The organism is Luteococcus japonicus (assembly GCF_003752415.1).
Taxonomy (GTDB): domain Bacteria; phylum Actinomycetota; class Actinomycetes; order Propionibacteriales; family Propionibacteriaceae; genus Luteococcus; species Luteococcus japonicus.
Genome location: NZ_RKHG01000001.1, coordinates 226,330 through 340,254 on the forward strand (window position 1 = coordinate 226,330; position 113,925 = coordinate 340,254).

110 protein-coding genes and 3 pseudogenes (2 of these 113 cut by a window edge) are annotated in these 113,925 nt (G+C 67.1%); 64 read left to right on the forward strand and 49 right to left on the reverse strand.

Annotation, left to right across the window (positions count from 1 at the left end; translation table 11 throughout):
- Positions 1-295: the 3' end of a histidine--tRNA ligase gene (gene hisS, locus EDD41_RS01030; protein ID WP_123576757.1), read on the forward strand. Its footprint begins 1,049 nt before the window's first position; the window shows 295 of its 1,344 coding nt (coding positions 1,050-1,344); its start codon lies off the left edge, out of view; its stop codon occupies positions 293-295.
- Between the two features lie 9 nt (positions 296-304).
- Positions 305-829 (forward strand): hypothetical protein, encoded by a 525-nt coding sequence (locus EDD41_RS01035; protein WP_123574670.1) that lies wholly within the window; start codon positions 305-307, stop codon positions 827-829.
- Between the two features lie 113 nt (positions 830-942).
- Here the strand turns inward: EDD41_RS01035 and EDD41_RS01040 are convergent, their stop codons facing one another.
- On the reverse strand, positions 943-1,710 hold the full coding sequence (locus EDD41_RS01040; protein ID WP_170165181.1) for an MFS transporter: 768 nt from the start codon (positions 1,708-1,710) through the stop codon (positions 943-945).
- Positions 1,711-1,851: 141 nt separating this feature from the next.
- Positions 1,852-2,151, reverse strand: a pseudogene (locus EDD41_RS18035) (MFS transporter); the annotation flags it as partial.
- Here EDD41_RS18035 and EDD41_RS18040 point away from each other — a divergent pair.
- The 3 genes from EDD41_RS18040 to aspS all read left to right on the forward strand — a co-directional run bounded on the left by EDD41_RS18040 (position 2,096) and on the right by aspS (position 4,612).
- Positions 2,096-2,374, forward strand: a complete 279-nt coding sequence (locus EDD41_RS18040) for a glycosyltransferase family 2 protein (RefSeq protein ID WP_425454326.1) — start codon at positions 2,096-2,098, stop codon at positions 2,372-2,374. The pseudogene EDD41_RS18035 and the gene EDD41_RS18040 sit on opposite strands and share 56 nt — an antisense overlap.
- Positions 2,371-2,685: a hypothetical protein gene (locus tag EDD41_RS17045; RefSeq protein ID WP_211336543.1), complete on the forward strand. Its 315-nt coding sequence runs from the start codon at positions 2,371-2,373 to the stop codon at positions 2,683-2,685. Before EDD41_RS18040 ends, EDD41_RS17045 begins: the two co-directional genes overlap by 4 nt.
- An 85-nt stretch (positions 2,686-2,770) precedes the next feature.
- Positions 2,771-4,612: an aspartate--tRNA ligase gene (gene aspS / locus EDD41_RS01050; protein WP_123574672.1), complete on the forward strand. Its 1,842-nt coding sequence runs from the start codon at positions 2,771-2,773 to the stop codon at positions 4,610-4,612.
- Between the two features lie 144 nt (positions 4,613-4,756).
- Here aspS and EDD41_RS01055 read toward each other — a convergent pair whose 3' ends face one another.
- From EDD41_RS01055 to EDD41_RS01070, 4 genes are all read right to left on the reverse strand, one after another.
- A complete protein-coding gene (locus EDD41_RS01055; RefSeq protein WP_148060429.1) occupies positions 4,757-5,170 on the reverse strand; it encodes a hypothetical protein in 414 nt (137 codons plus the stop codon).
- Positions 5,167-5,664: an IS110 family transposase gene (locus EDD41_RS17050; protein ID WP_211336544.1), complete on the reverse strand. Its 498-nt coding sequence runs from the start codon at positions 5,662-5,664 to the stop codon at positions 5,167-5,169. The genes EDD41_RS01055 and EDD41_RS17050 overlap by 4 nt, the downstream gene beginning before the upstream one ends.
- Positions 5,665-6,278: 614 nt before the next feature.
- Positions 6,279-7,472: an alcohol dehydrogenase catalytic domain-containing protein gene (locus EDD41_RS01065; RefSeq protein ID WP_123574674.1), complete on the reverse strand. Its 1,194-nt coding sequence runs from the start codon at positions 7,470-7,472 to the stop codon at positions 6,279-6,281.
- Between the two features lie 310 nt (positions 7,473-7,782).
- Positions 7,783-8,586, reverse strand: coding sequence for a zinc-binding dehydrogenase (locus EDD41_RS01070; protein WP_170165182.1), 804 nt, complete (start codon positions 8,584-8,586; stop codon positions 7,783-7,785).
- A gap of 15 nt (positions 8,587-8,601) precedes the next feature.
- Between EDD41_RS01070 and EDD41_RS01075 the strand changes: the two genes are divergently transcribed.
- Entirely contained in the window at positions 8,602-9,219 is a 618-nt protein-coding gene (locus tag EDD41_RS01075; RefSeq protein WP_123574675.1) for a sodium:solute symporter family transporter, read from the forward strand.
- Positions 9,220-9,344: 125 nt separating this feature from the next.
- Here EDD41_RS01075 and aspA read toward each other — a convergent pair whose 3' ends face one another.
- Positions 9,345-10,781 carry an aspartate ammonia-lyase gene (gene aspA / locus EDD41_RS01080; protein WP_123574676.1) on the reverse strand — a complete coding sequence of 479 codons (1,437 nt, stop codon included), beginning with the start codon at positions 10,779-10,781 and terminating at the stop codon, positions 9,345-9,347.
- 149 nt (positions 10,782-10,930) lie between these two features.
- Here aspA and EDD41_RS01085 point away from each other — a divergent pair, with 149 nt between their 5' ends.
- The gene (locus EDD41_RS01085) at positions 10,931-11,782 is read left to right on the forward strand and encodes a tyrosine-protein phosphatase (RefSeq protein ID WP_123574677.1); all 852 of its coding nucleotides are present in this window, start codon (positions 10,931-10,933) and stop codon (positions 11,780-11,782) included.
- Positions 11,779-12,564 carry a dienelactone hydrolase family protein gene (locus tag EDD41_RS01090; RefSeq protein ID WP_211336545.1) on the forward strand — a complete coding sequence of 262 codons (786 nt, stop codon included), beginning with the start codon at positions 11,779-11,781 and terminating at the stop codon, positions 12,562-12,564. Before EDD41_RS01085 ends, EDD41_RS01090 begins: the two co-directional genes overlap by 4 nt.
- A 6-nt stretch (positions 12,565-12,570) precedes the next feature.
- On the opposite strand, the gene EDD41_RS01095 is transcribed toward EDD41_RS01090, so the two are convergent.
- On the reverse strand, positions 12,571-13,578 hold the full coding sequence (locus EDD41_RS01095) for an asparaginase (protein WP_170165183.1): 1,008 nt from the start codon (positions 13,576-13,578) through the stop codon (positions 12,571-12,573).
- A gap of 5 nt (positions 13,579-13,583) precedes the next feature.
- Positions 13,584-15,055 (reverse strand): annotated as a pseudogene (locus tag EDD41_RS01100) (amino acid permease).
- Positions 15,056-15,164: 109 nt separating this feature from the next.
- Between EDD41_RS01100 and EDD41_RS01105 the strand changes: the two are divergent.
- Both EDD41_RS01105 and EDD41_RS01110 read left to right on the forward strand, forming a co-directional pair.
- Positions 15,165-16,526 (forward strand): replication-associated recombination protein A, encoded by a 1,362-nt coding sequence (locus EDD41_RS01105; RefSeq protein WP_123574678.1) that lies wholly within the window; start codon positions 15,165-15,167, stop codon positions 16,524-16,526.
- 153 nt (positions 16,527-16,679) lie between these two features.
- Positions 16,680-19,265 carry a GH32 C-terminal domain-containing protein gene (locus EDD41_RS01110; RefSeq protein WP_123574679.1) on the forward strand — a complete coding sequence of 862 codons (2,586 nt, stop codon included), beginning with the start codon at positions 16,680-16,682 and terminating at the stop codon, positions 19,263-19,265.
- A gap of 71 nt (positions 19,266-19,336) precedes the next feature.
- Here EDD41_RS01110 and glsA read toward each other — a convergent pair whose 3' ends face one another.
- The 8 genes from glsA to EDD41_RS01150 all read right to left on the reverse strand — a co-directional run bounded on the left by glsA (position 19,337) and on the right by EDD41_RS01150 (position 26,910).
- The gene (glsA, locus tag EDD41_RS01115) at positions 19,337-20,254 is read right to left on the reverse strand and encodes a glutaminase A (protein WP_170165184.1); all 918 of its coding nucleotides are present in this window, start codon (positions 20,252-20,254) and stop codon (positions 19,337-19,339) included.
- Positions 20,255-20,338: 84 nt separating this feature from the next.
- Positions 20,339-20,683, reverse strand: coding sequence for a glycoside hydrolase domain-containing protein (locus tag EDD41_RS01120; RefSeq protein WP_170165185.1), 345 nt, complete (start codon positions 20,681-20,683; stop codon positions 20,339-20,341).
- The gene (locus EDD41_RS01125) at positions 20,640-21,104 is read right to left on the reverse strand and encodes a hypothetical protein (RefSeq protein ID WP_245995485.1); all 465 of its coding nucleotides are present in this window, start codon (positions 21,102-21,104) and stop codon (positions 20,640-20,642) included. Before EDD41_RS01125 ends, EDD41_RS01120 begins: the two co-directional genes overlap by 44 nt.
- A gap of 224 nt (positions 21,105-21,328) precedes the next feature.
- Complete coding sequence (locus EDD41_RS01130; RefSeq protein ID WP_245995486.1) at positions 21,329-22,813, reverse strand: SDR family oxidoreductase; 1,485 nt, start codon at positions 22,811-22,813, stop codon at positions 21,329-21,331.
- A gap of 120 nt (positions 22,814-22,933) precedes the next feature.
- A complete protein-coding gene (locus tag EDD41_RS01135) occupies positions 22,934-23,731 on the reverse strand; it encodes an amino acid ABC transporter ATP-binding protein (RefSeq protein ID WP_094764614.1) in 798 nt (265 codons plus the stop codon).
- Positions 23,731-24,660, reverse strand: coding sequence for an amino acid ABC transporter permease (locus EDD41_RS01140; protein ID WP_245995487.1), 930 nt, complete (start codon positions 24,658-24,660; stop codon positions 23,731-23,733). The genes EDD41_RS01135 and EDD41_RS01140 overlap by 1 nt, the downstream gene beginning before the upstream one ends.
- Entirely contained in the window at positions 24,657-25,550 is an 894-nt protein-coding gene (locus EDD41_RS01145; RefSeq protein ID WP_170165187.1) for an ABC transporter substrate-binding protein, read from the reverse strand. Before EDD41_RS01145 ends, EDD41_RS01140 begins: the two co-directional genes overlap by 4 nt.
- A 211-nt stretch (positions 25,551-25,761) precedes the next feature.
- On the reverse strand, positions 25,762-26,910 hold the full coding sequence (locus tag EDD41_RS01150) for a YihY/virulence factor BrkB family protein (protein WP_123574682.1): 1,149 nt from the start codon (positions 26,908-26,910) through the stop codon (positions 25,762-25,764).
- A 151-nt stretch (positions 26,911-27,061) separates the two neighbouring features.
- On the opposite strand from EDD41_RS01150, the gene EDD41_RS01155 reads away from it, so the two are divergent.
- From EDD41_RS01155 to EDD41_RS01215, 13 genes are all read left to right on the forward strand, one after another.
- Entirely contained in the window at positions 27,062-27,487 is a 426-nt protein-coding gene (locus EDD41_RS01155) for a DUF948 domain-containing protein (protein WP_123574683.1), read from the forward strand.
- A 98-nt stretch (positions 27,488-27,585) separates the two neighbouring features.
- Entirely contained in the window at positions 27,586-30,270 is a 2,685-nt protein-coding gene (alaS, locus tag EDD41_RS01160; RefSeq protein WP_123574684.1) for an alanine--tRNA ligase, read from the forward strand.
- 29 nt (positions 30,271-30,299) lie between these two features.
- Positions 30,300-30,737, forward strand: coding sequence for a Holliday junction resolvase RuvX (gene ruvX, locus EDD41_RS01165; protein WP_425454342.1), 438 nt, complete (start codon positions 30,300-30,302; stop codon positions 30,735-30,737).
- Positions 30,734-31,858: an endolytic transglycosylase MltG gene (mltG, locus tag EDD41_RS01170; RefSeq protein WP_123574685.1), complete on the forward strand. Its 1,125-nt coding sequence runs from the start codon at positions 30,734-30,736 to the stop codon at positions 31,856-31,858. Before ruvX ends, mltG begins: the two co-directional genes overlap by 4 nt.
- The gene (locus EDD41_RS01175; protein WP_123574686.1) at positions 31,858-32,679 is read left to right on the forward strand and encodes a shikimate dehydrogenase; all 822 of its coding nucleotides are present in this window, start codon (positions 31,858-31,860) and stop codon (positions 32,677-32,679) included. The genes mltG and EDD41_RS01175 overlap by 1 nt, the downstream gene beginning before the upstream one ends.
- 13 nt (positions 32,680-32,692) lie before the next feature.
- Positions 32,693-33,886 carry a chorismate synthase gene (gene aroC / locus EDD41_RS01180; protein ID WP_123576765.1) on the forward strand — a complete coding sequence of 398 codons (1,194 nt, stop codon included), beginning with the start codon at positions 32,693-32,695 and terminating at the stop codon, positions 33,884-33,886.
- Complete coding sequence (locus tag EDD41_RS01185; protein ID WP_094764606.1) at positions 33,879-34,409, forward strand: shikimate kinase; 531 nt, start codon at positions 33,879-33,881, stop codon at positions 34,407-34,409. Before aroC ends, EDD41_RS01185 begins: the two co-directional genes overlap by 8 nt.
- Positions 34,409-35,497, forward strand: a complete 1,089-nt coding sequence (aroB, locus tag EDD41_RS01190; protein ID WP_123574687.1) for a 3-dehydroquinate synthase — start codon at positions 34,409-34,411, stop codon at positions 35,495-35,497. Before EDD41_RS01185 ends, aroB begins: the two co-directional genes overlap by 1 nt.
- Before the next feature lie 156 nt (positions 35,498-35,653).
- Positions 35,654-36,610 carry an L-lactate dehydrogenase gene (locus EDD41_RS01195; RefSeq protein ID WP_094764604.1) on the forward strand — a complete coding sequence of 319 codons (957 nt, stop codon included), beginning with the start codon at positions 35,654-35,656 and terminating at the stop codon, positions 36,608-36,610.
- A 20-nt stretch (positions 36,611-36,630) separates the two neighbouring features.
- Positions 36,631-38,337, forward strand: a complete 1,707-nt coding sequence (locus EDD41_RS01200; protein WP_123574688.1) for an NAD-dependent malic enzyme — start codon at positions 36,631-36,633, stop codon at positions 38,335-38,337.
- 3 nt (positions 38,338-38,340) lie between these two features.
- The gene (locus tag EDD41_RS01205) at positions 38,341-39,237 is read left to right on the forward strand and encodes a 3-methyladenine DNA glycosylase (RefSeq protein ID WP_123574689.1); all 897 of its coding nucleotides are present in this window, start codon (positions 38,341-38,343) and stop codon (positions 39,235-39,237) included.
- A gap of 125 nt (positions 39,238-39,362) precedes the next feature.
- Complete coding sequence (locus EDD41_RS16700; RefSeq protein ID WP_170165188.1) at positions 39,363-39,662, forward strand: hypothetical protein; 300 nt, start codon at positions 39,363-39,365, stop codon at positions 39,660-39,662.
- On the forward strand, positions 39,655-40,503 hold the full coding sequence (locus EDD41_RS01215; RefSeq protein WP_245995489.1) for a L,D-transpeptidase family protein: 849 nt from the start codon (positions 39,655-39,657) through the stop codon (positions 40,501-40,503). The genes EDD41_RS16700 and EDD41_RS01215 overlap by 8 nt, the downstream gene beginning before the upstream one ends.
- 13 nt (positions 40,504-40,516) lie before the next feature.
- On the opposite strand, the gene EDD41_RS01220 is transcribed toward EDD41_RS01215, so the two are convergent.
- Positions 40,517-41,164: a hypothetical protein gene (locus tag EDD41_RS01220; protein WP_094764600.1), complete on the reverse strand. Its 648-nt coding sequence runs from the start codon at positions 41,162-41,164 to the stop codon at positions 40,517-40,519.
- Positions 41,165-41,278: 114 nt separating this feature from the next.
- Between EDD41_RS01220 and EDD41_RS01225 the strand changes: the two genes are divergently transcribed.
- From EDD41_RS01225 to EDD41_RS01250, 6 genes are all read left to right on the forward strand, one after another.
- Positions 41,279-42,256: a DUF4192 domain-containing protein gene (locus EDD41_RS01225; RefSeq protein WP_094764599.1), complete on the forward strand. Its 978-nt coding sequence runs from the start codon at positions 41,279-41,281 to the stop codon at positions 42,254-42,256.
- A 37-nt stretch (positions 42,257-42,293) separates the two neighbouring features.
- A complete protein-coding gene (locus EDD41_RS01230; protein ID WP_094764598.1) occupies positions 42,294-42,908 on the forward strand; it encodes a hypothetical protein in 615 nt (204 codons plus the stop codon).
- Between the two features lie 51 nt (positions 42,909-42,959).
- Positions 42,960-43,637, forward strand: a complete 678-nt coding sequence (locus tag EDD41_RS01235; RefSeq protein ID WP_123574692.1) for a helix-turn-helix transcriptional regulator — start codon at positions 42,960-42,962, stop codon at positions 43,635-43,637.
- Positions 43,638-43,695: 58 nt separating this feature from the next.
- Entirely contained in the window at positions 43,696-46,365 is a 2,670-nt protein-coding gene (locus tag EDD41_RS01240) for a multicopper oxidase domain-containing protein (protein WP_123574693.1), read from the forward strand.
- A gap of 95 nt (positions 46,366-46,460) precedes the next feature.
- Positions 46,461-47,354, forward strand: coding sequence for a helix-hairpin-helix domain-containing protein (locus EDD41_RS01245; RefSeq protein WP_123574694.1), 894 nt, complete (start codon positions 46,461-46,463; stop codon positions 47,352-47,354).
- Positions 47,341-49,704, forward strand: a complete 2,364-nt coding sequence (locus EDD41_RS01250) for a ComEC/Rec2 family competence protein (RefSeq protein WP_123574695.1) — start codon at positions 47,341-47,343, stop codon at positions 49,702-49,704. Before EDD41_RS01245 ends, EDD41_RS01250 begins: the two co-directional genes overlap by 14 nt.
- Before the next feature lie 4 nt (positions 49,705-49,708).
- Here EDD41_RS01250 and EDD41_RS01255 read toward each other — a convergent pair whose 3' ends face one another.
- Genes EDD41_RS01255 through EDD41_RS01265 form a run of 3 tightly spaced genes read right to left on the reverse strand, consistent with a single transcriptional unit; the run spans position 49,709 to position 52,727 of the window.
- Entirely contained in the window at positions 49,709-50,746 is a 1,038-nt protein-coding gene (locus EDD41_RS01255) for a glutathione synthetase (RefSeq protein ID WP_123574696.1), read from the reverse strand.
- On the reverse strand, positions 50,743-51,948 hold the full coding sequence (locus EDD41_RS01260) for a peptidase MATCAP family protein (RefSeq protein ID WP_123574697.1): 1,206 nt from the start codon (positions 51,946-51,948) through the stop codon (positions 50,743-50,745). The genes EDD41_RS01255 and EDD41_RS01260 overlap by 4 nt, the downstream gene beginning before the upstream one ends.
- On the reverse strand, positions 51,948-52,727 hold the full coding sequence (locus tag EDD41_RS01265) for an N-formylglutamate amidohydrolase (protein WP_211336692.1): 780 nt from the start codon (positions 52,725-52,727) through the stop codon (positions 51,948-51,950). Before EDD41_RS01265 ends, EDD41_RS01260 begins: the two co-directional genes overlap by 1 nt.
- 182 nt (positions 52,728-52,909) lie before the next feature.
- Here EDD41_RS01265 and holA point away from each other — a divergent pair, with 182 nt between their 5' ends.
- Both holA and EDD41_RS01275 read left to right on the forward strand, forming a co-directional pair.
- Positions 52,910-53,920: a DNA polymerase III subunit delta gene (gene holA / locus EDD41_RS01270; RefSeq protein WP_123574698.1), complete on the forward strand. Its 1,011-nt coding sequence runs from the start codon at positions 52,910-52,912 to the stop codon at positions 53,918-53,920.
- Positions 53,917-54,486 carry a GNAT family N-acetyltransferase gene (locus tag EDD41_RS01275; RefSeq protein WP_211336546.1) on the forward strand — a complete coding sequence of 190 codons (570 nt, stop codon included), beginning with the start codon at positions 53,917-53,919 and terminating at the stop codon, positions 54,484-54,486. Before holA ends, EDD41_RS01275 begins: the two co-directional genes overlap by 4 nt.
- Before the next feature lie 81 nt (positions 54,487-54,567).
- On the opposite strand, the gene rpsT is transcribed toward EDD41_RS01275, so the two are convergent.
- On the reverse strand, positions 54,568-54,828 hold the full coding sequence (gene rpsT / locus EDD41_RS01280) for a 30S ribosomal protein S20 (RefSeq protein WP_094764590.1): 261 nt from the start codon (positions 54,826-54,828) through the stop codon (positions 54,568-54,570).
- Between the two features lie 156 nt (positions 54,829-54,984).
- Between rpsT and lepA the strand changes: the two genes are divergently transcribed.
- The gene (lepA, locus tag EDD41_RS01285) at positions 54,985-56,874 is read left to right on the forward strand and encodes a translation elongation factor 4 (RefSeq protein WP_170165189.1); all 1,890 of its coding nucleotides are present in this window, start codon (positions 54,985-54,987) and stop codon (positions 56,872-56,874) included.
- 169 nt (positions 56,875-57,043) lie between these two features.
- Here lepA and EDD41_RS01290 read toward each other — a convergent pair whose 3' ends face one another.
- Positions 57,044-58,531 carry an alanine/glycine:cation symporter family protein gene (locus EDD41_RS01290; protein ID WP_123574700.1) on the reverse strand — a complete coding sequence of 496 codons (1,488 nt, stop codon included), beginning with the start codon at positions 58,529-58,531 and terminating at the stop codon, positions 57,044-57,046.
- Between the two features lie 128 nt (positions 58,532-58,659).
- On the reverse strand, positions 58,660-59,238 hold the full coding sequence (locus tag EDD41_RS01295; protein WP_123576769.1) for a rhomboid family intramembrane serine protease: 579 nt from the start codon (positions 59,236-59,238) through the stop codon (positions 58,660-58,662).
- A 147-nt stretch (positions 59,239-59,385) separates the two neighbouring features.
- On the opposite strand from EDD41_RS01295, the gene EDD41_RS01300 reads away from it, so the two are divergent.
- Positions 59,386-60,741: a GntP family permease gene (locus EDD41_RS01300; protein WP_123574701.1), complete on the forward strand. Its 1,356-nt coding sequence runs from the start codon at positions 59,386-59,388 to the stop codon at positions 60,739-60,741.
- A 1-nt stretch (position 60,742) separates the two neighbouring features.
- Here the strand turns inward: EDD41_RS01300 and EDD41_RS01305 are convergent, their stop codons facing one another.
- The 3 genes from EDD41_RS01305 to EDD41_RS01315 are packed head-to-tail and all read right to left on the reverse strand — an operon-like array spanning position 60,743 to position 63,815.
- Positions 60,743-61,579, reverse strand: a complete 837-nt coding sequence (locus EDD41_RS01305) for a carbohydrate ABC transporter permease (protein ID WP_123574702.1) — start codon at positions 61,577-61,579, stop codon at positions 60,743-60,745.
- On the reverse strand, positions 61,576-62,526 hold the full coding sequence (locus tag EDD41_RS01310; RefSeq protein ID WP_123574703.1) for a carbohydrate ABC transporter permease: 951 nt from the start codon (positions 62,524-62,526) through the stop codon (positions 61,576-61,578). Before EDD41_RS01310 ends, EDD41_RS01305 begins: the two co-directional genes overlap by 4 nt.
- Complete coding sequence (locus EDD41_RS01315) at positions 62,526-63,815, reverse strand: ABC transporter substrate-binding protein (RefSeq protein WP_123574704.1); 1,290 nt, start codon at positions 63,813-63,815, stop codon at positions 62,526-62,528. Before EDD41_RS01315 ends, EDD41_RS01310 begins: the two co-directional genes overlap by 1 nt.
- Before the next feature lie 64 nt (positions 63,816-63,879).
- Here EDD41_RS01315 and hemW point away from each other — a divergent pair, with 64 nt between their 5' ends.
- Positions 63,880-65,088: a radical SAM family heme chaperone HemW gene (gene hemW, locus EDD41_RS01320; protein WP_123574705.1), complete on the forward strand. Its 1,209-nt coding sequence runs from the start codon at positions 63,880-63,882 to the stop codon at positions 65,086-65,088.
- A gap of 68 nt (positions 65,089-65,156) precedes the next feature.
- Here hemW and EDD41_RS01325 read toward each other — a convergent pair whose 3' ends face one another.
- Together EDD41_RS01325 and EDD41_RS01330 are read right to left on the reverse strand one after the other, a co-directional pair.
- Entirely contained in the window at positions 65,157-65,549 is a 393-nt protein-coding gene (locus EDD41_RS01325) for a PIN domain-containing protein (RefSeq protein WP_123574706.1), read from the reverse strand.
- Positions 65,543-65,815 (reverse strand): type II toxin-antitoxin system Phd/YefM family antitoxin, encoded by a 273-nt coding sequence (locus EDD41_RS01330; protein WP_094764579.1) that lies wholly within the window; start codon positions 65,813-65,815, stop codon positions 65,543-65,545. The genes EDD41_RS01325 and EDD41_RS01330 overlap by 7 nt, the downstream gene beginning before the upstream one ends.
- Before the next feature lie 66 nt (positions 65,816-65,881).
- Here EDD41_RS01330 and EDD41_RS01335 point away from each other — a divergent pair, with 66 nt between their 5' ends.
- Together EDD41_RS01335 and EDD41_RS01340 are read left to right on the forward strand one after the other, a co-directional pair.
- Positions 65,882-66,730, forward strand: a complete 849-nt coding sequence (locus EDD41_RS01335; protein ID WP_094764578.1) for a DUF3097 domain-containing protein — start codon at positions 65,882-65,884, stop codon at positions 66,728-66,730.
- 30 nt (positions 66,731-66,760) lie between these two features.
- Positions 66,761-67,537: an inositol monophosphatase family protein gene (locus EDD41_RS01340; protein WP_094764577.1), complete on the forward strand. Its 777-nt coding sequence runs from the start codon at positions 66,761-66,763 to the stop codon at positions 67,535-67,537.
- 105 nt (positions 67,538-67,642) lie between these two features.
- Here EDD41_RS01340 and EDD41_RS01345 read toward each other — a convergent pair whose 3' ends face one another.
- A complete protein-coding gene (locus tag EDD41_RS01345) occupies positions 67,643-68,533 on the reverse strand; it encodes an MBL fold metallo-hydrolase (RefSeq protein WP_170165190.1) in 891 nt (296 codons plus the stop codon).
- 183 nt (positions 68,534-68,716) lie between these two features.
- Between EDD41_RS01345 and hrcA the strand changes: the two genes are divergently transcribed.
- From hrcA to EDD41_RS01370, 5 genes are read left to right on the forward strand one after another with little or no spacing between them, the layout of a single operon-like run.
- Complete coding sequence (hrcA, locus tag EDD41_RS01350; RefSeq protein WP_123574708.1) at positions 68,717-69,742, forward strand: heat-inducible transcriptional repressor HrcA; 1,026 nt, start codon at positions 68,717-68,719, stop codon at positions 69,740-69,742.
- Between the two features lie 11 nt (positions 69,743-69,753).
- Positions 69,754-70,941, forward strand: coding sequence for a molecular chaperone DnaJ (gene dnaJ, locus EDD41_RS01355; RefSeq protein ID WP_123574709.1), 1,188 nt, complete (start codon positions 69,754-69,756; stop codon positions 70,939-70,941).
- Entirely contained in the window at positions 70,941-71,672 is a 732-nt protein-coding gene (locus EDD41_RS01360; RefSeq protein ID WP_123574710.1) for a 16S rRNA (uracil(1498)-N(3))-methyltransferase, read from the forward strand. The genes dnaJ and EDD41_RS01360 overlap by 1 nt, the downstream gene beginning before the upstream one ends.
- Positions 71,669-72,922, forward strand: coding sequence for a tRNA guanosine(34) transglycosylase Tgt (gene tgt / locus EDD41_RS01365; RefSeq protein WP_123574711.1), 1,254 nt, complete (start codon positions 71,669-71,671; stop codon positions 72,920-72,922). Before EDD41_RS01360 ends, tgt begins: the two co-directional genes overlap by 4 nt.
- 23 nt (positions 72,923-72,945) lie before the next feature.
- Positions 72,946-73,896, forward strand: a complete 951-nt coding sequence (locus EDD41_RS01370; RefSeq protein ID WP_123574712.1) for a PAC2 family protein — start codon at positions 72,946-72,948, stop codon at positions 73,894-73,896.
- Between the two features lie 43 nt (positions 73,897-73,939).
- Here the strand turns inward: EDD41_RS01370 and EDD41_RS01375 are convergent, their stop codons facing one another.
- Together EDD41_RS01375 and EDD41_RS01380 are read right to left on the reverse strand one after the other, a co-directional pair.
- A complete protein-coding gene (locus tag EDD41_RS01375) occupies positions 73,940-74,242 on the reverse strand; it encodes a hypothetical protein (RefSeq protein WP_094764570.1) in 303 nt (100 codons plus the stop codon).
- A gap of 85 nt (positions 74,243-74,327) precedes the next feature.
- Entirely contained in the window at positions 74,328-75,059 is a 732-nt protein-coding gene (locus EDD41_RS01380; protein ID WP_170165191.1) for a GNAT family N-acetyltransferase, read from the reverse strand.
- Here EDD41_RS01380 and EDD41_RS01385 point away from each other — a divergent pair.
- Positions 75,058-75,402, forward strand: coding sequence for a GMC oxidoreductase (locus EDD41_RS01385; protein ID WP_123574714.1), 345 nt, complete (start codon positions 75,058-75,060; stop codon positions 75,400-75,402). The genes EDD41_RS01380 and EDD41_RS01385 overlap by 2 nt on opposite strands.
- Positions 75,403-75,422: 20 nt before the next feature.
- A complete protein-coding gene (locus tag EDD41_RS01390; protein WP_123574715.1) occupies positions 75,423-76,457 on the forward strand; it encodes a nucleoside hydrolase in 1,035 nt (344 codons plus the stop codon).
- On the opposite strand, the gene EDD41_RS01395 is transcribed toward EDD41_RS01390, so the two are convergent.
- The gene (locus tag EDD41_RS01395; RefSeq protein ID WP_123574716.1) at positions 76,445-77,146 is read right to left on the reverse strand and encodes a queuosine precursor transporter; all 702 of its coding nucleotides are present in this window, start codon (positions 77,144-77,146) and stop codon (positions 76,445-76,447) included. The genes EDD41_RS01390 and EDD41_RS01395 overlap by 13 nt on opposite strands.
- Before the next feature lie 39 nt (positions 77,147-77,185).
- Entirely contained in the window at positions 77,186-78,064 is an 879-nt protein-coding gene (locus EDD41_RS01400; protein WP_123576771.1) for a polysaccharide deacetylase family protein, read from the reverse strand.
- A gap of 172 nt (positions 78,065-78,236) precedes the next feature.
- Between EDD41_RS01400 and EDD41_RS16705 the strand changes: the two genes are divergently transcribed.
- From EDD41_RS16705 to EDD41_RS01415, 3 genes are read left to right on the forward strand one after another with little or no spacing between them, the layout of a single operon-like run.
- On the forward strand, positions 78,237-78,680 hold the full coding sequence (locus EDD41_RS16705) for a DUF5709 domain-containing protein (protein WP_170165192.1): 444 nt from the start codon (positions 78,237-78,239) through the stop codon (positions 78,678-78,680).
- A 20-nt stretch (positions 78,681-78,700) separates the two neighbouring features.
- The gene (pip, locus tag EDD41_RS01410) at positions 78,701-79,690 is read left to right on the forward strand and encodes a prolyl aminopeptidase (RefSeq protein WP_281273178.1); all 990 of its coding nucleotides are present in this window, start codon (positions 78,701-78,703) and stop codon (positions 79,688-79,690) included.
- Between the two features lie 47 nt (positions 79,691-79,737).
- On the forward strand, positions 79,738-79,992 hold the full coding sequence (locus tag EDD41_RS01415) for a hypothetical protein (protein ID WP_148060432.1): 255 nt from the start codon (positions 79,738-79,740) through the stop codon (positions 79,990-79,992).
- 69 nt (positions 79,993-80,061) lie between these two features.
- On the opposite strand, the gene EDD41_RS01420 is transcribed toward EDD41_RS01415, so the two are convergent.
- A protein-coding gene (locus EDD41_RS01420; protein WP_123576775.1) for an IS3 family transposase occupies positions 80,062-81,314 on the reverse strand; the annotation gives its coding sequence in 2 pieces (ribosomal slippage) (positions 80,062-80,990 and positions 80,990-81,314; 1,254 coding nt in all).
- Between the two features lie 69 nt (positions 81,315-81,383).
- Positions 81,384-81,920, reverse strand: a pseudogene (locus EDD41_RS01425) (transposase); the annotation flags it as partial.
- Between the two features lie 286 nt (positions 81,921-82,206).
- Between EDD41_RS01425 and EDD41_RS16475 the strand changes: the two are divergent.
- The 8 genes from EDD41_RS16475 (at position 82,207) to leuA (ending at position 91,678) form a co-directional block, all read left to right on the forward strand.
- A complete protein-coding gene (locus EDD41_RS16475) occupies positions 82,207-82,788 on the forward strand; it encodes a hypothetical protein (protein ID WP_148060433.1) in 582 nt (193 codons plus the stop codon).
- A gap of 462 nt (positions 82,789-83,250) precedes the next feature.
- A complete protein-coding gene (locus EDD41_RS01435) occupies positions 83,251-84,558 on the forward strand; it encodes an ISL3 family transposase (RefSeq protein ID WP_123574718.1) in 1,308 nt (435 codons plus the stop codon).
- Between the two features lie 788 nt (positions 84,559-85,346).
- Positions 85,347-86,315: a PhoH family protein gene (locus EDD41_RS01440; RefSeq protein WP_123574719.1), complete on the forward strand. Its 969-nt coding sequence runs from the start codon at positions 85,347-85,349 to the stop codon at positions 86,313-86,315.
- On the forward strand, positions 86,312-86,767 hold the full coding sequence (ybeY, locus tag EDD41_RS01445) for an rRNA maturation RNase YbeY (RefSeq protein ID WP_123574720.1): 456 nt from the start codon (positions 86,312-86,314) through the stop codon (positions 86,765-86,767). Before EDD41_RS01440 ends, ybeY begins: the two co-directional genes overlap by 4 nt.
- Positions 86,768-86,772: 5 nt before the next feature.
- Complete coding sequence (locus tag EDD41_RS01450; RefSeq protein ID WP_123574721.1) at positions 86,773-88,086, forward strand: hemolysin family protein; 1,314 nt, start codon at positions 86,773-86,775, stop codon at positions 88,084-88,086.
- Between the two features lie 52 nt (positions 88,087-88,138).
- Positions 88,139-89,104 (forward strand): GTPase Era, encoded by a 966-nt coding sequence (gene era, locus EDD41_RS01455; protein WP_425454343.1) that lies wholly within the window; start codon positions 88,139-88,141, stop codon positions 89,102-89,104.
- Between the two features lie 62 nt (positions 89,105-89,166).
- Positions 89,167-89,721: a hypothetical protein gene (locus EDD41_RS01460; RefSeq protein ID WP_123574722.1), complete on the forward strand. Its 555-nt coding sequence runs from the start codon at positions 89,167-89,169 to the stop codon at positions 89,719-89,721.
- A gap of 211 nt (positions 89,722-89,932) precedes the next feature.
- A complete protein-coding gene (gene leuA, locus EDD41_RS01465; RefSeq protein ID WP_094765379.1) occupies positions 89,933-91,678 on the forward strand; it encodes a 2-isopropylmalate synthase in 1,746 nt (581 codons plus the stop codon).
- 74 nt (positions 91,679-91,752) lie between these two features.
- Here the strand turns inward: leuA and EDD41_RS01470 are convergent, their stop codons facing one another.
- The gene (locus EDD41_RS01470; protein WP_245995706.1) at positions 91,753-92,451 is read right to left on the reverse strand and encodes an isoprenyl transferase; all 699 of its coding nucleotides are present in this window, start codon (positions 92,449-92,451) and stop codon (positions 91,753-91,755) included.
- 127 nt (positions 92,452-92,578) lie between these two features.
- Positions 92,579-92,959: a hypothetical protein gene (locus EDD41_RS17055; protein WP_211336548.1), complete on the reverse strand. Its 381-nt coding sequence runs from the start codon at positions 92,957-92,959 to the stop codon at positions 92,579-92,581.
- 595 nt (positions 92,960-93,554) lie between these two features.
- On the opposite strand from EDD41_RS17055, the gene recO reads away from it, so the two are divergent.
- The gene (gene recO / locus EDD41_RS01480) at positions 93,555-94,346 is read left to right on the forward strand and encodes a DNA repair protein RecO (RefSeq protein ID WP_123574723.1); all 792 of its coding nucleotides are present in this window, start codon (positions 93,555-93,557) and stop codon (positions 94,344-94,346) included.
- Here recO and EDD41_RS01485 read toward each other — a convergent pair.
- The 4 genes from EDD41_RS01485 to EDD41_RS01500 are packed head-to-tail and all read right to left on the reverse strand — an operon-like array spanning position 94,307 to position 97,455.
- On the reverse strand, positions 94,307-94,717 hold the full coding sequence (locus EDD41_RS01485) for a Fur family transcriptional regulator (protein ID WP_094765376.1): 411 nt from the start codon (positions 94,715-94,717) through the stop codon (positions 94,307-94,309). The two genes, recO and EDD41_RS01485, sit on opposite strands and share 40 nt — an antisense overlap.
- Positions 94,707-95,693 carry a metal ABC transporter permease gene (locus tag EDD41_RS01490; protein WP_342769252.1) on the reverse strand — a complete coding sequence of 329 codons (987 nt, stop codon included), beginning with the start codon at positions 95,691-95,693 and terminating at the stop codon, positions 94,707-94,709. The genes EDD41_RS01485 and EDD41_RS01490 overlap by 11 nt, the downstream gene beginning before the upstream one ends.
- The gene (locus EDD41_RS01495) at positions 95,690-96,490 is read right to left on the reverse strand and encodes a metal ABC transporter ATP-binding protein (RefSeq protein WP_245995492.1); all 801 of its coding nucleotides are present in this window, start codon (positions 96,488-96,490) and stop codon (positions 95,690-95,692) included. Before EDD41_RS01495 ends, EDD41_RS01490 begins: the two co-directional genes overlap by 4 nt.
- Positions 96,487-97,455: a metal ABC transporter substrate-binding protein gene (locus EDD41_RS01500; protein ID WP_123574725.1), complete on the reverse strand. Its 969-nt coding sequence runs from the start codon at positions 97,453-97,455 to the stop codon at positions 96,487-96,489. The genes EDD41_RS01495 and EDD41_RS01500 overlap by 4 nt, the downstream gene beginning before the upstream one ends.
- A gap of 540 nt (positions 97,456-97,995) precedes the next feature.
- Here EDD41_RS01500 and EDD41_RS01505 point away from each other — a divergent pair.
- Together EDD41_RS01505 and EDD41_RS01510 are read left to right on the forward strand one after the other, a co-directional pair.
- A complete protein-coding gene (locus EDD41_RS01505; RefSeq protein ID WP_123574726.1) occupies positions 97,996-98,304 on the forward strand; it encodes an antibiotic biosynthesis monooxygenase family protein in 309 nt (102 codons plus the stop codon).
- A 137-nt stretch (positions 98,305-98,441) separates the two neighbouring features.
- Complete coding sequence (locus EDD41_RS01510; protein WP_342769253.1) at positions 98,442-99,821, forward strand: glycine--tRNA ligase; 1,380 nt, start codon at positions 98,442-98,444, stop codon at positions 99,819-99,821.
- 37 nt (positions 99,822-99,858) lie between these two features.
- Here EDD41_RS01510 and EDD41_RS01515 read toward each other — a convergent pair whose 3' ends face one another.
- From EDD41_RS01515 to rfbF, 6 genes are read right to left on the reverse strand one after another with little or no spacing between them, the layout of a single operon-like run.
- On the reverse strand, positions 99,859-100,326 hold the full coding sequence (locus EDD41_RS01515) for an LURP-one-related/scramblase family protein (protein ID WP_123574727.1): 468 nt from the start codon (positions 100,324-100,326) through the stop codon (positions 99,859-99,861).
- Positions 100,323-101,564 (reverse strand): L-2-hydroxyglutarate oxidase, encoded by a 1,242-nt coding sequence (gene lhgO / locus EDD41_RS01520; RefSeq protein WP_123576780.1) that lies wholly within the window; start codon positions 101,562-101,564, stop codon positions 100,323-100,325. The genes EDD41_RS01515 and lhgO overlap by 4 nt, the downstream gene beginning before the upstream one ends.
- An 8-nt stretch (positions 101,565-101,572) precedes the next feature.
- Positions 101,573-102,880 carry an NAD(P)H-dependent oxidoreductase gene (locus EDD41_RS01525; RefSeq protein ID WP_123574728.1) on the reverse strand — a complete coding sequence of 436 codons (1,308 nt, stop codon included), beginning with the start codon at positions 102,878-102,880 and terminating at the stop codon, positions 101,573-101,575.
- On the reverse strand, positions 102,877-103,419 hold the full coding sequence (rfbC, locus tag EDD41_RS01530; RefSeq protein WP_123574729.1) for a dTDP-4-dehydrorhamnose 3,5-epimerase: 543 nt from the start codon (positions 103,417-103,419) through the stop codon (positions 102,877-102,879). The genes EDD41_RS01525 and rfbC overlap by 4 nt, the downstream gene beginning before the upstream one ends.
- Before the next feature lie 2 nt (positions 103,420-103,421).
- Positions 103,422-104,450, reverse strand: a complete 1,029-nt coding sequence (locus tag EDD41_RS01535; protein WP_123576782.1) for an NAD-dependent epimerase/dehydratase family protein — start codon at positions 104,448-104,450, stop codon at positions 103,422-103,424.
- A gap of 5 nt (positions 104,451-104,455) precedes the next feature.
- A complete protein-coding gene (rfbF, locus tag EDD41_RS01540) occupies positions 104,456-105,229 on the reverse strand; it encodes a glucose-1-phosphate cytidylyltransferase (RefSeq protein WP_123574730.1) in 774 nt (257 codons plus the stop codon).
- 197 nt (positions 105,230-105,426) lie between these two features.
- Between rfbF and EDD41_RS01545 the strand changes: the two genes are divergently transcribed.
- The gene (locus tag EDD41_RS01545) at positions 105,427-106,416 is read left to right on the forward strand and encodes a glycosyltransferase family 2 protein (protein ID WP_123574731.1); all 990 of its coding nucleotides are present in this window, start codon (positions 105,427-105,429) and stop codon (positions 106,414-106,416) included.
- 15 nt (positions 106,417-106,431) lie between these two features.
- Here the strand turns inward: EDD41_RS01545 and EDD41_RS01550 are convergent, their stop codons facing one another.
- The gene (locus EDD41_RS01550) at positions 106,432-107,370 is read right to left on the reverse strand and encodes a DUF6454 family protein (protein WP_123574732.1); all 939 of its coding nucleotides are present in this window, start codon (positions 107,368-107,370) and stop codon (positions 106,432-106,434) included.
- 206 nt (positions 107,371-107,576) lie between these two features.
- On the opposite strand from EDD41_RS01550, the gene EDD41_RS01555 reads away from it, so the two are divergent.
- The 6 genes from EDD41_RS01555 to EDD41_RS01575 form a co-directional block, all read left to right on the forward strand.
- The gene (locus tag EDD41_RS01555) at positions 107,577-109,724 is read left to right on the forward strand and encodes an alpha-galactosidase (protein ID WP_245995493.1); all 2,148 of its coding nucleotides are present in this window, start codon (positions 107,577-107,579) and stop codon (positions 109,722-109,724) included.
- A gap of 76 nt (positions 109,725-109,800) precedes the next feature.
- Positions 109,801-110,715, forward strand: a complete 915-nt coding sequence (locus EDD41_RS01560) for a carbohydrate ABC transporter permease (RefSeq protein ID WP_123574734.1) — start codon at positions 109,801-109,803, stop codon at positions 110,713-110,715.
- A gap of 13 nt (positions 110,716-110,728) precedes the next feature.
- Positions 110,729-111,397, forward strand: coding sequence for a carbohydrate ABC transporter permease (locus EDD41_RS01565; RefSeq protein WP_245995494.1), 669 nt, complete (start codon positions 110,729-110,731; stop codon positions 111,395-111,397).
- Positions 111,339-111,608, forward strand: a complete 270-nt coding sequence (locus EDD41_RS17300) for an ABC transporter permease family protein (protein ID WP_245995495.1) — start codon at positions 111,339-111,341, stop codon at positions 111,606-111,608. The genes EDD41_RS01565 and EDD41_RS17300 overlap by 59 nt, the downstream gene beginning before the upstream one ends.
- 10 nt (positions 111,609-111,618) lie before the next feature.
- Positions 111,619-113,010: an ABC transporter substrate-binding protein gene (locus EDD41_RS01570; protein ID WP_123574735.1), complete on the forward strand. Its 1,392-nt coding sequence runs from the start codon at positions 111,619-111,621 to the stop codon at positions 113,008-113,010.
- A 9-nt stretch (positions 113,011-113,019) separates the two neighbouring features.
- On the forward strand, positions 113,020-113,925 hold the 5' portion of the coding sequence (locus EDD41_RS01575; RefSeq protein WP_123574736.1) for an ROK family transcriptional regulator. Its footprint extends 132 nt past the window's final position; 906 of the gene's 1,038 nt are visible here — the first part of the coding sequence; it begins with the start codon at positions 113,020-113,022; its stop codon lies beyond the right edge, outside the window.

Here is a 113,925-nt window from a genome sequence, read left to right on the forward strand (position 1 = left end):
CAGCGTGCCCAGCGCGGTGCTGGTGGCCGTCGATGCCGAGGAGACCCGGGAGGTGGCCGAGGACGTCGCAGCGGCCCTGCGCAGCCGCGGCATCTGCTGCGAGGTCGCGCCGAAGGCGGACAAGTTCGGCAAGCAGATCAAGCACGCAGACCGGCGCGGCATCCCCTTCGTCTGGTTCGGTGGAATGCATGGCCAGGTCAAGGACATCCGCTCCGGGGACCAGGCCGACGCCGACGCGAGGTCGTGGACGCCGCCGGCAGAGGACCTGCGACCTTCGGTGACGACGGGGGACTGAGGTCCACAGATGATTGCCATCGAGGTGGCACTGGTCGGCATCGCCATCATGACGACGGTGCTGGCCGCCCTCTTTGGCTGGCTCCACCACCGGGACCAGGTGCACCACTTCATCGCGGACCACGACTTCGTGGCCTGGACCGACATCTTCCGCCTGCAGGGCCGCCAGTTCGGACCGGACCGGATCGGCCCGGTGTGTCGCTGCTACCGAGCACTGGCCCATGACGTCCCGGTGGAACTACTGGTGGAGATCCCTCCGGCGGGGCACGGGAGTCCCCACCGGCCCCGCTGGATCCTGGCGGCACAGGTGCCTCGCACCCTGGCCTTTGTGGCCACCGCCACGGGCATCGAGGGAACAGTGCCGCAGCCCGTCCACCAGGCGGTGGACGAGCTGCGAGCAGATCCCAGGATCAATGCCACCCTCTGCGGCCACGGACTCTTCCTGGTGCGAGTCCAGAAGGCCGCCGGTCTGGAATCCGCCCTGGCCCTGGTGGCCTACACGGTGCCGCTGCTGCGCGGGTACTTGGCCAGGTAGGCCTGGACGAAAGGTCGTAGTAGTCGTCGCTGTACGGATCCCAGTGGAGGAGCCGTCCGGAACGTGGAAGGATCCGAGGGCGCTGTGCAGGATGAAGGCCGCATTGCGGCCCATCACGACGCCACCGTCGCTGACGGCTTCCAACACCTCTCGAGTGGCCTGGTCTGCCAGACGGTTGTCCACGGACTCCTCCAGGGCCTGGGCCAGTGCGGACTCCGACGTGCCGGACAGGACAGGGAGCGGACGAAACGGTCGAAGCCATTGGGCGTGACCACGTCGTCGTCCAACTGGGAGATCTCGCGGGAGCTGAAACGCTGACCGGTGAAGCCCACGCCCAGGGCCTGGGCCACCTTCGAGCCGATCTCGGTGCCCCCCGGGCCCTCGCGCTCGAAGAGGGGGATGACGGGGGCATCGCTGCGGGTCAGGCGCAGGCTGCGGCCGTCGCCGAGCTGGACCACACCCAGTTCCTCGGCGTCCAGCCCCAGCGTCTCCCCGGCTGCCCGGCGGGTACGACACTCGTTCAACTCCGCCACGAGGCTGCGGTGCTCGGTGGCGGTGAGGGGGTAGAAGAACATCACCGCGACGGCCGCCACGGCCAGCACCGCGGGAGCACCACCGGCTGCCAGCCTGATGCCGTGCAGCACGTCTGGGGACCGCGTGGGTGCCTTTGCCACATATCCGAAGGCGCCGATGATGGCCGCGCCCATCGCGCCACCGATGCCCTGACCACACTTGCGGATGAAGGAGAGGATCGAGTAGCTGCCGCCCTCGGAGCGGATGTCGGTCTTCCACTCGCCGTAGTCGACGGAGTCGGCCCGCATGGAGAACATCATCGCGTTGGTGCCGCCGGTGCCGGCGCCGAAGAGGAACCAGGCGATCACGGCAACGGGGAGGCTGCGCCGGGCACCAGGCAGATCACCACAAAGCCCAGCACGGCCACCACGCCCAGCGCGACATAGGCCTTGCGCTTGCCGAAGGCCACCGTGAGCCGGGGGAGGATGGAGGCGACCCGACAGCGAGCCGTAAGGGATGTTGACGAAGGAGTAGCGCAGCTGGAAGGCCGCGTCGAAGAGCAGGATCCACGCGATGGCGGTCCGCTCACTGATGCCGGCCGGGGTGCTGAACAACAGGACGAAGCAGATGGCCAGCGGCACGCCGCCAATCCACAGGCATGACCGCAGGTGTCCCCAGCGGCTGTTGAACTTGTCGACGGTGTTGCCGGCGAACAGGTCGCAGAATCCTGCCCAGATCTTCGTGACGCCGTAGATGGTGCCGCCGGCACGCCGGCGATGTCGGTCATGTACACCATCAGGAACATCGATCCCGCCGGGGGCGCCCGAGGAGTCGTGGAGGGCACCGACCTGGCCGTCGGGGGTCCGTTACGTCAACGAGACGGCGCCAGGTCTCGCCGCGGTACGCAACCGAGCCCTGGACGAGGCAGGCAACGCGAACTTGCTGGCCTTCATCGACGACGACGAGACCCCGGCAGCCGGGTGGCTACAGCACCTCGTGCGGACCTGGCGGGCCACGGGGCGCCGGCGGTGACAGGCCCGGTCCGTTCGGTGCCGGTGCGTGAGCTCGAGGAGTGGACGCGAGGCACCGCGATCTTCCGTCGGGAGACGGGCACCACCGGAGCGGAGCGACGTGGAATGGCCACCAACAACCTGCTGTTGGACATGAATTGGATCCGGGCCCCCGGGGTGCGCACCGGCAAGGAGCAGACGGGGCTGCTCATTGCCTCTCGTCGCGGTGACCAGCTGGCCGAGGGGCGGGCGGCAGCCGAGCGCGCAGGAGGCTTGGGGCTGCTGCGGGGGGCCATCGGCATCAATCGTGAGGAGTACGGGCGAAAGGCCTGAGCAGTCCCCGGCACCGATGCCCTAGGCTGGACGGGCAACCTACGGCACCACACCGTCTATGTGAGTGCCCCAGAAAGGAATACGCATGCTGCGCACCCATGAGGCCGGGACCCTGTCCAGGGCCGACGTCGGAACCACAGTCACTCTCGCCGGATGGGTCGCCAAGCGGCGTGACCACGGCGGCGTTGCCTTCCTCGACCTGCGCGACGCGTCGGGCATCTGCCAGGTCGTCGTGCGCGACGAGTACCTGGAGAAGGCAGGCATCCACGACCTGCGCAATGAGTTCTGCATCCAGGTGGCCGGCGTCGTCGACGCCCGCACCGAGGAGAACATCAACCCGAACATCGCGACCGGCGAGATCGAGGTCGCCATCCGCGAGCTCGAGGTGCTCAGCGCCGCCGCGACCCTGCCCTTCCAGATCGACGAGCGCACCGGTGTCGGCGAGGATGCCCGCCTGAAGTACCGCTACCTGGACCTGCGCCGGCCCCGTATGCACGACGCGATGGTGCTGCGCTCCCAGGTGACCCACACCATCCGTCGCGTGCTCGACGAGGCCAAGTTCTACGACGTCGAGACCCCGACGCTGACCCGCTCCACCCCCGAGGGTGCCCGCGACTTCTTGGTGCCGGCCCGCCTGCACCCGGGCAGCTGGTACGCCCTGCCGCAGAGCCCCCAGCTGTTCAAGCAGCTCCTCATGGTGGCCGGCATGGAGCGCTACTACCAGATTGCCCGTTGTTACCGCGACGAGGACTTCCGCGCCGACCGCCAGCCCGAGTTCACCCAGCTGGACATCGAGATGAGCTTCGTCGACCAGGACGACGTGATCGCCCTGGCCGAGAAGGTGATGGCCGAGTGCTGGAAGCTGATAGGCGTCGAGATGCCGACCCCGCTGCCGCGGATGACCTGGCACGACGCCATGGACAACTACGGCTCCGACAAGCCGGACCTGCGCTTCGAGAACCCGATCCGCGAGGTCACGGAGTTCTTCAAGGACACCCCCTTCCGCGTCTTCCAGAACCCCTACGTCGGGTGCGTCGTCATGCCCGGCGGAGCCTCGCAGCCCCGTCGCCAGTTCGACGCCTGGCAGGAGTGGGCCAAGCAGCGCGGCGCCAAGGGCCTGGCCTACATAACCGTCGGTACCGACGGCGAGCTCGGTGGCCCGGTTGCCAAGAACATCTCCGAGACGGAGAAGGCCGGCATCGCCGAGGCCGCCGGTGCCAAGCCCGGCGACTGCATCTTCTTCGCCGCCGGTGAGCGCGAGACCTCGCAGGAGCTGCTGGGCGCTGCCCGTCTGGAGATCGGCAAGCGCTGCGGCCTCATCGACGAGAACGCGTGGAGCTTCCTGTGGGTGGTGGATGCGCCGATGTTCAAGTCGACCGCTTCGGCCACCGCGTCGGGTGACGTCGCCCTGGGCAACTCGAAGTGGACGGCCGTGCACCATGCCTTCACCTCGCCGAAGCCCGAGCACCTGGACAGCTTCGACACCGACCCCGGTTCGGCGCTGAGCTACGGCTACGACTTCGTCTGCAATGGCAACGAGGTGGGCGGCGGCTCGATCCGTATCCACCGTCCCGACGTGCAGCAGCGTGTCTTCAGCGTGATGGGGACCAGCGAGGAGGAGGCCAAGGAGAAGTTCGGCTTCCTGCTGGATGCCTTCGCCTTCGGCGCCCCGCCGCACGGTGGCATCGCCTTCGGCCTGGACCGGCTGGTGATGTTGCTGGGCAAGTTCGAGACCATCCGCGACGTCATCGCCTTCCCGAAGTCGGGTGGCGGCTTCGACCCGCTGACATCCGCACCTGCGCCGATCACGCCGCAGCAGCGCACGGAGGCCGGCGTCGACGCCAAGCCCAAGAAGGATGAGGACAAGGACAAGGCTGACAAGGCACAGGCGGCCGAGGACAAGGCGAAGCCGGCTGACAAGAACTGACCCGGTCTGGCTCGCGACGTCGCCCAGGCACTGGGCCCGGCCCCTCACGCGAGGAGCCCGGCCCAGTCCCGTGCGTGGTGGCGGCGCGTCACACCGCGGTGACCCGGTGGATGGGCGCGTAGGTGCAGCCGGGGCCGTAGCCCGTCACGAGCCACACCGTGGATGCTCCATTCGTGACCACTGCCTGCACGTCCGGGAAGACCGGAACCGGGCCAGACGTGGGAGCAGGCCCTCAGCGGGGGCAAAGACCCGCACCGGTGCCGGGTCGACCATCTGGACGGGGAAGTCCACCGTCTGGTCGGCCGAGCCGTCAGCGCCCAGGGACCGGAGGGCAACGCTGGCGCCGGCCTTGTTGAACAGGGCGAGTTGGTCGGGGACCAAGCACATCGGGTCCGTCCACGCCTTGCCCGGCGCGGACAGGGGCACAGTCCTCGCGGACCGGCGGCCCTCGGCCAGGTCCCGGTCACGGGCGAAGCCGGTGGCGTCCGCCCTGCCCACCACGGTGCCCTGACGGTCCCGTCCCGTGACGACGGCGGCAGCGCCGCCGACCATCCTCATGCCGGGAGCCGAGGCCGTCGCGGCCTGGCCAGGGACCCCGGAGGACAGCAGGATTGCGTCGTAGAGGGCGGCAACGCGTGCGCCACCGGTGAGTCGGGCGGGCGCCGGCAGGGGAGTGCTGCCCCACCGGCCCGTGGCGAGCGAGAGGGTCCGCAGCTGCGTGTCGTCGGCGACGGCGACGGCGAGGTCCTTGTCCGGCAGTTGCGGGAGTCCATCCGGGGCGCCTCGACCACGGTGTAGCCGGTTTCGGTGGCGGCGTGCGCCAGTCGTGCCCCATAGGTCCCAGTGCCCTCAATGACCCACAGGACATCGAGGTCTCCAGCGGTGCGACGACCGACCCAGGCCAACGCTCGTCGCAGGCCGGCGGTGGTGGTCGGGAATTGTGCCTGGTCGAAGACTTCGGCGGTGGGACAGGCAAGGATCGCCAGCGCGTGGGTACGGGCGTGGGTGTCCACGCCAATGACGAACGGGTGATGGTGCGCGACGATGGTCATGGTGATCGGTGGCCTCCAGGATCGTGAACGGGCGGGCAGTGGTCGCCCGCGGCCGGCGTCGTTCGGGAAGAGGTCACTTCGAGACACATCTGTGATGGGTCACAACCGTTACGTTGGACAGTCTCCTGATCAGGTCATCGAGGTGGGCCGGACGATGCCAGCCGCGCCGACGGGATGGACAATTCAACGGAAAGGCACCACCGTGATGGGCCAATAGCTTCGAGGGTCACATCCGCGTCAGCACGACCAACACCATCCTGACCAGCCGATCCCGGACCAGCCACCCCCCAGACTCACAGATGGCCTCGGGTCCGGCCGAGACGTCGCACTTCGGGGATGGGTCAGGTCGGCCCCTACCCCCACACAGTGCTCAACCCACGCTCAAGTCCGAAGAGCCGCAAAAGGCTCAAGGGCAAGCACCTCGTCGCGAGCAAACGCTCCTACAACCGACTCCAGCGCGCGCTACGCGCGGCAGTCGGGCGCGGTAAATGCAGTCAGGGGCGCGCCTCCCCGATAGTGGCGCACCCCTGGCCGCGTGGACGACGATGTCGATGCGGCGACCGCGGCTGGCCGACGGTGGTCGACCAGCCGAGGTCGTTCAGCGGGTCAGACCGTCAGGCCTTGATCATGCCGTGCGGGTCGATGATGAACTTGTCGGTGGAGCCCTTGTCGAAGGTCTCGTAGGCCGCCGGGGCGTCGTCGAGGCTGATGATCTTCGTGTTGAGCATGTCTGACAGGTACGGCATGCGGTCCCACAGGATCGCGTTCATGAGGTTCCGGTTGTAGCTCATGATCGGGGCTTGGCCAGCGCTGATACGCGGGGACTTGATCCACGCGGTACCGAAGTCGATCGGGTACGTGCCCTTCTGCTCCTTCGGGTCCTTGGCCAGCGGGGCGGGACCGTACACGCCGATGACACCGGTGGCGCCGCCGGCGCGCGTGGCGTCGAGCACTTGGTTGATGGCGTGCGCGGGGTCCATGTCACCGGACTGGGAGCCGATGCCGTGGGCCTCGGTGCCGACGTAGTCGACCGCGCAGTCGACCATGGGCTCGCCGAGGATGGCCTCGATCTGGTCGGTCAGCGGGATGTCCTGGGACAGGTCGATCGTCTCGCAGCCGTTGCGCTTGACCAGCTCCAGGCGATCCTTGTCGTGGTCACCGACGATGATGCACGACGCGCCAAGCAGGCGGGCCGCGGCGGCACCGCAGCGGCCGACGGGGCCGGCGCCGGCGATGTAGACGGTCGACCCGGGCTTCGCGCCGGCCTCCATGAGCCCGTGGAAGGCGGTAGGCAGGATGTCGGACAGCAGCGCGAGGTCGCGGATCTTCTCCATCGCCTGGTCACGGTCGGGGAAGCGCAGCAGCTGGAAGTCGGCGTAGGGGACGAACAGGTACTCAGCCTGACCGCCGTCCCAGTTGCCGAGGTTGAACCCGTACGCACCGCACGCGGTCTCCGGGTTCGTGGTCTCGCACACGTCGGTGCGCCCCGCGCGACAGTTGCGGCAACGGCCACAGGCCACATTGAACGGGACCGACACGAGGTCACCCTCGGAGAGGAACTCGACGTCGGGACCGACTTCGACGATCTCACCAGTCATCTCGTGACCCACGAGCATGCCCTCGGGCACGGGGAACGAACCACGGTAGATGTGCAGGTCGCTACCACAGATGTTCGTGGCGACGATCTTCAGGATGACGCCGTGCGGCGCCTTCTTGCCGTTCGGCATGACGAGCTTCGGGTAGTCCACCGTGTCGACACGCATGTCCCGGGCGCCGTGGAACACCACTGCGCGATTTCCGTTGGCCATGGAACTGCCTCCCTGTGTAGCGGCCACGCCGAGCTGCGCGGCCGGGGATCGCACATCTGTACGACGCTGTCACGCTAACGGCCCCACCTTGATCACGTCTACCCCCGCACCGGTCCGGCGATCGAGTCCACAGACCACCCGGATCGGCCAGCACCCCCGGACATTTTGAACAACCCCTGAAACACAATAACGAGAACGATTCGCATTGTCATGAATTGTCGACTGGTCATCCTGCCCTACGCGCGAACGTCTGCCGCCGTGTGCCTATACCCGCGCCCGGCCGCCACCACCCCCACTCCCACTCTCACTCTCACTGCAGGGTGGTGTCGCAGGCGGGCTCTGAGCCAGCGCGCCGCTCCCGAACCAGGTGACCTACCGAGTGCGCATGAGGCGAGGGCAGGGTGGGGCTGTGCGATGCCCAGGTGGTGAGGGTGAGGATCTGCCGGCCGCGAAGGTGCCCCGGGGTGAGACGGTGGTGTGCGGCCGCGGCGTCGTCCATCGGCAGGACGTCGGCGACGCGGGTCGCCAACTCGCCCTCGCCGGCCAGCGTCACTATCTCGCGGATCGCGTCGGCGTTGCTGAGCTGGTCGACCACGGTGGTATACAGCACGTGAATCCCGATGAACACGGGATCATCGCCCCAGTGGCGGTAGATCGCCATGCGGCCGCCCGACGTGAGGGCCGGCAGCATCGCCGCGTGCAGGTTGGCGGCACCGGCCACGTCGACGCCCTCGGGCGCAGCCTCCCGGAAGCCCTCTACCCCCTCAGCACGGCCCACGAAGGCGTCCGCGCCGAAGCCCCGCACGAGGTCCTCGTCCGCGGCGGAGGCGCTGGCCAGGACCCGCACGCCCTGGCGGTGCGCCGGCTGCACCAGGTAGCCGCCGAGCGCACCGGCCGCCCCGGTAACGGCGAGCGTCTGCCCCGGGTGCAGGTCGAGGGCGCGCAGGGAGCCCCACGCGGTGAGGGCGTTCATGACGAAGCTGGCGGCCTGGGCATCGGACAGGGTGGCCGGGGCCGGGGCCGGGGCCACCGACTCCGACGGCACCGACACCAGCTCGGCGTAGCTCGGCATAGCTGCCGCGCGTGCCACCCGGGCGGGTGACGCCCACCACACGCTCACCGCCCTCAGGTGCGCCGATGCCGGCACGTCCGCGCCCGCCTCGTCGATCACCCCGCACAGGTCCATGCCCGGCACAGACGGCAATGGCACCCCGGGCTGGAGAATCCGGCGGCCCAGCTATACCCGCTGCTCACCGACACCTACCTGCCACAGGGGCTGATCGGCCTCGTGCTGGCCAGCATGTTCGCCAGCACCATGGGCATGACGGTCTCTGACATCAACACGCTGTCCGCCGTCACCCAGCGTGACATCCTGCCCGTGCTGAGCCGCGCCTTCGACGAGTCCCGCCTGGGTGGTGCAGCCTCGCTGCGGCTGGACCGCATCATCACCGTCTGCTTCACCGTCGTCACCGTCGTGGTGGGCCTCAACAAGGACTCCTTCGGTGACATTATCGGCATGATCATCACCTGGTTCGGTGCCTTGGTGGGTGTCACCGGCATGCCGCTGCTGCTCGGCCTGTTCAAGCGATTCCGTCACTGCGACGGCCGGGCCACCATCGTCGGGATCGTGGGCGGAATGCTCACCTTCGCCGCCCGTCAGGTCTGGAAGGCCGACTTCCCGAAGGACTGGGTCACCGTGGGGTCGATGCTCGTCACCGCAGCCATCTACATCGCCTGGGAGCGGTGAACAAGGCCCGGGGACAGCGGGTGCCGGAAGAGGTCGACGCGATGCTGGACTACGTGTCGCGCAACGACGACCACTGGAAGGCGAACCCGCTGGTCCCCTGAGACCCCGCCTCGTGAGCCCTTGGCTCAGTGTGCACCAGCCGAGTCCAGCAGCCTGCTGAGATCTGCCGGGTGCATCAGGTTCTGGACGCTGAAGACCTGCTCCAGCGTCTGCGCGTCGAGCAGGCCACGTTCCAGCACCACCTCAGTGACGGACTTGCCGGTGGCAGCGCACTCCTTGCCGATGCTGTCACCGGCGTGATGGCCGATCAGGTCATTGAGGTAGGTGACGATGCCGATGGAGTTCATCACGTAGTCACGGCAGTCCTCGACATTGGCGGTGATGCCCGTGACACACCTGTCCTGAAGGGTCTGGCAGGCGGCGGACAACAGGCCGATGGACTCGAACATGGCCTGCCCGATCACCGGTTCCATCACATTCAGCTGCAACTGGCCCGCGTCGGCGGCCATCAGCACCGTGATGTCATTGCCGTAGACCTTGAAACAGACCTGGTTGACGACCTCCGGGATCACCGGGTTCACCTTGGCAGGCATGATCGAACTGCCCGCCTGCATCTCCGGCAGGTTGATCTCGTTCAGGCCGGCCCGCGGGCCAGAAGACAGCAGGCGCAGGTCATTGCAGATCTTCGAGAGCTTCAGGGCGAGCCGCTTCAGTGCGGCGTGCACCATCACATAGGCACCGCAGTCGCTGGTGGCTTCGATCAGGTTGGGTGCCGGGATGCAGGAGTATCCGGTCACATCGGACAGCTTGCGGACCGCCAACGGAGCGTAGCCGCGGGGCGTGTTCAGGCCGGTGCCGATGGCCGTGGCACCTAGATTCACCTCCAGCAGCAGGCGAGAGGTGCCCTCCAACTGGGCGAGCTCCTCGTCGAGGGTGGAGGCCCAGCCCAGGAATTCCTGACCCATGGTCATCGGCACGGCGTCCTGGAGCTGGGTGCGACCCATCTTGAGCACCTCGGAGAACTCGTCGCCCTTGGCGCGCAGCGACATAGCCAGTTCATGGACGACGGTCTGCAACTCCTGCAGGGCCGCGTAGACGCCCAGCCGGAAACCCGTCGGATAGGCATCATTGGTCGACTGGCTACGGTTGACGTGGTCATTGGGGTTGACGGTGCCGTACTCGCCCTTGGGCTTGCCCAGGTGCTCCAGCGCCAGGTTGGCGATCACCTCGTTGGTGTTCATGTTCACCGAGGTCCCGGCGCCGCCCTGGAAGACGTCCAGGGGGAACTGGTCCATGCAGCGCCCCTCGTCGAGGATCTGGTGGCAGGCCCACTGGATGGCGTCGGCCACGTCCTGGGGGATGGCACCCAGTTCTGCATTGGCCAGGGCACAGGCCAGTTTGACCTGGACCATGCCTCGCACGAAGGCCGGTACCCGGTTGAGAGTCACCCCCGAGATCCGGAAGTTCTCGATCGCACGGACGGTGTGGATGCCGTAGTAGGCCTCTGCAGGTACCTCGCGGATGCCCAGAAGATCCTCTTCATGACGGATCGGGGAATTCATGACGTCGTCGTCTCCTCGCACAGTGCGTGACCGCAGCGGTGCGGCCACAGGATTTGTGGTTTGACCATCAGACTGTCACGGATTGATGTGGAGGGCATCCCTCAAACGCGCGAATATTTCGCGCTGCCGATCGCGGTAGGTTTGTTGCCATGAGCGCAGACCTGCCAGAGATCGGATGGATCGACCTTCCCGGGGTGGTGAACATGCGGGATCTCGGTGGAAAGCCGGCGGTCGACGGGGGGTCCACCGTGGCCGGGCGCGTGATCCGCACCGACAACCTGCAGGACCTGCCCGCGGACTCGGTGCGCCGACTGGTGGACGAGTTCGGCGTGACCGACGTGGTGGACCTGCGCACGAATGTGGAGCGGACCAGCACTGGCGATGGACCGCTGAAGGCCGAGCAGCTGACCTTCCACGAGCTCAGCCTCTACGCGGAGGACTCCACCGAGCACGGCATCCCCGACGTCGATGACGACCCCGATCCCAGCCTTCCGTGGCAGGACGACTTCACCGCGGAGTCCAAGCAGGCCATCGGACACGAGCAGCACCTGGCCGAGCACTACTCGGGCTACCTGGAGCGCCGTCCGGACAACGTCGTGCGCGCGCTGCGGGCCATCGCCCAGGCCTCCGGCACGGTGCTGGTGCACTGCGCCGCGGGCAAGGACCGTACAGGCACCATCTGCGCCATGGCCCTCACCGAGGTGGGTGTCGACCGCGCGGCCGTCGTGGCGGACTACGACGCCACCAACCAGCGGGTGGAGCTGATCTTCCAGCGGCTGGCCACGACCCCGACCTACGCCGCAGACCTCGCCACGCAGGAGGTGGTGGACCAGACCACCCCGGCCGGCACCATGCGTCGCCTGCTGGACTTCCTCGACGCACACCACGGTGGCGTCCACGGGTGGCTGGTGAGCCAGGGCTGGACCGACGAGGACCACGAGCGGCTGGTCACCAAGCTGCTGGCCACCGAGCCCCGCGAGAACACCGAGGAGAACCGATGAGCACCCTGCCGCGCGCATGGGAGGCCACCACGGCCGTCACCATGACCGATGAGAACATCGAGGTGCCGGACGGCACCATCCCCGCCAAGCTCTTCCGCCCCGAGGGTGGGACGGGTGCCGGGATCGTCCTGGTGCAGGAGATCTTCGGCATCAGCAACTACATCCTGCAGCGTGCCGCAGACCTGGCCGACAAGGGGTGGACCGTCCTGGTGCCCAACCTCTACTGGCGGATCGGTGGCGACGTGCTGCAGGGTGACGAGCCCGACGCAATGCCTCGCGCCATGGACCTGCTGGGGCGCAACCCATGGGACGACACGGTTGCCGACATCCGAGCCTGCATCGCTTCCCTGCGCGCTGACGAGAAGGTGGGCGGACGCGTTGCGCTGCTGGGCTTCTGCCACGGCGGAGGCCTGGCCTACGCGGCGTCCTCCGACGTGGAGGGCGATGAATGCCCCGACGCCCTGGTCAGCTACTACGGCTCCGCGCTGCCGGATCTGGTGGACAAGATCCCCGTCGTCGACGTGCCCAGCCTGCACCACTTCGGTGAGGCCGACAAGTACATCCCCTTCTCCACCGTGCAGCACATCCATGAGGTGGTGACCCGGGGCAGGGACGTCGAGTTCAGCTCCTGGCCCGGAGCAGGGCACGCCTTCGACAATCCGCTGCCGATCTTCCACCACGCCCAGGCCAGCGAGGATGCCTGGCGCGAGACCTACGTCTGGCTGCTCGAGCACCACCCGGATGAAATTGACAGGGTCCCTGCCAGCAGGACCCTGGGCTGAGTTTCCTCAGCCCAGGGTCCCCGCGCCGACGGCCGCCCGGATCTCGTCGGGCGACAACCCCTGGCTGAGCAGGAAGGTGAGCCAGGCCACCAGAGCGTCAGTGGTCAGGTCACCGCCCGCGACGGCCCCTGTTGCGAGCAAGCCCTGACTCACGGCGTACTGCCCCAGGTGGACGGCGCCGTGCGGGCACTGCGTGGTCACCACCACGACGGTGCCTGCCTGGCTTGCGGCACTCAACGCGCCCAGGAGCGCCGGCTGGTTGTCCGGGGCATTTCCCGTCCCGTAGGCACGTAGCACCACGGCCTCCGGCGCAGGCGTCAACTGCGCGGCGACACGCTCGGAGCGCAGCCCCGGGTGCAGGGTCATCACCACGATGTCCACGTCCCGGTATGGCTTGACCACCACCTGCGCAGCGCTGGCGGGGGAGTGGGCCTCCGCTTCGGTGAAGACCAGTTCGCCGTCGTCGGTGAGCAGGGCCAGCGGTGCGATGTTGACGCTCTCGAAGGCGTGGTCATCCTCCGAGGAGATCTTCGTCGCGTGGTGACCCGCCATCAGGGTGCCGTCGAAGTAGATCGCCACGCAGCGGTTGCGCTGCTCAAGCGCACAGCGGATGGCGCCACGAACATTGGCGGGGGCGTCGGAATCATCGACGACGAAGGAGCGCTGCGCGCCGGTGAGGACGACGGGCTTGCCCAACCCGCGCAGGGCGAAGTGGACCGCGGCGGCGGCGAAACCCATCGTGTCGGTGCCGTGCAGCACCACGTAGCCGTCGTGGGTCGTCTCGTGCTGAAGCACGGCGTCGACGATGCGTTGCCATTCGGCGGGCCCGGCATTGGAGGAGTCGATGAGTGGATCGAGGCTGACCAGGTCCCAGTCCAGCCCCGGGAAGTCCCGGGCCACCAGATCGCTGAGCCATCCGGCCAGGTCGGCTCCGGGCTCCCAACCACGGTCGGTCAGCTGCATGCCCAGCGTGCCACCGGTGTAGACCACCAGCAGTCGCCTCGGTCCGCTCATCGGCGTCATCGTTCGGCCTTCTCCTCGTCGGCGGGCAGGGCTCCGTCGAGGAAGCTCGATTCCAGGACCGTCGCATCGATCTTGTTGCGCACGACGTACCAGCCGCCCACCATGATCAGCGCGATGATGCAGAACAGGCCAATCGTCGGCTTGCCGATGTCATCAGCGAACCACATCATGATGATCACGCTCACCAGGAAGATGATGGTCGCCAGGTTGGTCCAAGGAGCCCAGAACAGTCGGTACTTCGGACGCTCGTAGAGCCCCTGCTTGGCCTTGTTCACGAAGATCCAGTGACTGACCATGATGCTCATCCAGGTACCGGCGATGCCGATGCCTGCCAGGTTCATCACGATGTCGAAGGCCTGCGAGGGCCACACGTAGTTGATCATGACGCCGATCAGGCCCAACGCGGAGGTGATCACGATGCCGCCGTAGGGCACCTTGTTGCGGTTCAGGCGAGCGGCGAAGGCCGGTGCGGAGCCCGCGACGGCCATCGAGCGCAGGGTGCGGCCGGTGGCGTACAGGCCGGCATTGAGGCCGGACAGGGCCGCGGTCAGCACGACGAGGTTCATGATGGTGCCGGCATTCTGGATGCCGATCGCGCTGAAGAAGGTCACGAAGGGGGACTCGCCCTTGGAATAGGCGGTCCACGGCATCAGCATGGTGAACAGCACGACGGAGCCGACGTAGAACAGCGCGATGCGCCACATCATGGAGTTCACTGCCCCCGGCATGATCTTCTCGGCATCCTTCGCCTCACCGGCCGCGACGCCCACCATCTCCGTACCGCCGAAGGCGAAGACCACGCCCAGCGCCAGGGTCACCATGGGAGCAAGACCCTTGGGGAAGAAACCACCGTTGTCGGTGATCAACTGGGGGCCGGGGGTGTGACCGGCGACAGTGTGCCCGGTTGCGATGAAGAAGACCGCAATCAGCATGAAGCCGACGATGGCCGCCACCTTGATCATGGCGAACCAGAACTCGAACTCGCCGAAGAACTTCACGCTCAGCATGTTCATGCAGAAGACGATCGCCAGCGCGATCAGGGCGATCACCCACTGCGGGACAGTGCTGAAGAAGCTCCAGAAGTGCATGTACAGCGCCACCGCGGTGATGTCGGCCATCACCGTCGTGCACCAGTCGAGGAAGAAGAGCCAACCCGTGACGTAGGCGCCCTTCTCCCCCATGAACTCGCGGGCATAGGAGACGAAGGCGCCCGAGCTGGGGCGGTGGATGGTGAGCTCACCCAGGGCGCGCACCATCAGGAAGGCGAACAGGCCGCACAGGGCGAGACGATCGCCAGCGACGGTCCGCCGGCCGCAAGACGGCCGCCGGCACCGAGGAAGAGGCCGGTACCGATCGAGCCGCCGATGGCGATCATCCGGATGTGGCGCGGCTTGAGCTGCTTCTCATAGCCGTGGTCAGCCTTGTCCGTGGACGTGGGGGCAGCGTGAGGGGAATCCTGCGCCTGCATGGTGAATCTCCCGATCGTTCGTGGGGAGTGAGACGACATTGTCTCGCTCGTCGGAACACTACTCACTCCGGGGTCGGCCGGTGCCCACCGGGCCAGCACCTAGGATGAATTGGTGACTGATCTGTTCGGCAACCCGGATGAAGCACCCTCGCGCCCCGCACCGGGAGGCACACTGGGTGGCGCCAGTCATGACCAGCTGCCGCTGGCGGTCCGGCTCAGGCCTCGCAGCATCGACGAGATCGTCGGGCAACAACACCTGCTGGGTGCCGGCTCGCCGTTGCGTCGGCTGGCGGAGGGCAACAGCGCAATGAGCGTCTTCCTCTGGGGCCCACCCGGTGTGGGCAAGACCACCATCGCCTCCGTGGTCTCACACGCCACCAATCGTCGCTTCGTGGAGATCAGTGCCGTCACCGCCGGGGTCAAGGAGGTCCGCGCGGAACTGGACCTGGCGCGTCGGGAGCTGGCACAGGGGCGGGCCACCGTGCTCTTCGTCGACGAGGTTCATCGCTTCAGCAAGGCCCAGCAGGACGTGCTGCTGCCCGCCGTCGAGAACCGTCTGGTGACCTTGATCGCCGCCACCACGGAGAATCCGTCCTTCAGCGTCATCTCGCCGCTGTTGTCGAGGTCCTTGCTGCTGACGCTGAAGCCGCTGACCGATGACGACATCGGCACCCTGGTGGACCGTGGGTTGACCGACGAGCGGGGACTGGGCGGGCGATACCAGCTGGACCAGGAGGCGCGGTCCACCATCATCCGGCTTGCCGGGGGAGATGCCCGCCGCAGCCTGACCTACCTGGAGGAGTCCGCAGCCGGAGCAGATGCGGTGGATTCCACGGCGATCACCCCTGAGATCGTGGAGAAGTCCGTCGACCGTGCCGCCCTGCGCTATGACAAGGACGGCGACCAGCACTACGACGTGATCAGCGCCTTCATCAAGAGCGTGCGCGGTTCCGATGTCGATGCCTCCCTGCACTACCTGGCCAGGATGCTGGAGGCGGGGGAGGACCCGCGCTTCATTGCCCGGCGGCTCATCATCAGTGCCAGCGAGGACATCGGGATGGCCGCGCCCTCGGTGTTGCAGACCTGCGTCGCTGCGGCACAGGCGGTGCAGCTGATCGGGATGCCGGAGGCACAGCTCACCTTGGCGCACGCGACGATCGCCGCCGCGACGGCCCCGAAGTCCAATGCCGTCACGATGGCCATCGGTGCTGCCCGCGCCGACGTCTCCGCGGGGCGGGCCGGTCTGGTGCCGCCCCACCTGCGCGACGCCCACTATTCCGGCGCCCAACAGCTAGGGCATGGCAAGGGCTATATCTACGCCCACGACGCGCCACACGCCATCGCCCGCCAGCAGTACCTGCCGGACGAACTCGTCGACGCTGTCTACTACCAGCCCACCGACCACGGCAACGAGGCGGGCATCAAGGACCGGTTGGCCACCATCAAGCGGCTGCTGGGGCGAGAGGCTTGACGGAAGGGAGCCAGCCCCAGGACTTGGGATTGTGTGGGCTTCTTTGTGACTGTTGCATTCGCGCGTGATCGTGCGGCAGGATCGGACCAAGCCTCTGACGTCAGGGACCCCCACTCAGGCACGGTGTCGTGCCAAGTCCCGGAGGTTCCACCCATGCACAAGTTCACACGCTCCCTGCTCGCACTCGGCTGTGCGGCAACTTGTCTCGGCGCGGCTCTCCCCGCGTCGGCCCAGCAGGGAGACATCACCGAGCCCTACCGGCCCGGCTACCACTTCACGCCCGACCGAAATTGGATGAACGATCCGAATGGACTCGTCTTCCACAAGGGCACCTATCACCTGTTCTTCCAGCACAATCCCTTTGGCAATTCCTGGGGCAACATGAGCTGGGGACACGCCACGTCCACTGACCTGGTGAACTGGAAGCAGCAGCCGGTCGCCATCCAGCAGACCAAGAATGCCGACGGTGTCAGCACCGAGGACATCTTCTCCGGCTCCGTCGTGGTGGACAAGACGAACTCGACGGGCTTCGGCACGCGGAAGAACCCACCCCTGGTGGCCATCTACACCTCGGCCTACACCGCTGCGGATTCCGAACGTCCCAACACCCAGGCCCAGTCCCTGGCCTACAGCCTCGACGACGGCCGTACCTGGACCAAGTACCAGGGAAATCCCGTCCTGGAGGCGGGGGCGGATGACTTCCGTGACCCGAAGGTCTTCCGGTACGACGGCCCGGCCGGCAGCTACTGGGTGATGGCCGTGGTGCGAGCCAACAAGCACATCGTGCAGCTCTACCGCAGCGATGACCTGCGGACCTGGAGTCACCTGTCGGACTTCGGCCCCGCAAACGCGGTGGGTGGGCAGTGGGAGTGCCCGGACCTGTTCCCGATGAAGGTCAAGGGGACCAACCAGACCAAGTGGTTGATGTTGGTCAACATCAACCCCGGCGGTGTCAATGGGGGCAGCGCTGGACAGTACTTCGTCGGTGACTTCGACGGACGCACCTTCACCGCGAACAATGTCGTCAAGGATGTCCCGAGCCCCACAGGCAACATGCTGGCCGACTTCGAGGGAGACCTGGACGGTTGGATCCCGGCAAACGAGCCCGTCGCCGCCGAGGACGGGCCTTGGGGCACGGCCCCCGTCGCCGGCTCCATCGGAGGGCAGCAGACCGTGACCGGTTTCGAGGGCCGTGGCTACGTGAACGGTTTCCACGGCGGGGACGGCCCGACGGGCACCCTGACGTCGCCGGAGTTCACCGTCGACACGTCACACCTGAACTTCTTGATCGGTGGCGGGAACCATCCCCGTGTGGAGGGAACACAGTTGGAGAACACGCCTCCGGCAGGAAGCCTGCTCTTCGATGGCTTCGAGTATGCCGGCACGAGCTCCCTGTCAGACCACGGCTGGACCCTGTCCGGGGACCTGGTTGCGGGCCGCAATCCTTCCACCAATGGTGGGTCCAATGTCATCGGCAATGGCCGGATCAACACCTGGGAAGGCGGTGCGAAGGGCGATGACAATGTCGGTGACCTCACCTCGCCCGAGTTCACGATCGACCAGGACTGGATCAGTTTCCTGGTGGGTGGCGGACGACGCGACGACGGTTCGCTGGCCGTCGAGCTGCTCGTGGATGGCACGGTGGTGCGTACCTCCACGGGCAAGGATGACGGCACCCTCAACTGGCAGTCCTGGAAGGTCGACGACCTGCGCGGGCGCACCGCCCAACTGCGGGTCCACGATGCGGCGACCGGGGGCTGGGGCCACCTGACACTGGACCACGTGGTGATGGGCCCCGAGAAGGCACAACAGGTCAGCAATGAGGTGTCGGCCAACCTCGTCGTGGACGGGAGGGCGGTGCGCAGCGCCACCGGCAAGGACTCCGAGTCCCTGGACTGGCAGAGCTGGGACGTCACGGACCTGGCCGGCAAGAAGGCACGGGTGCAGCTCGTCGACAACAATCGCGACGGGTGGGGCCACCTGCTCTTTGATTCGTTGATGGCCTCGGACGCCCCCGCACGCAGCAGGTTGACGGCCTATGACTGGCTGGACTGGGGCCGCGACGACTACGCCACGGTCACCTTCTCCAATGTGCCGGGCAACAAGGTCGTGAGCCTCGGCTGGATGAACAACTGGGACTATGCCGGCGTCAGCCCCACTCCCACCTGGCGCAGCGCCAACACCCTGCCGCGCGAACTGAGCCTGGTGCAGACCGCGCAAGGTCCCAAGCTCTCGAGCCAGCCGGTGAAGCAACTCAGGACCCTGCAGGGGCGCCCGGTTCTCAAGAACGCCCGGATCACGGTGGACGGCCGCAAGGTCCTTCCCGCCACGGGTGACATGGTGCGTGTCGACGCCACGATCGAGCCGGGCAAGGCTTCCGCGGCAGGAATCGATGTCCTGGCCTCGGGTTCCGAACGGACCCGGATTGGCTATGACAAGGCCACGGGCGAGATGTACGTCGACCGGACCCGCTCGGGCAGGACGGACTTCTCGTCGCGCTTCGCCTCTGTCGACAGGGCACCGGTCCAGCTGCGCAAGGGCAAGCTGGAGCTGACCATCTACGTCGATCGTTCCAGCGTGGAGGTCTTTGCCCAGGACGGCACACGAACCATCACTGACACCGTCTACCCGAGCGCGGGCTCGGATGACATCGCGGTGTGGTCCGAGGGCGGAACAGCGAAGGTGTCGAAGCTCACCGTGACGCCCATGAAGCCGATGGACTCCCGTCGCCCCAGCTGAGCACTTCGCATGACGTGAGTGAGCCCCGTGGAGCAGTGCTTCCACGGGGCTCGCCGAGCCTTGGTCGTGGTTCAGCGGCGTGACCCCATGACGTGCAGGTCCAGCTCCCTGCTGACGACCTCGCAGGTGCGCACCCCGCGGACACTGGAGCCGTGCTCGTTGAGGCGCGGGGAGAAGGCGGCGAGCCCCAACTGACCGGGGGCGACGGCGATCAGTCCACCGCCGACACCCGACTTGCCCGGCAGCCCGACCCTGACCATCCACCAGCCGGCCTCGTCGTACATGCCAGACATGGTCATCACGGACAGGACGCGCTGCACCACCAGTGGTTCCACGAGTTGCTCGCCGGTGGTGGGCTGGCGTCCGGAATTGGCCAGGGTGGCCGCCATCCACGCCAGGTCCGCGGCGGTGATCATCGTCGCGCAGGCGGCGCAGTAGTCGCGGGTTGTCTCCACCGGGTCGTCGCCCAGGACGTCGAAGGAACGCATCAGGTGGGCCATGGCCAAGTTGCGGTGGCCGTTCTCGACCTCCTCCATGGCGATCGACGCGTCGGCGTGCAGCTGCCGGCCTGCCAGCGACGAGTAGAAGCGCAACAGTCGGGACATGCGGCCCTTGTGGGGCAGCAGGCTCGTCGCGGCAATGGCGCCGGCATTGATCAGGGCATTGTCCGGGTGCCCGGTCTCGTCCTGGAGGGAGATCATGTTGTAGGCCTCGCCGGAGGGCTCCACGTCGATGGCGGCGTCGACGGCCTCGAAGCCGGCCTCCTGCAGGGCAAGCGCGTAGGTGAACGGCTTGGAGACCGACTGCAGCGAGAACTGGGTGCGAGAATCGCCCGCCTCGTGCAGCTGCCCGTCGACCGTGGCGATGGCGATGCCGAAGGGCTCGGGGTCCGCCTCCGCGAGGGCCGGAATGTAGGAGGCCACCTCGCCATCGGTGAAGGGCAGCACCCGGCGGTGCACGTCGGCCAGGTAACCGGTCAGGTCGTCCATGGCACAGATCCTGTCATGGCGAGCCGGTAGGGCGCCCATCGGACCGTGCAGCAGGTCTCGACGGGCGTCCGATGTGCAGCGACGTCACTTGTGCCGGTCCACGGGAAGATCCCGCGGGCGGCTTCCCCATGCATGATTGGGCGCGTCATCCAGGTCGAACCGGAGGACAACACCCTGATTCATGATCCGCTCCGGGATCCACGACTTGTGCCACTGGCGCCCGTTGACTCGGGCTCCGGCGATGTAGGCATTCTCGGCCGATGCCTCCGGTGCCTCGATGACGATGTCGACGCCATTGCCACGATGGAGGACGACCCTCGGGAAGAGAGGCGTCGTCAAGAGCATCTCTGCCCGGGCCGGGTTCTGTGGGTAGTTGGCTCGGTGCTCACCGGGGCCTTCTGCGGCCGCCGGGGACCGTGCGACGGTCACGGTCAATGGAGATCTCGGCGTCCTCCGAGCCATTGAGGGAGTTGGACGTGCGGAAGAGCAGGTTGGCCTGCTTCTCCTTCGGGAAGGAGAAGGTTCCGACTCCGGCCCGAGTCGTGGCCGCGAAGTCCGTGGCAGTGCCGTTGGCGAGCTTCAGGGAATAGCGGCCGGGGGTTGCCTGTTCGTCAGCATGCGAGAAGTCGGAGGCGAAGACCTCGTCCTTGGTGTCGGCGCTGGGAGAACTGGTGACTTCGCCGCTCATCGGCATGATGGGCACGTCGCCCATCGCGCCCGGGTGGCATCCAGCCCCGTTCACGTGGGTGAGTGCGAAGCCCCGAATCCGAGTGGTGTCGTACTGGTAGCCGCCTGCGGCCCCGGTATTGGTCTGGTCGCCCTTGGTCGATGTCGAGCTGAACGAGAGCATGCCAAAAGGCATCACGGCGCCTGGGCTCGTGCGGCGGCAGCTGAGCTGCCGAGCGCTCCTGCCAGCAGTGTGGCCACGGCCACACACAACGCGGGTCCACGCATTTTTCCTCCTGGGGGGATGGATGGTTCGTCCCACTCATCCGAGCAGCCGCCGCCGAAGGGAGAAACCACCGGAGGCTGAACGCTGGCTGAACTTCCAGCTTGCTGCATTCCCTCCCCGGGTCACCAGGCGAAGGGCTTGTAGTCCTTCAGGAAGACGCCGTACAGGTCGGTGCCATGTTCACCCATCACCACGGGGTCGTAGACGCGCGCGGCACCGTCCACCAGGTCGAGCGGCGCGTGCCAGCCCTCGGCGGCGATCCGCAGCTTCTCGTCATGTGGACGCTCATCGGTGATCCAGCCGGTGTCGACGGCGGTCATCAGGATCTGGTCGCTCTCGAACATCTCCTGTGCACTGGTGCGGGTGAGCATGTTCAGGGCGGCCTTGGCCATGTTGGTGTGCGGGTGCCCGGCGCCCTTGTAACGACGGCCGAACTGCCCCTCCATCGCCGAGACGTTCACCACGTACTTGCGACGGGCGGTACTGGCCCGCATCGCCTCCCGCAACCGGCTGATCAGGATGAACGGGGCCGTGGAATTGCACAGCTGGACCTCCAACATCTCCAACGGGTCCACCATGTCGACGGTCTTGGTCCAGGAATTCTCCGTGGCCAGGTCGGGCAGCAGGCCGCCCGCGTCGATCGCGGTGCCCGCGAGGTGACGCTCCAGCGAAGCGTTGCCGGCCTGCAGGGCCAAGGACGTCATCTCCGCCGCGGACTGGAGGGCCAGCTCTCCGCCGAGTCCCGCTCCGGCGCCCACGAGGGCAGCGGGGTGGGCCTCGCTGATCCGGTCAAAGGTGAGTATCCGCGGCAGGCGGGCATCGCTGGGCAGTGGGGCCTTCTCGCCCTCCACCAGGTGTGAGTAGGCGCCGGGGGAGCGGCGCACGGTCTGGGCGGCATTGTTGATCAGGATGTCCAGCGGCCCACCGGCGGCGACCTCGTCGGCCAGACTGACCACCTGGGTGGGGTCGCGCAGGTCGATCCCGACGATGCTGAGCCGGTCGATCCATTCGGCGCTGTCCGGCAGTGAGCTGAATCGCCGGGCGGCGTCGTGCGGGAAGCGAGTGGTGATGGTCAGGTCCGCGCCGTCGCGCAACAGGCGTAGGGCGATGTACATCCCGATCTTGGCCCGGCCACCGGTCAGCAGCGCGCGTCGGCCCGAGAGGTCGCAACGCTGGTCCCGCTTGGTGTGGCTGAAGGCCGCGCACTCGGGGCAGAGCCAGTGGTAGAAGGCATCGACGGTGGTGTACTCCGTCTTGCAGATGTAGCAGGAGCGCGGCTCCTTGAGCTCACCCGCGGTGGCGCCGGGCGCGTGCGAGACCAACGGGATGCCCGCGGTCTCGTCGTCGATCCGCTCGGGCGATCCCGTGGCGGTGAGCTCGAGGATCGCGTTGTCGTGGTCCTCGATGGGTTGGCGCACCACGCGCTTGCGACGGTGGCGGATGGTGCGGTTCATCCGGTTGACGGCCTGCTTGAAGGCGATCTGGTCCGGGTGTTCCAGCTCCAGGGCCGCCAGCTCGTCTAGCACGCGCATCGTGGTGGCCATGTCGTCGGGGGCGATTCCCGGGCCGAAGGCGTCGTCACTGGGTCGTCCGGGCTGAATCTTCACCGGGCGATGATAGACCCCTTGGTCCAACGGACCCGCATCCTGACCGGCCGGAGGCAGCCGAGCGTGCCCCGCACCGACGACATCGATGCAGGAGGCGCTCAGGGAGTTTGGTGCCAGAGGTCAGCGGTTCACGCGTCCCAGGAAAGCTCTGGTGCGTTCCTCGCGGGGATTGTCGATGACCTCCGCAGGCGTGCCCTGCTCGACGACCACGCCGCCGTCCATGAAGACCACCCGATCCGCCACCTCGCGGGCGAAGCCGATCTCGTGGGTGACCACGATCATCGTCATGCCCTTGCCAGCGAGGTCCTTCATCACGGTCAGCACCTCGCCGACGAGCTCCGGGTCCAAGGCGGAGGTGGGCTCGTCGAAGAGCATCAGATCCGGATCCATCGCCAGCGCCCGCGCAATGGCGACGCGCTGCTGCTGCCCGCCGGACAGGTGGCTGGGGAAGGAATCGGCGCGGTCCTCCAGGCCGACCTGGGCCAGCAACTCGCGGCCGCGCGCCTCAGCGGTGGCTTTCGCGGTCTTCTTGACCACGATCGGCGCCTCGGTGACGTTCTCCAGCGCCGTCTTGTGGGGGAACAGGTTGAAGCGCTGGAAGACCATGCCGATGCTGGAACGCTGCCGCGCGATGTCCTTGTCGGTGCGCTGGTACAGCTTCCCGTCGCGTTCCTCGACGCCGATCAGCTCACCGTCGACCCAGATGCGGCCACCGGTCAGGGACTCCATCTGGTTGATCAGGCGCAGAAAGGTCGTCTTGCCCGAGCCGGACGGGCCGAGCAGCACGACGACCTCGCCGCGACGCACCTCCAGGTCGATTCCCTTCAACACCTCGAGGTTGCCGAAGCGCTTGTGCACATTGACGGCGCGCACCTGCACGTCGCTGCCGGTACGCCCGGCATCAGTGGCGGTGCTCATCAGTGGTCGCCTCCGGTGTAATCGAGGGGTGCGTGGCCGCGGCCGAAGCGCTTCTCCAGCCAGCTCTGGCCGATCATCATGATCGTCGTGGTGATCAGGTAGTACAGGCTGGCCGCCATGTAGACCGGAATCATCTTGTAGTAGTTGGTGCCGATGCTGCGCAGCTGGAAGAGCATCTCCCCGGCCAGCGGCAGGGCGATCAGCAGCGAGGTGTCCTTGAACATCGCGATGGTCTCGTTGCCCATCGGGGGGATGATCACGCGCATCGCCTGGGGCAGGATGATGCGACGCATGGCCTGGCCACGGGTCATGCCCAGGGCGGTCGCAGCCTCGTGCTGGCCCTTGTCGACGCTGATGATGCCGGAGCGAGCAATCTCGCTGAAGTAGGCGGCCTCGCTCATCGCCAGGCCCAGAATGGCACCCAGATAACCGGTGAAGAGCTGGTTGGCGTCCAGAGTGGCGATCTTGAGGGAGTTGTCGACGCCGAAGAGGTTCATCAGCTGTGCACCGTAGGGGATGCCGATGCCCACGCCCTGCGGGAAGAAGGCGCCGGCGCCACCCAGGATGGACAGCAGGACGTAGCGGGGGATCGAGCGGAAGAACCACGCATAGGCGAAGGCGACGCCGCTGAGCAGCTTGTTGGGGCTCATCCGCATGATGGCCAGGAGGACGCCGCCGATCACGCCGATGACCATGGCGCCGATGGTGACCAGCATCACGCCGAACCAGAAGCCCTTGGCGACGGGCACCTGACGCATCGCGTCGAAGGTGAAGCTCCAGTCGAAGGCCGGGTTGGTCACCAGCTGGTGCGCCAGCATCGCCAGGACCAGGGCCACGAAGACGGCCGCCACGGAACGCCAGGGGTGGCGGACCGGAATGGCGTCGATCACGTCGGTACCGGAGGCCGGGGAGTTCGTCGAGGTGCTCACGAGGGGTTCACCTCAAAGGCGTCGATGGCGCCGTCGTTCTGGTTCCACTTGGCGAGGATCGCGTCGTAGTGGCCGGACTCCTTGAGGTCCTCCAGGGCGTCCTTCATCGCGTCGGCCAGTTCGGCGTCCTCCTTGCGGACCACAGCGCCGTAGGGGGCGGCGTCATAGGGCTCGCCCAGTTGCTCGATGGTGCCCTCGTTCATCTTGGCGGCGTACAGGGCGATGGGGGAGTCGGCCGCCATCACCTGGGCGCGTCCGGTGACCAGGGCGGCCGTGGCCTCGCCCTGGTCGGAGAAGCTGAGCAGGTTGATCTTGTTGTCGCCGCACTTCGACTGGGCGGCCTTCATCTCCATCTCCTGCACCACGCCGGTCTGGACGGCGACGGTCAGGCCGCACGGCTTGCCGGCCTCGACCTTCTTCGGGTTGCCCTTCTGCACGGTCCACAGGGAACCCGCCGAGAGGTAGCTGACCATGTTCACCGTCTTGGTGCGCTCGGGCGTGACGGTGAAGGCGCTGACCCCCGCGTCGTACTTCTTGGCCTGGATGCCGATCAGGATCTGGTCGAACTGGCTCTGCTGCCACTCGACCTCGACGCCGAGCCGTTCACCGACGGCGTCGAAGAGGTCGATGTCAAGGCCACTCACCTTCTCGCCCTCCAGGAACTCGACGGGCTTGTAGGTGGGGCTGGTGCCCACCACCAGCTTCTTGTTGGACTGCACCCGCGCGGGCAGCTTGGCGAACAGTGCCTGGTCTGCGGTGATGGGCGCGAGGTTGACGGAAGAAGAGCTGGTCGGCAGGCCGGATCCGCTCAGGTTGGTGGCACAGCCGCTGGCGACGAGCACCGTGCTGATGACGGAGACGGCGAGGGCCGCTCCTGCTGGACGCTTCATGCGAAGATTCCTCCCGGGAAAAGGACAACGAGTCATCCTCTCACCGCAAAATCTTCTGCACCAACCCCAGTGGGATTGGCCAGACAGGAGATCTTTGCCTGATTGTGGCGGCACAACGGCGCCCACCCAATATCTCGGGGTGGGCGCCGTAGCTTCCGTGGTGCACGGGCCCGGAGGGGAGAGATGTTCTCGTCGCAGCCCTGTGGTCACGTCAGTCCTCGGAGACGAAGCCATCCTCGTCGTAGCCCTTCTTGGTGCGCATCGCGCGCGCCGCATCCTGGTCCTCGGGCGGAAGCTGGCCGCCGGTGGCCTGGAGCCGCACCTCACGGGCCTCCTCGACGGCCTTGGCGTCCTTCTCCTGGATCTTCTCGATCCCGGTGACGTCGCGGGGCGGCAGCTGCAGCTCCTTCTCCGCGTGCATTCCGGCCTGCAGTTCGCGAGCCCGCTCCAGCTCGGAGTCAACCTCCGCGCCGAAGAGCAGCGCCAGGTTGGTGAGCCACAGCCACAGCAGCATGATGATCACGCCCGCCAGTGCGCCGTAGGTCTTGGAGTAGTTGCCGGCGTGCGTCACGTAGAGGGCGAAGAGCACCGAGCCAAGGATCCAGACCAGGATCGCGACGCCGGCACCCACCGAGAGCCACTTGAACTTGGGCTGCCGGACATTCGGCGTGAAGTGGTAGAGGACCGCGACCATCAGGATGAGCAGGGCCAGCATGACCGGCCACTTGGCGATGTTCCACACGGTCACGGTCTGGGAACCCAGCCCGACGACATTGCCAATGGCCTCGGCCACCGGCCCGCTGACGACCAGGGCCACCAGCATCAGGGCGGCCACCAGGGTGATGAACAGGGTGATGGCCAGGTTGGTGGCGCGCAGTTTGACCATCGGGCGCCCCTCGCGGGTCTCATAGACCTTGTTCATGGCCCTGCCGAAGGCGCCGACATAACCGGATGCCGACCACAGGGCCGAGGCGAGACCGATGACCAGCGCAAGGCCGGTGCCGCGGGAGTTGACCATCTGGGTGAGCGGCCCCTCGATCTGGCTCACGGCATCGCCCGGAGCCAATTCCTTCACCAGTGCCATCAGCTGGTCGATGCCGCCCTCGGACTGGCCGAACAGGGCGAGCAGGGAGACCAGGGCCATCATGCCGGGGAAGAGCGCCATCACCGTGTAGTAGGTGAGAGCGGCCGCCAGGTCCGTGCACTGGTCGTCGCTGAACTCGCGCCAGGCATTCTTGGCGGTGAACTTCCACCCAGGCTTCTTGACCTGGGCGGGCGAGGAGGGCTTGCGTGGATCCTCGGGGTGAGGCGCGGTCTCAGCCTTGCGGCGGGTCTCGTCTGGTGTGGTCTCGTTGCTCACGGTGACCTCCTTGGTGGGCGGGGAAGGAGCGGCAGGTCAAGCAGCGGCTGTATGCCGTGGAATTCACCATAGGGGCGCTCCACGTGGTTCGGAACGCCATCCGGCTGGCTGTTCGCTCAGGACTTACTCGCCCGAGCTAGGCTTGTGCACCATGTCATGGGGAGAGATTGCTGGGCTTGTCGCCGCGGCCGCCGCGGTGGTCTTCGTCGCCTTGTGCGCCGTGCCCTTGCTCAAGCTCGGCGGCGTGATGGACGAGCTGCGCCTGGCCGTGCGAAGGCTGGGCGAGGGCACGACACCGATCCTCGACGAGCTCAAGGGCACCGTCTCCACGACGACGCGGGAGATTGCCCGGCTGAGTGAGGTCACCGAGGAGCTGGCAAAGATGAGCCGCAGCGCTTCCACCATGACCGAACAGGCTGCGAACGTCTCCACCGTCGTCAGCACCCCGCTGGTCAAGACGGCGGAGGTGGTGGGCAAGGGCGCCACGGCGGCCCGTGACGTCGGGAGACGGGTGCAGGAGCACCGCCCGCGCCGCCGGGCCCGCGCCGTTGCCGGCGAACTCGAACCGGGGGAGTGATCGCTCGCCGCAGCGCGGGCACCGAGGACCACGAGCGCGACCCGATAGGGTTGGGCGCACGTCAGAAATGATCTGGAACACGAGCAAGGACAACTTTGATGAAAGCCGCCGAGATCGGTCGTCGCTACCTGGACTTCTTCGCAGGCAGGGAGCACGCCGTGGTGCCCAGCGCCTCGCTGCTCTACAACGACCCCACGCTGCTCTTCGTCAATGCCGGCATGGTGCCCTTCAAGCCCTTCTTCACGGGCGAGGAGCCTGCACCGTGGAAGCGAGCGGTGAGCAACCAGAAGTGTGTGCGCACGCTGGACATCGAGGAGGTCGGCAAGACCACCCGGCATGGCACCTTCTTCCAGATGCTCGGCAACTTCTCCTTCGGTGACTACTTCAAGAAGGAGGCCATCCAGTACGCCTGGGAGCTGGTCACCACGGAGCAGCACAACGGTGGCTTCGGCTTCGATCCGGAGAAGGTCTGGGTGACGGTGCTCGGCCCCGGCTTCCACCCCGACTACCCGGAGGGTGACAAGGAGGCCATCGAGTACTGGCTGCAGGCCGGCATTCCGCGCGAGCACATCCAGGGACGTTCCTTGAAGGACAACTACTGGAACATGGGCGTGCCCGGCCCGGGTGGCCCCTGCAGCGAGATCTACATCGACCGTGGTGCCGAGTTCGGCAAGGACGGCGGCCCCGAGGCCGACGAGGACCGCTTCCTGGAGATCTGGAACCTCGTCTTCCAACAGGAGGACCTGTCTGCGGTGCGTGCGAAGGACGACTTCGACATCGCCCGTCAGCTGCCCACCCAGAACATCGACACCGGCGCGGGCCTGGAGCGCATCTCCTACCTGCTGCAGGGCAAGAAGAACATGTACGAGATCGACGAGGTCTTCCCCGTCATCGAGCTCGCCGCCAAGATGGCCGGCAAGGCCTATGGCAAGGACCCCGAGGACGATGTGCGGCTGCGCGTGGTGGGCGACCACGTGCGCAGTTCTCTGATGCTGATGACCGACGGTGTCACCCCCGGCAACGAGGCCCGCGGCTACGTGCTGCGCCGCCTGCTGCGCCGTAGCGTGCGCTCGATGCGCCTGCTGGGTGTCACCGACCCGGTGCTGCCCGAACTGCTCACGGTGTCCAAGGGCCTGATGGAGGTCTCCTACCCGGACGTTGCCGACCAGTGGGACCGCGTGCTCCCGGTGGCGACCAATGAGGAACAGGCCTTCCGTCGCACCCTCACCCAGGGAACCCAGCTTTTCGATCTGGCCGTGGCCGACGTCAAGGGCTCCGGATCCCCCAAGCTCGGCGGTGACAAGGCCTTCCAGCTGCACGACACCTTCGGCTTCCCGATCGACCTCACGCTGGAGATGGCCTCCGAGGCCGGTCTGGACGTCGACATCGAGGGCTTCGGGTCCCTGATGGATGAGCAGCGCAACCGCGCAAAGGCCGACGCGAAGGCCAAGAAGGGCGGCACGGTCAGCCATGAAGCCTACCGCGCACTGCGCGAACAGGGTGAGACGCCCTTCCTGGGCTACACCGAGTTGAGCCTGCCGACGACCCTGCGCGGGATCATCGCCGACGGGCAGGTGAGTGACCGGGCGCAGGCGGGACAGACCGTCGAGCTGGTGCTGGCGGAGACGCCCTTCTACGCCGAGTCCGGCGGTCAGGACTCCGACGCCGGCACCATCGTCGTCGACGGTGTGAGCCTCGACGTGCTGGACGTGCAGCGCCCGGTTCCCGGACTGGTGGTGCACAAGGTGCAGGTGCCGGAGGGTGTCGACTTCGGCGCCGGATCGGAGGCCAAGGCCATCGTCGACGCCCAGTACCGGCTGGGCGCCTGCCAGGCGCACACCGCCACCCACGTGCTGGGTGCCGCGCTGCGCGAACTCGTCGGCCCCACGGCCACCCAGGCCGGTTCGTACAACAAGCCCGGCTACCTGCGCTTCGACTACTCCAGCCAGCAGTCGATGGGTGAGGCGATGCGCCTGGAGATCGAGGAGCGTTGCCAGCAGGCCCTGCGGGAGAACCTGGAATTCCGCGCCAGCGAGCTGCCCCTTGCCGAGGCCCGTGCCCGGGGGGCGCAGGCGATGTTCGGGGAGAAGTACCCCGAGATCGTGCGGATGGTGGAACTGGGAGACGGTTCCTGGAGCCGCGAGCTGTGTGGCGGCACGCACGTCGCCAGCACCGCGCAGATCGGGATGATCGACATCCTGTCCGAGCAGTCCATCGGTTCCGGCGCCCGACGTTTCGAGGCGCTGGTCAGCACTGACGCCTTCAAGCACCTGGCCGGGGAGCGCGCCCTGGTCAACGGCCTGACCGACATCCTCAAGACCCGTCCGGAGCAGCTGACCGAGCGCGTGGAGAAGCTCGTCGCGGACCTCAAGGCCGCGGAGAAGCAGATCGCCGACCTCAAGGCCAAGCAGCTGATGGCGGGCATCGGTGACATCCTCGCCACCGCCCACGACGTCAACGGCTACACGGTGCTCACCCAGCAGGTTCCGGGGGTGGGCGGCAATGAGCTGCGCAACCTCGCGACCGAGCTGCGTGGCCGACTGGGGGACGTCGCCAGCGTCGTCGCCCTGATTGGCGGCACCGACGAGAAGCCCGTGCTGATCGTCGCCACCGGCCAGGCAGCCCGCGACAAGGGCGCCAAGGCTGGCGCCCTGGTCCGCGTCGCCGCGGAGAAGCTCGGTGGCAAGGGCGGCGGCAAGGACGACATGGCGCAGGGTGGTGGCACCAACGGTGCGGCCGCCCCCGAGGCGCTGGCCGCCCTCGAAGCCGCGCTGCAGGGTTGAGCGTGGCGGGACTGAACACGGCCGGCGGCGTGCTGCTGGCCCTCGACTGGGGCATGGCCAGGATCGGCGTCGCCGCATGCGACGCGCAACGGATCCTGGCCTACCCCGTGGACACCATCCAGAACACCCCGAAGGACCCGGCACAGGTGATGCGCCGGGTGCGTGAGCTGGTGGCCGAGTACGAGCCCGTCGAGGTGGTGCTCGGGCTGCCCATCAGCCTGCAGGGCGACGAGGGGATCGCGGCACGCGCCATGCGTGAGGTGGCGAAATCCCTTGCCGTCGAGCTGGGGGACGTAGCCTTGACGCTGGTGGACGAACGGCTGACCAGCGCCACGGCCCACCAGCGGCTTTCCCAGGCGGGGAAGAATTCGCGCCAGCGGCGCGGCATGATCGACCAGATGGCGGCAGTTGCCATTCTGGAACAGGCCCTCGCCGAGGGAAATGGCACTACATCGGAGGAACTGTGAGCGGTCTGTTCATGGACAACAACGGCAACCGGGACTGGAAGAAGATCTGGTACCACGGCCGTAGCGCGTTCGCGGTGCTGCTGAGTCTGGCGGTGCTCTTTGGTGGGGCGTGGTTCGTCTACGACAAGGCGAGCACGGCCTACACCAGCTACAAGACCGCCGACGACTATGCCGGTGAGGGTGTCAAGGAGATCGTCATCACCATCCCGGAGGGCTCCAGCGGTACGGACATGGGCAACCTGCTGGTGAAGAACGGTGTGGTGAAGTCCCGAAAGGCCTTCCTCAAGGCCTATGCGAAGAATGAGAAGTCCAAGACCATCCAGGCAGGCACCTTCAAGTTGCGCACCGAGATCCCCGCGGACCGGGCCGTCGAGATGCTGGTGGATCCGGCCTACCAGGTGCACAATCGGGTCACCGTGCCGGAGTCGTTGCGCCTGAAGGACCAGTTCGCCCTGCTGAGCAAGAAGACCAAGATCCCGGTGGCGCAGTTCGAGGCCGCGGCGAAGAATCCGCAGGCACTGGGCTTCCCCAAGTATGTGAAGAGTGTCGAGGGATTCCTCTTCCCGCAGACCTATGAGATCGGCCAGAAGCCCACCGCCACGTCGATCCTGAAGCTGATGGCCAAGGAGTACAACGCCGTCGCCGCCCGCCAGGAACTGGTCTCCGGGGCTGAAGAACTGGACCGTACGCCGGCGGAGATCATCACCGTCGCGTCCATCCTGGAGGCCGAGGCCCAGGAGAAGGACATGCCGATGGTGGCGGGCATCATCTACAACCGCCTGGACCAGTACATGCCGCTGGGGCTGGACTCCACGAGTTACTACGCGACGAACACCCCGCTGGGCAAGCCGTTGCCGAAGGACTTCACCAAGATCCCGAGTCCGTACAACACCTACCTGAACACCGGGCTGCCCCCGGGCCCGATCGGGGCGCCCGGCGAGAAGGCGATCAAGGCCGCGCTGCACCCCACCAAGAGCGACAACCTCTACTGGGTGACCATCAACTACCAGACCAAGGAGACGGTCTTCTCCTCGAACAAGGAGGACCACGACAAGGCGGTGGGCAAGTTCGAGGCCTGGTGCAAGACGGCCAAGGACAAGTCGGGTTGCCCGGTATCCTGATGCCCACCCAGAACTGCTGCGCAGTGATCGGCCATCCGGCCGGTCACTCGCTGTCTCCGGCACTGCACCGAGCCGCCTATCGGGAACTCCGACTGGACTGGACCTATGACGCCGTTGATGTCACGCCGGACGGCCTGGACGCCTTCGTGCGCGGCCTGGATGACTCCTGGCGGGGGCTGAGCGTCACGATGCCCCACAAGGTGGCCATCCGCCGGTGCGGCGAGGGCGACGAGCTGGTGGACCTCGTGGGTGCCGCCAACACCCTGGTGCTCGGCAGTGAGCCGATCGTGCGCAATACCGACGTGGGGGGCTACCAGCTGGCCTTCGCCCAGACGGGGGTGGAGTCGGCTGACTCGGCCATTGTCGTCGGGAACGGGGCCACCGCCCGGTCCGCCGTCGTCGCCCTGCGCCAGATGGGTGTCGAGCGTGTCCTGGTGCTGGCCCGCAATCCCGAGCGGGCCAAGGAGCTCAAGGGATTCTGCAGCAATGCGCTGGGCATGCTGTGCGCCGTCCGGGAGCTGGCCCCCGGGCAGGCCATCGAGTCCGACATCCTGCTGTCGACGGTTCCCGAGGGCGGCGCGGACCACGTGGCCGAGGAACTCGTCCACCATGCGGCCATCGTCTTCGACTCCGTCTACGACCCCTGGCCCACCGCATTGGCCACCGCCGCCGAGTCCGACGGGAAGACCGCACTCAACGGCCTGGACCTGCTGGCCGGCCAGGCCGTCGAACAGGTCCGTCTGATGACCGGGGGAGAGGTTTCCTTCAGCCTGCTGAAGTCCGCCGGGCAAGAAGAGCTCAAGGCACGCGCCCAACTCTGAAAGACTGGTGCGCATGCTGCGCTACCTCACCGCCGGTGAATCCCATGGTCAGGCCCTGATCGCGACGATGGAGGGCATTCCTGCCCACGTCGAGGTCTCCTCCGACGACATTCGCAACGCCCTGGCCCGTCGCCGGTTGGGCGCCGGACGCGGTGCCCGGATGAAGTTCGAGGCCGACGAGGTGACCCTGCTGGGAGGCTTCCGGCACGGCGAGACCCTGGGTTCCCCGATCGCGATCATGGTCGGCAACACCGAGTGGCCCAAGTGGACCGAGGTGATGAGCCCCGATGTCGTGGACCAGGAGGTGCTGGATGCCCAGGCGCGCAATGCCAAGCTCACCCGGCCGCGCCCCGGCCACGCAGACCTGGCAGGCATGCAGAAGTACGACTGGGACGAGGCCCGTCCCTTGCTGGAACGCGCCAGTGCCCGGGAGACCGCCGCGCGCGTGGCGATCGGCCAGGTGGCCAAGAACTTCTTGCAGCAGGCCTGCGGCATCACCGTGCTCAGTCACGTCGTCGAACTCGGGCCCGTGAAGGCTGCGAAGACCTTCCCCACCATCGACGACCTGGACCGGATCGACGCCGACCCGCTGCGCTGCAATGATCCCGTGGCCAGCCTCGCCATGCAGGACGAGGTGGAGGCCTGCCACAAGGCCGGCGACACCCTCGGCGGCATCGTCGAGGTACTTGCCTGGGGCTTGCCCCCGGGTCTCGGCTCCCACTCGCAGGGTGACCGCCGCCTCGACGCGAAGCTGGCCGGTGCGCTGATGGGCATCCAGGCCATCAAGGGCGTCGAACTGGGCGACGGCTTCGACCTGGCCCGGGTGCGCGGCTCGCAGGCGCACGACGAGATCTCCGGCGGGCCCGACGGCATCCGTCGCCTCAGCCACCATGCGGGCGGCACGGAGGCCGGCATGAGCACCGGTGAGGTCCTGCGGGTGCGCGCCGCGATGAAGCCGATCGCCACCGTCCCCACGGCACTGCGCACCATCGACGTCGCCACGGGTGAACAGGCTCGCGCCCACCACCAGCGCAGCGACGTGTGCGCCGTCCCAGCGGCAGGTGTCGTGGCGGAGGCCATGGTGGCGCTGGTGCTGGCCGAGGCGGTGCTGGAGAAGTTCGGTGGCGACTCCGTCGGGGAGACCCGTCGCAACCTGGAGGCCTACCAGGCCCGCGTGGCCGAGCAGGGGTTGACCATCCATGGCTGAGCTGCCGGAGACGCTGGTCCTGGTGGGCGCGCCAGGTGCGGGCAAGAGCACCATCGGCGTCAAGCTCGCCCAGAGGCTGGACCTGCCCTTCACCGACGTCGATGACCTGGTGGCCGAGCGCGCGGGGATGCCGATCCCCGAGATCTTCCTGAGCCGCGGGGAGGCTGCATTCCGGGAACTGGAGCGAGACGTCACGCTGGAGACCATCGGCCGTCCGGGGGTGGTGAGCCTGGGTGGCGGCTCCGTCATGAATGACCAGATTCGGGCCGCACTGGCCGGTGTCCATGTCATCTGGCTGGACGTCAGCGCCCACCACGCCAGCCGGCGGGTGGGCATCACCGGCAATGACCGGCCCCTGCTGGCCGGCAATGTGCACTCCACCATGGTCAAGCTGCTCAACCAGCGCCAGCCGCTCTACCGCGAGGTGGCCACCACCCGTGTCGACACCAATGGGCTCAAGGCCAATGCCGTGGTGCGGCTGGTCCTTGCCGAACTGGGCATTCCCGCAGGGGAGGAGAACTGATGGTCTGCGTGGCGGTCAAGGCCGAACAGCCCTATGAGGTGCGGATCGGCGAGGGTGTCAGGGATCAGGTCGACGCGCTGGTGGCCGGGGCCGCCCGTGCCGCCATCATCCACCAGCCGGTGCTCAGTGACCGTGCCGAGAGCCTTGCCCTGCACCTGAAGGAGAAGGGCACGCAGACCGTCACGATCGAGGTGCCGCCGGGTGAACCCGCCAAGACGGGCCAGGTGCTGCAGGACTGCTGGACCCGGCTCGCTGAGGCGGGGATGACGCGTTCCGACGTGGTCATCGGCCTGGGCGGTGGCGCGGCCACCGACCTCGCCGGATTCGTCGCCGCCACGTGGTTGCGGGGCGTCGGCTACATCAGCATCCCCACCACGGTGCTGGCCATGGTCGACGCTGCAGTGGGCGGCAAGACGGGTATCAACATCGAAGCGGGAAAGAACCTCGTCGGCGCCTTCCACGAGCCGCGCGGCGTGCTGTGCGACCTGGAGCTGCTGATCGGACTGCCGCGGGCCGAAGTGGTTTCCGGCCTTGCCGAGGCCATCAAGTGCGGATTCATCGCCGATCCGCGCATCCTGGACCTCGTCGAGCAGGACCCGGACGAGGCCACCGACGTCACCAGTGTGCGTTTCGCGGAGATCGTGCGCCGGGCCGTTGCGGTCAAGGCACAGGTCGTCTCCGGGGACCTGCGGGAGGCCACCAGTTCCGCGGACACGGTGGGACGCGAGGCCCTCAACTACGGCCACACCCTGGGGCACGCCATTGAGGCCCATCAGCACTTCACCTGGCGCCATGGTGAGGCCGTGAGCATCGGCATGGTCTTCGCTGCGGAGGTTGCCTCACGCACCAGCGGACTCCCGAGGACCGTGGTGGAGCGGCACCGCAAGGTCCTGGCGTCGGTGGGTTTGCCCATCGCCTACAACGCGGGGGACTGGGACGCGCTGCGCGCCACGATGAGCCTGGACAAGAAGGCCCGGGGCACTGCCCTGCGCCTGGTGGGCCTGCGTGACGTGGGCCGGGTCACCATCATCGACAGTCCGGCCGAGGAAGTGCTGAGGCAGGCCTGGGCCACGCTGGACCCGCACTAGGCCACGGCGGACCCGCACTAGACCACGCTGGACCCGCACTAGGCCACGGCGGAGCCGCACTAGGCCACGGCGGAGCCGCACTAGGCCACGGCGGAGCCGCACTAGGCCACGGCGGAGCCGCACTAGGCCACGGCGGAGCCGCACTATGATTGACTCATGGCCAAGTCAACACGTCACCCGTCCAAGCTCTCCATCGTCGGCGCGGGAGCGGTGGGCACATCCTTGGCCTATGCCGCGCTGATCCGTGGCTCGGCCAGCGTGATCAGCCTCTACGACATTGCCACGAAGAAGGTGCAGGCGGAGGTCAAGGACCTGGCCCACGGTACCCAGTTCACCCACTCGGTGGTGATGGGCGGCGACGACATCTCCGTCGTCAAGGACTCCTCGGTGGTGGTCATCACGGCCGGCGCCAAGCAGAAGCCGGGGCAGACGCGGCTGGATCTGGCGGCCACCAATGCCAAGATCCTCGAGCAGATGATGCCGCAGCTGCTCGAACAGGCGCCCGAGGCCCTGTACGTGCTGATCACCAACCCTTGCGACGTGCTCACCGTCGTGGCGCAGAAGATCAGCGGCCTGCCCACCGCCCAGGTCTTCTCCACGGGCACGATGCTGGACACCTCCCGACTGCGCTACCTGATCGCGCAGCGCACCAAGGTCGCGCAGCGCAATGTGCACGCCACGATCGTGGGGGAGCACGGGGACTCCGAGTTCCCCGTCTGGTCCAGCGCCAACATCTCCTCGGTGCCCATCCGGGACTGGAGCTATGCCGGCAAGCGGGTCTTCACGGACCAGGTGCTGGAGGAACTGGCGCACGAGGCCGCCTTCGCCGCCTACGAGGTGATCGAGGGCAAGGGCGCCACCAACTACGCGATCGGTCTGGCCGGGGCGCGGCTGGTGGAGGCACTGCTGTCTCCCACGCGCACCGCGCTGCCGCTGTCCAGCGTCCTGCAGGGCTACTACGGCATCCACGACGTCGCGCTCTCCCTGCCCACGCTTGTCAGCTCCGCCGGGATCGAGCGGGTGTTGGAGATTCCGATGGATCCCACGGAGGTTTCGGCACTGCACCGCTCCGCGGAGCAGTTGAGGGCCAGCCTGACGACTCTCGGCTACTGAACCGGCAATAGGCTGTGGGCATGGCCAACTTCAGCTATGTCCACGAGCCAGACGGCTCCTACACCCTGCGCATCGCCGCGCGGGGCCGCGAGGTGCTCACCAATCCGCTGTGCAATTTCGGCACGGCCTTCACCCGTCAGCAGCGGATCGACCTGAATGTCAACGGCCTGCTGCCGTCGAATGTGGTGACCATCGACCAGCAGCTCAAGCGCGTCTACTCCCAGTATCAGGGGGAGTCCGACGCCTTGGCCAAGTACGTCTTCCTGAACACCATGCAGGACCGCAATGAGACGCTCTTCTACCGGCTGCTCACCGAGCACCTGGAGGAGATGTTGCCGATCGTCTACACCCCGACCATCGGCAAGGCGATCGAGACCTACAGCCACTGGTACCACCGCCCGCGCGGGATCTTCCTGAGCATCGACGATCCCGACGGCATCGAGCCTGCCCTTCGCTCCTACGGTCACAGCAGCGAGGACGTGGACCTGGTGGTGGTCACGGACTCCGAGGGCATCCTCGGCATCGGCGACCAGGGCGTTGGCGGCGTGGCCATCGCCGTCGGCAAGCTGGGCGTCTACACCGCCGCAGCCGGTATCCACCCGAGCCGGGCCCTGCCCGTGGTGCTCGACGTCGGGACGGACAACATCGATCTGCTCAACGACGAGACCTACCTCGGCTACCGCCATGCCCGGGTGCGCGGGGCGCGCTATGACGAGTTCGTGGACCGTTTCGTCCAGGCCATCCAGACCATGTATCCGCACGCCATGATCCACTGGGAGGACTTCGGCGCGGGCAATGCGCACCGCATCCTGGACAAGTACCGTGACGAGGTCTGCACCTTCAACGACGACGTCCAGGGCACGGCGGCTGTCGTCGTCGCGGCCATCCTCGCGGCGGTGCGTCGCTCGGGACAGAAGCTGGCGAACCAACGGATCGTCGTGCACGGCGCCGGGACGGCCGGCATCGGCATCGCAGACCTGCTCGTGCAGCGGATGGTCAACCGCGGCATTCCGCGGGAACAGGCCCTGTCCTGCTTCTACGGATTGGGTTCGCGCGGGCTACTGCGCGAGGGGGTCAAGATGCGTGACTTCCAGGAACCCTATGCTCGCAGCGCCGAGGAACTGGCTGGCTGGGAGCTGGACACCCCCGGCAAGGTGGAGCTGGCCGACGTGGTGCGCAATGTCCACCCCACCATCATGATCGGCACCTCGGCGCAGGCCGGCGCCTTCACCCAGAGGATCGTGAAGGACGTGGCCTCCCACTGCGAGCACCCGATCCTGATGCCGCTGTCCAACCCGACCCGCAAGGCCGAGGCGCTGCCGGCCGACCTGCTGGAGTGGACCGATGGACGAGCCCTGATTGCCACCGGTTCCCCCTTCGAGCCGGTGCACTTCAATGGCACCACCTACACGATCGCCCAGGCCAACAATGCGCTGGTCTTCCCGGGGCTGGGGCTCGGAGTGGCCGCCTGCCGCGCCTCCCGCGTCAGCGACTCGATGATCTTGGCCGCGGCGGAGGCGGTGGCGAAGGTGGTCACCAGCCGCGAGCCGGGTGCCTCCCTGCTGCCGCGGATCGACAAGCTGCGGGCCGTCTCGGCACGGGTGGCGATCGCGGTCGCCAAGCAGGCCCAGACCGACGGCCTGGCCACCGTCGAGCTCGCCAATCCCGTCCAGGACATCCATGAGCGTATGTGGTCACCCGACTACCCGAAGGTCGAGGTCGTCTGACCCATGCAGCAGGCAATCACCATCCTTGCCCGCAGCGACTGGCACCAGCGGCGGCAGCAACACGAGGAACGCTGCGACCGGCTGCTGTCCGGCGTCGCCGAGCGTCGACGCCTGGGGCAGAAGCATCCCGTCGAGGACTTCCTGTTCAACTACTACAACCTGCGTCCCGGGGAGCTGCGCACCTGGCATCCAGGGGCTGGCGTGGCCCTCGAGGATCCAGACGGCGAGTACCGGGGGCGCAGGTTCTACCGGCACCACGACGGCATCTCGAGCGTCGACGGCGAAGCCTTCATGGACAAGCGTTCCTCGACGCTGGAGTGGACCCGGACGCTGCTCGGGCGCACCGCGCAGAACCCGGCCCAGTTCGGCTGTTTCGGGATGCACGAGTGGGCGATGGTCTATCACTTGCCGCCGGGCCAGATCCGGCACAACTACCTGCCGCTGCGCTTCGAGCCGGAGCGGGTGGCGGAGGTGGTGGAGCAGGTGGGGCTGCGGTGCAGCCACTTCGACGCCTTTCGCTTCTTCACCCCCGACGCAGAGCCGCTGAACGCCCTGCGGCCGACGAGGGAACGTCAGCCGGAACTGGACCAGCCGGCATGCCTGCACGCCAACATGGACCTCTACAAATGGACGGGCAAGCTGGTGCCGCTGGTGGACTCCGACCTCCTGCTGGACACCTTCGAGTTGGCGCGAGACATCAGGGAGCTGGACATGCGGGCCAGTGCCTATGACCTGTCCGAGTGGGGTTACGAGCCGGTGCCGGTGGAGACCCCGTCCGGACGGGCAGACTACGTGCGCCGACAGCGGGACTTTGCCGAGCGCGCGGCGCCCCTGCGTCAGCGTCTGCTGGAGCTCAACGACAAGATGGCGGCCCACGGATGCCCCGGACCTGAAGTCTGACTGGTGGGCGGCGAGTCCGACGGTGCCCCGGGGCAGGACGATGCGTAGCCTGACGGAGTGACTTCTACCCGACGTTCCAGCGCCTTCCTCGCCCTCACGACGCTCTGCCTCGCCACCACGGTGGGTTGCGCCAAGACGGATCCGACCGCCAGCCCAGCCAGCGAGGCACCGGCTTCGGCGCCGGTGTCGTCGGCCGCCGGTGCCGCGTCACCCACTGCTGCGACACCGAGTGTGGCAACACCCAGCGTGGCAACACCCAGCGTGGCAACACCCAGCGTGGCAACACCCAGCGTGGCAACACCCAGTGCGGCAACACCCAGTGCGGCAACACCCAGTGGGTCCACGAGCGCTTCACCGAATGCGACGCCCAGTGCGCGGCCGGCCGCGTTGATGAAGGCGGGTACCACGGGTGCCCAGGTGCGTGAACTGCAACACCGCCTGCAACAGCTCGCCTGGTTCGAGGGAAAGATCACCGGTACCTACGGCCGGGACACCACCGCGGCGGTGCGTGGCTACCAGGCCAAGCGCGGCCTGCCGACCAGCGGGGAGGTGGACCAGAAGACCTGGGACTCCCTGCTGGAACGCACCAAGAAGCCCACCCGGGACCAGATGTACAACATCCTGCGCCCTGGCCCCGCACTGTTGAAGGAGGGTTCCACCGGGGCGACGGTGCGTGACCTACAGGCCCGCCTGAAGCAGATCGGCTGGTTCTCCGGGAAGGTCACCGAGACCTATGGGCCCAGCACGGCAAAGGCGGTCAAGGACTTCCAGACCAAGCGCGGGATCCCCGTGACGGGTGAGGTGGACCAGCGGACGTTCGATCGGTTGAAGGCCATGACCCGTCAGCCCACGCACGAGGAACTGAACAACTTGCAGCCGAAGGTGGATGCCCCGCGGCTGGATCCCCGCTGCATGGCCGGCCGGGCGCTGTGCATCTCGAAGAGTGCCAATCGACTGACCTGGGTGGTCGATGGGAAGGTGCAGACCTCGATGAGCGTGCGCTTCGGTTCGGAGTTGACCCCCACCCGTGAGGGTAGTTTCCAGGTCAACTTCAAGTCACGTGACCACGTCTCGACGCTCTACCACACCAAGATGCCCTTCGCGATGTTCTTCTCCGGGGGACAGGCCGTCCACTACTCCGCGGACTTCGCGGCCCGCGGCTACAACGGTGCCTCTCACGGCTGCGTCAATGTGCGCAACTACGACGGCATCGCCGCCCTCTTCGACCAGGTCCATCCCGGCGACAAGGTGATCGTCCACCGCTGAGACAGGCCCCGGATCAGGCGATCTTGAGCGCCGCCACCTGCTTGCCATTGCTGGCGGTCAGGAAGACCGTCGTGGCGCCTTCGGGCTTCGCGAAGAGAACGGTTCCCGAGCGGGTCTGCCCGGCGCTGATCGTCTGGCCGTCGAGCTGGTCGGTGCCGCTGGGCGAGGGATCGAACTGGGCTGTGGTCTGGTTGTCGAGCGCGAAGAAGCCCAGGCGCTGCTGCCCCGAGTCGAGCTTGACACGCAGGGTCAGCATCAGGCCCTGGGCGGTCCATCGATGTGAGAGCACCTCGAAGGTGCCCGTGGCGTCGTCACTGTTGTTGGTGAAGGGCACGGAGCTCGGCACACCGACCCCGGGCGTTGGCCCGCTCGGCTGACCAGTGGACGCTGCTCCCGTTGGCTGTGAGGACTCGGGCTGGGCACCGGCCTGGTCCGACGGCTGCGGGTCCGGGCTGCTGGACAGCTTGATGGCCGCGAGCGCAACCAGGGCGACGAGCGCCAGCGCTGCCAGTGTGATCCACAGGGGCCGGCGGCTCTGAGCCGGCGCGAACTGTCCGGTGGTCACGGGCGGCGTCGGGTCCTGGCCGAAGGGCTGGCGGGGATCCCGCGTACCGAAGGGCTGGCGCGGGTCTCGGGAACCGGGCTGATGGGGATGCGTCATGGTCCTTCCAGCGTACCGGGCAGCGTTGTCCACAAGTCGGCCTTCCTGCATCCGGATTCGCCAATTGTGGACGGCTGACAATTCTGGGGCCCGAATCTCGATACTCCACCGGGCATGACCACTACACAGGAGCGGGACGTCACCCGCCTGCGCATCACCGACAGTCAGGACTTCCTGTCCCTGATTCCCTACCTGCTCGGCTACCGCCCCGACGAGCGGCTCGTCTTCGTCCTGCTGGACGGGACCAAGATCGTCCTCACCGGCGCGCTGCCGCTGGACACCCTGGACTCACCGGACCAGGCCCGCCACGGCATGATGAGCGCCGTGGAACGCTTCCCCGGCGCCATGGTGCTGCTGACCGGCTGGTCCAGCAATCCTGACCTGGCTGAGGAGGCCCTGGCCCTGGCGGAGATCTGGGTGGGTCCGGAACATGTGCTGGACTCCATCAGCGTCCAACCGGACCGGTGGCACTCCCGCTGGGGTGAGGGGCAGTGGGGCAGGACCGGGGACCTGGCCCACACGTCCACGGTGGCCCAGGCCGTCGTGGCCGGGATGGTCACCGTTCCCAGCCGTGAGGATGCGGTCGCCATCGTCGCGGGCCCGGGGCCGGACCGGGAGGCGTCGCTGGAAGGCCGGCTGCTCGACGCCGAGGACGCCCTGCACTCCTTGTCCTGGCCCGAATGGGAACAGCGAGCCTCCGCGCTGCATGCGTCGCTGACCTGCGAGGAGGCGCCATCCGAGGACGCCGGTCCCGACGCTCTTGCGGAGCTCGCCGTGCTGGTGGATGACGAACTGACCCGGGAGCTGCTGTGGCTTGCCATGGGGCGGCGCACCGCGAAGCGGGCGGAACTCCTGTGGGGGCGCGTGGTTGCCCACACACCCGCGGAGTGGGCGGTGGGCCCGCTCTTGATGCTCGGATTCGCCAGCTGGTTGTCCGGCAACGGCGCCGTCCTGGTGGCCTGCATCGAGCGCCTGTTGGCGTTGGGGGAGCGGGGGCACCAGGTGGTCATGCTGGACACACTGAATCGGGAGGCGATCCCTCCACAGAGCTGGGAGCAGGCCCGTGCCCGGGAGGTCTTCGGAGTCCCCTGAATCCGGACGTCTGGTCGTCGGGCGCTAGCGTGGGGGCATGCGATTCGTGGTCTGTGCCGACCCGGACGGCGACGAGGCCGTCGACGGGGCCACCGTCCGTGGCCTGGCCACCGAGCTGGAGGGCCACGGCCACGTCTGCCACCTGGCGCTGGACCCGGGGACGCTCCCGCCACCCGAGAACGACGACTGGCTGCACGTCACGAGCGGATTCGCCCTACATGACAGCGGCTCGTCGAGGGTCCTTCAGGTCGTCGGCGCCTGCCTCGGGGCAGTCTCGGTGGACCTCTTCCTGGCGAACGACGATGAGGATGTCCTCGCCCACTGGGAGGTCCTGGACCCCCTGCTGCAACTTGTGGGGCTGGCCGGGGGAATCCTGTTCGCACGCGCCAGCGACGTCGCGGCCCTGTGCGGTGACCCGGACCAGGATCCGGTGATGGTTGGCCAGGCATGGGCAGAGGCCTACGGGCTGGCGCTGTGCGTGGTGGCGGACGACGTTCGAGTGAGCGCGGTCAAGGCCGATGGACGCACCACCGCGGCAAGTCGCGGGCCAGAAGCACTGGATCGTGAGGCCTTGGGGCAGCTGGTTGGCGGCTTCCTGACGAGCTATGGCAACAACCCAGCGGGGTTGGAGGCCGCGCTGCACGGTGCGTGAAAGAGGCAGGTCGGCGAATTCCCCCAGTGGAAGGCTTGTAAACTCCACTGCATGGCTGAACACGGTCCGATGGGACCTCCCGAGACTTCGGAGTCGCTTTCCATGTCGAGCGCCCGGGCAGCGGTCCTCGGTGCCGTGCGCGAGCGGGGTCGGCTGTGTTCGGTGAGGGAGATCGCCCAGGACTTCGACCTCCACCCGAACACCGTGCGCGAGCATCTCGACGCCTTGTTGGAGCAGGGCATGGTGGCCCGGGAGACCTCCTCGCCCACGGGGCGGGGACGCCCGGCGCTGCTGTACCGCGCCACCAGCGGCAGCGCCGATGCGATCCGGGACTACGAACTGCTGACCGATGTGCTCGCCGAGCAGATCTCTCGGACATCGGACCCCGAGGCGATGGCCCTGGCGGCCGGCCGGAGCTGGGCCCAACGCACTCTGGAGGAGAAGGGCGGCACGACGCGTCTGGCAGACCTCCCCGGTGAGATCGGCCGGTTGGGCTTCGAACCGACCATGCCCGATGAGCATGGCACCATCCTCCTGCGCAGCTGCCCCATCCTGGATGCCGCCAAGCGGCATCCGGATGTGGTGTGCACTGTGCACCTCGGCTACGTCCAGGCTCTCGTGGAGGCCGCAGGCCACGATGCTGCCGACACCGAGCTGACCCCCATGGGGGATCCGCAGGGATGTGCCCTGCGCGTGGCCGCCATTGCCCGGGAGAACCCACGGCGCTGAGCCGGAGGTGACCCCGCTGGGCGGTCGACGACGGAGCCGGGTTAGTATTTTGCACGATATGGACATTGCAAAAGCCTCGTCCGAGGGCTTGGACCGGACCGATCGCCTCACCCGGCGCGCATGGCACACCAGGGCTGCCCTGCCGATGGTCGTGTGGATGGTGCTCACGGTCGTGCTGGTCTCGGCCCATCGGGGGATCCCCCGTCAGGTCTGGCTGATGGTGCACTTCGTGACGCTGGGCATCGTCAGCAATGCCATCGTCGTGTGGAGCAACCACTTCGCCGATGCCGTCCTGCGCAGCCACCGGCAGGGGCATCGCCGTGAGATCTGGCAGCTGGTGATGCTGAACTCCGCCCTGACGCTGCTCAGCGTCGGCGTGGTCGGGCAGTGGGCCTTGCCGGTCTGGGCAGGTGTCATCGCTCTGGTTGGGATGGCGACGACCGGCATCGTCGGCATTGCCCGGCAGGCGCGGCACAGCCTTCCGGCACGCTTCGCGCAGGTGGTTGCCTGGTACCAGTGTGCCTCTGGCTGCCTCATCGTCGGTGCCGTCCTCGGGGGCCTGATGGCCGTGCCCTTCGGTCGTTGGAGCGACGCGATCCTGGCCAGCCACCTGGCATTCAATGTCTTGGGCTGGGTGGGCCTGACCATCTGGGGAACCCTGTGCACCCTGTGGCCGACGATGTTGCGGACCAAGGCCCCCGAGCGCGTCGAACGGGCTGCTCGCGCGGCGTTGCCGCTGATGCTCATCGGCGTCATCGTTACGGGCGTCTCCCCGCTGCTGCACCCGGTCGCGCCCGTGTGGTGGCGCATCGTGGGAGCCCTGGGCGTCGTGGCCTACCTCACGGGTGTCCTGACCCAGGCCGACCCCATGCTCCACGCCTGGCGCGGCAAGCGTGCCACAACCTTCCCCGTGCTGTCCGCCGGAGCGGGGCAGATCTGGTTGCTGGGTTGGCTGTGCTGGGTGCTGTGGCGGTGGATGGCCAGCCCGACGCCGGCCGTGCTGGTGGAGCACCTGCGCGGCACGGTGCCGGTCCTGCTCGTCGGCTTCCTGCTCCAGGTCCTGCTGGGGGCCCTGTCCTACCTCGTGCCCGTGGTGCTGGGCGGTGGTCCGGCCATGGTGCGCGGCACCAGCACGAGTTTTGAACGAGGCGCCGTCGCCCGCTGGGCGGTCGTCAACCTCTGCCTGGCGCTGTTCATGCTGCCCATCTCCTCGGTCTGGAAGGTCACCACCTCGCTGGCCGCCTTCATCGCACTGTCGGGATTCCTCGTGGTCGGCTGGCAGGCATGGCGGGTGCGCACGGGGGCCCGGCCGGCGCCGGAGGACGCGCCCCGAGCCCATCGGATGCGCAGGGGACTGGCCTGGGCCCTGGTCTGGGTGCTGTTGGCGGCATCCCTCGCCGCGGTCGTTGATCCGGTCTCCTTCAGGTCCCAGTTCGCGGGAACCCGGGGGACGGAATCCGGCGTCGCGGAGACGGGTCGCACCCGAACCGTGGACGTCGTGGCTCGCAACATGACCTTCACCCCCGATGTGATCACCGTCGACCCGGGGGACAGGCTGGTCATCCGTCTCACCAATGGCGACGAGGGGATGATCCATGACCTCGTGATGGCCAGTGGGGCCACCAGTGGGCGACTGTCGCCCGGTGAGAGTGCCAATGTCGACCTCGGAGTGGTGGGTCAGACCACCGACGGCTGGTGCTCGGTGGCGGGGCACCGGCAGATGGGGATGACCCTCCAGGTGCAGACCTCGGGTGCTTCCGCGGGCCAGCCCTCGTCCTCAGCCCATGACGGCCACGCCGGCGCGGACCCGGGGGCCGTCACGCCGTCACTCGACCTGACCAAGGAGTACTCCAGCGGTTGGAAGCCCCGCGACGCCGCCCTCGCTCCGGCCAGCACGCAGAAGGTGCACAAGGCCACCCTCCGGGTCACCGACGCGGTGATGGAGGTGGCGCCCGGAGTCAAACAGACCATGTGGACCTTCAACGGCAGCGCGCCCGGCCCCGTGCTGCGCGGCCGGATCGGGGATGTCTTCGAGATCACCCTGGTCAACGACGGCGGGATGGGTCACGGCATCGACTTCCACGCCGGAGCGCTGGCCCCCGACAAGCCGATGCGCACCATCGCGCCCGGGGAGAGCCTGGTCTACCGCTTCACGGCCAAGCGCGCCGGCATCTGGATGTACCACTGCTCGACGATGCCGATGACCCAGCACATCGCCAATGGCATGTACGGCGCCGTGGTGATCGATCCCCCGGACCTGCCGACCGTGGACAAGGAGTACCTGCTCGTGCAGGGGGAGCAGTACTACGGGGCGGATGCGGATGGTGCTCCGGGCGTCGCGGATATGGGCAAGATCATGGCGGAGAAGCCCGATTCCGTGGTCTTCAACGGATTCCCGGCGCAGTACGACAAGAGTCCCCTGACGGCCCGAGTCGGTGAGAGGGTGCGTTTCTGGGTGCTCGACGCCGGGCCGAACCGGGCGTGGGCCTTCCACATCGTCGGGACGCAGTTCGACAGCGTGTGGTTCGAGGGCGGCTGGCGGCTGCGCAACGGGACAACACCAGGCGTGGCCGGCGCCACGTCGGGAGGCAGCCAGACCTTGGGAATGCTCGCCAGTCAGGGCGGCTTTGTGGAGACCAGCTTCCCGGAGGCGGGCCACTATGCCCTTGTCAACCACCAGATGGTGGACGCGGAGCGAGGGGCACACGGCATCATGCAGGTACGCTGAGACGGCCCTGTCCACAGATTTGGGTTGCCGAGGAATTGTCCACAGCCGCCGTCACCACGGGTGGTCCGTGAGGCTGTGACGCACACACTGCGGGTGTGAAGAACCATGACCCACACCTCGACGAGTACGCCAGGGCCAGGCTGGCCTATGTGACCGCGGGGCGTCCACCACTCGTGCTGGGGCCCCGGCACCTGGCAGACCAACGCGACGCCGAGCCGACGGATCTGGGCTTCGATGATGATGCGGGCTGGTCGCAGGAGCCGCAGGTCCATGAACCGGGTGCAGCACACCGCCCCGTCCTGCATCGTGCCGGCGAGCTCGCGCGGGGCCATGTGAAGGCGATTGCCGCGGTCCTGCTGGCGGCACTCGTGCTCACGGCGCTGGTGGTGCAGCGTTCCCGCCCGACCACGGTTCCCCTGGAAGAGGTGCCGGTGACACTGCCCACGCACGCGGCCGCCGCACCATCCGTGGGCGCCAGCCTCGCCACCCCCTCGGCCGCCGCCACTCCGGACCATCTCAAGGTCCACGTTCTGGGGGCCGTCGTCACACCGGGTGTGGTGCGCTTGCGCAGCGGCGCACGCGTCCAGGACGCGGTGACGGCGGCCGGTGGGCTGGCCGGGTCTGCGGCCATCGGGGAACTCAACCTGGCTGCCCCGGTCATGGACGGTGACCAGGTCCTGATCGGCACCCGTCGCCGCCCGCGCGGCGTGGTGCGGCACGCGGGGGAAACCGCGCCTGCCCCTCTGCCGAGTGCCGCGGCGGGGTCCGCGGGAGCCAGCGGCGGGGCGGTGGGTGGTGGCGTGCTGGACCTCAACAACGCCACCGCCGAACAACTGGACACACTGCCCGGGGTGGGACCGGTCACGGCGCAGCGGATCCTCGAATGGCGCACCAGTCACGGACGGTTCAGCAGGGTCGAGGAATTGCAGGAGGTGGACGGTATCGGCCCCAAGACCTATGCCAACCTCTCCAGCCATGTCCGCGTCTGACGACCAGACCCCGGTGGCAGATCGCCTGGACCTGCGGCTGGTGCCCGTGGCCGGCGGGGCCTGGGCCGGATCCTGGTGGGGCACCAGTCCCACTCTGGACACGGGCCTCGCCCTCCTGACACTGGTGCTGGCGGTCGCTGCGCTGCTCCACCGCGTGCGCGGGGCCGCGACCTCACTCGCAATGGTGGGGGTACTGCTGGCGACGGGTTGTCTGGGGCTGGCACGGCACACGATGCTGGACCAGAGCCGTGCGGCCCAGCTGGCCGACGAGCGAGCCTCGGTCTGCCTCGTCGCACGATTGGAGACCGATGTGCGTCGCCACCCGGCCCGGGGGGTGCTGCCGCCGTCGGCGAGTGTGCCCGCGGACCTGCTCGTCATCGAAGGACGCGGCCGGTCAGTGCAGCAACGAGTTCCGGTCCAGGTCCGAGGCACCGGCCCCTTGGCGGATTCGCTGGCCAGCGTGCCGGCGGGCACCACCCTGCGCATGTCGGGCCGGCTTGCGCCCGCGGACCCGGGCCAGCGATGGGCGGCCATTCTCACACTCCGGTCACCTCCGCAGCGCGTGCGTGGTCCCGGGCGGATGGCTCGGGCCATCAACCACCTGCGCGCGGGCCTGCGTGCCTCCATGCGGCACAGTCCACCCTCTCAAGCCGGGTTGCTGCCATCGCTGGTGGTCGGGGACACCTCCGCGCTGGACCCCGAAGTGGAGGAGAGTTTCAAGGCCACGGGGCTCACGCACCTCACGGCGGTCTCCGGGACGAATCTGTCCCTCACCCTGGTATTCCTGCTGGGGGCCGCCCGCTGGGCGGGAGCACGCGGCTGGTGGGTGCGGGCCACCGGTCTCTTCGGGGTGGCGGCCTTCGTCATCGTCTGCCGAGCCGAACCCAGTGTCCTGCGTGCCGGGGCGATGGGGCTGGTGGCGCTGGCCGGCCTGGGTCTGGCGGGTGGCAGGGGACGCGGACTGCGGCACCTGTGCGTGGCTGTCTGGTTCCTGGTGATGATCGACCCGTGGCTGGGACGTTCCCTGGGCTTTGCGCTGTCCACCCTGGCGACGGCCGGAATCCTGTGGTGGGGCCAACGCTGGACCAGGGCGATGTCCTGGGCCCCGGCCTGGGTGGGCGAGGCGGTGGCCATTCCGCTGGCCGCCCAGCTCGCCACGCAGGTGGTGGTCACGAGCATCAGCGGGTCCATCTCGGTGGTCGGCCTGGCGGCCAATGCCGTCGCCGCCCCCTTCGTGGGCCCGGCCACGGTGCTCGGACTGGTGGCGGCCCTGATCTCTCCGCTGTCTGGCTGGGTGGCGGCTGGGGTGGGCTGGCTCGCCGGCTGGTCCGTGCAACCGGTCCTGTGGATTGCCACGGCTGGGGCCTCCCTGCCGGCGGCCACGTGGCGCTGGCCCGGCAGTGCGACGATGCTCGGGTTGTTGGCAGGACTGTGCCTCGTGGCGTCCTTCCTGGTACCGGCCCTGCTGGGAAACCGGGTGCTGTGCGGGGCCGCTGCGGCGCTCCTCATGGTGGCCAGTCTGCGGGCGCCCCAACCCCTTGGCTGGCCGGGGGAATGGACGGCAAGCTTTTGCGATGTGGGGCAGGGGGACGCCACGGTCCTGCGGGCTGCCCCCGGCCAGGCAGTGGTCGTGGACGTCGGTCCGGATCCTGCCCCGACACTGGGCTGCTTGCGGGCACTCGGAGTGAACCGCGTGCCGCTGCTGGTGCTCACCCACTACCACGATGACCACATCGAGGGCCTGGCGCGGCTGCTGGATGCCATGCCGGTGCGAAGCGCCCTGCTGAACCCATCCCTGTCGCCACAGACGGGAGCCGCCAGGGTGCAGCGTCTGCTGGCCATCCATGGGGTGCCCGTGATCTGGGCGGCCTCCGGCCAGTTGCTGCGGGCGGGTGCCGTCACCTGGCAGACGGTGGGGGTGGGAGCACAGGCAGTGCTCGCCTCCAGCGGTGAGGGGGAGAACTCGGCAGAGAATGACTCCTCGATCGTCGCGGTCGCGGACATCGCCTCGCCACAGGGCAGGCTGCGGCTCGTGCTGGGCGGTGATGTGGAGCCCGCGGGTCAACAACGGGTCGTCGCCCAGGGCTGGCAGCCACGGGCCCACGTGCTGAAGATGCCGCACCACGGCTCCAGCCGTCAGGACCAGCGCTTCTGGTGTGAGTCGGGGGCCCGAGTGGCGGTGGCCAGCGCCGGTTTCCGCAATGGCTACGGCCACCCGGCGCGCAAGGCCCTGTCGCTCGCGAACGAGTGTGGGATGGCGGTGCTGCGCACAGACCTGCAGGGCTCGCTGTCGATGTGGGTCGACGAGGCTGGCCTGCAGGTCCGTGCGCAACGCGACGGTCCGCCGTGAGGGGTCACATGGCGGCGAGCGTCTTGTTCGGCAGTCCGTGCGGGTAGTGGGAGCGCATCTGGACCTTGCGCTCCAGGGCCTCGATCACCTTGGGGGTGAAGTCCACGTCGTAGATGTTCTGTGTGCTGCCCAGCCCACCCGGAGTGAACACATTGATCTCCATCAGCTTGTCGCCGACGATGTCCAGCCCCACCAGGAACATCCCGTCGCTGACCAGCTTCGGGCGGATGGCACTGACCATCCTGAGCATCTCGTCAGTGATCTCGGCCTCACGGATGTGGCCGCCGGCCGAGACATTGGAGCGCATGTCGGAGGTCTCGTTGACTCGTCGGAAGGCCGCGTACTTGCCGTCCACCTTGAGCGGCTTGCCGTCCATCACGAACAGCCGGGTGTCTCCTTCAGCCGCTGCCGGCAGGTACTCCTGGGCGACGACGTAGCCATCGCGGGCAATGGCCTCGATGATCTGGTTCAGGTTGGGCGATTCCTCCTTGGTGACCAGGAAGACCCCGGAACCGCCCGAACCCTGCAGGGGCTTCAGCACCGCCTGGCCACCCAGGTCCTTGACGAAGGAGGCGATCTGCTCCTGGTCCCGGCTGATCAGCGTCTTGGGGCGGACGACCTCGGGGAAGTGCTGGAAGTAGGCCTTGCTCATGGCCGTCGCCAGGGTCTCGGGATCATTGACCACAAGCACGCCGGTGGAGGCGATCAGCTGCCCGAAGGCGACGCCTGCGGTGCTGGCCCAGGGGCGCTCGGGGTCACTGGCAGGGTCCGAGCGCAGCATGATGACGTCGAAGTTACCCAGGGCGGTCTGCTCGCCCTGGCTGGCCTTCAGGTCGTCGAGGTAGCGCTTGTGGGAGCGGTAGCTCTTGTCCGTGGCGGCGCGAACCAGAGCGCCGAGGGAGCCGTCTGGCAGGTAGTTGAAGTCGCCCAGGCCGATCAGCCCCACCTCATGTCCCAGCTGGCTTGCCGTCAGGGCGAGCCGGGTGGTGGTGTAGCCGGGCTGTTCGGTGGCGATGTCATTGACGACGAAACCGATCTTCATGGAAGGTCCTCCTTGGTGGTGCTGTCGATGTAGCCGCTGACCTGGGTGGACAGTGGTGAGTGGGGTGCCCTTTCGAGGCGCCTGGTGCAGGTGGTGTCGGTCAGGTAGCGGGGAATGATCTTGGGTGCCGTCAGCAGGCCGGCCTCGTCGAGCCCCTCCACGCGGGGCAGGTCCGCGAGGGCGAACTTGCCGAGGTGGAAGAGGTCGAGCTTCCCGCCCTGCTCCAGATGGACCAGCAGGTCCACGAGGCCACGCAGGTAGCAGGCGTCCTTGGGGAAGCCGCCCGAGCGGTGGACGCGCATCACCGTCGTGAAGGCGCTGCCGCGACGGAAGCCACGGCTGACCAGCTGCTGCCAACAGTCGCCGAAGCTGGCACCGGAGACCATGGCCTCCACGGTCAGCACCCGCCCCGCGAGTTGCCGCAACCTGGTTCGGGTCAGTTCACCCACGGCAATCTCCGCCAGGACCGCCAGCCCCTCCTGGGTCTCGTCATATCCCGCCAGCCCTGCACCCAGACAGCGCAGTGGCTGGTCGGCGCCGTTGACCTGGGTGACCAGATGGGTGCCGATCTCATGTTGCAGCAGGGCATTGGCCCGGCGCCGTTGGACGGCCGCATCGGATCCGATCAACAGAGTGTCGCCGCTGACCAGGACGCCATTCACGTCATCGCGGATCTCGGCGTGCATCACCACGTCCGGGTTCTGTTCCTGGTACCAGCTGATCTCGCGCACGGCGAGTTCGTGGAACTCAGTGGCATGCACCGGGTCCGAAGGTTCTGGTTCGTGACCCACCTCATCAAGGACCTGCTGCGCAATCTGGTGCAGGTCCGGCGTGACCGAACCGTAGAGCTCCAGCGCCATGGGCAGGAAGTCCGGGCTGTTGCGAGCCCGCAACAGCTCCGCCTGCAGCCTCAGCTCACGGACCTTGCTGGTGAGCAGCTCCGCCACTGACGGATCCTCGATCCCCCCGAGGTCCAGCCGGTCCAGGGTGGCGAGCACCACGTCGGGGTCGGTGGAGAGTTCACGGTAGGTGAATCGTGGTTCCGACATGTCCCCGGCCAGCCACTCCCTGCGACGTTCGGTGGCGTCGACGGGAGTGAGGTCCAGCAGGAAGCGGAAGCTCTCGGAGAGCTGGGCCAGCTGCTCGTCGACGGACTGTGCGACGGGGCCCAGTGCGGGTGGGGGTGTGACCGGGGCGGACATCAGCCGTCCAGCCCGTGACCGGACCGCAGCGCCGTCAAGACGGGCTCCTGGGTCGCGGCGAGGAGCTGGGAGAGGTCGGCCACCTGCCCGGCGTCGAATTCGCCGGTCCACTCGTCCATGAAGGTCTTCTTGAACTCCAGTGCGAGGGCGCAAGCCCGTCCTGGGTAGCGCTCGTGCACCCAGGCGGTCAGGTGTGCGCCCTTGAAGCGAACATTCTCGCGCACGTCCAGGCGGCCCTGCGAGGTCTCGGCGGCCGCGGCGCTGGTCATGAATGCTTCCACCACGTCGCCCCACAGATCGCGGTCGACGCTGCCGGTGCCGACATTGATGTCCGGGTTGTCCTGCAGGGGAGACGGATCCGCCTCGGCGCCGTCGCGGCGGTGGTTGTAGGAGTGCACGTCGTAGAGGACGAAGGGGCCCCGGGCCGCCACCTCGTCCAGGCGCTCTGCCAGGTCGCGGTAGAAGGCCTCGTGCTGCTCCAACGAGCGTTTGGCGACGTCGGCGGGCAACTCGCCGCCGCGCCAGACCTCCAGGCCCCAGCAGTCCTCGGGGCGACGGTAGACGGCCTTCTCCGGCGGACGGTCAGGTCCATCTCGAAGCGGGAGCGGTTCACGACGACGCGAGCGGGCACCAGCTGGCCGATCAGGTGGGTGCAGGGATCCTCCTCGCGCAGTCGGTCCCGCTCGTCCAGGACCATCAGGTCCGCCGTCTCGTCGCGGAGCTGGTGACCTGTGTGGATGGCCGTGGCAATGATGGGGGAGTCCTAGGTGCCGAGGAATTCATAGGGCGCGGTGGTGGTCCCGTCCATGGTGAAATCGTGTCATGAAAACCCGTCTGACAAGCACTGCTCTCGCCGACGGCGAACACGCACAGAGCGAAAATGGGGCCTCTTGGGTGCAGGCTGGTGAATGGACGCCGTGCCTCGAGGACAGTGTCGGTGGGGGCTGGCATGCTTGGCCCCATGGCAGGTCAACGCGGCGCACGTCCCCAGCAGGTTCCCACCGAGGGCTTCGGCAACTGCCTGCTCGTCCTGGGTCCTGAATCCCTCATCGCGGAGCGGGCCGTCGCCGAGCGGATCGCGATCGCGCGCAGGCAGGTTCCCGACGCCGAACTGACCCGGGTCACGGCCCAGGAGCTCGAAGGCAACCGGTTGGCCGAACTGGTCGGTGGCTCACTCTTCTCGGAGGCGAGCATCGTGGTGATCGAGGACCTCGCCAATCTGTCGCAGGACCTCTTCGACGCCGTGCTCGTCAGCGCCAAGGACCCCGGCGAGGAACTGAGCCTGACCCTGGTGCACGGCGGGGGCAACAAGGGCAAGGGCCTGCTGGACAAACTCAAGAAGGCGAAGGTCCCAGTCATCGAGGCCACCGCCGTCAAGACCTGGGAACTGCCCGGATGGGTGCGACAGGAGGCCCGTCGCACCAAGGTGGGCATGGACGACGAGGCGGCCCAGGCTCTGGTGGACGCCGTCGGCAATGACTTGCGTGCCCTGGCCGGAGCGGTCAGTCAACTGGGTAGTGACTGGGAGGGCAAGGCCGTCACGGCACCGATGATCCAGCGTTACTTCGCGGGCCGGGCCGATGTCACGAGCTTCGCCGTCAGCGACGACATCATGGCCGGACGGCCCGGACCCGCACTGGAGAAGCTGCGCTGGGCGCTGTCCACGGGCGTCGCGCCCGTCTTGGTCACCAGCGCCATCGCGTCCTCCCTGCGGGGGTTGGGCAAATACCTGGATGCCCGCTCCGCCCGGATGTCGGAGGGGGAGATGGCCCGGGAAGTGGGAGTTCCGCCCTGGAAGCTCAAGGACCTTGCGCGGCTCTCACGCTCCTGGACCGGGCCCGGCGTGTCCCAGGCCCTCAGGGCCGTGGCCGTGGCGGATGCGCAGGTGAAGGGCGCAGCCAGTGACTCGCACTTCGCGCTGGAGCAGTTGTTGCTGAACGTGGACCGGGCGCACCAGCTGGAACGTCGGTGACCCCGACGCTGCGGACCAGGCGCCTGCTGCTGGTGCCTTTGGACACCCGCCAACTTGCGGCGCGCGCGGCCAGTGATGACTTCTGCTTGCAGGTCCACGCGGCGGGCCGGGTGCACTTCGGCCCCGAACACCCGGGTGAGCTGACTGGCCTCTACCCCTTGTGGTTGGCGGCGACGCCCCATCCCGGGGCAGTCCTGGGCACCTGGACGGTTGTGCACCGCGCGGATGCGGAAGCGGTCGGGTCTGTGGGGATCAAGGGACCGCCCTGCGATGGCATTGTGGAGATCGGCTACGGCGTGGTGCCCAGTCATCGTGGGCAAGGCCTGGCCGCCGAGGCTGTCGATGCCGTCTGCCGCGTCCTGTTCCGCGGCGGTCTGGGCCGGGTGGAGACCATTCAGGCGGAGACCAGGGTGGACAATCTTCCCAGTCAGGCGGTGCTGCGCCGTTGCGGCTTCACCATGACAGGGGAGCGGAGCGACCCGACGGATGGTCAGCTGCTCATCTGGTCACTGGAACCACAAGACCAGCGTCTCGATCCCCAGTCGGATCGAGACGCTGGTCAGTGAAGATCTGTCACGCCACCTGTGGCGTTCACATCATGCGTGTCACGCACATCATGCGTGTCATGCGTGCCCGAAGGCAGCGGTTCAGAGCGAGGCGGCCTTGGTGCTGATGGACGACTTGCGGTTGGCGGCCTGGTTCTTGTGGATGACGCCCTTGGAAACGGCCTTGTCGAGCGCGCGGTTGGCAGCTGAGGCCAGAGTGGTGGCCTTCTCGTTGTCGCCCGCAGCGACAGCCTCATTGAAGCGACGCACGGAGGTGCGCAGACCGGACTTGATCGCCTTGTTGCGCTGACGAGCCTTCTCGTTGGTCTTGATGCGCTTCATCTGGGACTTGATGTTTGCCACGTGGATAACCCTCTTGACTGGATTGGATTGGAAGTTTTTTTGTAAAGCCTTGATGCGTCTTTGGACGCGACTGGACACATTACCAGCCAGGGGCGGCGAGGCTCAAATCGGGGGCGCTGCGTCATCGGATGGTTTCCCCGGAGCGAGCATGAGAAGATGGCTCGTCCCACCTGTACCTACACGACGACGGGGAGTGCATTGAGCGCGCCACAGCCCGGATCAACCAACCCGGCGATCATTCGCAACTTCTGCATCATTGCGCACATCGACCATGGCAAGTCGACCCTGGCGGACCGGATGCTGCAGCTGACCGGTGTCGTCGACTCCCGGGCAATGCGCGCCCAGTACCTGGACCGGATGGACATCGAGCGCGAACGCGGCATCACCATCAAGAGCCAGGCGGTCCGTATGCCGTGGACCGTCGATGACCAGGTGCACGTGCTCAACATGATCGACACCCCTGGTCACGTCGACTTCACCTATGAGGTCTCCCGGTCGCTGGCCGCCTGCGAGGGCGCGATCCTGCTGGTTGACGCCGCTCAGGGGATCGAGGCCCAGACGCTGGCCAACCTGTACTTGGCGATGGAGAACGACCTCACCATCATCCCCGTGCTGAACAAGATCGACCTGCCCGGCGCCCAGCCCGAGAAGTACGCCGCAGAGCTGGCTGGCCTGGTGGGCTGCGAGCCCTCCGAGGTGCTGCTCTGCTCGGCCAAGACGGGCGTCGGCGTGCCCGAGCTGCTCGACCAGATCGTGAAGCAGGTGCCCGCACCGGTCGGTGACGCCACGGCTCCCGCGCGCGCCCTGATCTTCGACTCGGTCTACGACACCTACCGTGGCGTGGTCACCTATGTGCGAGTGGTCGACGGCGAGCTGAACCACCGCGAGAAGATCCTGATGATGAGCACCCGCGGCACCCATGAGGTGCTGGAGGTGGGCGTGATCAGCCCCGAACCGTTGAAGTCGCCCGCGATCGGCGTCGGCGAGGTGGGCTACCTGATCACCGGCGTGAAGGATGTTCGTCAGTCGCGCGTCGGTGACACCGTCACGACCCTGAACCGCCCTGCCGAGAACGACCTGGGCGGCTACCGACACCCGAACCCGATGGTCTTCGCCGGTCTCTATCCGATCGACGGCGACGACTTCTCGGTGCTGCGCGAGGCGCTCGAGAAGTTGCAGCTCAATGACGCCGCACTGACCTACGAGCCCGAGACCTCCGGCGCCCTGGGCTTCGGCTTCCGCATCGGCTTCCTCGGCCTGCTGCACATGGAGATCGTGCGTGAGCGCCTGGAGCGCGAGTTCAACCTGGACCTGATCAGCACCGCCCCGAACGTGGTCTACCGCGTCGTGATGGAGGACGGGAAGGAGTTCACGGTCACGAACCCGTCGGAGTACCCCGAGGGGAAGATCGACAAGGTCTACGAGCCCGTCGCGAAGGCCACCATCCTGACCCCGACCGAGTACATCGGCACCATCATGGAGCTGTGCCAGCAGAAGCGTGGCATCCAGACGGGTATGGACTACCTCAGCGAGGACCGGGTCGAGATCCGCTACGTCCTGCCGATGGGCGAGATCGTCTTCGACTTCTTCGACGCGTTGAAGAGCCGCACCAAGGGCTATGCCAGCCTCGACTACGCCGTCGACGGTGAGGAGGCGGCCGACCTGGTGAAGGTCGACATCCTGCTGCACGGGGACCCGGTCGACGCCTTCAGCGCCATCGTGCACCGGGACAAGGCCTACGCCTATGGCGTGGCGATGGCCAGCAAGCTCAAGGAACTGATCCCGCGCCAGCAGTTCGAGGTGCCGATCCAGGCCGCCATCGGTGCGCGGGTCATTGCCCGTGAGACCATCCGCGCCATCCGCAAGGACGTGCTCGCCAAGTGCTACGGCGGCGACATCTCCCGCAAGCGCAAGCTGCTCGAGAAGCAGAAGGCCGGCAAGAAGCGAATGAAGATGGTCGGCTCCGTCGAGGTGCCCCAGGAGGCCTTCGTCGCCGCGCTGCAGACCGGTGAGGGCGGCAAGGACAAGGAAGGCAGCAAGAAGTAGGTCAGCCGGGGGAGTGCAGCCCCTCGACAGGCTCGGGGATCGTGGTTCCGCAGAAAGGGCGGATCGGCTGCATCCCAACTGGTACCCAGGGCTGTGCGGTGTCAATGACAGTGGGCCCATGGTCGCGCGAAGCGGCGACCATGGGCCCACTGGATTTGGGTGCCAGAGGTCAGGTGGCGCTCAGGGAGTCCTCACCGGACGGGTGGAACCACTTGCCCGCCTCGTGGCCGGGCCGCTTGTGCCAGACCTCTCCGGGGATGTCGTCCTGCATGAAGCGGTTGTCGTCCAGGTTGAACTGGGCGGTCACCGGGTCGGGCTGGGACTCGAAGTCACGCAGGGCGGCGACGGCGTACTTGCCGAGGAAGACCAGGGAGACCAGGTTGGTGACGGCCATCAGGGCCATGGCAATGTCGGCCAGGGACCACACCAGGTCGAGCGCCAGGACGGCGCCCAGCGCGGTGGAGGCGATGGTCATGATGCGGATGGCCAGCTCGCCGACCCTGCCCCCACGCATGAAGTCCATGTTGATCTCGGCGTAGGTCTCATTGCCCAGCAGGGTGGAGAAGGCGAAGACGAAGACCAGCAGCGTGAAGACCGGCCCCACCCAGCTGCCGAGGGAGTAGGCCATCGCGTCCTGGGTCAGGGTGGCACCCGCCATCGCCTTGGTGGTGATCCCGGGGGTGTACACCGAGGCGTCGGACAGCAGGATCACCACGGCCGTGGTGGTGCAGACCATCATCGTGTCGACGAAGACGCCGAGCGACTGGATCAGGCCCTGGTGCACCGGGTGGCTCGTGGTGGCAGCCGCCGCCGCATTGGGGGCCGAACCCATGCCGGCCTCATTGGAGTACATGCCGCGCTTGACCCCGTTGAGCACGGTGGCCAGCAGTCCGCCACCGACGCCGGCCAGGGTCTGGTCCAGGCCGAAGGCACCCTTGACGATGGTCGCGATGGCGTGCGGCACCTCGCCGAGGTTCATCACGATGATGGCGGTGGCGAGCAGCACGTAGATCAGCGCCATGATCGGGGCCATCCACTCGGTGACCTTGGCCACCTTCTTCACGCCACCCAGCACCACGGCCCCCACCGCGACCGCCAGCAGTGCGGCGGTGACGTAGGGGCTGATGCTGAAGGACTTCTCGAAGACGGCGGCAATCGTGTTGGCCTGCACCATCTGGAAGACGAAGCCGAAGGTGAAGACCAGCAGCACCGCGAACAGGATGCCCATCGGGCGGCTCTTCAGGCCACGCTGCATGTAGTACGCGGGTCCGCCCCGGAAGCTGCGGTCATGGTGCGGAACCTTGTAGAGCTGCGCCAGGGTGGCCTCGACGAAGGCCGTGGCCATGCCGAGCGAGGCCATCAGCCACATCCAGAAGATGGCGCCGGGGCCACCGAGTGCCAGTGCGATGGCGACACCGGCGATGTTGCCCGTGCCGACGCGTGAGGCCAGCGAGATGCAGAAGGCCTGGAAGGAGCTGATGCCGTCGCCTGCACCGGTGCGCGAATCCAGCGCGACCCGAAGCATGGTGCGGAAGTGACGCAGCTGCATCGCGCGGGTCAACAGCGTGAACGTGATGCCGGCGAGGATGACGAGCACGATCAGCACCCAGCTGAGCGAATCGTTGAGCCATCCGACGACCGAGTTGATGGTGTCCATGTGGAGGTCCTACCTGTAGGTGCCGTCGTCGGGGGTCCCACACTGGGAAGCGGCCGACTGAGGCAAGTCAGGGGACAATTCCACCACACAACCCGGCTGATCCCGTGCGGCGGCCCCGTGGTGCGCGCTCAGGAGGTGCGGCGAGCGTGCACCATCCTTGCGGCCAGCAGCCCGCCGATGGCGCCCCCCAGATGGCCCTGCCAGGAGACTCCCGGGGTGGTGGGCAGCACACCCCACAACACGCTGCCGTAGACGATGAAGACGACGATGCCAACCAGCACCTGCCTCCAGTCCCGGCTCCACCAGCCACGGCTGAGCAGGTAGGTGAGCCATCCGAAGACCACGCCCGAGGCGCCCAGCGTCAACGTTCCGGGCGGGCTGAGCAGCCACGCGGCGAGCCCCGAGGTGAGCACCACCACGAGGGTGGTGAGCAGCCACCGCCGGATGCCGGACATCGCCACCAGGAAGCCCAGGACCAGAAGGGGAAGCGAGTTGTTCATCAGGTGCTGCCAGCCCAGGTGCAACCATGGGGCGGTGAACATGCCCCACAGGCCGTCGAGGTCCCAGGACTGCAGCCCCAGCCGGTCGAGGCCGTGGAAGGTGAGGGTGTCGATGAGCTCCAGCACCCACATGACGCCCACCGGCACCCCCGCCAGCTGGAGGCTGCGTCGGGTGTCCTGGGTGTCGTGTCGGGGAGAGGGGACCATGGGCTCGCTCATGGCTCCAGTCTGACCCGATCCACCAAGTTTCGACAGCAGGGGTGGTGGGACGCGGGAGTCCGGAGCTGCGCTGTTAGGCTCACCAATGGTCCGTCCAAAGGTGTTCGGATGCTGGTCGGCAGACAAGGACTTCCCATGCTCGTCATGCACACGGTGATCGCCATCGCGGCGGTCGTCCTGCTCATCATCAAGTTCAAGATCGATCCGGTGATCAGTCTGGTGGTGGGCTCGATCTACCTGGGGCTGGCCGGTGGTGTCGGCTTCCCCGGGACTGTCGAGGCCATCACCAAGGGTTTCGGCAGCATCATGGCCAGCGTGGGCCTGCTGATCGGCTTCGGGGTGCTGATCGGGGCCCTGCTGCACACCACGGGTGCCTTCACCAAGATGGTCCGGGTGCTGCTGAGGATCTTCGGTCCCACCCGCATCCCCTATGGCCTGGCCCTGGCGCTGGCCACGGTCTTCCCGTCGATCTACGTCGACGTGCAGGTGGTGCTGGCCGCACCGGTGGCGAGGCAGGCGGCCAAGCACATGGGCCCCAATGGCCTGGCGTTGGTCTCCGGAGCGCTGGGCATTGGCATCTTCAGCGGCTACGTCTTCGTGGTTCCCGGGCTGTCCGCCATCTCGATTGCGGGTCTGATGAACATCTCGCTGGGCAAGTACCTGCTCTTCGGCATGGTGATCGGACCGGTCACGGCCCTGTTGACGGTGATCGTCTTCCGGCAACTGTTGCGCTTGGGCTGGTGGAATGCCGCGAAGGACGAGGAGGAGTCGGAGGCCCTGCTGGAGTCCGAGGCACGGGCCCAGGCCGCCGACCTGGAGGAGTCGACGGTCCGGACCCCGCCGCTGGCCCTGAGCCTGCTGCCGATTGCCGTCCCGTTGGCGATGATCGCCTTCGGTGCCTTCGCCGAACTCTTCGACTTCAGCAACCAGTTCATCGAGTTCATCGGCAATGCCAACATCGCCCTGTTCGTGGGGCTGGTGATGGCCTTCGCGCTGGCGCTGCGCACCGTGGGCCGTGAGGGGGCCAACGAGGCCTTCGGTGACGGCCTGCAGACCAGTGGCGAGATCCTTCTCGTCACGGGCATCGGTGGCTCGCTCGGCGCTGTGATCAAGGCGACAGGTCTGGCCTCGGTGCTGGCCGGGATGTTCGACGCCGATGCGGGTGCTCCCGTGGTGGTCAGCATTCTTCTCGCCTGGTTCATCGCGGCGCTGCTGCACCTTGCCATCGGGTCTGTCTCCGTGGCGGCCATCACGGCGGCCGGCATCGTCGCACCGCTGTTGGGTCAGATGGACGTCAACCCGGTGGCCGTCGGACTGGGCATCGCCTCCGGTTCGCTGTTCGCACTGCACGTCAACAGCAACTTCTTCTGGATGTTCAAGTCGCTGTTGGGGCTGAGCACCTCGGGCAGCCTGAAGACGATGACCACGGTGACCACCATCGGCTCCCTGCTCTCACTGCCGATGGTGATCGGCATCGGCCTGGTCGCCTGAGCTACTTCATGCCGGAGGTCTCGACCCCTTCGACGAGGTAGCGCTGCAGGAAGAGGAAGACACCCACCACGGGGATGATGGCCACCAGCGCGCCGGTGAACAGCACGGGGTAGTTCACGCCCTGGCTGGTCATGAACTGGCTCAGCGTCACCTGGACGGTACGGGTGTTCTCGCGGGCGACGAGCAGCGGCCACAGGAAGGCATTCCAGCTGCCGATGAAGGTGATGGTCCCCACCGCACCGACGATGCCCAGGGAATTGGGTGCCACGACACGCCAGAAGGTGGCCCAGGGATTGGCGCCGTCGATCATGGCGGCCTCCTCCAGGTCTGCCGGGAATCCCAGGAAGCTCTGCCGGAACATGTAGGTGGCGAAGGCGCTGAACATGCCGGGAACCACCAGGCCCCGGAAGGAGTCGATCCACCCCAGCTGGGCGGTCATCACGAACATCGGGATGAAGGTGACCGAGGCCGGCACCATCAGCGTGAACAGGGTGAAGCCCAGCAGGATCCGGGACAGGCGGTTGTCGTAGCGGGCCAGCGCGTATCCGGCCAGCAGGCTGATCAGCACCGTCAAGGTCGTCTGGCTGAGGGCCATCACGGCCGAGTGCCACATGGCCGGCACCATGCCCACATTGTCCTGGGCGAACAGGGCACGCAGGTTGTCCAGGTTCACCTGGTCCGGCAACCAACGCCACCGGGGAGCCGTGATCAGCTTGTTGGAGGCGAAGGCATTGCGCACCAGCACGTAGAATGGCAGCAGGAAGAGCACGCTCAGCAGCACCAGCAGGGCATAGCGGGCGGCCTGGAGACCCCTGCCCCGACGGGAGGCGACGATCATCGGTTGCCCTCCTTGCGTTCACTGCGGGTGACCAGCCAGTTCTGCAGCAGGCCGAAGAAGACGATCAGCGCCGTGATGATCATGGTGCCGGCACCGCCCAGGCCCAGGTCCTGCTGACCGCCACCCAGACTGATCAGGTACAGGTGCACCAGCGGAGGCCGGGCATAGGGCGGGTAGGAGCCCATGGATCCCAGCACGTTGAAGAACTCGTCGAAGGCCTGGAAGGCGCCGATCAGCAGCAACATCAGGACGGCAACCGAGGTGGCGCGTAGCTGCGGCAGGGTGATGTGGCGCAGCAGCCGCCAGCCCGAGGCGCCGTCGATGGCGGCGGCCTCATAGGTCTCGCGCGGGATCTTGTTGAGCCCCGCGATGAACAGGATCATGTAGAAGCCGGCCTGCAGCCACAGGCGCAGGCTGACCAGCACCAGCCAGTACCAGGAATTGGTGCCGCCCAACCAGTTCACGTTCTCGCCACCCACCTGGCGCAGCATGGAATTGGCCAGGCCGAAGCGGGTTCCGCTGAAGAAGGCCAGGCGCCAGATCATGGCGGCGATCACGTAGCTGACGGCCGTCGGGATGAAGAAGACCGACCGGAAGAAGGCCTGGCCGGTCTTGATCCCGTCGAGCAGCAGTGCCAGCGCCAGCGAGCAGGCGAAGGTCAGCGGCACGATGAAGGCGCTGAAGCCGATGAAGGTGACGATCGAGTCCCGGAAGAGCTTGTCACCCAACAGGTAGCGGTAGTTCCCCAGGCCGACGAACTTGGTGGGCGTCACCGTGTTGCGGGCGTCGAAGAAGGAGAGGTAGGCGCTCCAGATGATGGGGATGTAGACGAACAGCGCAAGGCCCACCACGAAGGGGGCGATGAAGGCGAGGAACCACCAGTTGCGGCCCTGGTGGCCGCCGAGGCGGCGCACCAGGGACGTTCGTGGCTGGGCGGTGCTGCCCATCAGCCCTTGACGCGCTTGAGTTCGGCGGTCACCCTGCTGCCGACAGCGGCCAGTTCCTTGGCCGGGTCCGCCTTCTTCTTGATGATGTTGCTGACGGCCGCGTTGAAGGCGTCACCCATGGCGCCGGACCACAGGATGTCGCTGGCCGGCTTGCCGAAGTCCGCCAGGATCTTGGCGGCATCGGCACCCGCACCCTCGGCCAACTTGGTGCACTTGGGGGCCAGTTCCCCCTGGGCGGGAACGTGGGTGCCGTAGTTGTTGGCGAAGTCCACCTGGTGGTCGGTCTGGTCCACCCAGAGCCACTTCACGTACTCCTTGGCGGCCTCGACATTGGCTCCCTTGGCGGCGACGCAGGCACCGAAGGCGCCGAACATCGTCGCCTGCTTGCCCTTGTCACCGACGGCCGGGAAGGGAAGCACGCCGAAGTCATCACCCAGCGTCTTCTGGATGTCGGTCATGGACCACAGGCCGCCCCACTGCATCGCCGTCTCCTCATTGGCGAAGGGGGACCCGTCGAACCAGTCCTTGCTGGCGCTCTGCAGCAGTGCGCCGGAGTTGAACAGGTCCCGGAAGTCGGTCAGGGCCTTGTAGAAGCTGGCGTCGAGGAAGCCGGCCTTGGTCCTGCCCTCGTCGAACCAGTCATTGCCCGAGGCGTAGAGCAGGGCGGTGGGGATGGGGCCGATGCCGTCGTTGCCGACGAACAGGCCACCCATGTCCTTGGTCTTCAGCTTGTTGGCGGCGGCCACCAGCTCGGTGAAGGTCTTGGGCGGCTGCAGTCCCGCCTTCTCCAGCAGGCTCCTGCGGTAGTAGAGCAGGTGCATGTCCACCACCTGCGGGATTCCGTATATCTTGCCCTCGTAGCTCATCCGCTCGATCAGTTCGGGATTGAACCTGCTCTTTGCCTCGCCGATCGCGTCGGTGAGGTCGGCCACCTGACCGGCCTTGATCATGTCGATGCTCGGGCCCATCTCGGACTCGAAGACATCCGGGATGTTCTTGGTGAGCAGGGCGGCGGAGAGCAGCTTGGCATAGTCGCCGGCATTCCACTTCACCTGGACGCTGGCCTTGTCATAGCCCGCGGCGTACTTCTTGACGGCGTCCTGGGTGCCCGCCTCGCCGTACTCGTGGTACCACTGGGTCAGGCTGACCGCGTTCCCGGCCGCCGAGCCGGAGGCGCTGGGGGAGGAGCCTTCACCGATGCCGCCCTTGTTGCTGCCACACGCGCTCAGGGCTCCGGCAGCGACGGCACTGCCGGCCATGGTGATCAGGTTTCGACGTGTCAGGTTCATGGCCCGAGCATAGTTCCTCGCGAGCTTGAAAGTATGATCTTTCCAGGGTGAGTACTGTGGCGCAGTGCCTTCCGTGCTCCCCGACGGCGAACCCGTCCCCACCACCGGTGAACTCCCCGCGTCCGCGCGCTCCGAGCTGGCCGCCACGCCCCTGAGCATCTACCTCCACGTGCCCTTCTGCGCCACCCGGTGTGGCTACTGCGACTTCAACACCTACACCGCCAATGAGCTGCAGGGCACGGGAACCGACGACTACCTGCGTGCCGCCCATGCGGAGATCGACCTGGCCCGTGGCGTCCTGGGTGATGGCCACCCGGCGGCCAGCACCGTCTTCTTCGGGGGCGGCACCCCGACCATGCTCTCCGGTGGTGAACTGTCCGGCCTGCTCGCTCATGTGCGGGATGCCTTCGGCCTGGAGGCCGACGCCGAGGTCACCACCGAGGCGAATCCGGAGACCGTCACCCCCGAACTCCTCGACGAGCTGCTGGCCGGCGGTTTCACCCGGATCAGCCTGGGCATGCAGTCCGCGCGGCCGCACGTCCTGCAGGTGCTGGAGCGTCGCCACACGCCGGGGCGGGCCGTCGAGGCTGCGAAGCTTGCCCACGCCGCGGGTTTCGGCGACGTCAGCCTGGACCTGATCTACGGCACCCCCGGGGAAAGCCTCGACGACTGGCGCGCCAGTCTGGAGGCCGCCCTGGAGGCCGAGCCGGAGCATGTCAGCGCATATGCGTTGATCGTCGAGGATGGCACCCGGTTGGCCCACCAGATCCGGCGTGGACAGCTGCCGATGACCGACGACGACGACCTCGCGGACAAGTACCTGCTGACCGAGGACGTGCTGACCGGGGCTGGCTTCGACGCCTACGAGGTGAGCAACTGGTCGCGCGGCCCCGAGCATCGGGCCCGGCACAACATGGCCTACTGGCTGGGCCACACCTGGTGGGGGATCGGGCCGGGTGCCCACAGCCATGCCGGTGGCGTGCGCTGGTGGAATGCGAAGCACCCACGCAGCTACGCCGCGGCCCTGGCCGAGGGACACAGCCCCGGCGCCGGGCGGGAACTGGTGTCCGCCGAGGATCGCCGGATCGAACGGGTGCTGTTGGAGCTGAGGTTGTCCGACGGACTGCCGTGGGAGGTGCTCACGGACTCCGAACTGGGCCGGGTCCCCGGCTTCGTGGAGCGCGGCCTGGCCCGGATCACCCACGAGCGGATGGTTCTCACCCTGCAAGGCCGCCTGCTGGCCGACGCGGTGATCCGCGACCTGCTGGACTGAAGCCGAGTCAGGCCGGGGCGTCGAGCCCGGTTCGGGTCAGGGTGAACCAGGGGAGCGTGGCGCCGGGATCAGCGTCCGGGCGAGAGGGTCCGGACGCCGATGCTCGTCAACAGGTCCAGCATCTCGCGGTCATAGGTGATCACTGCATCGCACTCCAGGGCGAGGGCGGTGGCGACGTGGATGGCGTCGGCGGCTCGCAGACCCCAGCGGGACGCGGCGGCGCGAATCATCAACGGCCGGTCCACGTCGACCAAGGTGATTGTCCCGAGAACTGTTGTGACGGTGCCAGCTGGAATCCCTCGTCGGTGTGCCGCGCAGTGGAGCTCAGTGTGCAGCATCCACGACGACATGCGCTCGGTGCCGTCTGGCAGGGAGTCGAGGTGATCCGCCAAGGCCAGTGATTCAGCCTCTTCCACTGCGAGTTTCAGGACCGCAGAGGTGTCGAGGTAGACCTTCACCACTCGCCCCGAAGGTCAGCCAGGATCTCCTCGGTGGTGACATCGAGTTTCACGGCGTGCTCGGAGACAAGATCCCTGAAGTTCACATGGGGTAGGGCGGGGCGGAGCTTCCCCTGCAGCCGGAGACGCTCCACCGGATCCGTGACCGGCGGCGAGAGCGTCGCGACCAGCTTCCCGTTGTTGGTCACGTCGATGATCTCGCCGGCCGCCACGCGGCGCAGGATCTCGGCGCTGTTGTTCCGCAGCTCGCGGTGGGCGATCGTGGTCATGTAGCAAATGTAGCAATCGCGTGGCGGGTGGGGGAAGGGACAGGTGCTGGGGTAACGTCGCGCGACGTGGATCGCTACAGCAAGGACGTCCTGAGCGCGGGATGGCAGAAGGCCGGCAAGCCGCAGACCGTCGACATGCCGATGGAACTGGGCATGATCGTCGAGGAACCCTCCACGGGTTTCACCGGCGAGATCGTCAAGTGGGAGAACGGCGTCGTCGTGCTGGAGAACTACAAGCTCAAGCGGCGCTCCTTCCCCGTCGGTCCGGGCTTCGTCGTCGAGGGCCAGCCGGTGAAGTTGTGCGTCCCGCCCCGCACAGGCAAGGCCGAGCAGAAGTACACCGCCTCCGGATCGCGGGCGAGCGAGAAGACCACCGCGAAGGTGGCCCTGCCCAGCCGGATCTACGTCGAGGGACGCCACGACGCGGAGCTGGTGGAGAAGGTCTGGGGCGACGACCTGCGCCACGTCGGCGTGGTGGTCGAGTACCTGGGTGGCATCGACGACCTGGTGGGCATCGTCGCGGAATTCAAGCCGGAGAAGGGACGACGGCTGGCCGTGCTGGTGGACCATCTGGTGACCGGCTCCAAGGAGTCGCGGATCGCGCGCGACGTGGCCAAGGGTGGCTACGGCGAGTACGTGATGATCGGCGGCCACCGCTTCATCGACGTCTGGCAGGCGGTGAAGCCAGAGCGGGTCGGGGTCAAGAAGTGGCCCGAGATCCCCATGGACGTCGACTGGAAGAAGGGAACCCTGGCCGCGCTGAACCTTCCCCACAAGGACCAGAAGGATGTCGCGCAGGCCTGGCAGGCCATCCTCGCGCGCGTCACCAGCTTCCGGGACCTGGAGCCCAGCTTCAACACCGAGGTGGAGAAGCTGATCGACTTCGTCACCCAGGACCACGTCGACGAATTCTGAGTCCCACCGGGACATGACTAGGCTGGTTCCATGGCCAGCACGCAGGACGTCCTCGAACTCATCCAGCAGGTGGCGGCGGAGGTGATCACCCCGCGCTTCCGGGCGCTGGCCGACGACCAGGTGCACCAGAAGCACCCCGGCGACTACGTCACCATCGCGGACCGCGAAGCAGAGGTGGTGCTCACCCGTGAGCTCGGCCGGATGTTCCCCGGGGCGCGGGTCGTGGGCGAGGAGGCCTGCTTCACCAACCCGGAGCTGGAGTTCACCCTCGGCGGCGCCGAGCACGCCTTCACCGTCGATCCCGTCGACGGGACCCGCAACTTCGTCAAGGGCAGCCCGGACCACGCCGTGATGGTCTCCGAGGTGGTCGCCGGCCAGACTTGCAGGGCATGGATCTGGCAACCGGAGCATGGCGTCTCCTGGGTGGCCGAACGGGGTGCCGGGGTGCAGCGCAATGGGGAGTCACTGACCCGGATCGGGCAGGACCGCCTCGCGCTGGGGGCCACGAGCAAGGCCTCCCGGCACGGTTTCGACGGCGGTGGTGAGCTGGCCGCGACCGTGGAGACGGCCTGGTGCTGCGGCATCGACTACCCCAACCTGCTGATGGGGGAGCTGGACTACCTCGTCTACAAGAACGTGCATCCGTGGGACCACCTCCCGGGTGCGCTGATGGTCACCGAACTGGGTGGTGACGTGCGCAACTTCGCCGGCGAGCCCTATGCGCCCGGCTGGACAGGGCCGGGACTGGTGGCCGCCGCCTCCACCGAGATGGCCGAGCAGGTCCAGCGCCTGTGGATCGAGCCCTGACACCTCGACGGGCTCGGTGATCGGGTCGACGGGCTCGGTGATCGGGTCGACGGGCTCGGTGATCGGGTCGACGGGCTCGGTGATCGGGAAGGAGCTGGTGGGCCTTCAGTTGCCGAGCAGCGGCAGCATCCGGGACTTCGTGACGCCCTGCGCCTCGAGCGCCTTGTAGAGCCACGGCAGGGCATTGGCGACGGCCTGGGGAGCGAAGGGCCACTCCACCTCGCGTGGTCCGTTCAGGTCGGTCACCACGTCGTCGATGCTCATCCCCTTCTTGATGCAGTCCTCGGCGGTGGACCACAGCATCGAGATCGCGGCGCGCTGGTTGTTCACCTGCTCGAGGTCCGCCACCGGGCCGTGTCCAGGGACGAACAGCGTGTCACTCTTGGCATTGCTCATCACCCCGTCGATGGCCTTGGGCCAGGTGTCAACGTGTGAGTCGGGGCCCACCATCGGGTCCGAGGCCGTCTCCACCATGTCGCCCACGAAGGTGACGCGGGCGTCGGGAACCTGTACGAAGATGTCGGAGTCGCTGTGCCCGTGACCCAGGTGCACCAGTTCCACCACGCGACCGCCCAGGTCGACGGCGCGGATGAAGGCCATTGGGTCGTTCGGCGCCACGAGTTCGGACGGGTCGAAGCCAAGGTCCGTGCGGATCACCTCGGGGTCGACGTCCGGGTCGTTGGTGCCGTCGAGGTGGGCGGCGAGGTTCTCGTGGCCGATGCTGACCGCCGACGGGGCGGCCTCCATCACTCCCGCAAGGCCATAGAAGTGGTCGAAATGTGCGTGGGTGACCACGACGTGGGTCACCGGCCTGCCGGCCAGTTCGGCTGCGGAGGCGGCGAGCTCTCGGCCCTGACTGGGGGAGGAACCGGTGTCGACCAGCATCACGCCGGTCTCACCGATGATGAGTCCGGCATTGACCGAGGCCGGCTGCAAGTGCACCACATGGATGCCGTCGCGGACGAGCTGCCACCCACCAATCGAGAATTCGCGCATGGCGACGAGCCTACCCGCCGGGCGCCGCGATGACCGCTTTGCGCTCTGCGGCATCGCGGTATGCTGGCACTCGCGCGGTTTGAGTGCCAAACTGGGCGATCGCGCGGACCAGGACCAGCTCACACGGCGCCAGGTCATGCGGCACCAGCTCACACTGCGCCAGCTCATATCAGGGGAGGGACGATGCTCGACGACCGCAAGATGGATGTGCTCAAGGCCATCGTCACCGACTACGTCTCCAGCAAGGAGCCCGTCGGCTCCAAGGCCCTGGTGGAACGACACCAGCTCAAGGTCTCGGCAGCCACCGTTCGCAATGACATGGCCGTGCTGGAGGAGGAGGGCTACATCACCCAACCCCACACCAGCGCCGGACGGATTCCCACGGACAAGGGCTATCGCCTGTTCGTGGACCGGTTGGCCACGGTGAAGCCACTGTCCACGGCGGAGAAGCGAGCCATCGAGACCTTCATGACGGGCGCCCTCGACGTCGACGACATCGTGACCCGTACGGTGCGGATCCTGGCCCAGGTCACCCAGCAGGTGGCCATCGTGCAGTACCCGGTGACCTCCACGGCCCAGGTGCGCCACATCGAGCTGGTGAGTCTGACCCAGGACCGGGTGATGGTGATCCTGATCAATTCCACCGGACGGGTGGAGCAGCGCTGGGTGGAGCTTCCGATGCACACGGAGGAGTCCCTGGCGGAGCTGCGCGGCCGGCTCAATGCCGCCATCGTTGGCCTGACCCCCGCCCAAGGGGTCGATCGCCTGGCCGCCCTGCTGGCCGAGCTGCCGGGATCGATCAGCCGTGACGCGGCCAATACCGTCGTGGTGACCGTGCTGGAGATGTTGGCAGCAGACCCGTCGACGCGCGTCGCCGTGGCGGGCGTGCCCAACCTGAGCCGTTTCGGTGACCAGTTCGAGACCACCGTGCGGCCCGTCCTGGAAGCCCTGGAGGAGCAGGTGGTCTTGCTGCACCTGCTCGGTGAGGCCAGCACGGGCATGGCGGGCGATGTCACCGTGCGGATCGGCCAGGAGAATCCCTACGAGCCCCTGCAGTCCACCAGCCTGGTGGCAAGCAAGTACGGAACCCCCGACGAGGCCTGGGCCAGCCTGGGCATCGTCGGCCCAACCCGAATGGACTACCCCTCAACCATGGCCTCGGTTCGTGCCGTGGCCCGATATGTCGGCCGCTTCCTGGCAGAAGGATGACTTTCACTCCCATGAGTTCTGACTACTACGAGATCCTCGGCGTCGACCGCGACGCAAGCCCCGAGCAGATCAAGAAGGCCTACCGCCGGATGGCCATGAAGATGCACCCGGACGTCTCCAACGAGCCGGACGCCGACGAGAAGTTCAAGCAGGTCCAGGAGGCCTACGAGGTCCTGTCGGATCCGCAGAAGAAGTCGATCTTCGACCGCGGCGGAGACCCGATGGGTGGCGGCTTCGGCGGAATGGGCGGGGCCGGTGGCTTCGGTGGCTTCCCGGGCGGCGGCTTCGGCGGCGGATTCGACTTCACCAACCTCGTCGATGCGATGTTCGGGCAGCAGGCCCAGCGCGGCCCGCGCTCGCGTGTGCGTCGCGGCCAGGATGCCCTGGTCCGGCAGAGCCTGAGCCTGGCGGAGGCCGCCTTCGGCGTCACCAAGCCGCTGAACGTGGAGACCGCGGTGGTCTGCCCCAAGTGCACCGGCACCGGGGCCAATGAGGGCTCCGAGCCCGTCACCTGCGGCACCTGCAATGGCAACGGCGAGATCACCCAGATCCAGCGCTCCTTCCTGGGCGACATCCGCACCTCCCAGCCCTGCCCCAACTGCCGTGGCTACGGCAACGTGATCCCGCACCCCTGCGGCGAGTGCTCCGGCGAGGGACGGGTCCGCTCCAGCCGCACCCTGAACGTGAAGATCCCCGCCGGTGTCAGCACCGGCAACCGGATCCACCTGGAGGGACAGGGCGAGGTCGGCCCCGGCGGCGGCCCCGCCGGAGACCTCTACGTCGAGCTCGTCGTGCAGAACCATGAGGTCTTCAAGCGTGAGGGGGACAACCTGGAGATGGTGCTGCGCATCCCGATGACGGCTGCGGCATTGGGCACCAGCCTGACCGTCGACACGCTGGAGAACGAGCGTGAGGACTCCGTGGCCGAGGATCGCACCCTCGAGGTGGAGATCCCCGCCGGCACCCAGAGCGGCACCCGGGTCGCGGTCCCGGGACGTGGCATCCCGCGGCTGCGTGGCAATGGCCGAGGTGAGCTGGGGATCACCTTCGTCGTGCAGACCCCCACCCGGGTCGACGCACACCAGCGGGAGCTCTTGAAGCAGCTTGCTGAGGCTCGCGGGGAGACCACGGTGACCGCCCAGGTCCACAAGGGCAAGCAGGGTGTCTTCGACCGTCTCAAGGAAGCCTTCGGCGGCTGATGAGCGACGCACTCTTCCTCGCGGCGTTCGGCGACGCCAGCCCCGGGTCCCGCGTCACGGTGACCGGCGACGAGGGGCGCCATGCCGCCGTCGTGAAGCGGATCGAGCTGGGGGAGTCCGTGTTGTTGTCCGACGGCCACGGCCGGGCCGTGCGCGGCCCCGTGGTGGAGGTCTCCAAGCAGGGGATCGTCGTCGAGGTGGCTGAGGTGCGGTCCGCCGCACCTCAGCGCCACCGCTGGGTGGGCGTGCAGGCCTTGGCGAAGGGCGACCGGTCGGACCTGGCCGTCGAGACCATGACCGAGCTGGGCATCGACGAGGTGCTGGCCTGGCAGGCCAGTCGTTCCATCGTGCGATGGACCACCGAGAAGAGCGCCAAGGGCCTGGCCAAGTGGGCTGCCACCGCCCGTGAGGCCACCAAGCAGTCCCGTCGCTTCCGGATCCCGGAGGTGGGTTTCGTCACCACCAAGCAGCTCGTCGCCCGGATCCAGCAGGCGGACTTGGCGCTGGTGCTGCACGAGGCCGGCACGCAGTGGATCGGCGAGGTCGCGCTGCCCGAGCAGGGCGAGGTCTTGTTCATCATCGGCCCGGAGGGCGGGGTCAGCCCCGAGGAGCTGGCCGCCTTCGAGGCCGCCGGAGCCCAGACCGTGCTGGTCAGCGACGGGGTGCTGCGCACCTCGACCGCCGGCGTCGTGGCCCTGGCACAGCTGCAGCTGATGGCGGGCGTCCGATGAGCGGCTTCGGCTTCACTCCTCGCACGACCCTGGACAACGGCATCGGCCGCACCGGAACCATCCACACCCCGCATGGCGAGATCCAGACGCCCGCCTTCATCGCCGTCGGCACGAAGGCGACCGTCAAGGCCGTCCTCCCGGAATCGATCTCGGAACTGGGTGCGCAGGCGGTGCTGGCCAATGCCTACCACCTGTACCTGCAGCCCGGAAGTGATCTGATCGACGAGGCGGGTGGCCTGGGCCGCTTCATGAACTGGCGCGGCCCCACCTTCACCGACTCGGGCGGCTTCCAGGTGATGAGCCTGGGCTCCGGCTTCAAGAAGGTCATCGAGATGGACGCCAAGCGGGCTGAGGCGGACCACGCCGTGGCCCCCGGCAAGGAACGACTGGCCCATGTCGACGATGACGGCGTCACCTTCAAGAGCCACCTCGACGGTTCGAAGCACCGCTTCACTCCCGAGGTCAGCATGCGGGTGCAGCACCAGATCGGTGCCGACATCATGTTCGCCTTCGACGAACTGACCCACCTGCACAACTCCCGTGGCTACCAGGAGGAGGCGCTGGAGCGCACCCGGCTGTGGGCCGAGCGCTGTCTGGCGGAGCACCGACGTCTCACCGAGGAACGGGTGGGCAAGCCCTACCAGGCCCTGTTCGGGGTGATCCAAGGGGCGCAGTACGAGGACCTGCGGCGCAAGGCATGCCGTGACCTCGGCGGTATGGAGGTGGACGGGCAGAGCTTCGACGGATTCGGCTATGGAGGGGCGCTGGAGAAGGAGAACCTGGGCACCATCTGTGGCTGGATGAGTGAGGAACTGCCCTTCGACAAGCCGCGTCACCTGCTGGGCATCAGCGAGCCCGACGACTTCTTCGCGGCCGTCGCGGCAGGGGCCGACACCTTCGACTGCGTCAACCCGTCCCGGGTGGCGCGCAATTCCGCCATCTACACCGCAGACGGCCGCTACAACCTGAGCACGGCGCGCAACCGTCGCCTCTTCGAACCCCTCGAGGATGGCTGCGACTGCTACACCTGCACCCACTACACGCGTGCCTACCTGCACCACCTGTTCAAGGCCAAGGAGATGCTGGCCTCGACGCTGGCCACGATCCACAACGAGCGCTTCACCGTGCGCCTGGTGGACGACATCCGGGCCAGCATGGACAACGGCGACTTCGAGTCCTTCCGGGACCACTTCCTGGGCCGCTTCTACGGGAATTCCACGGGCCCTTCGAGCGTTGACACCACCAACTGACAACACGCGATGGAGATGATCTGATGAGGGACCCCAGGGAGCTCTACGAACTGTCCGGTGCACCCACCTACGGTGCCCCGGCGCTGCTCGCGCTCTCCGGATTCATGGATGCCGGGCAGGCCGCCCAGATGGGGGCCCAGCACCTGATCGACACGCGTCCGAGCCGCATCATCGCGCGCTTCGACGTCGACCAGCTGGTTGACCACCGTTCGCGACGGCCGATCATCACCTTCGACAAGGACCACTACACCGACTACCAGCCGATGGAACTGGTGGTGCGAGTGGTCACCGACGAGGCGGGAAAGGACTTCCTGCTGTTCACCGGACCCGAACCGGACTACCAGTGGGAGCGTTTCTGCGCTGCCGTCGCCATCCTGCTGGGGGAGTTGGGATCCACCCTGGTCGTCGGCCTGCACGGCATCCCATGGGGTGCCCCGCACACGCGCCCGGTGGGTCTGACGGCTCACTCGATGGATCCGAGCCTGATCCAGGGCTACGCGTCGATGCATGACAAGATCCAGCTGCCCAGCTCGGTGGAGGCCCTGCTGGAGGTGCGGCTCCCGGAGGCGCACATCCGCACCGTCGGCTTCTCCGTGCACGTCCCGCACTACCTGGCCGGAGCCGAGTTCCCCGCCGGATCGGTGCGGCTCCTGGACTCCGCGGCCGATGTGGCCGAGCTCTCGCTCGCCATCCCGGACCTGCGCAGTGCCGCCGACGAGTACCTGCGGGAACTCGACGCGCTGGTGGCCCAGAACCCGGAGAATGCCGAGGCCATCGGGCAGATGGAGGCCGCCTACGACAAGGCCACCGCGGGGCGGGAGCTCAGCGCCCCGGACACCCAGCCCAAGGTCGACGAGGAGAACCTGCCCAGCGGCGACCAGCTGGCCGCCGAGTTCGAGCAGTTCCTCAAGGATTCGGGGGACGGCAAGGGCAAGGGCGGCGGTTTCAGTTTCGGTGGTGCGGACGACGACTGACCTCGCCCCGGCGTGAGGGCAGCGGGGGTCAGTGCAGCGGGGGTCAGTGCAGCGGCAGCACGTGCAGGATCAGCACGGCGAGCAGGGCGACGCTGCACAGGCCCACGGCCACCATCCCGGCGGCCCAGACGAGCCGCGAGTCGGCATCGAGCCGACGGTCGCGCATCACGAAGGCGGCGCAGAAGAAGCCGGCGATCGCGGGCGCGATCATCGGCCACGGCGAGATGTGGTGCTGGATCAGGTAGAAGAAGGCCGTGAAGGCCATCACCAGCAGGGCAACCCCCATCAGGGCGATCGGGCCCCAGGGGCGAACGCGGTGGGCACGGACGGCTGTGGTCTGGGTCATCGGGTCTCCCGGTCTGCTCGGCTGATGGCACGAGGCTAGCGAGCCCCCGGCGCGATGCGTGCGGCGGGGGTGCCCGCTACCGCCCTCACCAGCTGATGCCGCGAGCGCGCGCGAGCTCCGCCACCAGGTCCTGGCTGGCCCGCACTCCGTCGGTCTCGATGCGAGCAAGGTCCATCCCCAGCGTGCGCAGGGCCTCCAGTGCGGACGTGTCGCGTTCCTTCAAGGCCCGGGCCTGGAGTTCGTGGAGCGCGGAGCGCACGTCCTCGTGCGTGTCCAGCCAGGTCCTCAGTCCGATCCGTGCCTGGACGACGCCCTGCTCGCGGCCGGGGACCGGATCCGGAGACGTCCAGTCACGCATCCCGGTCTCGGCCATGCCGAGGCGGGCCATCACCCGTCGCGAGGCGAGGTTGGCGGCCAGCGTCTCGGCCGTGACGCTGGAGGCCTGCACCGTCGTGAAGGCGTGTTCCAGCAGGGCACGGCACGCTTCTGTGGCAAGGCCCTGTCCCCAGACCGACGGATGGAGCCTCCACCCGAGCTCGGGATTGAAGATGTCGCCGTCCGGGCCGGGGCGCAGGTGGAACCACCCCACCAGTGGCGCCGACGGGTCCTCGGCGGGCACCGCCACGACGTGGCCGAGGTCATGGTGCAGCCTGTTGGCGGCCAGCTGGCGGCGCAGGGAGGCAGCGTCCTCCTCCTCCGACGGGATGGCGGACCTGAGGAAGTGCTGCACCTCGTCGTGGCTGTTCAGATCGTGGAGTGCCTGCTGATCGCTTGCCAGCAAGGACCTGATCAGTAGGCGCGGGGTACGAAGCATCATGTGGCCATTCTGCTCGTCTGCCCCGGGTGCCCGCACCGCCCTGCCACTGGAGACCTTCCTCGGAATCCTGATCGACAAGGCCATCTGGGTGGCCGGTACCCGCTACCGCACGGACCTGTTCGGCAACGGCACGGGCTTCGCCAGCAACTTCACCTACCACCCGCTGGGTGGAGCGGTGATCGGCCAGGCAACGGACCTCAACGGGCAGCTGCTGGGACACGACGGCGTCTACGTGGCCGACGGATCCCTGCTGCCGGGCGCCCTGGGCGTCAACCCCTTCGTCACGATCACCGCACTGGCGGAGATGGTGGCCGAGCACGCCGTGCTGCACGCCGGCGCCTGAACAGGCGGCACACTGGCAGGGTGAAGATCCTTGCCGATGTGGACACGGGCATCGACGATGCCTGCGCCCTGCTCCAGCTGTGTGGTTGTCCCGACGTGGAACTCGTCGGGGTGACCACCAGCAGCGGCAACACCACGGCCCAGCAGGCCGCGCTGAACACGCTGGCGGTCCTGCATGTGGCCGGCTTCCCGGGCGTGGAGGTGGCCGTCGGCACGCCTCGGCCCCTGCGCCGCCCGCTGGCCACCACGCCGGAGACCCATGGCCCCGGCGGAATCGGGTACGCCGCGCTGGCGGACCTGACGTCGCGGCTGGGCCGGCGTCCCTGGCTGCAACTGTGGCGCGAAGCCCTCACCAGTCATCCCGGTGAGGTGACGCTGCTGGTCACCGGCCCGCTGACCAACCTCGCCGTCGCCCTGGAGGAGATCCCGGACCTGCCGGACCTGGTGTCCGGGATCGTGATCATGGGTGGCTGCTTCTGGCACCTGGGCAACACCACGCCCACGGCGGAGTGGAACACCTGGTGTGACCCGGATGCCGCCAAGCGGGTCTTCGCGCACTTCGAGGGGTTGGAGGAGTCGCAGCTCCCGGTGCTGTGTGCGACGGAGATGACCGAGCGCATCGAGTACACCCCCGTGCTGCTCGACACGCTGCTCGCCCGGTGTGGGGCCGCCCCCGCGGGTCTGCACCCGGACCGGCCGCGCGTCGACGCTCCGCAGGCGGCCACTGGGAAGCCGGTGCTGGACCTCCTGAGCGATGCGCTGCGCTTCTACTTCGAATTCCACCACGACCATGACCAGGGCTATGTTGCGCACCTGCACGACCTGTTCGCCGCGCAGGTGGCCACCGGGCGGGCCCGCGTGCAGACCGTGGCCACCGTGGTGGACGTCGAGGCAGCCTCGGACCTGTTGCGCGGCACGATGGTGCGCGATGACCGCGGCATCTGGGGGCGACGCCCCACGGCCCGCGTGGTGGTGGACAACCACCCCGCGGAGGTCTTCGAGGAGTTCGCCCGAGCCCTCGCGACGCTGACCGGTGTGGAGGCTCACCTGCCGTAGCTGGGCTCGACCCGCTTGAGGAACTTGATGACCTGCAGGGTCAGTGGCACCACGCACAGCTCCACCAGGCACTTGTAGACGTAGCCGGTCACCGTGTAGTTGGTCAGTTCCATGGTGCTGATGGTGCCCGCGAAGGCGATGGTGCAGAAGATCAGGGTGTCGACGAACTCGCCGACGATGGTGGAGCCGATCAGGCGGGCCGCCACATTCTTCTCCCCGGCCCGCTGCTTGAGCCGCACCACGACGAAGGAGTTCAGCATGTTGCCCGCCAGGTACCCGGCCAGGCCGGCGACGGTGATCCGCGTCACGGGTGCCAGGACGCCATCCCAGGCCTCGAAGCCCTCCACTGCGTGCGTCATGGACACGATCCGGTAGGTGACTGCTGCCAGGAAGGTCATGGCAAGACCGGTCCAGATGGCGCGCCTGGCCCGCTTCCAGCCGTACACCTCGGTCATGATGTCGCCCACCACATAGCTCAGCGGGAAGAGGAAGGCGCCGCCGTCAAAGATCAGCGGCCCCCCACCGTAGAACCAGTCGCTGAAGCCGGGGATCGTCGGGCCCTCGAAGAGCTTGGTGGCGGTCACTCCGGAAATCAGCAGCAAGCCGACGAAGACGGCGACCACGATGTCGTAGTAGCTGCGGGGGACCTCTGCATAGCTGGCGGTCTGGTTCTGGCTGCTGGTGGTCACGGCGCACCATCAAACCATGGAACCGCGAGTCCCTTGCACCTACACCACGTCGACGAGATGAGCGAAACCAATCCCACGCGTGACCAGTGCCGGGATGGCGCGGGCCATCCCCTCGGCGGTGTCATTGCGGGGCTGGTTCATGTGACCGATCACGATGTCGCCGGGCTTCGTGGGGGCCATGGACTCGACGATCTGCGACGGGGTGAAGGTGGTGCCGGCGTCGCCGTTGATGCCGAAGTTGGTCGGGACCATCCCCAGCTCCCGCACGATCCTGGCGGCCACCTCATCGTAGTGGGCGGTGCCGGAGCGGAAGAAGCGTGGTCTGCTGCCGGTGAGCTCGGTGAGTGTGGCCACATTGCCCATCACCTCGTCGTACACCTCGCCGACATTGTGTGTCCCCTGTTCGGCATAGCCCTTGCGGCCACTGACGGACAGCGGCAGGTGCCGGGTGCCGTGGTTCTGCAGGTCGAACAGGGGGTCGGCCGCCAGCTCGGTGGCCAGCTCCTGGTTGGCCTCGATCCAGCGCCGGTTGAGGAAGAGGGTGGCCTTGGCCCGGTGCTTGCGCAGGAGCTTGAGCAGGTCGGTGTCCACCTTGCTGCCGTATGGGCCGCCGCAGGCGTCGAAGGTGAGACAGACCTGGCGTGAGGTCTGCCGCAACAGGACACCACTGGGTTCCAGGCCCCACTCCCGCGGCGTGCGGCTGCCGTACTTCGCGACGAGCTGCGCGCGGGTGGGCCAGACCGGTGGCTTGGGGGTGGGTGCGGTGCTCGCCGAGGGGCGCAGGCGCAGCGGGGTGGCGGTGGGGGAGAGGCTCGTGCTGGGCGGCTCTGAGGGGGCGCAGGCCGACAGGGCCGCCAGTGCCGACCCGGTGAGCAGGGCACGGCGGGAGGTGTGTGGTGTCGGCGTCACGGTGGACATCTCACCACGGGTGGGGTCCGGCGGTCCTGCCCCGCCCAGAAGCAGGTGCACCCCATAGCGCCGTGGCACCATCGTACCCCCGTCGAGCAAGCCTGCGCCAGAGTGTCGAAATCCACTCCTACTAGGGGATCAAGTCCATGACAGCGGCCTCGGAAAGTGCCATGATCATGCCATGTCAGAAGATCTCGTAATCCCGGACGAATCAGAACAGCTTGACCAGCTGCAGGCCGATGACACGCTTGTCCACCGCGGTGTGGACGATGTCCTCGATGAGGGCTACACGACCCCGGAGAAGTGGTCGGCTGCGCAGGGATTCGGCAACACTGCCGAGGAGATGCGCGAGGGCGAGAGCCTGGAGCGGCGCATCGCCCAGGAGCTGCCGGACGTGGACCCGGACAAGCCGGTGGAGAAGTGGAATCCGGAGGGTGAGAAGCGGGAGGTGGGCTCCAAGCGGGCTGGCCGCCTGGTCAACGTCGACCATGACGGCGTCTACGGCGACTCCGAGGCCGAGGCGGTGGCCGAGGAGGTCGGCATCGACGGCGGTGCGGCGCCCGCGGAGGAGGCGGCGGTCCACGTGATCGACCCCGCCGAGGACATTGACGACGAGGACGAGTGAGCGTGCCCGAGCAGCGGACGATACCCGACGTGCGCGAGGGCGCCACCATCACGCCAGAGCGCACCCTCTACCCGCCGGTGGAGCCCCACGACACGGGGATGCTCGACGTGGGTGACGGCAACGCCATCTACTACGAACAGAGCGGCAATCCCGAGGGCAAGCCCGCGGTCTTCCTGCACGGCGGTCCGGGCGGTGGCGGTGGCACGGACCGCCGTCGCTTCTTCGACCCCGAGCGCTACCGGATCATCTGTCTGGACCAGCGCAACTGCGGCAGTTCGACGCCCCTGGCCAGCGACGGCGCGGACCTGACCGGCAACACCACGTGGAATCTCGTGGCGGACTTGGAGCGGCTGCGCGAGCACCTCCTCATCGAGCGGTGGCTGGTCTTCGGTGGCTCGTGGGGCAGCACCTTGGCGCTGGCCTATGCCGAGAGCCACCCGGAGCGGGTCACCGAACTGGTGCTGCGCGGCATCTTCACCCTGCGTCGTGAGGAGCTGGACTGGTACTACAACGACGGCGCCAGCCACGTCTTCCCGCACCGGTGGGAGCTGTACTGTCGGCCCCTAGTGGAGGCGGGCTTCCCCCTGTCCGGAAACAAGATGGTGGGCTACCACCAGCTCCTGTTCGGGAATGATCCCGACGTGGCGCAGCGTGCCGCGAAGGCCTGGACGCACTGGGAGGCGGCCACCAGCTACCTGATGTTCGAGGACTCGGCGCTGGAGGACACCCCCGCGCAACAGCTGACCTTCGCCCGGATCGAGAGCCACTACTTCGTCCACGGCGGCTTCATGCGAGAGGGCCAGCTGATCGAGGAAGTGGACCGGATCCGGCACATCCCGTGCGTGATCGTGCAGGGGCGATATGACATGTGCTGCCCGGCAGCGACGGCACATGACCTGGCGACCGCCTGGCCCGAGGCAGACCTACGGATCGTCCTGGCGGGTCACTCCGCCTTCGAACCGAACATCGCCAGCGAACTGGTCAAGGCCACCGACGCCTTCGCGCGCTGACCAGGGACGCAATGGTGAAGTATCTGTTGGTCGACGAGGATGGTTGCATGACGGGGTTCGAGTCGCTGAATGAGGTCAAGCAGTATGTGGAACCCGGGCACGTTGACGAGGTTTCAATGGTGATTGGAGAAGACGGTTCGTTCTTTGAGCTGTTCGACACCGATCCCATCACGGCGGCGAGCTGTGCAGGGCTGGATGAATTGCGTTTGAGGGCGGTTTTGACGGCGGGTCGCCCGGACCTCGAGATGACCCCGATACTCGACTTGATTGGATTGAGAATTTCGCAGAATCTACTCGACTAGAGGCATGCTCGATCGGTCGGTCAATGGATGCGGGCCTTCGCCCCGGGTCATGGACACGTTGGTGTCTGATTACGCTGCGGTGGGCAGCGTAGCGGCCCGGCGGGCCTCGTAGGTGTTCGGCGGCAGGTTTCCGCACCAGGAGTGGCGTCGGCGGGTGTTGTACCGGGTGGCCCAGCGAAACACCTGCCGACGACACAACTCGGGCCCCGCGAACGTGGCCTGCCCGGCCAGGAGTTCTCGTTTGAGGGTGGCGTTGAACGACTCGGCCAGGCTGTTGTCCGCACTCGTTCCGACGGCCCCCATCGACTGGGTCACCCCGAGACGCTTGCAGAGCCTGGCGTAGGCCTTCGACGTGTAGACCGACCCATGGTCGGAGTGAAACACAGCCCCGTGCATGCTGCCCCGCTCTGCAAGGGCGGCGGTGAGGGCGTCTTCGACCAGTTCGGTGCGCATGTGGTCCGCGACGGCCCAGCCGACCAGCTTGCGGGAATAGCAGTCGATCACCGTCGCCAGATACAGGTTCCCGCCACCCTGTAACGGCAGGTAGGTGATGTCGCCCACGTAACGCTGGTTTGGCGCGGTGGCGGTGAAGTCCCGTTTGAGCAGGTCACCGAACTTCTCATCGGCCGGCTCCGGGGCGGTGGTGCGCACCCGGCGTCGTAGCCGGATCCCGGCCAGGCCATGAGCGCGCATCACCCGCGCGACGCGCTTGTGGTTCACCCGCGCCTGTGGCTCGGCGCCGTCGTTGAGTTCGGCGGTGACCCGCGGCGCGCCGTTGGCGGGGTCACCCCCCCCAGCCTTGGGGTCCTGCACGGCGCGGATCCGTGCGGCGAGCTGGGCATCGGCCTGTTCGCGTTGCTGGCGTGCCGGGCCTGCTTTCTGCCAGGCGTAGAACGAGGAGCGGGACAGTTCCAACACTTGGCACAACCGCTTCACCTGATAGGTGGTCTGGTGGTCGGCGACGAACTGGAAGCGGTTCACCAGTTCGTCTCCCCGGCGAAATACTTGGCCGCCTTGCGCAGGATGTCCCGCTCGGTCTCGATCCGGGCCTTGTCCGCCCGCAGCCGGGCGTTCTCGGCTTCCAACCGGGCTATCTGCGCCGTCGGCGACTCCGGTGACTGTCCGGGCGTGGCACCCGCCGGCCGGGCAGGGGCGTCACTGCCCGTCCTGACGCCGTTGCCCAGGTCCTTGACCCACAACGCGAGGGTGCCGTGCGAGACGCCGAGGTCCGTGGCGACCTGCTTCAACGTCGCCTCCGGCGTGGTCTCGTACAGGTCAACGGCCTGCTGACGAAACTCTGCCGAGTAGTTCTTCCTGGCCATGATGATGATCATCTCGCTTCCTCCAGCCCATGCTGGATTCCACGTGTCCACAACCCGGGGTCAGGGTCCCTTGTCGCCGCGGCGGGTGTGGCGCCACACGTGCTCATCAACACCGATCACGGTGACGCCGGTAAGGCGGCCGGGCTGGTCGATCAGAAGGCGTTGCCCTTCCGCGAGGACGGCGTCGTTGGCGGTGTTCCACGCGACTCCGAGTGCGGCGGCGATGCGGGACACCGGCAGGTGGCTGACCACCAGCGCTTCCAACGCCCACCGCAACGCGCCTCGTGACAAGCAGGAACGCGGCGCAGCGGCGTGGGTGAGGTCCTGGCGCCAGATGCGTCCGCAGCCGGTGCACTGGTAGCGGCGCAGCCGGACCTGGAGGGTGGTGGGGCGCCAGCCGAACGGCACGTGCGCCAACTCTCGCACGACACTGTCACGCGGCTGGCCGTGGCAGCCGCAGTGGTGACACCAGTCGTCAGGCTCGACGGGGCGGCACGCCAGCACGGCGCGCTCGTCGGTGAGGTGCTGACCTGTCACGACCAGGCCGAGGTCACCCAGGCGGCAGAACGTGGTCAGATCAGGGGTCGTGAAGGTAGCGTTGTCCATGTCGAGGTCTTCTGGATGGCGAGCGTGAGAACTTCCATCATCAGGGGACCTCGATCCCTGTCACCACCCGGGTACCGCTACCGACCTACACCCCCATCTGTGAAGAGCCCCCATATCTCATTGGCGCATATAAATTTTTCCTGAACTTGTACTTAGCTGGAGTAGAGGGAACCACAGACACGCTATTTTCATCACATGATGCATCCGGAAGATACCCGAGCATTCGCTGGAAAGGAAAGGTGGTTTAAGTGTTCGACTGATTGCGGCTTCAACTGTTGGAGCTTGTATGTTTGCTGCTTCAAGTGTTCTCCCTGCAAGCGCTGAGACAATGACCCCCCAAGAAGATGTCCGGGATTTCATCGGTGCCATCGGTGGTCCGCGAGCAGTGTCACAATATGATGCTTTCGACGCATCCAAGAAGGCGGCAATTCAGGAATCGTTCAATAATTCCGAAGATCCTTCAGAATTTATCAGTTCCGACAACCTTTCCACTGCAACCAAGAGCATTGCTCCAGATACTGCCCTCAGGAAGGCACCGGCACTGGAGCAGTCAGAACATTGGATGAGAGTCCCCTTCAAGGTCTTTGGCATTCAGTTCGCTGTTTACAAGCAGCGAATTATTTACCAGCGTCGCGGGGCTGCGGTCGTGGCTGTCAAGAGTTGCGATGGCTACTGGCAGGGATTCAAGGCCGCCAATCACTACGAAACACACCCGCGTAAGGATGTCACTCCGCAGAAGCATGGTGTTTGTGAAGTGATGACACATGTCAGCTTCATTTACAAGGGTGTCACCCCGATGGAGTACGACAAGAAGGGCCTCATTGTCGTAAAGGGTTACAACATCGAGGAGAGCTTTACGAATGTCTGAGCACGCCGCTGAGTTCGTTTCACCGAGACGGATGGCGAGTTATGCTCCTATCGCTAGTGCGGCAGTCGCCGCCATCCTTACATTTACACCCTGGCACCTTGCGCCCCTCATAGCATTACCATTTTTGCTGTATGCCGTCTTTGGTGGCCTAAGTGAGCGGCGAAGAAATGAACGCCTCGGTACCATTGCCTTAGCTATTGCGGGTATCATTACCACTCTCTGGGTCCTCACTTTTGGCCTCGTTTATACTACAATGAAGTAGCCTTGAGTGCTGCCATTCACCTCCATGCTAATTCATTAGCATGGAGGTGAATGGTATCTCCCAAATGTAATCATCTACGATATGCTTAAGGGGCTCTTCACAGATGGGGGTGTAGGTCGGTAGCGGTACCCGGGTGGTGACAGGGATCGAGGTCCCCTGATGATGGAAGTTCTCACGCTCGCCATCCAGAAGACCTCGACATGGACAACGCTACCTTCACGACCCCTGATCTGACCACGTTCTGCCGCCTGGGTGACCTCGGCCTGGTCGTGACAGGTCAGCACCTCACCGACGAGCGCGCCGTGCTGGCGTGCCGCCCCGTCGAGCCTGACGACTGGTGTCACCACTGCGGCTGCCACGGCCAGCCGCGTGACAGTGTCGTGCGAGAGTTGGCGCACGTGCCGTTCGGCTGGCGCCCCACCACCCTCCAGGTCCGGCTGCGCCGCTACCAGTGCACCGGCTGCGGACGCATCTGGCGCCAGGACCTCACCTGCGCGGCGAACCCACGCTCGTGTCTGTCGAACGGGGCGTTGCGGTGGGCGTTGGAAGCGCTGGTGGTCAGCCACCTGCCGGTGTCCCGCATCGCCGCCGCACTCGGAGTCGCGTGGAACACCGCCAACGACGCCGTCCTCGCGGAAGGGCAACGCCTTCTGATCGACCAGCCCGGCCGCCTTACCGGCGTCACCGTGATCGGTGTTGATGAGCACGTGTGGCGCCACACCCGCCGCGGCGACAAGTACGTCACCGTCGTCATCGACCTCACTCCCGTCAGCACAGGCACCGGCCCGAGTCGGTTGCTGGCGATGGTCGAAGGACGCTCGAAAGACGCGTTCAAGACCTGGCTGTCACAGCAGCCCGAGGCTTGGCGCGACCAGGTGAGGATCGTGGCGATGGACGGTTTCACCGGCTTCAAGACCGCCGCCACCGAAGAACTCCCCACCGCGACCACGGTGATGGACCCCTTCCACGTGATCCGACTGGCCGGCGATGCCCTGGATGTGTGTCGACGGCGGGTCCAGGTCGAGTTGCACGGGTCTCGGGGCCGTAAGCATCATCCGCTCTACCAAGCACGGCGAACCCTTCACACCGGCGCCGATCTTTTGACTGACAAGCAGCAACGCCGCTTGGGCGAGCTGTTCGCCGATGACCGCCACGTTGAGGTCGAGGCCACTTGGGGCGTCTACCAGCGCATGATCTCGGCCTACCGCACCCGCAGCCGCCAGGAGGGGAAGAAGGTCATGACCAGCCTGATCGACGCGATCGGCACAGCGGTCCCCAGCAGCCTGGTCGAGGTCGCCAAGCTGGGCCGAACCCTGACCAAGCGACGCGATGACGTCCTGGCGTTCTTCGACCACCACGGTTCCAGCAACGGCCCCACCGAGGCCATCAATGGCCGCCTCGAACACCTCCGAGGCACCGCGCTCGGCTTCCACAACCTCACCCACTACATCGCCAGATCCCTGCTAGAAGCCGGAGGGTTCAGACCGGATCTACACCCTCGATTGTGAAGAGCCCCTTATGCTGGTTGGTGCCTGCTCGTTTTTGATCTATGCAATCGTTGTCCTTCTTCGGGGGAAGCGTGTCTTTGGAGCTGGTAACCAGCCGGGCGCTCGGCTATCACTCGGGGCCGTCAGTCGGGACTGGCTCCTGGTGGGGCCGTTTGTGGGGGCATCGTGCGTCCTGCTCTTTCATCGGGATGAGGTTGGCAATTCGGCGCTCCCTTGGGATGGTCCTCATGGAATGGCGCTTCTCATGCCATTCATCGCAAGTGTCATGCTTGCGCAAGAATCCCTCATCTGGCATTTGGGAAGGAGTCCCGAGGCTGCGCGGCGGTTGGGTTCGCGCGTGGTTCGCCTCGAGAGACTCTCCCAGACCTTCTGCGTTGCCACTTTTGGAATGGGCGATGTGGCCGGGGAGCGAGGCTGGCGGCGCTGGTTGATTTTGTCACTTACCATTGCAGGCGTCGCAGTGCTGGCGTTTCGCGCTGCGTCTGACAGTCCTAAGAGAATGTCTCCCGAGATGAGGGAGTTCTTTGAAGGGGCGATACGGGCCCGTCCACCTCCGGACCACGCGCGCGGTGGCCACGCGCCCCGGTTGCCCCGATCGCTCCAGGGACAGCGGCGTCGAGCCAGTCCTGCAGCAGCATTCTGGCAAGGGCGACTAGACTTGACCTGCCCGACTTAGCGACCTTGGAGGAATCCTGACCAGCCCGCAGTACAGCCCGCGTGAACGCGACGGCCACCAGATCGGCCAGCGGAACGCCACCCGGCGCCTGAACATCCCGGCGTCCATCCCGATGGTCAACGTCCTGGGCCCCCGTGACGACTTCCTGCGCCTGTTGGAGGCGGAGCTCGACGCGGACATCCTGGTGCGGGGCAATGAGGTGACCCTGACCGGAAGTGCCGCAGACATCGCGTTGGCGGCCGATGTGTTCACCGAGATGATCACCATCCTGCGCACCGGTCAGGGCCTGTCCCGGGAGACGGTGGAGCGGATCGTCGGCATGGAGCAGAGCGACCCGGAGACCAGCGCGGCGGAGGTGCTGACCCACAACATCCTGTCCACCCGTGGCAAGGCGATCCGCGCCAAGACGCTGAACCAGAAGCGCTATGTGGATGCCATCGACGCCAACACCGTCACCTTCGGCATCGGGCCGGCGGGTACCGGCAAGACCTATCTTGCCGTGGCCAAGGCCGTGCAGGCGCTCAACCGGCACGAGGTCAATAGGATCATCCTGACCCGGCCGGCCATCGAGGCCGGCGAGCGGCTGGGCTTCCTGCCGGGAACGCTGAACGACAAGATCGACCCCTACCTCCGGCCGCTCTACGACGCGCTGCACGACATGATGGATCCCGAGGCCGTGCCGAAGCTGCTGACCGCCGGCACCATCGAGGTGGCCCCCCTTGCCTACATGCGTGGCCGCACCCTCAACGATGCGTTCATCATCCTGGACGAGGCGCAGAACACGTCGATGGAGCAGATGAAGATGTTCCTCACCCGCCTGGGCTTCAACTCCAGGATCGTCGTCACCGGCGACATCACCCAGGTGGACCTTCCCTCGGGCCAGCAGTCCGGCCTGCGGGGCGTGCAGCAGATCCTCGACGGGATCAAGGACATCGCCTTCTGCAATCTCACCAACCGCGACGTCGTGCGGCACAAGCTCGTCGGGCGCATCGTCGCCGCCTACGACCAGTGGGAGTCCACCGACGAGGTGCAGCAGGCCTTCGACCGTCCCAACCGTGCCACCCGCAGGAGCATCCAGTGATCGACCTGAACAACGAGTCCGGCCATGTGGCCGACGAGCAGGGCCTGGTCCAGCTCGCCCACTTCGCCCTGGAGCAGCTGCGGATCCACCCGCAGAGTGACCTTTCGATCCTGCTGGTCGACGAGCCCACGATGAGCGCCTACCACGAGAGGTTCATGGACCTGCCGGGCCCCACCGACGTGCTGAGCTTCCCGATGGACGAGCTGCGGGCCCCGGAGGATGACGAGGATTCCCCGCAGGGGCTGCTGGGCGACATCGTGCTGTGTCCGGCCGTCACCGAGCGTCAGGCCGCGGAGAATGGCCGCCGACCCGAGGAGGAGGCCGAGTACCTGATGGTCCACGGCCTGCTGCACCTGTTGGGCCACGACCATGCCGAGCCGGAGGAGAAGGCCGTCATGTTCGGCCTGAACGACAAGATCATCGCCGCCTGGCAAGCCCACAAGGGAGCCTGAACCACGTGACCCAGAACAACTGGATCGAACTCGGCCTCGCGCTGCTGTGCACACTGCTCGCCTTCCTGCTGGCCGAGGCGGAGACAGCCATCACCCAGACCAGCAAGGGACGGGCGGAGCTGTTCGTCGACGATGAGCGCCCGGGTGCCCAACGCCTGCACAAGATCGCCGAGGATCCCGCCCCCTATGTGAACACCACCATGCTGCTGCGCACGGCCTTCGAGATCGTGGCCATCGTGCTGGTCTGCCAGGTCACCTTCCACCACGTACAGGGGATCTGGCCGCGGATGGGCATTGCCGCTGGCGGAATGACACTGGTCAGCTTCATCCTGTGGGGCGTGGCGCCCTTGACCATCGGACGGCAGCGCTCGGACAGCATCGCGCTGCGGGCCGCCGGCCCGGTGCAGATGCTCACCAGCCTGCTCGGTCCGCTGCCGCAGCTGATGATCCTGGTCGGGAATGCCCTGACCCCCGGCCGTGGATTCGCCGATGGACCGTTCAGCACCGAGGCGGAGCTGCGTGACATGGTGGACCAGGCGGAGGCGAGCGACCTGATCGAGGCCAGCGAGTCGAAGATGATCCACTCGGTCTTCGAGCTGGGCGACACCATCGTGCGTGAGGTGATGGTGCCCCGGCCGGACATGGTCTTCATCCATGCGGACAAGACCCTGCGCCAAGGGCTGTCGCTCGCGCTGCGCAGCGGATTCAGCCGGATCCCCGTCGTCGGGGAGGGGCTGGACGACATCGTCGGCATGGTCTACCTCAAGGACATGGTCAAGCGCAGCTATGACAACCCCGATGCGGAGCGCACGGAGACGGTGGCCCAGCTGATGCGGACCGCGCACTTCTGCCCGGACTCCAAGCCGGCCAGTGACCTGATGCGCGAGATGCAGCGGGACCGCAACCACGTCGTGGTCGTCGTCGACGAGTTCGGCGGCACGGCGGGTCTGGTCTCCATCGAGGACATCCTCGAGGAGATCGTCGGGGAGATCGTCGACGAGTACGACGCGGAACCCACGCACACCGAGGAGCTCGAGCCCGGTGTCTTCCGGATCTCCGCCCGGTTGCCCATCGACGAGTTGGGTGACCTGTTCGGCCTGGAGCTGGATGACGAGGACGTCGACACCGTCGGCGGCCTGATGGCCAAGCAGCTCAACGTGGTGCCGATTCCCGGCAGCGTGGTGGACTGGGAGGGCCTGCGGATCGAGGCGGAGAAGGCAGCGGGCCGCCGTCACCAGATCGACACCTGCCTCGTGCAGCGCACCCCCGAAGAAACCATCACCAGCAGTGACGAACGGATTGAGGAAGACCATGGCTGAGCGCAGCAAGGATGCCCCGGACGTGGGCCGGATGCCCACGCTCGACGAGCTGATGAGCGACGACTTCGATCCGGAGACGGACATCGACTGGACCGGGGACAAGACCTTCAAGTCTGGTTTCGCCTGTTTGGTGGGCCGTCCCAATGCGGGCAAGTCCACCCTGACCAATGCCCTGGTGGGCTCGAAGATCGCCATCACCTCCTCCAAGCCGCAGACCACCCGCCACACGGTGCGCGGGATCGTCTCCCGGGAGGATGCGCAACTGGTGCTGATCGACACTCCCGGGCTGCACAAGCCACGTACCTTGCTGGGGCAGCGGCTGAACGACCTGGTGCGCGAGACCTGGACCGAGGTGGACGTCGTCGGTGTCTGCCTTCCGGCCAACCAGCCGATCGGCCCCGGCGACACCTTCCTGGTGGGGGAGATCGCCAAGCTGCCCAAGAAGCCCAAGCTCGTCGCACTGGCCACCAAGACGGACCTGGTAAGCGGTGACGCGCTGCGCAAGCACCTGCTCGACATCCAGGGCCTGGAGGAGAAGCTGGGGATCCAGTGGGAGACCATCATCCCGTGTTCCTCCTACACCGGTGAGCAGGTCGACGTCGTCGCCGATGAGCTGGTCAAGTTGCTGCCCTACGGCCCGGCCTTCTACCTCGACGGGGAGATCACCGATGAGCCCACCGAGAGCCTGGTCAAGGAGCTGATCCGCGAGGCCGCGCTGGAGGGCGTTCGCGACGAGCTGCCGCACTCGATCACCGTCGAGATCGAGGAGATGGGTCTGCGCGAGGGCCGCCCCGAGGACCGGCCGCTGCTGGACATCTTCGCGTCGATGATCGTCGAGCGTGACTCCCAGAAGGGCATCATGATCGGCCACAAGGGGGAGCACCTCAAGGAGGTGGGCACCCGGGCCCGCCACCAGATCAGTGCCCTGCTCGGCACTCCGGTGCACCTGGACCTCAAGGTGAAGGTCCTCAAGGACTGGCAGCGGGACCCGAAGTTCCTGAACCGGTTGGGTTTCTGACCGGCGACCATTCTGTGGCACGGCCCTCGCGTCTTCCGCGGGGGCTGTGGCAGTCTCCCCGCATGAGCCACGACGTCGTGACCGAGACCTTCCACAATGCCGGCGGGATCAAGACGGGGGCGCTGGTGCGGCGGATCCACCCGACCAGCCTGTCCACCCTGGTGTGCTTCAGCGAGCCCCACGGGCTGCACCACGTGGAGTGCCGCATCGAGTTCGACGACGAGGACCCTCGTCACTGGCGGCACTACGTGATCCACGACGAGCAGAGCTTCGTCGAGCGGGACCACGAACCGGGCGACCCGGCGGATACGGTGCCGAGCCATGCCGAGTTCCTGCTGGTCCGGGACCTGCTGCACAGCGGCGAGTCCGAGGTGTCCTTCACCATCCTGGAAGAGTCCACGGGCACCATGCGGGCGGCGCGATTGGTGCACGAGGCCGACGAGGTGGGCCTCTACGTCGATGGCAAGCTGACGAACCGGCACCGTGTGGTGGGTGAAGAAGTGATCGCCAGTGACTGGAATGGTGCGGGGTCGCGCGTGGTGGAGGACCTGGACGAGGTCTTCGCCGGGCTGGACGAACTGGTCTCCCTTCGCGTTCGCAACTTTCTCAAGGGCTGACCGTTCCGGCATCCGGACAGAGATCCCACATGTCGACAACAAGCTGGCTAGAGTGACGCGCATGGCGTTCCCGAGGCACACCCTGCGCCCGCAGGCCCGACTGCTCCTTGTGTGCCGCAGCGAGGCCCGGTAAACCACCGGCCACGGCATCCTCGCTGCGGAGCGTCGTCGCGCCTGGCAATCACCCCGCAAGAATTCGAGGAGCACTCGCATGAACACCCAGACCCCCTTCGGGACCCGCCCCCAGCAGACAGTCCCGGTCCAGCAGCCCAGCCCGATGCCCTTCGGCCGCTACACGGCCTTCCAGCCCGTCGACGTGCCGGACCGCACCTGGCCGACGAAGAAGATCACCCAGGCACCCCGCTGGCTGTCCACGGACCTGCGCGACGGCAACCAGGCCCTGATCGACCCTATGACCCCCGCCCGCAAGCGCAAGATGTTCGACCTGCTGGTGAAGATGGGTTACAAGGAGATCGAGGTCGGTTTCCCGTCGGCCTCCCAGACGGACTTCGACTTCGTCCGCAGCCTGATCACCGATGACGCGATTCCGGACGACGTGCAGATCTCCGTCCTGACCCAGGCCCGTGAGGACCTGATCGAACGCACCGCGCAGAGCCTGGTGGGCGCCAAGCGGGCCAACATCCACATGTACAACGCCACCGCCGAACTCTTCCGTCGCGTGGTCTTCAAGGTGAGCGAGGCGGAGTGCATCGCGCTGGCCACCAGAGGCACCGAGATGGTGATGAAGCATGCCGAGGCGAACCTGGGCGATGTGCAGTTCGGGTACCAGTACAGCCCCGAGATCTTCACCCAGACGCCCACCGACTTCGCCGTCGAGGTGTGCAATGCGGTGGCCGACGTGTGGCAGCCCGGCGAGGGCCGGGAGATCATCTTCAACCTGCCGGCGACGGTGGAGATGAGCACCCCCAACACCTATGCCGACCAGATCGAGTACTTCGGCCGCCACATCCGCAACCGCGCGAATGTGGCCATCAGCCTGCACCCGCACAATGACCGCGGCACCGCCGTCGCGGCCACCGAACTGGGCATGATGGCCGGCGCCGACCGAGTCGAGGGCTGCCTGTTCGGGCACGGCGAGCGCACCGGCAATGTGGACCTGGTGACGCTGGGCCTGAACCTGTTCAGCCAGGGCATCGACCCGAAGATCGACTTCGGCAACATCGACGAGGTCCGCCGCACCGTGGAGTACTGCACCGGACTGCCCGTGCACCCGCGTCACCCCTACGCCGGAGACCTGGTCTACACCGCCTTCTCCGGTAGCCACCAGGACGCCATCAAGAAGGGGCTGGAGGTGCTGGAGCGGACCGCGGCCGAGCAGGGCACGACCATCCACGAGATTCCGTGGGAGGCTCCCTACCTGCCGATCGACCCGCACGACGTGGGCCGTTCCTATGAGGCGGTCATCCGCGTCAACAGCCAGTCCGGCAAGGGCGGCATGGCCTACCTGATGAAGACAGACCACAAGCTGGAGATGCCGCGCCGCCTGCAGATGGAGTTCAGCCGCGTCGTGCAGCAGCACGCCGACACCGAGGGAGGCGAGGTGAACTCCGCGCAGCTGTGGGAGATCTTCTCCGCCGAGTACCTGGAGCGCACCGAGCCGCTGCGGCTGGGGGAGACCTCGACCGCCAGCAAGGGTGGCACCCACACCATCACCGCCGAGGTCACCTGGCGGGGCGAGCAGCAGACGATCACCGGCGAGGGAAATGGCCCCGTCTCGGCCTTCGTCGACGCGCTGGGCAACCTGGGCATCGAGCTGCGGGTGCTGGACTACACCGAGCACGCGCTGACCTCCGGTGGTGACGCGAAGGCGGCGGCCTATGTCGAGTGCGAGGTGGGCCGCGACGACGACGCCCACATCGTGTGGGGTGTGGGCATCGACCCCGACATCATGACCGCCTCGCTGCAGGGCGTCGTGAGCGCAGTCAACCGGATGTGAGACAGGGCCTCGACAGGCTCGGCCGGCGTGGGGCGGACAGACCGCCCCACAGTCCCCGAGCTTGTCGAGGGGCCTCAGCCCTGCGACGCGGTGACCTCATTCGGGATCGCACCACCGAAGCGCCGGTCCCGGTTCACGTACAGTTCGACGGCCTGCCACAGGTCGCGCCGGTCGAAGTCCGGCCACAGCTGGTTCAGGAAGACCATCTCCGCGTAGGCGGACTGCCACAGCAGGAAGTTGCTGGTGCGCTGCTCACCCGACGAGCGGACGAACAGGTCCACCTCGGGGATCTCCGGGCAGTACATGTGCTGCGCGATGGTCTTCTCGGTGATCCGGTCCGGGTCGATCTTGCCCTCCTTCGCCAGGCGCGCGATCTCCCGGACGCCGTCGGCGATCTCCGCGCGGCCGCCGTAGTTGCAGCAGAACTGCAGCGTGAGCGTCGAGTTGTCCTTGCTCTGCTCCTCGGCGGCCTTGAGTTCCTTGATGACGCTCTTCCACAGCCGGGGCACCCGGCCGGCCCAGCGCACCCGCACCCCAAGCGCGTCGAACTCGTCGCGACGACGGTGGATCACGTCGCGGTTGAAGTTCATCAACCAGCGCACCTCGTCGGGGGAACGCTTCCAGTTCTCCGTGCTGAAGGCATAGGCGCTCAGATAGGGGATTCCCATCTCGATCGCGCCCTCGATCACGTCGAAGAGGCTGGCCTCGCCGCGGTTGTGGCCGTCGGTGCGCTTGAGCCCGCGCTGCTTGGCCCAACGCCCGTTGCCGTCCATCACGATGGCGACGTGCTGCGGGAGCAGCTTCTTGTCGATCACCGGAGGCGTCGCACCCGACGGGTGGGCCGAGGGGGCCTTCTTCACGGGGAACTTGGATGAGGTAGCCACCCGTCGAGCCTAGCGGTCACTCGGCGGCGGCGTCCTCCTGCGCCGAGTTCTGCATCGGTTCGCGCTGGACCACCTCGTGGGTGCCGGGCTGTTCCGGCTGGGCCCGCATCAGCTCGGTGATCTCGGCGACGACTTGCGCTCCGGGTACGCCCCAGCCCTCGCGGTAGCCGTAGATCTGGGCCAGTCCCTCATGCCCCTGGGTGCCGGGCATGATGTCGACGTCGCCCGGGCCGAGCAGCCCTGGATGGTCGACGCTGGCGGCCTCGGAGACCTTGAGCAGGTCCCGTCGCAGGGTCTGGACATAGCGGGCCAGCCGTTCGGCCTTGCTGCTGGGCGCCGATCGCCAGCATCGTCTCCCGGGCGACGTGCGCCATGTCCGCGTCCAGGGCGAAGGCAACGATGGCATTGTCCGGCAGACCCAGCTTCCCCGAGTCGATCCACACCACCCGGTCGGTCAGGTCCTTGGCGGCGAGATCTTGTAGACCTCGGTGAAGGCGACGCGGAAGGGGTAGGCGACGCTGTCGGAGAAGACCAGCGGTGCGGCGCGGTGCTGTGCTTGACCACCGGGTAGCTGGTGTTCTCCACGTCATTGTCGGTACCGAAGCCGAAGTAGTTGTTCTCGCCCTTGCTGGAGGCATAGACCGAGCGACGCTGGTCACGGCTGAAGGGGCGCTCCTCGTCGTTGCCGGTCACGATGTACTGCCGCAGCTCCGGGCCGATGGCCTCCAGTCCGTAGCGGGCGCGGGCGATGATGGGGAAGTTGCGACGCAGGGCGTGCTTGGTCTGGGCAAGGTCCTGTGCGGCTAGGGCGGCCACTGCGGCGGCGGCTCCGGCGCGGTCTTCTTCATGCTCATGCCACGATCCTCGCCCGGATTCGTGGGCCGTGGCCGGTGTGGTTCGCCCTCGGCGTGACCGCGGTGGAACAGTGTGTGAGTTCGTGTCCCTGGGGGAGCAACGAATTCACACATTGTCCGGCTAGGTAGGATTGCGGAATGCCCACCTATCGTGATGAAGCCGTCGTGCTGCGGACCCACAAGTTGGGTGAGGCAGACCGGATCATCACGATGCTCTCCCGGCAGAACGGCAAGGTCCGCGCGGTGGCCAGGGGAGTTCGCCGCACCTCGTCGAAGTTCGGCGGCAGGCTGGAACCCTTCAGCCACGTCGACATCCAGTTCGCCACCGGGCGAGCCCTGGACATCGTGGCGCAGGCGGAGAGCCTGCACGCCTTCGGGGAGCCCCTGCTGGGTGACTACGACGCCTTCTGCTGCGGCCAGGTGATGCTGGAGACGGCGGACCGGCTGGTGGCGGAGGAACGCGAACCCTCCCTGCAGCAGTACCGGCTGCTGGTCGGTGCACTGCGGGTGCTGGGTGAGGGGACCACCGACGGCCCACGCCCGGCGACGATGGTGCTGGACTCCTATCTGCTGCGCGCCCTGGCTGTGGCCGGTTACGCCCCGGCGCTGGATTCGTGTGCCCGGTGCGGTCTCGAGGGGCCCCACGAGTTCTTCAACCCTGCGGCCGGCGGCATGGTCTGCGTCGGCTGCCGCCCGCCCGGCTCGGCCCGGCCGCGGCCCGAGACCATCGGCTACCTCCAGGCCCTGCTCACCGGGGACTGGGAACAGACGCGCGACGTGGACAGCCCCCGCCATCGGGAGGGCAGCGGCCTGGTGCAGGCCTTCGTTCAGTGGCACCTGGAGCGCGGATTGCGCTCCATGCCCTATGTGGATCGTCGGGGCGGACAGCCTCAGCAGTCCGAGCAGAGGCCGAACAACTCGATCTCGTGACCCGCGTCACGGAAGCCGTGCTCGGTGGCGACGGTCTGGGCCCACTGCTCGACGAGCTTGGCGCTGATCTCGACCGTCCTGCCACACTCGCGGCAGACCAGGTGGTGGTGGTGCCCCTGCGAGCACTGCCGGTAGACCATCTCGCCGTCGTCGGTGCGGATGCCGTCCACTTCGCCTGACTCGGCCATCGCCTGCAGGGTGCGATAGACGGTGGCCAGCCCGACGGAGTCGCCCGCCTCGCGGAGCTCCTCGTGGAGCTGCTGGGCGCTGCGGAAGCCGTCGATGTCGGTGAGCAGCGCCCGGATTGCCAGGCGCTGGCGGGTGACCCGCTGGGCGGGGCGGCCCTTGGATGACGTGGTCTCAGTGCTCATCGAAGTGGTCTCCGTGGGGTGCGTGGCGGTGTCCGTCGTGCAGGTAGTCGACGTGGTCACCGTGCTGGATGGCGACGTGGTAGCCGTCGTGGCTGTGCGGTGGTTCCTCACAGATGACGTGGTCCTGTTCCTCGTGCTGCTCCTGCTCCTGACGTTCCAGGACCGCCAGCCGCCGGTGGCGCAGGGCCGTCAGCGGCCAGGTGAGCAGGAAGACGGCGATGGCGCAGACGACGATCGTGGCGCCCGAGGCGGTGTTCCAGTAGTAGGAGCCCACCGTGCCGCCGAAGGCGACCGTCGCGCCGAAGGCCATGGCACCGAAGAGGCAGGCGCGGAAGCTGATGAACAGGTTCTGCGCGGTGGCCACGGGGATCACCATCATCGCGCTGACCAGCAGCAGACCGACGGTGCGCATGCTCATGGTCACTGTCACCGCGGCCAGCACCACCACCAGCAGGTTGAGCCGGCGCACCCGCAGGCCGAGCACTCGGGAGAAGTCCTCGTCGGCGCTGACCGCGAAGAGCCTGGGCCACAGCCCGACGCAGAAGAGCACCACCAGGAGGGCGAGCACGGCCACCACCTGCACGTCCATGCTGCTCACCGTGGTGAGGGAGCCGAACAGGAATTGCGAGAGCGCGCCGGTGCCCTGGCCACCCAGGCCGGCCATCATCACGCCGGAGGCCAGACCACCGTAGAAGAGCACGGCCAGCCCGACGTCACCGGTGGCCCGGCCCTGTTGGCGCAGCAGCTCGACGGCGACCGCGCCCAGCACGCAGACGGTGATGGCCAGGGGCAGGGGAGCGGTGCCGGTCAGGAAGCTGAGTCCGACGCCCGCGACGGCGACGTGGCCCAGGCCGTCGCCCAACAGGCTGAGGCGGCGCTGGACGATGTAGGTGCCGATGGCCGGCGCCATCAGCCCGGACAGGAAGGCGGCCATCAGGGCGCGTTGCATCATCGGGAGACTGAGCATCTCGATCATCGGTTCTCCCGGACGGGTCGGCGCTCGGCGAGCAGGTGTGGCGCGGGCAGGGGTGCCTCCGGCATGGGGGCGGTGACGTGGTGGTTGTCGGCCATGCCGACGCCGGCGCGCAGTGGCCCGTCGTGGATGACGCGGCCGGTCTGCAACACGATGGAGCGGTCGATCAGGTCTTCCATCGGCCCCAGGTCGTGCAGCACCACCAGAATGCCGAGCCCTTCTTCCTTGAGTTCGCGCAGCACGCGTGCCAGGGAGCGCTGGGTGGTCATGTCGAGCCCGGCCAGTGGTTCGTCGAGGACCAGCAGTTCGGGTTCGGTGCACAGGGCGCGTGCAATCAGGGCGCGCTGCTGCTGGCCGCCGGACAGGCGCAGGAAGGGTGCCTTGCGCAGCTCGGTCAGCTTCACCCTGGCCATGGCCTGGTCGATGGCCTCGCGGTCGGCTCGTCGCTGCGGAATGAAGGGCTTGCGGTGGCCCAGCCGGCCGGTGGCGACGACTTCACCGACGGTGGCATTGGCCAGTTGCAGGCTGCCGCGCTGCGGCACGTACCCCACTCGGTGCCACTGGTGGAAGCCGCGCAGCGGGGTGCCGAACAGTCGTCGTTCGCCGGAGGAGACGGGGGCCAGCCCGAGCAGGGTGCGCACCAGTGTTGTCTTGCCGGAGCCATTGCCGCCCAGCAGGGCGATGGTCTCGCCGGGCATCACACGGGCGTTGACGCCGTGCAGGATCTCGTGGCCCTGCAGGGCGACGACGAGCTCGCGCCCCTCGATCAGGGGCACGGCGGTGGATGGGGGTTGGTTCACTTGCATCCGTTCGCGGTCTGGAGCGCGGCCAGGTTGGCGCGCTGTACGGAAATGTAGTCCTTGCCCTTGGACTGCTCGGTGATGCCCTCCAGTGGGTCCAGCACGTCGGTCTTCAGCTTGAGGTCACCGGCGATGGCCTTGGCGTGGGCGGGGGAGACCAGGGTCTCGTAGAAGATGGTGGTCACGCCGTGCTCCTTGGCGAGCTTCTGCACCTCGGCGATCCGGGCCGGGGAAGGGTCGGACTCGGCGGCGAGGCCCGAGATGCCGATCTGGGTCAGTCCGTAGGCCTTGGCCAGGTAGCCGAAGGCGGCGTGGGAGGTGATGAACTCCTTGCGCTGACAGGTCTTCAGGCCGTCCTCGAAGGACTTGTCCAGCTGGGTCAGCTGGGCGGTGAGGTCCTCGCTCCGGGTCTTGAAGATGGCGGCGTGCTCGGCATCCACCTCGCCGAGCCTGCTGCTGACGGCCTGGGAGATCTTGACCATGTTCTGGGGGTCCAACCAGACGTGCGGATCGGTGCCCCCGTGGTCGTGTTCGGCGTGCTCCTCGGCGCTCTCGCCCTCATGCTCATGTTCGTGCTCGCCGGCCTCGCTGCTGGCAGCCAGCGGGACGACGGTGCTCACGTCGACCACGTTCTTGGGCTGGGCCTGCTCGACGGCCTTGTCCACCGAGGCCTGGAAGCCCTTCTGGTAGACCACGACGTCGGCGCCGGACAGCGATGCCACCTGCTTGGCGGTGAGCTCCAGGTCGTGCGGTTCGGAACCCGGGGCCGTGAGGGTGGTGACATCTGCCCGGTCCCCGGCCACCTGCTCGGCGACGTACTGCAGCGGGTAGAAGGCGGTGACCACCTTCAGCCGGTCGCCTTCTGCGCCTGTTCCAGCGTCCGTCGAGGAGGTGCCGCAGGCCGTGGTGGCGAGCAGGATTCCGGAGGCGACGAGGGCTGTGGCTGCACGAGCGAGGTGGTTCATGAGAATGATTCTCGCATTAGATGAGAACAGTTCGCCAATTGACGTGCCCCAGGTGGGCAGGGAAGTCCCCCGGAGTCCCTGGACCGCTACATTTCCGGCATGACATCCGCGGTGCGCTGCCTCGCCCTGGCCCTCGTGGCCGGACTGGCCCCCTCTTCTCCCTGACGCTCCAGGATGCCGTCACGAGCGTCAGTGTGGTGCCGAACGGACCACACTCGAACCACCGGTCGACAGGGCAGTGATGGGAGGCAACGCCATGCTGGCGTGCATGTGGTTCTACCTCCTGGCGCTGTGTGTGGTGCTCGGCCGACGGGTACTGCTGGACTCTGACGAGGGCAAGCTCTCGCGGTGGCTCGTCACGGGGGCGGAGGCTCTGGGTGCTGCGGCGTTGCTTGACGGCAGTGGGGTGATGACGAATGAGGCCCTGGCGATGGACGGGGGCGATGGACGGGGGAGCCGTGTGGGCGATCACGCTGGTGGGAAGCCTGCTCCTGGTCGAGATGGCGCATCCCCCCGGCGTCACCTCCTAGGCTGTCCGACGTGATCGTGATCAACCGCTTCCGGGTCCCCGTCCACGAGCGCGACGGATTCCGCGCGCAGGCGGACGTCGCTGTCGAGCTCCTGCGCAGCCGCCCTGGCCTGCTGTCGCTGGACCTCGTGCTCAACCTCGACGACGAGGAGCTGTGGAGCCTGGTCACCCGCTGGGAGAACGTCGGGGCCTACCGCAACGCACTGGGTGGTTACGAGGCCAAGATGGCACTCACCCCGCTGCTCAGCCGCGTCGTCGACGAGCCCAGCGCCTACGCGGATCCGGACGAGGTGGGTTGGAACCTTCCACGCAGTCTGTGACCGGCCCGCGTCGAGGGGCGGGAAGGCCGCACCGACCCGATAGGGTGGCCGCAGCGTGAACGCCCGCACTGTGCGGTGCTGCGCGAAACCCGGCACCCTCCAGGCGTCGGGTCCAATGAGGACTTGGAGAAATTGAAGTGGCACCCAGCACACTCGACAACGTGATCAGCCTGTGCAAGCGACGGGGGTTCGTCTTCCCCTGTGGCGAGATCTACGGCGGCACCCGCGCCGCCTGGGACTACGGACCCCTGGGCGTGGAGCTCAAGGAGAACATCAAGAAGCAGTGGTGGCGCTACATGGTCACCGGCCGCGACGACGTCGCCGGCCTGGACAGCTCCATCATCCTGCCCAAGCAGGTCTGGGTCGCCTCGGGTCACGTCGGTGTCTTCACCGATCCGCTGACCGAGTGCCTGTCCTGCCACAAGCGTTTCCGCGCCGACCACCTCGAGGAGGACTTCGAGGCCAAGCACGGCCGGCTTCCGGAGAACCAGACCGAGGTCAACTGCCCCAACTGTGGCAACAAGGGCCAGTGGACCGAGCCCCGCGACTTCAACATGATGCTAAAGACCCACCTGGGCGTCCTGGAGGACGAGTCCGGCCTGCACTACCTGCGCCCCGAGACCGCGCAGGGCATCTTCGTGAACTTCAAGAATGTCGTGCAGTCCAGCCGTCGCAAGCCGCCCTTCGGCATCGGCCAGATCGGCAAGAGCTTCCGCAACGAGATCACGCCCGGCAACTTCATCTTCCGCACCCGCGAGTTCGAGCAGATGGAGATGGAGTTCTTCGTCAAGCCCGGCACCGACGAGGACTGGCACCAGTACTGGATTGACCAGCGCACCGACTGGTACGTCGGCCTGGGCATCGACCGCGACAACCTGCGTCACTACGAACACCCGCAGGAGAAGCTCTCCCACTACTCCAAGCGCACCGTCGACATCGAGTACAAGTTCGGCTTCGCCGGAAGCGACTGGGGCGAGCTGGAGGGCATCGCGAACCGCACGGACTTCGACCTGAAGACCCACTCGGAGCACTCGGGCGTGGACCTGAGCTACTTCGACCAGGCCGCGGGCGAGAAGTACGTGCCCTACGTGATCGAGCCGGCCGCCGGTCTGACGCGTTCGCTGATGGCCTTCATGGTGGAGGCCTACACCGAGGACGAGGCCCCCAACACCAAGGGTGGCGTGGACAAGCGGACCGTGCTGAAGCTGGACCACCGTCTGGCCCCGGTCAAGGCCGCCGTGCTGCCGCTGAGCCGCAACGAGGCCCTGTCGCCGAAGGCGCGTGACCTGGCCGCCCAGCTGCGCAAGAACTGGAATGTGGACTTCGACGACGCCCAGGCGATCGGCAAGCGTTACCGCCGTCAGGACGAGATCGGTACCCCGTACTGCATCACCGTCGACTTCGACACCCTCGAGGACAATGCGGTCACCATCCGTGAGCGCGACACGATGCAGCAGGAGCGCGTCGCGCTCGACCAGGTGGAGGGCTACCTCGCCCAGCGCCTGATCGGCTGCTGAGTCCCGAGGTCCAAGAGGCACGATCCCCGAGGCTCAGTCACGATCCCCGAGCCTGTCGAGGGGAGACAACGGCGCCGCACCCCGAACAGGGTGCGGCGCCGTTGCGTCTGTGTCGGGTCAGGAACTGCTCGAGCCGGCCCAGGCGCTGCTCTGCTCCTTGCGTCGAATCAGGTCCAAGGCGATCACGGCCACCGGTCTGGACGGTGAGGTGCTTGTTGAACAGGGTGAACTGCTTGATCACCTCCGCGAAGCGGTTGCCGTCCGGGCCCAGCAGGTCAAAGGTGTCCCGGCCGAAGTTCGGGACGTCGTCGACGACCATCACCTGCGTGCCGTCCGGCTCCGCCACGGTCAGCTGGCGGGTGCCCATGATCGCACGGGACAGCCCGGAACCCTGGGTGAGGATCTGGCCCACGGGCTGGCCCTGGGCGTCGAAGATCTGGAAGTCATTGCGCAGGAAGCTGGTCACCTGGTCGATGACCAGCACGTCATGGTCGAGGAGGCTCATGCCTCCATGGTGGCACCGGGACGGTCCAAGACCTGCTGGGTGATGTGGTCGGCAATCGGCATGGCGGAGGTGGCTGCTGGTGAGGGCGCATTGCAGACGTGCAGCATCCGTGGCGTCTGCAGGAAGTGGAAGTCCTCCACCATGCTCCCGTCGGCACGCACCGCCTGGGCACGGATGCCGGGCGGGTAGGGGCCCAGGTCCGCGGTGGTCAACGACGGGCAGTACTTCTGGACACGCTTGAGGTAGCTGGGCTTGACCAGCGAATCCCATTGCTCCTTCAATCCGGTGCCCAGCATGGTGCGTGCGAGCTTCCAGAAGCCCGGGAAGCGGACGAAGTCTGCAACATCGCCCGGACTGACCGACAGCTTGGGATAGCCCTCTCGGGCGAATCCCATCACCGCATTCGGGCCCACCGTGACGCTGCCGTCCATCATCGGTGTCAGGTGGACACCGAGGAAGGGCAGGTCCGGGTCCGGCACCGGGTAGATCAGGGCATCGACGATGTGATGGTGCTGCGCGGCCAACTGGTAGTACTCGCCGCGGAAGGGCACCATCTGGAAGTCCGGCTCCAGCCCCGCCATCCGCGCCAACCGGTCCGCCTGGATACCACCGCACACCACGAGCTGACGGGCGTAGACACGCTCGGCCTGCTGGCCGTCGGGTCCGGCCAGGTCCACCGAGACCTCGCTGAGGGACTCGTGGATGCCCACGACGGGAGTGGCCAGCCGCACCTGCCCACCCAGTCCAGCGATCTTCTCGGCCATCTTCTGGCACACCTGGCGGTAGTCCACGATGCCGGTCTGCTTGACGACGATGGCCCCCAGCCCCACCACGTGCGGCTCTCGTCGGCGCAGCTCGTCGCCGTCGATCAACTCGACGTCCAGCTCGTTGCGCTGCGCCCGCTCGAACAGGGCGTGCATCCGCTCCACCTCCACCGGGGAGGTGGCGACGATCAGCTTGCCGGTGTTGCGGTAGGGGATGTCGTTCGCGTCGCAGAAGTCCCGCGTCCACTGGGCCCCCTGCTTGCAGAACAGGGCCTTCTTGGAGCCCGGTGTGTAGTACACGCCCGCGTGGATGACGCCCGAGTTGTGCCCGGTCTGGTGGGCGGCAACCGTCGCCTCCTTCTCCACCACCAGGACCGACGATCCGGGACGCTTCTCCAACAGGGTCAGTGCAGTGGCCAGCCCGACGATGCCGCCGCCAACCACCAGGTGTTCCCACACGGCCGGGGTGCTCATGGGGGTGCTCATGCCCCGGCGACCGGGAACATGGCGTCCTGCTCTGCCCGCAGCTGGTCCGCCAGCCTGCCGTCGGGCACCTGCACGTCCCCGTAGGAGATGACCTCGTCCTTGGCGATGTCACGGGTCAGCACACAACCCTCGGCCAGGCCGAGGGGAAGCAGGTTCTCCGTGCGCTGGACCGAGGCCTTCTCACACACGCCGTAGTAGTCGTAGCCGCCCTTGGCGTCCAGCGCCTGTCCCGCCTTCAGGTCACGCTTGGCCATCGGGACCACCTCGACCCGCGGCCCATCGGGCAACGGCTTGATGCAGGCATCACCCAGCAGCATCGCGCGGGCGATGGTGTTGGGCACCTCGAAGTGGCACAGGTGGTAGGGCGTGTAGAAGGGGTAGAGCGGTCCCTCGCCCAGCTTGTACAGGTTCAGGTAGTGCTGCTGCTTGGGGTCGTCATGGCTTGCCAGCACGTAGACGCCGGGCCCGGGCCTGGCCTTGACGACGTAGTCCACGGCGCCGCCCAGGGCCTGCAGCTCGTCGAGGTCGTACATCCCGGTCAGTTCGTCGACGTGGCCCTCGTGGTCGCGTCCCAGGCAGCCGCGTCGGTGCACGGACAAGCCCGCCGCATTGGCCACCAGGGCCTGCTCGACGCTGACCTTGGTGCCGTCGGCGAAGGAGGTGACCATGTGGGGATCCTGGCCCCACTTGCGGGCGAAGCCCTCCTGGGTGGTGGGGTTGCGGTACTCGTCCTGCAGCCCCTTGATGTTGCCGGCCACCAGGGGCCGCAGGCCCAGCCCGCGCACGAAGCGGATCAGGTTCATCTGTACGCCGGGCTGGTCACCGTCCATGCCGGTGTACACGACGCCGGCAGCCTCGGCCCTGTGGCAGAGGATGCTGCCCAGGGTGGCATCCACCTCGGCATTCATCAGCACCAGGTGCTTGCCGTTCTCGATCGCGGACAGGGCCAGTTCGGCGCCGAAGAAGACCGAGCCGGTGGCGTCCACCACCACGTCGACCTGGTCGGAGCCGGTCAGGGCCGTGTGGTCGTCGATGACGGCCACCTTTCCCCGTCGCGCGGCGTCGGAGACGGCCGAGGCATTGTCCGCGTCGATGATGTCCCCGGCGGCGTAGCCGGCAAAGTCCAGCGCGGCGTGTGCCTTCTCACGAGAGCGGGCGAAGACGGCGGTGATCACCATGCCGGGCACGTCGTGGTGGATGTGGTGCATCATGCCGCGGGCCATGAAGCCGGGGCCGACGACGCCCACGCGGATGGGCTTGCGGGCCGTCTGGGCGCGCAGCAGCAGGTTGTCGGTGATGATCATGCGAAGGGCTTCCCGTCCCAGTCCGGCCAGGTGCGGTCCTTGTCGCTGATGACGGTGACCTCGCCGGGCCACTGCAGGTTGAAGGCCGGGTCATCCCAGCGCTGACCGCGTTCCAGTTCCGGCGCGTACCAGTCGGAGACCTGGTAGGTGACCAGGGTGTCGTCGCTCATCGTCAGGTAGCCGTGTCCGCAGTTGGCCGGGATCCACAGCGCCCGGTGGTTCTCCTCGGACAGCTCCACCATGGCATGGCTGCCGTAGGTGGGGGAGTCCTCGCGCAGGTCGAGGCAGCAGTCGACGATGGTGCCCTTGTGGCAGGTGACCAGCTTTCCCTCGGCGGAGGGGGCGATCTGGCGGTGCATGCCGCGCATGGTGCCCTTGGCGTGGTTGGTCGACATGTTCGCCTGGACGAACTGCGTGGGCAGGCCGTGCTCGGCGAACTCCTTGGCGTCGAAGGTACGGGCGAAGAAGCCACGGTCATCGGTGAAGGGCGCGATGTCGATGATCCAGCAGCCGTCCACCTCGGTGGGGGTCCACTTCATGGTCAGAACTCCTTCTTGGTCCAGAACAGCTCGGGGGTGACCTGCTTGGTCTGGAGCAGGTACTCGATCTGCTTGAGGCGGGTGTGTCCGCGGCCGGTGAAGATCTCGGGAGTCAGCTGGATGACCCCGAAGACCTCGTGCAGCTGCTTGGCCCCGGCGGCCAGGTCCCAGTCCGTGGAGTAGCCCAGGGTGTCGGTGATCTTGTCGAAGTTCACCCGGTAGGAGCGGTTGTCCGCGCTCGGCTCCCCGAAGGTCAGCTCGCAGCCGGTGAACTCCTGCGCGACGGTCTCGGCGATCTGGCGGACGGTGTAGTTCTGGTCATTGGAGCCCACATTGAAGACCTCGGAGTGCACCTTCTCCACCGGCGCATCCAGCACCGCACGGATGGCCTTGGCGATGTCCAGGCCGTGCACCATGGGACGCCAGGGCGTGCCGTCGGAGGTCATCGCGATCTTGCCGGTGGTCCAGGCCAAACCGGACAGGTTGTTCAGCACGATGTCGAAGCGCTGGCGCGGGGAGGCGCCGTAGGCCGTCGAGTTGCGCAGTGCCGTGGGGTGGAAGCCGTCGTCGGCCATCGTCCACAGGTCCATCTCGGTGAGCACCTTGCACTTGGCATAGGCCGTCTGGGGGTTGACCTCGCTGGTCTCGTCGGCGACGCCCTCGGCCACGCCATAGGCGGAGCAGGAGGACATGTAGACGAAGCGCTCCACACCGGCCTGCTTGGCCATCTGCGCGACGTGCACCGAGCCCTTGTGGTTGATGTCGTAGGTGATGGGCCCGACGAGGTCGCCCGTCGGGTCATTGCTCAGCTCGGCCATCGCGACGACGGCGTCGAAGCCCTCGCAGTCCTCGACGGTGAGCTCACGCATGTCCTTCTTGATGGTCCGGGGCGTCATGGACACGCCGTTGTAGAGCCATCCGAAGTTGTAGAAGCCGGTGTCCAGCCCCACCACCTCGTGCCCCTCTGCTGCCAGGGTGGGTGCCAGCAGGCAGCCCAGGTAGCCGTCGGTTCCCGTCACCAGGATCTTCATGTCCTTCACCACACCTTCCAGGGCGCGACGCCGTCGGCCCAGAGCTTCTCGAGTTTGTTGCGGTCCTGCAGCGTGTCCATCGGTTGCCAGAATCCTTCGTGCTTGTAGGCATTCAGCTGGCCGTCGAGGGCCAGCTTGCGCAGCGGTTCCTGCTCCCAGACCGTGGAGTCATCGGTGATGTAGTCAATGGCACCGGGCTCCAGCACGAAGTAGCCGCCGTTGATCCAGGCGCCGTCACCATCGGGCTTCTCCTGGAAGCTGGTGATGGTCGTCTCGCACTTGCCCAGGGTGATGGCGCCGAAGCGGCCCGGTGGCTGCACGACGGTCATGGTGGCCAACTTGCCCTGCTTGCGGTGGAAGTCGATGGAGGCGGTGATGTCCACGTCGCTGACACCGTCGCCGTAGGTGAAGCAGAAGCTCTCGTCTCCGATGTAGTCACGCACCCGCAGCAGGCGGCCGCCGGTCATGGACTTGCCGCCGGTGTGCACCACGGTCACCTTCCACGGCAGCTCCGCACGCTTGTGGACCGTGCGCTCGCCGGTTGCCAGGTCGAAGGTGACATCGGCATATCGGACGGCGAAGTTGGCGAACCAGTCCTTGATGACGGTTCCCTTGTAGCCGGCGCACACGATGAATTCCTCGATGCCGTGTGCGGCGTACTCCTGCATGATGTGGAAGAGCACCGGACGCCCGCCAATTTCCACCATGGGTTTTGGCTTGGTGCCCGTTTCTTCACTGAGACGGGTCCCCAAACCCCCCGCCAACAAGACTGCCTTCATGGTCAGATCCCCCGATCCTCGCGGCCTGTCACCGATACCGCGGTGACGTCACAGAGCCACCATATGCAAGGAAGGAGTCGGATTTCCCACACTGGTCCGGGCATGTGATGGACTGTTCCGTGTACACGGAGGTCCGGCCCATGCCGGACATCGGAAGCACACAAGAACGTGTTTGACTAGGGAAAACAGGGGGATTCATGGCCGCAGTCACGGTTGTCATGCCGACCTATCTGAGGCAGGAGTACCTGCCGCGGGCCATCGAGTCACTGCTGGCCCAAGAGTTCAAGGACTTCACAGCTTTGATCTGTGACAACGCGAATTCCGAAACCACACGCCGCTATGTGGAAAGCCTGCATGATGACCGGTTGGTCTATATTCCGCGCGAAAAAAATCTCGGCCTGGTGCGTAATTCGCTGAATGGATTCGAGGCGGCCCAGACGGAGTTCGTGACCAAGCTGGACGACGACGATGAATTCGAACCCACCTACCTGAAGCGTTGCGTGGAGGCGCTGCGGGCCCACCCGGAGGCAAGCTTCGCCTTCACCGACATGCGGTGGATCGGCCCCAAGGGTGAACCCCTGGACGCGGTGCAGCAGCAGCAGGACGAGTCCCATGGTTTCGCCCAGCTGCACGAAGGCATCTACCGGCCACTGAACACCTTGCTTGTGCACGGAGTGGTGGCCCTCAACGCCACGGTCCTGCGCACCTCGGCGGTGGACTGGGCAGCGCTACGGGAGGACACCGAAACGGCCTTCGACCTGCACATCCTGCTGGAGGCAGCCCGCGGTGGGGCGGGGGCGTGGCACGTCGCCGAACGTCTGGTGCGCTACCGCGTGCACCCCACCACGGACTCGGCCACCAACTACGCCCGCCAGCTGCGCGGCCGCCTGGTGGCGCTGGAGGATGCACTCCCGGACGCCGCGGCCTTCGACCGCCCAGCACTGCACGCTGCGCTGCAGCAGACCGCGATGACCCTGGCCCGGGTAGAGCTCGTCAAGGGTCATCCCGGCGCCTCACGGGCAGCGCTTCGCCCCGTGCTGCGCGACGGTGTCAACCCGGCCATCGTCCGGCTGGCCGTGCTGGGTGCCCTGCCCGCCCGGGTGAGCCAAGGCCTGATGGAGCGCCGCGAGGCGCAGTGGCAGAAGCGTCACGGCATGGGGCCTGTCGACCCACCCAGGCCGAGCTGAGTTCCTTGCGGTGGCTCAGATCTGGGTGGAGTAGACGAGCAGCTCCGAGCCCTCTTCACCGTCGTCGGGCGCAGCGAACATCGTCAGGCTGTCACCGTTGGCCTCGAATGCCACGGGGTTGCGGGTGACCACGTGCTTGTTGTTGCTGAAGACCTGGACGGGGACCTCGTTGATGAGGCTTCCGCTGCGGATGTCCAGCAGGGCGATGCCGCCGAGCTCGAAGGGCTTGCCGTCGGCGTCCTTCAGGCCGGTGATGCCGGTGCAGATCATGGTGCCGGCACCGGAGTACTCGCAGTCCTGGTAGTCCACCATCGCCGACGGGTTGCTCATCTCGTCCACGAGCCGCCCCTTCTTGAAGGTCAGGAATTCGCGGCTGCCCCAGGTGACGGCGGCAATCTTGCGATGTTTGCGGTCGTTCACCACGCCACCCACGTGGTCGTCGGCACGGAACTCCTCGCGCACCCGGTAGGTGTCCGGGTCGATGGTGTAGACGATCGACTTGCTGTGCGGGCGGTACTCGGCCACCGGGACCCACACCTTGCGGCCGTCGAAGTCGATGCCACCGGGGTGGTAGATGTCGCCCTCGCCCAGCACGATGTCCTTGACCAGCTTGCCGTCGCGGGTGACGACGAAGACGTGTCCACGTCCCTTGCCCGCAGTGCGGTCCATGCCATCGACCGGTGCCGGGTGCTTCACGGTGGGTTCGAGGATCTCGACGCTGGAGATCCAGATGTGGTCGCCGACCACGCTCATGCCCTGCATGTGGAAGGTGTCGAAGTCCAGCTTGAGGCTGGCGGTCTGGGTCCACGCATTGCCGCGGGTGAGCTGCCCGACGGCGATGGCCTCGGGGTCGAGGCGGTCCTGGCCGGCGGTGGCCATCGGGGCCGCCGTCAATGTGGTGGCCGTCGCGACGACGGTGGCGAGGGCAAGACCAAGACGCTGGGAGCGCTTCATGGGGGTACTCCATTCTTCGTGTGGGGTTCCATGAAGCTATGGCCGAGAGGTGAAGGGAATGGGGACGGGAATTGGCCCCAGTGGGCCATCCGCATGAATCCTCGTCCACGCTGGCTCACATGCACTCTGGCCTTTGACGTCTGCGGAGGCCTAGACTCACCACAGTTAGTTTTGCGCCGACAGGAATACGTCCAATGGAGGATGCCGTGACAGCACAGGCCCAACTCGTTCTCGAGAACCCCACGACCTGTGTGGTGGTCGACAGTCCCGACGGTGCGCTGCCCCGCATCATCCACTGGGGTGCCGGCCTGGGCCCCCTCGACGAGAAGCTCGTCCGGGAACTGGTGGCCGCCCAGGCGCCCGTCCACATGCACAACGGCCAGCCCGACGAGGGATTCGCCCTGGCCCTGCTCCCCGAGCAGTGGCGTGGCTGGTACGGGCATCCCGGCATCAGCGGGTCCCGCGACGGCACGGCATGGGCACCCCGCTTCGTCGTCCAGCGGATCGAACTGGACGGCAAGCCGGTCAGCGGTTTCGTCGCGGCGGCCGAGGGAACCGTCGTCTGGCATGCCGTCGACGTGGACTGCGGCCTGGCGCTCGCCCTGACCCTGGAACTGACCCCCTCGGGACTGGTGCGCGCCCGCGCCGAGGTGACCAATACCGGTGAGGGTGGCTACCAGCTCGACGAGCTGCTGATCGCCATGCCGGTTCCCGCCCGCGCCACCGAGATCCTCGACTTCGCCGGCCGCTGGGGCAAGGAGCGGGTGCCGCAACGTACCCCGCTGCATGTCGGAAGCCACTGGCGCGAGGGACGTCACGGCCGCACCGGTGCTGATTCGGCCTTCGTGCTGCACCTCGGAGAGCCAGGCTTCGGCTTCTCCTCCGGGGATGTCTGGGCGGTCCACACCGGCTGGAGCGGCAACCACGTCCACTATGCGGAGAAGAGCCTGATCGGCGACCAGGTGATCGGTGGCGGCGAGCTGCTGCTGCCCGGCGAGGTCGTGCTGGCAACGGGGGAGAGCTACACCAGTCCGTGGATCCACTTCAGCCACGGCACCGGACTCGACGCCGTCGCCCACCTCCACCACGACTACCTGCGCGCCACGCACCCCGTCGATCCCCAGCGTCCCGTCACCCTGAACGTCTGGGAGGCCGTCTACTTCGACCACGACGCGGACCGGCTCAAGGACCTGGCGCACCGTGCCGCGAAGCTCGGCATCGAGCGCTATGTGCTGGACGACGGCTGGTTCGGCTCTCGTCGCGACGACTTCTCCGGCCTGGGTGACTGGGTGGTCAGCACCGAGGTCTGGCCGCAGGGCCTGCATCCCCTGGTGGACGAGGTGACGGGTCTGGGCATGCAGTTCGGCCTGTGGTTCGAGCCCGAGATGGTCAACCCGGACTCGGACCTGGCCCGCGCCCATCCCGAATGGGTGATGCAGGTGCCCGGCCGCACCCCCTTGGAGGCCCGCCACCAGTGGGTGTTGAACCTGGGGATCCCAGGTGCCTATGCCCACGTCCGGGACCAGATGATGGCGCTGCTGGACGAGTACGACATCTCCTACATCAAGTGGGACCACAACCGTGACCTGTTGGATGCCGGCACATCGCCCGACGGGCGCCCCGGTGTGCACGAGCAGACGCTGTCCTTCTACCGGCTGGTGGACGAGCTCAAGGCCGCCCACCCCGGCCTGGAGATCGAGTCCTGCAGCTCGGGTGGAGCCCGGATCGATCTCGAGGTGATGCAGCACTGTGACCGCGTCTGGGTCAGCGACAACATCGACCCCACGGACCGGCAGCAGATGATGCGCTGGACCACCCAGCTGCTCCCACCCGAGATGCTCGGTTCGCACATCGCCTCGGGGGCCTCGCACACCACCGGCCGCCACCACGACATCAACTACCGTGCGGCGACGGCGGTCTTCGGGCACCTGGGCGTCGAGTGGGACCTCGCGAAGGCCACCGACGAGGAACTGCGCCAGCTGGGGGAGTGGATCGCCTGGTACAAGCAGCACCGCGGACTGCTCAATGCCGGACGGCTGGTGCGTGTGGATGTTCCCCAGGCCAGCGGGGGTGACGTCTTCCTGCATGGCGTCGTGGGGGAGGATGCTGCCATCTTCGCGTGGACCTCGTTGGTCACCACCGCCACCTGGAGCCTGGGTGCCATTCGGCTGCCTGGGCTGGATCCCGAGGCCACCTACCGGGTCGAGCACCTCGGTCTGACGGTGACGCAGGGGCCCGGCATGCACGCGGAGCCGGTGGAGATGACAGGGCGGATGCTGGCCACCGTCGGGCTGCGGGCTCCCGTGGTGCTTCCCGAGCGGACCAGGATCCTCACTGTGACGCGGGTGGAGTGATTGACGGAGGGTTAGTTCCATGATGAAATGAAGCCATCGTCAGAGCTGACGATCCCTGTTGACGAAGGAGTCGACGATGGCTTCGCCCCATCCCGCCCCACCCTCCGAACTGCGCCACTCGCGCCGCAAGGATGACACCGGCCTGGCGCTGGCATTCATCGCGCCAGCCCTGGTCGGTTTCCTGGTCTTCCTGCTGTGGCCCACGCTTCGTGGCATCTACCTCAGCTTCACCACGTTCAACCTGCTCACCCCGCCGGAGTTCGTCGGCCTCGACAACTATGCGCGGATGTTCCACGACCCGATCTTCTGGAATGCCGCCATGGTCACCGTCGAGTACGTCGCGATCAACATCGGCATCCAGACGGTGCTCGCGCTGCTGATCGCCGTCCTGATGGACCGGCTCACCAAGTCCACCTTCGTGCGCGGTGTGGTGCTGACGCCCTACCTTGTCTCCAATGTGGTGGCCGCCATGGTCTTCCTGTGGATCCTCGACTCCCAGCTGGGCATCTTCAACGAATTCCTGACCTGGGTCGGGGCGGACCGGATCCCCTTCCTCACCGACGAGAGGTGGGTGATCCCCACCATCGCCCTGATCAATGTGTGGCGTCACATGGGCTACACCGCACTGCTGATCTTCGCCGGTCTGCAGACGATCCCCCCGAGCGCCTACGAGGCCGCCAAGGTGGACGGCGCCAGCGAATGGAAGATGTTCTGGAAGATCACCATGCCGCTGCTGCGCCCCATCCTTGCGCTGGTGCTGATCATGACGGTGATCGGCTCCTTCCAGGTCTTCGACTCCGTCGCCGTCACCACCGGTGGCGGGCCCGTGAACTCCTCGCGGGTGCTGCAGCTCTACATCTACGACATGGCCTTCGGACGCTTCCAGTTCGGCTATGCCTCGGCCCTCTCGGTCGCCCTCCTGGTGATCCTGCTGGTCATCACCATCATCCAGTACCGGCTCACCCGCGCCGGCCAGACCGACCTGAACTGAGAGGAGTCAGAACATGTCCAAGTTCTCCTTCGGCAAGGTCCTCGCCTGGACGGCGATGGCGCTGATCATCATTGCCTCGCTCTTCCCCTTCTACTGGATCCTGCGCACGGCCCTGAGCACCAACCCGTCGCTGGTCCAGCAGCCCACCAAACTGCTGCCCCCGGAGATGAGCCTCGACGGCTTCCGGCGCGTCTTCGGCACCCAGAGCGGCGACGCCGCGATCGCCGCCGGAGGATCGGGCCAAGAGATCAACTTCTGGGCCTACCTGCGCAACTCCGTGGTGGTCGCCACCCTGGTCACCGTCGGCCAGGTGCTCTTCTCCGCGATGGCCGCCTACGCCTTCAGCCGGCTGCAGTGGAAGGGCCGCTCCTTCTTCTACGGCCTCTTCCTGGCGGGCCTGATGGTCCCGACCATCTTCACCTTCCTGCCCAACTTCGTGCTGATCAAGCAGCTGGGACTGTTGGACAGCGTCTTCGGCATCGCCTTGCCGAGCATGCTCATGACGCCCTTCGCGGTCTTCTTCCTGCGCCAGTTCTTCGCGAACATCCCCACGGAACTGGAGGAGGCGGCGCTGTTTGGACGGCTCCAGCAAGATCCGAAACTTCTTCACCCTGATCCTGCCGATGAGCGCCGCACCCCTCGCGACGCTGTCGATCCTGACCTACATCGCCGCATGGAATGACTACTTCTGGCCCCTGATGGTCAGCTACACCGACAAGTCCCGGGTGCTGACCGTCGGTCTGGGGATCTTCCGGTCCCAGACGCCGCAGACGGGCCCCGACTGGGCCGGTCTGATGGCTGCCACCCTGGTGGCCGCGCTGCCGATGCTGCTGCTCTTCGCGGCCTTCGCCAAGCGCATCGTCAACTCCATCGGCTTCAGCGGAATCAAGTGAGGTGCCCACGATGAACCCCAACAAGTACGGCAAGAAGCTGCTGGCCAGCGCCCTGGCCGCGGTCACCGCCTTTGGGTTGACGCTGTCCGGCTGCAGCAGCAGCTCCAGCGACGACGACACGACGATGTCCTCGTCGGCCAATGTCATCGACTACTGGCTGTGGGACTCCGCCCAGCAGCCCGGCTACCAGAAGTGTGCCGACGGCTTCGCCAAGGCCAATCCGGGGCTGAGCGTCAAGATCACCCAGATGGGCTGGGACGACTACTGGAGCAAGCTGACCGCCGGCTTCGTGGCCGACCAGGCCCCCGACGTGTTCACCAACCACCTGGGCAAGTACGCCCAGTTCGTGGACCTCGGTGTGCTGCTGCCGCTGGATGACCTCGAGGCCACCAAGGACATCAACTCCGACGACTTCCAGGAGGGGCTCGGAGACCTGTGGAAGGGTCAGGACGGCAAGCGATACGGCGCCCCGAAGGACTGGGACACCATCGGCTACTTCTACGACAAGTTGGTCACCGATGCCGCCGGCCTCACCACCGAGCAGCTGGGCAAGCTCACCTGGAATCCCGACGACGGGGGGACCTTCGAGAAGGCCATCGCCCACCTCACCGTCGACGTGAACGGCAAGCGGGGTGACGAGCCCGGCTTCGACAAGGACAAGGTCAAGGTCTACGGACTGGCCAGCGACGGTGCCGGTGGCGGCAACTTCGGGCAGACCCAGTGGGGCGCCTATGCCGCCTCGCACGGTTGGGCTCCCACGGACAAGAACCCGTGGGGCACGAAGTTCCGGATGGATGACCCCACCTTCCAGAAGACCGTGGCCTGGTACTACGGCCTGGCGGACAAGGGCTTCATGCCCAAGTACGAGACCTTCGGCAAGGACACCGGCTCCTACGCCCAGTTCGCGGCCGGCAAGGCAGCGCTGGCCATGAACGGCTCCTGGATGATCTCCAGCTTCCAGGGGATGAAGGGGATCGACCTGCACGTCGCCCCCACTCCCATCGGACCCAGCGGCCACCGGGCCAGCCCCTTCAATGGTCTGGCCGACTCGGTGACGCGCTTCACGGACAACCGGGAGGGTTCGGCCAAGTGGGTGGCCTACATGGCCAGCGACGAGTGCCAGAACATCATCGGCGCTTCCGGCGTGGTCTTCCCGGCCCGCAAGAAGGGGACCGAGATCTCCCTGGAGACCCGCAAGAAGGCCGGTCTGGACGTGAGCGCCTTCACCGAACACGTCGAGAAGGGCACCACACAGCAGCAGGTGGTGATCCAGAATGCCGCCGATGTCACCGCCCTGATGGAGCCCGAGTTCGACGCGCAGTTCATCGGATCACACTCCGCGGGTGACCTGACCAAGCTCAATGAGCAGTTGAACACACTGTTCGAGATCACCGCCAAGTAGTCTGCGTCCGTGAACGATCTCGACGGCCTCGACCCGACCTCGCGGCGCGTGGCCCTGGCGGTGCTCCGCCAGGGCCCGGTCTCGCGGGCCGACCTGTGCGGGATGCTCGGGCTGTCTGCGCCCAGCCTTACCCGGCTGACCAAGCCGCTGCTGGCCAGCGGCCTGCTCAAGCAGGGGGATCCGGTGGCCCCGACCACCACGGGCCGTCCCGCGCTGCCGCTGGACGTGGCAGCGGAGCGGGCCCACTTCGTGGGGGCCAAGTTCATCCCGGGAGAGCTTCACCTGGTGCTCACGGACCTCAAGGGACGCGTCCTCGAGCGTCGGACGGCGACGGGTGACTACTCCTCGCCCGAGGTGGCGGTCCGGGAACTTGCCACCGAGCTGCGGCGCCTGACGACGACGGATCCCGCCGGGATCGGGGTCAGCCTCGGTGCCAGCGTCACAGAGGCCGGCGAGGTGCAGGGTGTCTGGTTCATGGGGTGGCCCTCGGTCGCCCTGCAGGGGATGGTCGCACAAGCGTGTGGGCTGCCGTGTGTCGTGGAGAACGACGTGAACGCCTTCACCCTGGCCGAGCACTGGTTCGGCTTTGGGCGTGGCAGCCGGGACTTCGCCGTGCTGACGATCGGCGCGGGTGTCGGGCTGGGCCTGGTCTGCGGCGACGAATTGGTCCGCGGCCACGAGGGGAGGGCCGGCATGATCGGCGCCCTGACCCTGGCAGACGGACGGCGCGTGCACGAGGTGGTGGAGACCAGCCACGTCGAGGCCCGCCTGTCCGAGGCGGGGGACGAGGGCCGTGATGCCATCCTCGACGACGTCGCCCAGGCCATCGGCCAGATGGTGGGACAGGCATGCCTGGTCAGCGCCCCGGAGCGGGTCCTGGTCTCCGGCGAGGGCGCGGCGCTGCTCCTCGGACAC

Coding starts and splice junctions, on each gene's coding strand:
- EDD41_RS01035 (WP_123574670.1), top strand. CDS start 305: ATGATTGCCATCGAGGTGGCACTGGTCGGCATCGCCATCATGACGACG.
- EDD41_RS18040 (WP_425454326.1), top strand. CDS start 2,096: ATGGTGCCGCCGGCACGCCGGCGATGTCGGTCATGTACACCATCAGGA.
- aspS (WP_123574672.1), top strand. CDS start 2,771: ATGCTGCGCACCCATGAGGCCGGGACCCTGTCCAGGGCCGACGTCGGA.
- EDD41_RS01055 (WP_148060429.1), bottom strand. CDS start 5,170: ATGAGGATGGTCGGCGGCGCTGCCGCCGTCGTCACGGGACGGGACCGT.
- EDD41_RS17050 (WP_211336544.1), bottom strand. CDS start 5,664: ATGACCATCGTCGCGCACCATCACCCGTTCGTCATTGGCGTGGACACC.
- EDD41_RS01065 (WP_123574674.1), bottom strand. CDS start 7,472: ATGGCCAACGGAAATCGCGCAGTGGTGTTCCACGGCGCCCGGGACATG.
- aspA (WP_123574676.1), bottom strand. CDS start 10,781: ATGAATTCCCCGATCCGTCATGAAGAGGATCTTCTGGGCATCCGCGAG.
- EDD41_RS01085 (WP_123574677.1), top strand. CDS start 10,931: ATGAGCGCAGACCTGCCAGAGATCGGATGGATCGACCTTCCCGGGGTG.
- EDD41_RS01090 (WP_211336545.1), top strand. CDS start 11,779: ATGAGCACCCTGCCGCGCGCATGGGAGGCCACCACGGCCGTCACCATG.
- EDD41_RS01095 (WP_170165183.1), bottom strand. CDS start 13,578: ATGAGCGGACCGAGGCGACTGCTGGTGGTCTACACCGGTGGCACGCTG.
- EDD41_RS01110 (WP_123574679.1), top strand. CDS start 16,680: ATGCACAAGTTCACACGCTCCCTGCTCGCACTCGGCTGTGCGGCAACT.
- glsA (WP_170165184.1), bottom strand. CDS start 20,254: ATGGACGACCTGACCGGTTACCTGGCCGACGTGCACCGCCGGGTGCTG.
- EDD41_RS01125 (WP_245995485.1), bottom strand. CDS start 21,104: ATGCTCTCGTTCAGCTCGACATCGACCAAGGGCGACCAGACCAATACC.
- EDD41_RS01135 (WP_094764614.1), bottom strand. CDS start 23,731: ATGAGCACCGCCACTGATGCCGGGCGTACCGGCAGCGACGTGCAGGTG.
- EDD41_RS01145 (WP_170165187.1), bottom strand. CDS start 25,550: ATGAAGCGTCCAGCAGGAGCGGCCCTCGCCGTCTCCGTCATCAGCACG.
- EDD41_RS01155 (WP_123574683.1), top strand. CDS start 27,062: ATGTCATGGGGAGAGATTGCTGGGCTTGTCGCCGCGGCCGCCGCGGTG.
- alaS (WP_123574684.1), top strand. CDS start 27,586: ATGAAAGCCGCCGAGATCGGTCGTCGCTACCTGGACTTCTTCGCAGGC.
- EDD41_RS01175 (WP_123574686.1), top strand. CDS start 31,858: ATGCCCACCCAGAACTGCTGCGCAGTGATCGGCCATCCGGCCGGTCAC.
- aroC (WP_123576765.1), top strand. CDS start 32,693: ATGCTGCGCTACCTCACCGCCGGTGAATCCCATGGTCAGGCCCTGATC.
- EDD41_RS01185 (WP_094764606.1), top strand. CDS start 33,879: ATGGCTGAGCTGCCGGAGACGCTGGTCCTGGTGGGCGCGCCAGGTGCG.
- aroB (WP_123574687.1), top strand. CDS start 34,409: ATGGTCTGCGTGGCGGTCAAGGCCGAACAGCCCTATGAGGTGCGGATC.
- EDD41_RS01195 (WP_094764604.1), top strand. CDS start 35,654: ATGGCCAAGTCAACACGTCACCCGTCCAAGCTCTCCATCGTCGGCGCG.
- EDD41_RS01200 (WP_123574688.1), top strand. CDS start 36,631: ATGGCCAACTTCAGCTATGTCCACGAGCCAGACGGCTCCTACACCCTG.
- EDD41_RS01205 (WP_123574689.1), top strand. CDS start 38,341: ATGCAGCAGGCAATCACCATCCTTGCCCGCAGCGACTGGCACCAGCGG.
- EDD41_RS01220 (WP_094764600.1), bottom strand. CDS start 41,164: ATGACGCATCCCCATCAGCCCGGTTCCCGAGACCCGCGCCAGCCCTTC.
- EDD41_RS01225 (WP_094764599.1), top strand. CDS start 41,279: ATGACCACTACACAGGAGCGGGACGTCACCCGCCTGCGCATCACCGAC.
- EDD41_RS01230 (WP_094764598.1), top strand. CDS start 42,294: ATGCGATTCGTGGTCTGTGCCGACCCGGACGGCGACGAGGCCGTCGAC.
- EDD41_RS01235 (WP_123574692.1), top strand. CDS start 42,960: ATGGCTGAACACGGTCCGATGGGACCTCCCGAGACTTCGGAGTCGCTT.
- EDD41_RS01240 (WP_123574693.1), top strand. CDS start 43,696: ATGGACATTGCAAAAGCCTCGTCCGAGGGCTTGGACCGGACCGATCGC.
- EDD41_RS01250 (WP_123574695.1), top strand. CDS start 47,341: ATGTCCGCGTCTGACGACCAGACCCCGGTGGCAGATCGCCTGGACCTG.
- EDD41_RS01255 (WP_123574696.1), bottom strand. CDS start 50,746: ATGAAGATCGGTTTCGTCGTCAATGACATCGCCACCGAACAGCCCGGC.
- EDD41_RS01260 (WP_123574697.1), bottom strand. CDS start 51,948: ATGTCCGCCCCGGTCACACCCCCACCCGCACTGGGCCCCGTCGCACAG.
- holA (WP_123574698.1), top strand. CDS start 52,910: ATGGCAGGTCAACGCGGCGCACGTCCCCAGCAGGTTCCCACCGAGGGC.
- lepA (WP_170165189.1), top strand. CDS start 54,985: ATGGCTCGTCCCACCTGTACCTACACGACGACGGGGAGTGCATTGAGC.
- EDD41_RS01290 (WP_123574700.1), bottom strand. CDS start 58,531: ATGGACACCATCAACTCGGTCGTCGGATGGCTCAACGATTCGCTCAGC.
- EDD41_RS01295 (WP_123576769.1), bottom strand. CDS start 59,238: ATGGTCCCCTCTCCCCGACACGACACCCAGGACACCCGACGCAGCCTC.
- EDD41_RS01300 (WP_123574701.1), top strand. CDS start 59,386: ATGCTCGTCATGCACACGGTGATCGCCATCGCGGCGGTCGTCCTGCTC.
- EDD41_RS01305 (WP_123574702.1), bottom strand. CDS start 61,579: ATGATCGTCGCCTCCCGTCGGGGCAGGGGTCTCCAGGCCGCCCGCTAT.
- EDD41_RS01310 (WP_123574703.1), bottom strand. CDS start 62,526: ATGGGCAGCACCGCCCAGCCACGAACGTCCCTGGTGCGCCGCCTCGGC.
- EDD41_RS01315 (WP_123574704.1), bottom strand. CDS start 63,815: ATGAACCTGACACGTCGAAACCTGATCACCATGGCCGGCAGTGCCGTC.
- EDD41_RS01330 (WP_094764579.1), bottom strand. CDS start 65,815: ATGACCACGATCGCCCACCGCGAGCTGCGGAACAACAGCGCCGAGATC.
- EDD41_RS01340 (WP_094764577.1), top strand. CDS start 66,761: ATGGCCAGCACGCAGGACGTCCTCGAACTCATCCAGCAGGTGGCGGCG.
- EDD41_RS01345 (WP_170165190.1), bottom strand. CDS start 68,533: ATGCGCGAATTCTCGATTGGTGGGTGGCAGCTCGTCCGCGACGGCATC.
- hrcA (WP_123574708.1), top strand. CDS start 68,717: ATGCTCGACGACCGCAAGATGGATGTGCTCAAGGCCATCGTCACCGAC.
- dnaJ (WP_123574709.1), top strand. CDS start 69,754: ATGAGTTCTGACTACTACGAGATCCTCGGCGTCGACCGCGACGCAAGC.
- EDD41_RS01360 (WP_123574710.1), top strand. CDS start 70,941: ATGAGCGACGCACTCTTCCTCGCGGCGTTCGGCGACGCCAGCCCCGGG.
- tgt (WP_123574711.1), top strand. CDS start 71,669: ATGAGCGGCTTCGGCTTCACTCCTCGCACGACCCTGGACAACGGCATC.
- EDD41_RS01370 (WP_123574712.1), top strand. CDS start 72,946: ATGAGGGACCCCAGGGAGCTCTACGAACTGTCCGGTGCACCCACCTAC.
- EDD41_RS01375 (WP_094764570.1), bottom strand. CDS start 74,242: ATGACCCAGACCACAGCCGTCCGTGCCCACCGCGTTCGCCCCTGGGGC.
- EDD41_RS01385 (WP_123574714.1), top strand. CDS start 75,058: ATGTGGCCATTCTGCTCGTCTGCCCCGGGTGCCCGCACCGCCCTGCCA.
- EDD41_RS01380 (WP_170165191.1), bottom strand. CDS start 75,059: ATGATGCTTCGTACCCCGCGCCTACTGATCAGGTCCTTGCTGGCAAGC.
- EDD41_RS01400 (WP_123576771.1), bottom strand. CDS start 78,064: ATGTCCACCGTGACGCCGACACCACACACCTCCCGCCGTGCCCTGCTC.
- EDD41_RS16705 (WP_170165192.1), top strand. CDS start 78,237: ATGTCAGAAGATCTCGTAATCCCGGACGAATCAGAACAGCTTGACCAG.
- EDD41_RS01415 (WP_148060432.1), top strand. CDS start 79,738: ATGACGGGGTTCGAGTCGCTGAATGAGGTCAAGCAGTATGTGGAACCC.
- EDD41_RS16475 (WP_148060433.1), top strand. CDS start 82,207: ATGTTTGCTGCTTCAAGTGTTCTCCCTGCAAGCGCTGAGACAATGACC.
- EDD41_RS01435 (WP_123574718.1), top strand. CDS start 83,251: ATGGACAACGCTACCTTCACGACCCCTGATCTGACCACGTTCTGCCGC.
- EDD41_RS01440 (WP_123574719.1), top strand. CDS start 85,347: ATGGTCAACGTCCTGGGCCCCCGTGACGACTTCCTGCGCCTGTTGGAG.
- era (WP_425454343.1), top strand. CDS start 88,139: ATGAGCGACGACTTCGATCCGGAGACGGACATCGACTGGACCGGGGAC.
- EDD41_RS01460 (WP_123574722.1), top strand. CDS start 89,167: ATGAGCCACGACGTCGTGACCGAGACCTTCCACAATGCCGGCGGGATC.
- leuA (WP_094765379.1), top strand. CDS start 89,933: ATGAACACCCAGACCCCCTTCGGGACCCGCCCCCAGCAGACAGTCCCG.
- EDD41_RS01470 (WP_245995706.1), bottom strand. CDS start 92,451: ATGGACGGCAACGGGCGTTGGGCCAAGCAGCGCGGGCTCAAGCGCACC.
- recO (WP_123574723.1), top strand. CDS start 93,555: ATGCCCACCTATCGTGATGAAGCCGTCGTGCTGCGGACCCACAAGTTG.
- EDD41_RS01485 (WP_094765376.1), bottom strand. CDS start 94,717: ATGAGCACTGAGACCACGTCATCCAAGGGCCGCCCCGCCCAGCGGGTC.
- EDD41_RS01490 (WP_342769252.1), bottom strand. CDS start 95,693: ATGATCGAGATGCTCAGTCTCCCGATGATGCAACGCGCCCTGATGGCC.
- EDD41_RS01500 (WP_123574725.1), bottom strand. CDS start 97,455: ATGAACCACCTCGCTCGTGCAGCCACAGCCCTCGTCGCCTCCGGAATC.
- EDD41_RS01515 (WP_123574727.1), bottom strand. CDS start 100,326: ATGAGCCTCCTCGACCATGACGTGCTGGTCATCGACCAGGTGACCAGC.
- lhgO (WP_123576780.1), bottom strand. CDS start 101,564: ATGAGCACCCCGGCCGTGTGGGAACACCTGGTGGTTGGCGGCGGCATC.
- EDD41_RS01525 (WP_123574728.1), bottom strand. CDS start 102,880: ATGATCATCACCGACAACCTGCTGCTGCGCGCCCAGACGGCCCGCAAG.
- rfbC (WP_123574729.1), bottom strand. CDS start 103,419: ATGAAGTGGACCCCCACCGAGGTGGACGGCTGCTGGATCATCGACATC.
- EDD41_RS01535 (WP_123576782.1), bottom strand. CDS start 104,450: ATGAAGATCCTGGTGACGGGAACCGACGGCTACCTGGGCTGCCTGCTG.
- rfbF (WP_123574730.1), bottom strand. CDS start 105,229: ATGAAGGCAGTCTTGTTGGCGGGGGGTTTGGGGACCCGTCTCAGTGAA.
- EDD41_RS01545 (WP_123574731.1), top strand. CDS start 105,427: ATGGCCGCAGTCACGGTTGTCATGCCGACCTATCTGAGGCAGGAGTAC.
- EDD41_RS01550 (WP_123574732.1), bottom strand. CDS start 107,370: ATGAAGCGCTCCCAGCGTCTTGGTCTTGCCCTCGCCACCGTCGTCGCG.
- EDD41_RS01560 (WP_123574734.1), top strand. CDS start 109,801: ATGGCTTCGCCCCATCCCGCCCCACCCTCCGAACTGCGCCACTCGCGC.
- EDD41_RS01565 (WP_245995494.1), top strand. CDS start 110,729: ATGTCCAAGTTCTCCTTCGGCAAGGTCCTCGCCTGGACGGCGATGGCG.
- EDD41_RS17300 (WP_245995495.1), top strand. CDS start 111,339: ATGAGCGCCGCACCCCTCGCGACGCTGTCGATCCTGACCTACATCGCC.
- EDD41_RS01570 (WP_123574735.1), top strand. CDS start 111,619: ATGAACCCCAACAAGTACGGCAAGAAGCTGCTGGCCAGCGCCCTGGCC.